Origin of the sequence: Amycolatopsis sp. w19, from assembly GCF_051373225.1 — a bacterium.
Taxonomy (GTDB): Bacteria; Actinomycetota; Actinomycetes; order Mycobacteriales; family Pseudonocardiaceae; genus Amycolatopsis; species Amycolatopsis japonica.
Map to the genome: position 1 here is coordinate 56,427 of NZ_JBPQFM010000008.1, position 111,785 is coordinate 168,211.

Consider the following 111,785-nt stretch of genomic DNA (forward strand, 5'->3'; position numbering starts at 1 on the left):
AAGCTCGGTGACCGGCGAGTACCTCAAGCGCTACCGGCAGGCGGGCTGAGCAGTCCCCCGCACCGCGTTCGGCGCAGGAGACGAGACGCCCCAGCCCCTCGGTGGCGGCCATACTGTAAGCCGGTGCGGCGAGGAGGCGCGGATGACGGTGCGGCTGGTGCTGACCGGCGGGCTGGAATGGCTGGATTCGATTCCGGAAAGCGAACGCGCGACGGTTTTCACCGCGTTGTTCGCCGTCTGCGACGGATCCGCGTTCCTGACCTACGGGGTTTTCAAACTCGGCGGCGGTCCAGGCCGATTCCTGCTGACCGTCGCGCCCGCGCTGGCGATCCGGGTGCGGATCGATTGGGTGCGTTCGGAGTTCGAGTTGCTGGGGCTCAGCAGGGAACCCGTCGAGTGGCCGCGAGAGCTGGACGTGCTCTGAAGCGCTTTCCCTTGCGGCATCCGGCCGCGGACGTTGGCGCGACCGGCCTATGCCGTTCGCATGATCGGAAAGCGTATTCTTCGATATCACCGCATGGGGTGAGAATCCCGTAGGATGACGGCGGAGCCACTGAACTGGGGTGCGAGGTGCTTCGTGGTGATCAAAGTGCTGCTTGCCGAAGATATGCACATGGTTCGCGGGGCGCTCGTCGCCCTGCTGAACATGGAATCCGATATAGAAGTGGTCGCCCAAGTCGCCGCGGGTGACCAGATCCTTCCGACGGCGAAATCCGTCCGGCCCGACGTCGCGGTCATCGACATCGATCTGCCGGGCAAGGACGGTCTGACCGCGGCCATGGAGCTCCGCGAAAGCCTGCCCGGCTGCCATACGCTGATCCTCACCAGTCTCGGCCGTCCCGGCACGGTCCGGCGCGCGCTGGACGCGAAGGTCAACGGCTTCATGCTCAAAGACGCGCCGTCGGACAGGCTGGCCAACGCGGTGCGGTCGGTCGCGATCGGACGACGGGTGATCGACAGCGAATTGGCGCTCGCCGCTTGGGAAACCGACGACTGCCCGCTGACCACACGCGAGGTCGAGATCCTGCGGGTGACCGCGCGCGGGCGCACCGTCGCCGACATCGCGGCCGAACTGTTCCTGTCGCCCGGCACGGTCCGGAACTATCTGGCCGCGATCGTCACGAAGCTCAACGCGCGCAACCGGGTGCACGCGATCCGCATCGCGACCGAGGCGGAATGGCTGTGACTTCTCGTTGAAGTAGCGAAGAGCCCACCGCTGCCACCCGGCGTGGCCGATGGGCAGGTGGGTATCACCGCGTGTGGTCCGTGAAGGGCCCCTTGAGGGGACCCAGGGTTCCCTCAAGGGCCCTTCACGGACTTCCGCCCACGCGAGTTATTGAGGGGTAAGGCAAACGTGTCGTGGTGGCGGACGGGTCGATGATGGGGTGAAGGCTCCCTTCACCGCGTCTACCGCGATGAAGGGAGCTTTCACCTCGGTCACTCACCCGCCGCGGCCACTTCGCCGCCGGCGCCTGTGTCGCGAAAGCCACTTCCGCGACGCTAGATGTCTCGAAAGTGGCTTTCGAGGCACGTTCGACACGCGGAAAGCCAGCAAAGACCAGGCAGGAGGTCTTCACAGACCGGCGGAGCGCCGCACCCCACGCCACCTTCGACTTACCCCTCAATAGACCTTCTCACTTTCGCTCTTGACGTTCACAGCGGCTTCGCTATAGCTTCTAACTATCGCAACAAGCGATAACAAGGGAGTGAAGGAGGAGCCCATGTCCGGCAAGCGCGCGGCCCTGCTCACGATCCCACTGGCCATCGCCGGCGTCCTCGGCGTCACGGCACCGGCCCAGGCCGCCCCCACCCACCACACCAAACCGGCTTCGCCTACCTGCCAAGGAAAAGGCATCGACCGGTCGGCCAAGGTGCACTACCGGACCGAGACCTTCGTCAAGGCGCCGCTGCGCACCATCTGGAACCTGCAGACCGACGTGGAGGCCTGGCCGTCCTGGCAGAACCCGGCCATCCCCGTCACCATGAAGCGGCTGGACGACGGCCCGCTGCGCAGGCATTCCCGCTTCCAGTGGACCATCCCCGTCCCGCCCGGCATGCCGTACCCGCCCGGCGACGTGACCATCGTTTCGACCGTCCGCCAACTCCAGCCCGGCAAATGCCTCCGCTGGACCGGCCCGCTCGACGGTCCCGGCGGTATGCACATCGACGGCGTCCACGTCTGGAACTTCGTCAAGGTGCCCGGCGGGGTCATCGTCCGCACCGAAGAGAGCCACACGGGCCCGCAGGTCGACAAGGACGTGCCCGGCTCCACCGCGATGCTCGGGCAGGGCCTCGAAATCTGGCTGAAGGACCTCAAGAAGGCCGCCGAACACCGGTAGCGGGGACGTCCGGGCGGGGCCGGGCTCACCTGCTCCGGACCCGCCGGACGACGCCGCTCGGCTCCACCCGCTCCACCGTGAAACCTTCGCGCTCGAAGAAGGCGCCCGCGCGTTCGTCCGCCACCAGATGCTCGGCGTACACCCGCCCGGCGTCCGCGGGCAACCGTCCGATGAGGACTTCGAGCAACCGCGAGCCCAATCCGCGATACCGAGGAAGCGTGTACAGCTTGCGGATCACGTGCTCGCCGCCGTCGAGACCGCGCTGCCCGACGCCGGCCGGCCGCCCGCCGTCCTCGGCGATCACGACCTCGCCGAGGGCGACGGCCCCGGCGATGTTCGCCGGGTTCCACCACATCCGCACTTGCCGGGCAGCCTCTTCGTCGCCGATCAACGGCGCGTAGTGGACCCGGACGTGCTCTTCGCCGAAACGGCAGACGGCCATGACGTCGTCGCGATCCGCGTCCCGCACGACCGGTCCGCTTTCCATGGCCTGCCCCGATCCGCCACACCTGAGGCACTTTCGGGCACTCTCCGATCATCGGGCTTGTCCGACCGTCCGCCCGGTGGTAACGATACGGGCGATCCACCTCGCGACCTCTCGCATTTTCGTGCCCATCCCCTCGAGCCAAGGCGACGCATGCAACCCAATTTCGACGCAGGTGAGGACTTCGCACTCCTTCTGGAGCGAGAGGCCAGGAAACTCGAGGAGAAAGCCCAAGCCCTGACGGCCGCGTTCACCGCCTCGGCGTCCACGGTGACCTCTCCCGACGGCTCGGTGACGGTGACGGTCGAGGCCAACGGCTCGCTGAGCGCCATCGAGTTCGGCAATCGGGCCACTTCACTGGGACCGGCCAGGCTCTCCTCCCTGGTCATGCAGACGGTGCGCCAGGCCCAGCGCAAGACCGTCGAGAAGGTCACGGAGTCCTACACCGAGATCAACGGCGAAGACGAAGCCGCCCAGTTGGTCCGCACGTTCCTGCCGAAGGTGGAGGACGAGGAAGGCGCCCCGGAGAACCCGGAGCAGGACAAGTGGGCCCCCGAGGCGCACAACGAGCCGCCGCGTCCTCAGGCGGGGTACCGGCCGCCGCCGCCTCCGCAGGCGGGTCCCCCGATGCCGCCGCAGCCCGGCCGTCCCGTGCGGCCCCCGAACCCCCCGGCACCGCGAACCCGGCGACCGGCCTCCCCCGACGACGACGAAATGAGCCCGTGGTGACCGGATTCGGTGTCAAGACGGAGACCATGACCGAGTTCGCCGGTCACCTCGACAGACTCGAGGACGAGCTGCGCAAGAGCGCCGACATGGTGGGCAGTTGCGTGGCGGATCCCGGCATCTTCGGCATCTTCGGCGGCCAGATCTACGGCGCCGGCGCGAGCATGCACTGCGGAAAGGCGCGGGACCAGCTGAACAAGTACTCGGAGAACGTGCAGGAGTTCTCGGACAGGGTGCGTGAGGCGGCGAAGCAGTACAACGCCAACGAGCAGGAGACCGAGAGGCTGATCACCGAAGCCGGCAAGGGGATCGACGAGGTGAAGGTCAAGTGAGCGACGAGTACCACCGCGGCGATTTCGGGAACAACACCGGCACCAAGGCCAGCGACTTCAAGGACGAGAAGAACAACTTCCTCGCGGGCAGTGGCGACACCACGGGCGCGGGCTTCTTCGATTCCGCGTTCTCGCTGAAGAAGGCCGTCGACGAAGGGGACAGCCTCAGCATCGGACTGGCCTCGGCGGGGATGGCGATCGAGATCCTCGGCATGGTCGCCGATCCGATCGGATCGCTGCTCACCGCCGGGATCGGCTGGCTGATCGAGCACATCGTCATCTTCCGCTGGCCGTTGGACTTCCTGCTGGGAGACCCGAAGGGCATCGAGGCGGCCAAGACGGCGATCTACAAAGAGGCCGCCGAAGTGCGGGAGTGGTCGAAGGAACACGGGGCCGCCACCACCAAGTTCATGGAGAAGTGGGACGGCGAGGCCGCCGACACCTTTCGCGCCGACATGGAGGGCGTCGCCGCCCAGATCGACGCGCTCGCCGGATACATCGAATTCGCGGGCAAGCAGATGGGGATCGCCGGTGCCGTCATCGGCGCGGTCCGCGGCATCGTCCGCGACATCATCGCCATGACGCTCGCGGGCATCCTCAAGGCCGCGATCGTGGCGGTGGCACTGGCGCCGGTCACCTTCGGCGGTTCGATCATCGCGGCGATCACCTCCATCATGACCACGGTCGGGGTGGCGATCGCCAAGATCGCCAAGCAGATCGCCGACGTCGCCAAGAAGCTCGCCGAGATGCTCAAGATCCTGGCGAAGACCCGCGGCGCGGCCGACGACGTCGTCAAGTTGACGCTCGGCGGCGGCAAGATCAAGCTGCCCAAGCCGAAACCCGCCGGCGGTACCCCGATGCCCGGTGGCAAGAAGCCGATCGAAGGCCCGCCCCCGAAGCCGGGCGACAGCACTCCGGACGCGACGCCCGACGCTCCGAAGCCCAAACCGGAGAAGCTCGGCGACATCCCCCCGAGGGTGGTGCGCGAGAAGCTGGCGAAGGAGCTGGAGGGGCATCCCGACGCCAAGAAGATCTTGGAGCGGTACGACTACTGGAACAGCTTCCCGATCGGCGACCTGAAAACGAGGTTCCCCAAGGCCGCGGACGCGCTCGACAAGCTCGAAAAGGGGCTCAAGATCCTCAGCGACCCGACCTACGGCGCGTCGGGCATGGCGGGGAAGACCGTCGTCGAGCTGACGAAGGCCATCCCGCCCGCCGCGAACGAGAAGCCGCCGGAGGACAAGGAAGAGAAGTGAAAGCAGGCGGTCCCGTCCCGGTGTTCCGGCGCGGGACCGCCTGTGCTTTCGTTCGGTCATGACCGAACGGGTGAACATCTCCTCCGGCGGGGACTACGAGCCGGTCTTCGGCTACAGCCGGGCGGTGCGCGTCGGCGAGCACATCCACGTTTCCGGGACGACGGCGCGCGAGCCGGAACGCTCGGGCGACGCGTACGAGCAGGCCTCGGCCGTGCTGTCGCTCATCGAGACCGCGTTGAAAGAGGCCGGTTCGAGCCTCGCCGCGGTGGTGCGCACGGTCACCTACGTCACCGACATCAAGGACGCCGACCTGGTCGCGCGGGCGCACCGCGAAGCCTTCGCCGACGTGCTGCCCGCGGCCACCATGGTCGAAGTCTCGGCGTTGCTCGACCCGAAGATGAAGGTCGAGATCGAGGCTTACGCCGTCGAGAAGTAAGTCACCTCCCGAAAGACCCGACGAGCGCTTCGGGAGCTTCGCGCGTCTCGTAAAGCTTCCAGAAGGCGTCGGCGAAGACGTCCGGATGGATCACCTCGGGCTCGAAGTCCAACGGGCTCGAGGTGATCGCCCGATGCGGCACGCTGCCCTCGATCAGCGCGCCGACGTTGACTGCCCCGGCGTAGACCCCCTTCTCCGCGAGCACCGCGTTCAGGTTGAGGAAGTAGTTCCGCAGCCCGGCCTGCGCCATGCCCACGTTGCCGAGGAAGGGCGCCGGGTACAGGCTGGATTGCCCGGCGGTGAACAGGATCGCGCCGTCGCCGCGCTCGGTCATGGCGGGCAGCACGGCCCGCACCAGCGCCACCGCGGACACCAGGAACCGGTCCAGGATGAGCCGCAGGTTCTCCGGATCCACGTCGAGCACCGGCACGATGCCCTCCCCCATGGTCCCGCCGCCGGGATTGAACGCGACCGCGTCGATCCGGCCGATGGCGGTGACGGCGGCGGCGATCCGAGCCGGCTCGTAGACATCGGCGACGAACCCGCTCGCCTCGATGCCGTCGCGGGCGAGTTCGGCGACGAGCGCGTCGAGGTTCTCAGTGGTACGCGCGACGAGGGCGATCCTGAAGCCCTCGCGGCCGAACCGGCGGGCGAGCGAAAGTCCCAGCACCGGCCCGGCGCCGAAGATCGCGAGCGTCTTGGTCATCTGTCCTCCCAGGTTAAGTTGAGGGTACACTCAACTTGTTCGAAGGTACACACAACTTGAGGCCACCTTCAACTTGACTACGATGCGGTCATGACCAAACCCCTGCGGAAGGACGCCCGGCGCAACCGCGACCTGCTGATCGAGGCGGCCAGGGGGCTCTACGCGGCACGCGGCCTCGACGTCGCGCTCGAAGAGATCGCCAAGACCGCCGGCGTCAGCATCGGCACGCTGTACAACCACTTCCCGCAGCGCGCGGATCTGGTGAACGCCGTGTTCGCCGACCGGACCGAGACCGTCGCGAAGCTGGCCGAACACGCGCTCTCCCTCGACGACGCGTGGACCGGGTTGACGTCGTTCGTCGAACGGGTCTGCGAACTGCAGGCCGCCGACCGCGGCTACAACGAACTCGCCTCGACGCGGCCACCGCAGGCCGGAGACCTCGAACGCGGCTACGAACTCATGACCCGGATCGTCGAACGCGCCCAGGAGAGCGGCGCCCTGCGCGAAGACTTCACCCTCGAGGACATGGCCTTCGTGACCTGGGGGATCGCGCGCACCGTGGAAGCGACCGCGACCGTCCGGCCGGAGGTCTGGCGACGTCATCTCGCGCTGCTGTTCGACGGGATGCGGGCACCCGCCGCGAACCCGTTGCCGGAGCCACCGCTGGAGCCCGCCGAACTGGCCCGCATCATGGGCGGCTGCGGCTGAAGGCAACCCTCCGCCCCTCCGGCGCGTGTTCACCCCGGAGGGGATTCCATGAAGACGAAAATTCTGCTCATCGCCCTGGCCCTGTTCGTGACGACGGCCTGCTCCGGGGAGCCACCGGCGGCCCCCGCGACGGTCACCGCCACCCCGTCGTCCTCGGCGCCGAAAGCGCCCGCCGGGCCGGACGCCAAAACCGTCGCCTGGCTCGACGGGATGTGCGGCGCGATATACGGCTACATGAAGGCTTCCAACGATTACGCGAGCAAGCAGCGATCGGGGACCGAAGTGACCCGCAACGCGCTGAAGGAAGAACTCGGGATCCGCGCGGGATTCGCGGGCAAGGCGGTCGACGAACTGACCGCGCTGCCCCCGTCGCCGATTCCCGGCGGCGACACGGTGCGGAAGTCCCTTGTGGACCAGTACACCGCCGCGAGGGACGCGGCGAACGCGGGCAAGCAGCGGCTGGAGATGTCCGGGAACAGCGCCGCGATGGACGCGGGCATCAAGGCGATGGACGCCACCCAGAAACCGATCTCGGAAACCCCCGACCTCATGCCCGCGCTCAAAATCGACACGCAGGAACTGATGGCCGCCGCCGCGGAGGCCAAGAAGTGCGCGGCTCCGAGCTAAGGCGTCTTCCGCTCCCGGCATCCGCACGCGTTGCGAAAGCCACTTTCGCAACCTTCAACGTTGCGAAAGTGGCTTTCACAACGCGCCACCCACTGAGGAACTCTCAAGCATCGATCTCCGGCGTGATCCCGCCCGCCGCCGCGAGCGCGCGATGCAGCGCGAGTTCCGCCGTCGGTCCTTCGGCGAGGACGATCCCGGTGCACGACCGCTGATCCGCGAGATGCCGGATCTCGTCGCCAGGGCTCGCCGTCGGGTACCACTCCGGCGCACCGGGCAGTCCGGGCAACCTTTCGAGCCCCGACCAGCCCTTCAGCACGCCCGCCGCGGCCGGATACGCCAGGACGAACCCGATCCCCGGCCCTCCCCCGATCTTCTGGGTGAGCAGAGCGGGTTCCTCGCCCAGCGCCATGGCGATCATCGCCGAATAAACGTTGGTGTCCAGCGACCGGCACAACGCCTCGCCGAGCATCGCCCCGCCGATCCGGATGTTGATCTCGACGACCTCCGGGCCGTCGGCGGTGAGCACGAATTCGGTGTGCGCGAAACCCTGCTCGTGTCCGGCCGCCTTGAGCACCCGGCCGATCCAGTCGGCCAACTCGGCGTACTCGGCCTCGGGGAAGGCCACCGGGAACGCCGCGGCCTCTTCCCGCCGCACGGGTTCCGGCGAAAGCTGGCGGGAGAGGATCCCGAGCAGCCGGGTCCTTCCCTGCCAGGTGACGGTTTCCGCGCTGTAGAGCGGTCCGGCGAAATACGGCTCGGCGATCAGATGCCCCTTGAGCGGCGTCTCCTTCGCCTCCAGCCTCGCCCGGTCGAGTTCGTCCTGATCGCGGACGAGCCACACCCCCCGGGACGACGTTCCCGAAGAGTCCTTGACCACCAACGGAAATCCGAGTTCTTCGGCGACCATGACGGGCACCGGCCTGCCGCGGGTGAGCCCGTGTTCGTACAGCAGATCGCGCACCGCGCCCTTGTCCCGCAGCACCCGGACGGCGGCCGCGTCCGGACCGGGCAGGCCGAGCCGGGCGGTGAGTTCCGCGCCCGGCAACGCCCAGGTGTCCGTCGAATTGATGATCCCGGCGAGGTCCGGGATGGCGCGCAACGCGGTTTCGCAGGCCTCGATGTCGGTGGTGTCGATGTCGACGACCTCGACCCTGTCCGGCCCCAGCGTGCCGAGTTCATAGCGGTAGATCTCGCGGTTTCCGGTGAACAGCACCAGCTTCCGCCCGGAATCCGCCGCCGCGTCGGCCAGCCTGCCCAGACCGAAGGTGAGTGCTTCCAACAGGACGACGGTCACGACGCCCGCTCCTTCCGGTACAACGGCAGTGAGGGTTTCCCGAAGCGGCGGCGCCGCCAGTCCATGGCCGCCCATGGCAGGGCGAGGTCGTCCAGCGACGCGATCTCGCGCGGCGCGAGCGAAGCCGGGTCGACTGCCTCCCGATGCCGGGAGAAAACCCTTGCCGTGTAACGGTGCCCGGTGTCGGCGCCGATCACGACATGCGTCCGGTCCGGATTCCGCGCCGCCTCCCAGCCCGCGACGAGGTACGCGGCGCCGGTGGACAACCCGGCGAACACGGCGTGCTCGCGCATCAGGCCGACGGTCGCGGCCATGGCGTGCACGAAGTCCAGCCAGTGGATCCGGTCGTACAGTTCGTGATCGACGTTGTCGAACGGGATGGCCGAGCCGATGCCCGCGATGATCGCGTCCGGATCGGTGAACCGTTCGCTGCCGAAGGTGACACTGCCGAAGGGCTGGACGCCGGTCAGCCGGACGTCGGGATCGCGTTCTCGCAACGAGCGCGCGATCCCGCCGGTCGACGCGCCGGTGCCCACGCTGCCGACGACGGTCAGCGGCCCGGACGGCAGGGCGCGGGCGACGAGGTCGGCGACCTCGGCATACCCCAGGTAATGCACGGGATCGTGGTACTGACGCATCCAATGCATGTCCGGATGCCGGTCCAGGAGTTCGCGTACGCGCGCGACCCGGCGCCGCTGGTCGAGGCGGAGGTCGTCCGACGGCGGCATCTGATCCACCGTCGCACCGAGGATCTCCAGCTGCGAACGCATCGTGAGGTCGACGGTGGTGGACGCGACGATATGGCAGCGCAGGCCGTAGCGGTGACACGCCATCGCCAGGGCGAGCGCGTAGATCCCGCTGGAGCTGTCGATCAGCGTCTGTCCTTTTCGGACTGCCCCGTCGGCGAGCAGCGACCGGACCGCGCCGAGTGCGGCGTAGACCTTCAAGGTTTCGAAGCGGATCAGCACGACGTTCGATTCGAGCCGGATCAACGACGGCGTCTTGATCGCGTCGGTGACGTGTTCGTGGACCAGCGCGGACATCGCGGTCACCGGCCGATCGAGCGCAGGTACGCGGCCAGCGACTCGGCACCCGCGGCGTTACGCGGACCGCTCACGAGATCGCCGTAGGAGATGACGTGGAACCGGTTGTCGCGCACGGCGGGCGTGTTCTTCAGCTGTGGCGAGGATTTCACGAACGCGATCTTGTCCTGCGCGGGCCGGTCGGCGTAATCCACGACGACGATCACCTCGGGTTCGGCCTTCACCACCGCTTCCCAGCCCACACTTCCCCAGCCGTCCTGCAGCTCGCGGAAGACGTTCGTCCCGCCCGCGGCGTCGATGATGTCGTTGGGAGCGGCGTGTTTCCCGGCGGTGAAGGGCTGATCGGTGCCGGAATCGTAGACGAACACCTTGGCGGGCGGCGACTTCGGTGCTCCGGCACGGACCTTGTCGAAACGCCCCTTGAGTTCCGCGACCAGTTCGTCGGCCCGCTGACGGACGCCGAAGATGTCACCGAGGTTGCGCAGATCGGTGTAGAGCGCTTCGAGCGGCGTCACCTCCGACTTCGCGGTGGGATACTCCCAGCAGGTCTCGGTGTGCAGATAACTGCGGATGCCGACCTGCTCCAGCAGTTTCGGCGTGATGCCGCGTTCCTCGCTGAATCCGGAGTTCCAGCCCGCGATCACCCAATCCGCCTTGGCGTTCACCAGGATCTCGCGGGTGACCCGCGAGGTGCCGAGCCGTTCGACCTTGGCGTAGTCGTCCTTCCACGGCGAACCGGCGATCGACGGGTCGCCGAGCGAATTCATCACGTAGCCGCGCATCCGGCCGGCGAGCCCGAGCGCGAACAGCTTTTCGGCACCGGAAACGTCGTACGCCACCGGACGTTGCGGCGCCGGGAAGGTGACCTGCGCGCCGCAATTGGTCACCGTGGCCTGTGCCGGCGCGCTCGGCCCTGCCTCGACCTGGGCACCGCAGGCGCTCAGGAGCAGTGCCGCGGCGAAGAGCGCGGTCACCCTGGACGGCTTCATCGTGAGATCCCCTCGGTTTCGTCGGCGGGAAGGTCGTAGAGCAGTTGGAGCGCGCCGGTCACGGGATGGGTCACCTGGGTGACCTCGACGCCGAAGACGGCGTGGATCGTTTCCGGCGTGAGCACTTCGGACGGTGTGCCGCAGGCGGCGAGCGATCCGGCGCGCAGCAACGCGATCCGGTGGCAGACGGCGGAGGCGAGGTTGAGATCGTGCAGCGCGACGAGCACGGTGAGGCCGCAATCACGCAGGAACTTCAGCAGTTCCACCTGGTGTCGGACGTCGAGATGGTTGGTCGGCTCGTCGAGGACCAGCACCTCCGGTTCCTGGACGAGCGCCCTCGCCACCAGGACCCGCTGCCGTTCGCCGCCCGAAAGCGTCAGCACACCGCGCTGCGCGAGATGGGTGATGTCCATGCGCCGCAACGCTTCCCGGCACAGCGCGCGTTCACGGGCCGAAAGCCGGAGGTTGCCGCGCTGATGCGGCGAACGGCCGAGCGCGACGACCTCCTCGACGGTGAAGTCGAGATCCGCCCGGCTGTCCTGGGTGAGCGCGGCGATCCGGCGGGCGGTGTCGCGCAGACCCTGCTCCGCGATGTCGGTCCCGTCGAGCAGGACCGCGCCCCCGGACGGGGCCAACGCGCGGTAGACACAGCGCAACGCCGTCGACTTGCCGCTGCCGTTGGGGCCGAGGAGGCCGACGACCTCGCCCGCGCCGACGTCCAAACGCAGTTCGCGGATCAACGTCGTCCCGGCCACCTCGACCGAAAGTTCGCGCAGTGACAGCATCAGCGGCCTCCGAACGCGTAGCCGCGGCGCCGCATCACGACGAGGAAGACCGGAACGCCGATCAGCGCGGTGATCACGCCGAGCGGCAGTTCCTCGGGGGCGACGAGCGTGCGGGCCAGCAGATCGACCCACACCAGGAAGACCGCGCCCACCAGCGGCGCGAGCGCCAGCACCCGGCGGTGCCCCGAACCGGCGATCATCCGCACCACATGCGGCAGGACCAGCCCGACGAACCCGATCGAACCGCTGACCGCCACGAGCAATCCGGTGACGACCGCGGTGAGCAGAAAGAGCCAGCGTCGCAAGGCGGCCGCGTCGGTGCCGAGGCTCATCGCGGTCTCGTCGCCCATGGACAGGACGTCGAGCGCGGTGCCGTAGCGCAGCAGGACCACGACCGCGACGGCCACGCCGAGCGCGGCCAGCGGCAGTGACGCCCACGTCGCCGAGCCGAGGCTGCCGAGCAGCCAGAACAGCACGGTCTGCGCGGCCTGGCCGTTCGGCGAGAGGTAGACGAGCACGCTCATCACGGCCTGGAAGGCATACGTGAGCGCGACCCCGGTGAGCACGAGCCGCAGCGGCGTCAGCCCGAATTTGCTCCGGGCGGCCAGATACACCAGCGCGGTCGCACCGAGCGCGCCGAGGAACGCGGCCGTCGACAGCGCCAGCACGCCGAGCCCGGCGAACAGGCCGAACACGACAACGGCGGCGGCACCGACCGAGGCGCCCGAGGAGATCCCCAGCACGAACGGATCGGCGAGGGCGTTGCGGACCAGTGCCTGCACGGCCACCCCGACCACCGCGAGCCCGGCGCCGACCACGGCCGCCAGCAGCACCCGCGGCGTGCGGACCTGCCAGACGATCGAGTACCCGGTGACCTCGTCGCCGGTGATGGTGCCGCCGGTGATCGCCTTTCCCAGGTAGCGCAGGACATCCGCGAGCGCGACGGTGGACGGGCCGAGCGCGATGCCCGCGATCAGCGAGATCGCGAGCGCTGCCGAGAGCAGGAGCACCGGGCCGGTGAGCCGGAGCGGGCGTGAGGTCTCGTCGTCCGGTTCCGCGAAGAGGCGGAGCGGCTCAGGCACGTTCACCACGCACGATCAGGCGGCGCGCGTGGTTGTCGTATGGCGAGCCGTCGAAGTCGCCGAAGCATTCGACGCCGGTGAAGCCCGCCGTCTCGAACAGCGCCTTCAGTTCCGCGGCGCTGTACAAGAAGGAGAGGATCGACGCCCGCTTCGCCTCGCCGCCGCGAACCAGGGTCCATTCGGTTTCGAGGCGGGTCCAGTCGTCGAGGATGGTGTCGCGCATGAACACCGTCCCGCCGTCGACGTCGACCGCCTTCGGCCGCCCGACCCAGCCGGCCAATACCTCCTTACCGAGCACGTCCACCAGCAGCCTGCCGCCGGGCGCGAGGCTGGCGTAGGCGTTTCGCAGCACCGCGAGGTTGTCGCCGGGCTCGGTGAAGTAGCCGAACGACGTGTACATGTTGATGATCAGGTCGTACGCGCCGGGCTCGGTGTACTCGAGCATGTCGGCCTGGATCAGCTTCGCGGCGACTCCCGCGTTCTCACAGGCCTCGCGGGCGCGTTCGAGCATCGCCGGGCTGAGGTCGACGCCGGTCACATCGGCGCCCCTCCTGGCCAGCGGGACGACATGGATCGCCGGGCCGCACGCCAGATCGAGCACCTTCGTGCCGTCGGCGACTTCGAGCAGCGGTGACGTGGCCGTCAGGCGTTCGGCCTCCTCGGCCCGGCTGGGCGGGAACATCACGTCCGCGAAGCCGACCCACAGGTCGTCGTCCTCGTACCAGTGCATCTCTCTCCGCTCGCCGGGCCGCACGATTCAGCCCCACAAGTCGTCGAAAGGTCGTCTTCGGTTCCCGGCTTCGCCAAATCCTCGTGAGTGAGAAGGACGGTTGGAACCTGTCGCTGCGGGGGCCGGTAGTGGGCTGAAGGCTCCCTTCGCCGAGTCCGATGCGACGAAAGGAGCCTTCGACCTAGCCTGAAACGGGCCTCCCGTGATTGGTCGGACGTCACGTGTGATCCGGCGGACGACACACGTGACCAGCTGGACGACACATCCGCGACCAAGCTCCGCCGCGTGTCGTCCGTCGGATCACACGAGGCCCGGCCAGGTGATCACGGAGGCGGGATCAGATCGATCAAGAACGTCTGGTCCGGTGCCCCCGAACAGCGTTCCCGCACCACTTCGGTCCCCGCCACGGTGTCCAGGTCGCGCAGGCCGAGGCACTGACTGGTGCCGACGGGCCGGATGACGAACCGCCCCGGTTCCGCCGGGTCGGCCGCGCCGATGGTGAACAGCTGGTCCATACCATCGTCGTCACAGTCGTCGCGGGGTTCGAGCAGGTCGTGCCCCAGCCCTTCGTTCACGACCGTGAGACAGCCGACCCCGGTCTCCGGATGGTGCCATTGGATCTGCACGGCGTTCTCTTCCCCGACGGGATCGAGGAACAGGTGCGGCGACGCGTCACCGCCGCAGGTCTGCTGGGCGACGATGGTGCCGGGGTAGAGCCGGGTCCGATCCGTCCCTTCGGCCAGGCAGAACTCGGGTGAGCGCGCGGGCCGGATCCGCGCCCAGCTGCCCACCTCGCGCACGTCGAGGCCCGGCACCACGGCCACGGTGTCCTTGGGTTTGGAGGACGCCCCGAAGGAGCGCGTCAGATAACCGAGCGTCCCGACGAGGACGACGCTCATGAACGCGGCCACGATCATCGGCGTCCGCCAGCGCCGACGGCGCCGCGGTTCCGGTTCCGGCGGCGCGACGGCTTCCGCTTTGGGTTCGTCGGCGGGCCGCGGCGGAGCCCCCATCGCGATCCGCGTCCGGGCGTCGAGCCAACGCCGCACTTCTTCGTCGGTCAACCCGCACGCGCGCGTGAACGTCTCGACGAACGATTCGCGCGGCAGTGTGGTGCGGCCGAGGGTGGTCGCGACCGTACTCGCCGGAAGTGTTCCGCCGAGTTCTTTGGCTCTTCCTGCCAACTGCCGATAAGTCAATCCGGACCACGTTCTCAATACACGCAGTGCCGCCGTGAACTCAGCCGGTGAAGCCGTGGAGTCCGGTGGGTGAACCGTCGTCGGCGACTCCCCGTCGCCGTCCCCCTCGTCAACGATCATCGCTCTAGATTGACTGAGCCGATCTGAGCCGCGATACCGCCATTCAGCGGCGCCGGAATCTGCTGTTCGGACCACTCGAACGATTTCGAACAAGGCCGAACTACCCGAAGGTTGCCCCTGCGCTGGTCAGGAAGTCAGGCTGACCTCAGTCGGCCCCCACGCCGGCCACGACTGGGGAGGCTCGGGAATACCGAGCCGAAGAAAATGAGCAAACCAGAGGAATCCGTACGACCATCGTCAAGGGCGACGGTGAACCCGGCGGAAACAGCTGGTTCATCTCGGAAGGCGTCCACTGAAATCTCCGTACTGAAGACCGGATGACGTCTGCCGTCGCCTGAATGCGGCGTCGGCCGCCGATTCCGAAGAATAATCCTCGTGCGCCGCCGGTCTGAGCACACGCGAGGGAATAGGGCTGCGAATCCAGTAGCAGACCACTTTGTTCACAGATCCGACCCGTATTCGTCCGGTGACCGTGCGTCGACATAAGCATTCGCACCGTTCTCCGGAGATATGGCTCGGTCTTGTTCGAACTCGGTCGTCCTGAATGGCGAACACCGGATTGTGGAGCGTTGTCGATGCATAACGGGCAAAATGATGCGGCCGAATGGCAGGTAGCCATCGTCGGCGGGGGTAACGCGGGGCTCTGCGCGGGGATAGCCGCGGTGCAGGCGGGCGCGACCTCCGTCAGCGTCTTCGAAGCCGCGCCAAAAGAACTGCGCGGCGGGAACAGCTCCCTGACCAGGACCATGCGTTTCTCCTGGCAGGGAAGCCCTTTCATCGCCGCCTTGCTGCGAGAGGCGGACAAGGAGCGGGTCGACGAGATCCTGGCCGGCCGCTCCGGCTATGGCGACGAGCAGTACCTCGAAGACTGGTTGCGGGTCTCCGGCGATCAGGTGGACGTCGCGCTCATCGAGTCGATCATCCGCCGTTCGACGGACACGATCGCCTGGATGCGCGACTTCGGTCAGCGCTGGGCCCCGAGACCGACCCCGCTTCCCGGTGACGTGCCGATCGTCCTCGACGGCGGCGGCCAGAGCCTGCAGGACCGGAACTTCGACCGGTTCGAACGGCTCGGCGGAACGGTCTTCTACGACAGCGCGGTCACCGGCTTCGAGAGGACCGCCGACGGCCGGTACCTGCTCCACGGTTCCGGGCCCGCGTTCCCGGTGATCGCCGACGCGCTGGTGCTGGCGTCGGCCGGTTTCGAGGCGAACGACCGGCTGCGGGAACGTCATCTCGGCGAGGCGTGGCGGGACGTGAAGCTGCGGGGGGTCCCGTTCAACGAAGGCGCTCCCCTGACGGCCGCCGTCGAGCTCGGCGCCGACACCGCGGGCAACTGGGAGAAGTGCCACACCACACCGCAGGGCATCGAACTGCCCGACCACATGCTGCCGGGGCAGATGCACAAGTCTCATGGCCTCGCCCGGTACGCCTATCCGCTGGGCGTCGTGGTCAACCGGGAAGGACGCCGGTTCTTCGACGAATCCGGCGGCTACAGCAACCTCACCTACGTCACGCTGGGCCAGAAGATCCAGGAGCAGCCGGGGAGGACGGCCTTCCAGATCTTCGACGACAAGGTCGTCTCGGCGGGCGCGCTCCCCAAGGGCTATGTCGGCGACCCCGCGTCGGTGACCGTCTCCTCGATCGAGGAAGGCGCCCGGCGGCTCGGGATCGACGCCGCGAACCTGACCGCCGAAATCGAGCGGCTGCACGCGGATCAGGACGAGAAGCGGCTCGACACCCCGCCGTACCTGTTCGTCCCGGTGGTGTGCGGGTTGACGTTCACCTACGGCGGGCTCTCCGTGACCCCCGACGCCGAGGTGCGCGGCGGTGGCGAGCCGATCAGCGGCCTTTACGCGGCAGGCGTGATCGTCGGCGGCCTTTACGACCAGGGCTATCCGGGTGGCACCGGCCTGATGGCGGGTGCCGTGCTCGGCCGGGCCGCCGGTACGTCCGCCGCCCGCCACGCCATCCGATCACGGGGAGGGGAAGCCCGTGTCGGCACCGTCGCCGGTTGAGAAGACGATCGTCATCGTCGGGCTCGGGAAGATCGGGTCGCTGTACGCCGCTTGTTACGGCCAGGCGGGACACCGGATCCGTACGGTGGACATCGGCGACGGGGCCGACTGGGAGCGGGTAGCCCAGGTGCCGGATCCGGCCTCGGTCGACGCCTGGGTGGTCGCCACCCCGACGGCGACCCATCTCGCGGTCGTCGACGAGATCCTGCGGCGGCAGCCCGATGCCCGTGTCCTGCTGGAGAAACCGGCCTGCTACCCGGAGGACCTCGACGGCCTCGGCCGCACGGTCCGGCGTCATCCCCGCGCCCGGATCATCGTCAACGACGTGTATTCGCACAGCGAAGCCGTGCAGCGTTTCGCGGCCGCCGTGCGGGAGTTCGCCGAGTCCGATCCGATCCGGAAGATCACCGTCGAATTCACCAAGAACCGGGAATTCGACGTCGCGAACGGCAGGTTCGTCGACACGCAGTACGGCGAAGCCGGCTACGAGGGCTTCCACATGTTGAGCATCCTGCGTGCGCTCCTCCCGGCCGAGCAGTACCGGTCCTATCTGCGCACGGCGCCCTCTTCGGTGACGGCGGAAATGCGGGTGCGGACCGCGGCCCCCGGCCTGCCCGACGTCGAGCTGTACACGTCGTCGACCGGTGCCATCGCCTTCCCCGAACTGGCCGGATTCGCTTTCCCCGACAAAGTCTTGAAGGACTTCATCGTCCCGTCGAGCATCCCGTACGGCTCCGAGTTCCGGTACCGCTTCGCGGACGTCGAGCTGCTGTCCGGGAAGCACGTCACCTTGGTCTTCGAGCCCTTCTTCGGCGCGGAGCCCGATTACAAGAACATCCACGCGGTCCACGTCCGGGACGCGGTGCCGGAGGGCCATTTCCTCATCGCCGTCAATCATTTCAAGGAGGCACTTCTGACGCAGCTGGACCTTTTGCGGCACCTCGACGAGGGCACCACGGTGGTCCGCCCGGCGGAGCACCGGTTCCTCGCCGCGCTGGGTTCGGCGATGTTCACCGGAACCTTCCCGCAGACAACGGAAAACGAGAAGTACGCACGGATTGGGAGCGAAGCATGACGCGAAGCATCGAGGACCTTTCGACACTGTTGCGGCCGGCCAAGGACATGCTGCCCGAGGTCGCGGACCGCGACGTGGCGCTGGCCGAGGTCACCGGCCAGGTCAAGAACGACGACGACGCCCGCGCGTTGTTCGCGAAGGCGTGCCGGTTCGAGGCGCCCTACACCGCGAGCTGGATCCACGGGCCCGGCGACGAATCCCCTTACCTGTCCTTGGAACTGGCCGCGTCCTCGTTGGACGACGACCGCTATCGCGCCCTGCTCGCCGACGTCGTGCTCTCGACGTCGACCTCGATCCCGTTCGATTACCGCGCGCTGGCCGCGGAAAGGCTCGTCCAGGTCGGGGCTGGCGAGTTCACCGGCGCCTTCCAGGAGGTCGTCGATTCCTACGAGCCGCTGCCCAAACGCGGCTTGCAGGCGAAGATCGCCGTCCCCACCGACGGTATCGACCACCTCTTCGACATCCCGGAAACGGTGACCGGCAGGCTCAACCTGCTGATCGCGGCCAGCAGGGCGAAGACGCTGGAGACCAGGAACCTGCTCGCCGTGCGCGTCCTGGCGAACGGTGTCGTACCGGCGGAGGAGGTCGGCGAGGCGGAACGGCTGATCTTGGAAGACGTCGGGACCACGATGGTCGCGCCGTCGGACTACCTGGTGCCGTGGGACCAGGAGTTCCCCGGGGAGCACGGCTCCGGCCTCACGCTCGCGGAACTGGTGCGCATCACCTTGATGTGCGGGGAATTCTCGCTTCCGGACACGACCGTCCGGCCGATCCTGGTCGACTTCTACCGGTCGGTGCTGCGCACCTGTGGCCGCTCGATCATCGGTCTCTCGGCGGGTGTGTTCCATGTGGAGCACGGCACGCTCGCCACGCCTTCGTATTACTACCAGGGCCGCGACGCGATTCTCGGCAAGGGCTGCGTGATCGACTGTGTCGGCGGGGCGGTCCTGCAGTCGGGTTCGTTCCTCGGCGGCGGCTACATGCCGATCCTGATCCACACCCACAAGCACATCCGCAAGGGCGGCCAGGCCGCCGCCTCCGAGCGGAAGCAGATCCTTCCCTGCGTCTTCGCGGCGGAAGCGGGCGCGCGGTACCCGATGCACGCGATCGGCCTGTTCGAAACGGTGGACTACCTCGGCAAGGAGACCCCGTACGAGGGGATCCGCGCGATCCCGCACGCCAAGTGACACAAGGCTTTTCCGGCTGAACACGAAATCCGTATCTCGCGATGCCGCCGGGCGGGGCGACTCCGCGCCGCCCGGCGGCATCGAAACTGGAGGGTAAGAGAATGGGTGCAACATCGGGGGTCAAGGTCGCCGTGATCGGCGCGGGCTACGTGGGGCTGACCACGGCCGCGTGCCTTTCGTCCTTGGGACACCGCGTCGTCTGCGCGGACGTGGACCAGGAAAAGCTCGACGCGTTGCGGCGCGGTGAAGCGACCATCAGGGAACCCGGGATCTGCGAACTCGTGGTGGACGGGCTGGCGTCCGGGCGGCTGGACTTCGTGCTCGGCGCGAGCGCGGCGGTGGCGGGCGCGGACATCGTGATCCTCTGCGTGCCGACGCCGATGGGCGCGACCGGCGCGGCGGATCTGACCGCGCTGGAATCCGTCGTGACCGAGGTGCGGGATCTGCTGCCGCACGGCTGCGTCGTGGTGAACAAGTCGACGGTCCCCGTCGGCACGGCGGCCCACGTCGCGCACCTGATCGACCGGGCCGACGTCGCCGTCGTGTCCAATCCCGAATTCCTGCGCGAAGGGTTCGCCGTCCACGACTTCCTGAATCCCGACCGGATCGTGGTCGGCTCGGCGGATCGCGACCCGGTCCCCGCCAGGCGGGTCGCGGCGCTGTATGAGCACCTCGACACCGCGGTCCTGGTGACCGATTCCTCGAGCGCAGAGCTGATCAAGTACGCGTCCAACTGCTATCTCGCGACACGTCTGTCCTTTGTGAACACGGTCGCCGAGCTGTGCGAATACCTCGACGCGAGTATCGACGACGTGACGGCCGGGATGGGTTACGACGACCGCATCGGCAAGTCGTTCCTGCGGCCCGGGCCGGGCTGGGGCGGTTCCTGCCTGCCTAAGGACACTTTCGCGCTGCTGCGCACCGCGGAATCGGCCGGCAGCGATTTCGCCCTGCTGCGCGCGGCGATCGACACCAACGTCAAACAGCAGGAACTGGTGGTCGGCAAGGTGCGCAAGGCCGTCGGCGGCGACCTCGCCGGGGTCCGGATCGGCCTGCTCGGCCTGACGTTCAAGGCCGGGACGGACGACCTGCGGGATTCCCCCTCGCTGGCGATCGCGGCCCGGCTGGCCGCCGAAGGCGCGGAGCTGTCCGGCTACGACCCCAGCGTCCACGCGCCGGTGCCAGGTGTGACCGACGACGTGCGGATCGCCGGGACCGCCTATCACGCGGCGAAGGGCGCGGCGGCGATCGTGCTGCTGACCGAATGGCCGGAGTTCCGCGACCTCGACTGGGGGCGGATCGCCGACCGGCTCCACGGCCGGTCCGTCATCGACACCCGGAACCTGCTCGACCCGCTCACCGTGGCCCGGACGGGACTCTCCTATCAGGGCATCGGCCGTCCGGGCGGAACCCGCGTGCCCGCCGTCGCCATGGCCGCGCGAGCAGGATGACCCCGGGGTGGACGGCGAGTGGTCGCGCTCGTCGTCCCACCCTTCCGGCGCCGGGAACAGGAGGACGGATGCCGAAGCGAACCAGGCCCTGGGCCGCGCTTTTCGTGCTGTGCCTGGGTTTCTTCATGGTCATGCTGGACATCAGCATCGTGAACATCGCGGTGCCGTCGATGGTGCGCGAACTCGGCACCGAGCTGACCGCGGTGATCTGGGTGACCAGCGTGTACCTGCTCGCCTACGCCGTCCCGATCCTGCCCGCCGGCAGGCTCGGCGACCGGTTCGGGCCGAAGCGCGTCTTCGTCGCCGGGCTGCTGGTGTTCACCGGGGCGTCGCTGTGGTGCGGGCTTTCCGGTGACGTGGAAACACTGATCGTCGCCAGGGCGGTGCAGGGTTTCGGCGCCGCGTTGATGACCCCGCAGACGACGGCCTTCATCACGCATCTGTTCCCGCCGGACGAACGAGGCCCGGCGATGGGCGCCTGGGGCGGTGTCGCGGGTCTCGCCATGATCGCCGGTCCGGTGCTGGGCGGTCTGCTCGTCGACCACCTCGGCTGGGAGTGGATCTTCTTCGCGAACGTCCCGGTCGGGCTGATCGCGCTGGCGCTCACCGTCGTCCTCGTCCCCGACTGGCGGCCGGGGAACTCGCACCGCTTCGACGTTCCCGGGATCCTGCTCTTCGGCGCCGGTCTCGTCTGCGTCGTCTTCGGTATCCAAAATGGACAGACGTACGGCTGGGGCACGGCCTTCGACATCATCGGGGCCGGTGTACTGCTGCTGAGCGGTTTCGTGCTGTGGCAGCGGGCCAACCGTCGCGAACCGCTGCTGCCGTTGCGGATCTTCCGCCATCGCGACTTCTCCCTCGGTACCGCGTCCGCGGTGATGGTCGGCTTCGCGATGACCAGCCTGCTCCTGGTGTTCGTCATCTACCTCCAGTCGGTGCTCGGCCTGTCCCCGGCCGACGCCGGTCTGCTCATCGCGCCGCTCGCCGTGGTGTCCGGCGGTGTCGCGCCGTTCGCGGGCAGGCTGTCGGACCGGGTGAACCCCAAGTACCTGCTGATGTCGGGGATGCTCGCCCTGAGCGGCGGCCTCTGCGTCGTCTCGCTCGTCCTCGTCCCGGTGAGTGAGCCGTTGGCCCTGCTCCCCGGGCTGCTGCTCTGCGGTCTCGGCGTCGGGTTCACCTTCTCCCCGATGAACAACGTGACCATCAACTCCGTCGAGCGGTCGCTGGTCGGCAGCGCGTCGGGCATCTTCAACACCGCGCGCCAAGTGGGCGGAGTCCTCGGCAGCGCGGCTGTCGGAGTCCTGCTGGAAGCTCAGACCAGGGCCTCGATGGCGGTCCGGGCGAACGAGGCCGCGGCCATGCTGCCCGCCGGGATCCGGCAGCGTTTCTTGGACGGATTCGCCGGAGAGGCCGGTTCGGCGGTCGCGGCGGGCGAGTTCGGCGGCGTCCCCGAGGTCGCCGCGGATCTGCCCGTCCAGGCACGGGAACTCCTCGCCCAGGTCACTGGCGCCGCGCTCACGGACGCCGTCAAGGCCGCCTTCCTGCTTCCCGTAGGCGCGCTGCTCGTCGGCGTGGTGTGCGCGGTGAGCCTGCGCGGGCCGATCGGGCAGGACAGATCGCCCGATCGGATGACCGTGACCCGGTGATCACCGGCGCCACCCTGGTTACCGTCACGTCATGACACTCGTACCGACGGTCGATCTGAGCATCTGGGATGACGGCGACCGCGCGAAGCTCGCGCACACCGTCGACGAGGCGTTGACGCGTGTGGGGTTCCTGCAGGTCGTCGGGCACGGCATCCCGCGAGCGACGATCGACGCCATGTGCGAAGCCACCGCGGCCTTTTTCGCGCTCCCCGTCGAGGAGAAGCTCCGTTCCGCGCCCGCCGACCGCGCCTCGGATCGCGGGTACGCCGCCGAAGGCACCGAAGGGCTGGCGTACAGCCTCGGTGAGACGACGCCGCCCGACCTGTCGGAATCGTTCGTCATCGGCGCGGAGCACATCGACGGCGAAGACCCGTACGGCTTCTTCGTCCCCAACATCTGGCCTGAGCTGCCCGAGAACCTGCGTCCCGCGCTCACCGAGTACGCCGACGAAGCACACCGCGTCGCGCGGGTGCTGCTGGAGATCTTCGAGACGGCGCTCGACCTCCCCGACGGCTACCTCGGCGCGTACACCCGGCACCCGACCCGCACCTTGCGGGTGAATCACTTCGAGCGCCGCGCCGGAGCGCCCGAACCCCTGCCCGGACAGATGCGGCTCGGCGCGCACACCGACTACGGCATCGTCACCGTGCTCTACGCCGATCCCGTCCCCGGCCTGCAGATCCACGGCCCCGACGGCGCCTGGCACGACGTGATCCCCGCCGAAGACGCGCTCGTCGTGAACCTCGGGGACCTCACCGCGCAGTGGACCAACGACCGCTGGCGCTCCACCCTGCACCGGGTCGTGCCGCCGTCCGGGCCGGGACCGTCGCGGCGGCGCAGCGTGGCGTTCTTCTTCGACGGCGACCACGACGCCCGGTTCGAATGCCTCCCGACCTGCCAGTCCGCCGGGAACCCGCCGAAATATCCGCCGGTCCTCGGCGGCGCGCACCTCTACGCCAAGATCACCGGCGGGCGAACCCTGGCACCGGCCGACGCGATGAACACGGCGGCCGACCGCGGTTGAGGGAGAATTCCCGGCGAACGATGTCCGGTCCTCCTCCGGCGGCTTCGACGTCTCCGGCAGAAGGCACCGCGACGGTGCCCGCCGAGAGGAGACAACCGTGAAGTACATGATCATGATGTTCGGGTCGCAGAAGGACCTCGACGGCATCGGCGCCTGGAACGCCGACGACGTCAAGGCCCTGCACGAGTTCATGACCGAGTGGAACAACGACCTGGTCGAGTCCGGCGAGTTCGTCGACGCGCAGGGCCTCTCCCAGCCGGCGCACGCCCGCCGCGTCTCCCTGCGCGACGGGGCCCCTGTGGTGACGGACGGGCCGTATGCCGAGACGCAGGAGGTCCTGGTCGGATACACGACCGTCGACTGCGTGAGCTACGACCGCGCGACCGAGATCGCGGCCCGGCTGGCCGACACCCCGCATCCGGAGGACAGCGACCTCGGCCGCGAGTGGTACGTCGACATCCGGCCGTGCGCCGACGGCTTCGAAGACCTGGAGCTCTAGATGCCGGAAAACGGCATCGAGGACCTGCTGCGCACACTGTCGCCGCAGGTCCTCGGCGCCGTCGTCCGTCGCTACGGTCACTTCGACCTGGCGGAGGACGCGACGCAGGAGGCGCTTCTCTCGGCCACGACGCAATGGCCTGCCGAAGGGCGGCCCGAGAATCCACGCGCGTGGCTCGTCACGGTCGCCTCACGGCGATTGACCGATCTGCTCCGCGCCGAGCAGGCGCGGCGCCGTCGCGAGGACACCGTCTTCCAGTGGAGACTGCCGGAGGAGCACGTCACGTCCGCGGACGACACGCTCGTCCTGCTGTTCCTGTGCTGTCACCCGTCTCTTTCGCCCGCGTCGCAGATCGCGCTGACCCTCCGAGCGGTCGGCGGTCTCACGACGGCGGAGATCGCGCGCGCGTTCCTGGTCCCCGAGGCGACGATGACCCGGCGGATCACCCGCGCGAAGGCGGGTATCAAGGCGAGCGGCGTCCCGTTCGCCCTGCCGGCGGAACCGGGACGGCTCGACGCGGTGCTCCACGTGCTGTACCTGATCTTCAACGAGGGTTACGCCAGCACGTCCGGCCCCGATCTGGTGCGGAGCGACCTTTCCGCCGAAGCCATCCGGCTGGCCAGGATCGTCCACCGGCTGGTGCCGGACGACGGCGAGGCCACCGGCCTGCTCGCGCTGATGCTGCTCACCGACGCGCGCCGTCCGGCGAGGACGGGGCCGGACGGCGCGCCGATCCCGATGTCCGAACAGGACCGGGGCCGGTGGAACGCCGGGTACGTCGCCGAGGGCATCGCGCTGCTGTCCGAAGCGCTGCCGAACGGGCCGACCGGGCAGTTCCAGATCCAGGCGGCGATCGCCGCCCTGCACGACGAGGCGCCGAGCGCCGAGGAGACCGACTGGCCGCAGATCGAGGTGCTGTACGAAGTTCTGCTGCGGCTCTCCGACAATCCCGTGGTGGCGCTGAATCACGCCGTGGCCGTCGGGATGGCCCGTGGGCCACGAGAAGGGTTGGCGGCGTTGGAAGAACTCGGTGACCGGATCTCCGGCGACCATCGGTTCCACGCCGCCCGCGCGCATCTGCTCGAGATGGCCGGGGACATCGCCGAAGCCATAGAGTCCTATGTGGACGCGGCACGGCTGGCGACCGGCCTGCCGCACCGGCGTTATCTCCACGCTCGCGCCGAACGCCTGCGCTGACCGCCGTTCGGCACCCGCTCGTGAGCGGGTGCCGAACGGCGGGACTTCAGCAGGTGAGCAGAAGACCGGTGATCGCCGTGCAGGTCGCCGACGCGGTGTCGTTGGCCGCGTTCGGGTCGGCGACGGAACTCTGCGTGATCTTCGCGGTCGTCTTGACCGGCCCGATGCTCAACAGACCCGCTGCCACCGAGAACTTCGCCGTCGCACTGGCTCCGGACGCGAGCGACGAGAAGTCGCAATTGACGACCTTCGTACCGCTCGGGTTCGAGCAGACGGACGAGCCGGTGAAGCGCAGCCCGTTGCCGAGGGTCGACACCACCCGGATCCCGGACGCCGCGGCCGGGCCCGCGTTCGTGACCTTGACCGTGTAGTCGATCGACGAGGTCAGGATCCCGCGCGGAGACGCGGTCAGCGTGACCCCGAGGTCGGCCGCGCTCGGCGTGTCGGTGATGGTCAGCACGGGGCCGTCGAGGATCTCGAAGCTGTAGTTGTCACCGACGAACTGGTGCTGCAGCGTGACAGTGCCCAGCGGGGCGTCGTCCTTGACCCGGAAGGTGAACACCACGGTCTTGCTCTGCCCGGGGGTCACGGTGCCGACACCGCCGCGGATGCTTCCGCCGAGCATGTCGCAGGCGAACGCGCCGGGGCAGGACACCAGGTCGACGATCCCCGGCAGCGAGGTTTCCTTGCCGTAGAGCGTCGCCTTGCCGCCCTCGATCGTCGACGTCGCGTCGGCGTTGTAGACGGTCTGCGTCACGGTGAACGTCTGTCCACGTTGGACGGTTGTCGGCGAGACTTCCACCGCGCTGGTCGGCGGGGCGGCGAAAGCGGAGGTGGGCGCCACGAGCATGATCGTGGCCACTGCGGCCACCAGAGACAGAAGTGAGGCTCTTCGAAGCTTCATTCGGTTCTCACTATTCCGGTCGGGGGGCGTCGCGCCGATCGGTGCGGACAACGATCAGTCGCCCAGGAACGGACATTCGTTACCGGTGTCTCCCGCCAAGTGGCTCGTCCGCCTCACCCTATCGGAGTAACCGGGTCCTTCCCGCGAAGCGCCGGAAGCAGATTCGCTTCCTCGTAGGCGAAATGCTCCTCGATCCCGGCGGCGACCCGGTCGAACTTCTCGCGCACGGCGCCGCGGTCTCCTCCACTCTGAAGCAACGCATCGAGATCGAGCAGCGCGCGGGATACGGTTTCGTGCTCCTGGCGCAGCCGTTTCAGCGCCGGCGCGAGCCCGGGATGGGCCTTCTCGATGGCTGTGAAAGCGCCGTCCTCGCGAAGGTGATGCATGCGCAGGTCGTTGCAGAAGGTCACGCAATGGCCGAGCAGTTCGCCCCGCAGGCCCGACCGGTCCGCGACCGGTCCGCCGTCGAGTTCGGCCCGCGCGGCCGCCAAGGTCTTCCTGAGTTCGCCGTGATGGACGAGCAGCTGATCCGCGATCGCGCGGCCACGGGCGGCATCGACTTCCAGCAGGTGCAACGCGAACCCGCGTTCCCCGCCGTCGAGCGGCACGGCACGCGCGGCCTGCGGCACCCCGTCGATTTCGAGTGTCGCTTGTGGACTGACGAGGAGGTCGCGATACCAAGGCGAAGCGTCGTCGGGCGCGTAAACCAGATACCGGCTTCCGGAAGGGCGGCAAGCGACACGAGTGGTGCGGGGACGCCCCGATTCGGCGTCCGCGGTGGTCATCAGCAACGGAACTCCCCAGGTAGCATCAGCGTGAAAGCTATTTTGCTTTGCAAGCAAAGTCTCTTTGCTTGCAAAGGTATCCAGGAGGGTGGCCGGTGTCAACCGAGGACATGGAAGTCGACGACGCCGTGCGGGCCTTGCTGCTGCTCATGCCCCGGATGGTCGGGCGGGCGAAGCGGATCAAGATCCCCGAGGAACTCCAGTCCCTGTCGCTGGCTCCGCGGCACCTGTCGCTCTTGTCGTACCTGCTCTTCGACGGGCCGATGACGGTGAACGAGCTGGCCGAACGGCTCGAGGTCGCCCCGACCACGGTGAGCCTGATGGTCGGCGAACTGAGCAAGAAGGACGTGCTCGACCGGCGCGAGGACGAGGCGGACCGGCGTCGCCGGATCGTCGCCATCACCGAACGGATGCGGCCGGCGATCGACGGCTGGCTCGCGCAGGGTGCCCGCGCCTGGCAGAAGGCGCTCGCGCCGCTGAGCCCGGCCGAGCGCCGGACGTTCATCGACACCCTGCGCGCGTACGAAGACGGACTCACGGACTAGGAGGTCCAGTGCGCTACCTGCTCATGCTCGGCGGAACCGCCGGCGACGAAGGGCTCGACACGGACATCACCGAACCCTGCCGCGCCTGGTCCGGGGAGCTGACGCGGCGCGGTCTGCGCGTCGAAGGGATGGGCCTGCACCCGCCCGAGTCGGCGACGACCGTCCGCGTCCGGGGCGGCGAGGCACTGCTCACCGACGGCCCCTTCGCCGAGACGAAGGAGCAGATCGGCGGCATCGCCATCCTCGAATGCGAGAGCCGTGAACAAGCCGTCGAGGCGGCGAAGACCCACCCGTGGGCCGCGATCGGGACGATCGAAGTGCGCGAGCTGCTTTAGGTGATCCGCACGGTGACCTGATTGTCGGCATAGGTGTAGGCCACGTATTCGAATTCGACACCGGTGCGTTCGACGTATTCCAGCCACGCCTGGTGCTCGTGCCGCTGCCAGCCGGGGTAATTGAAGAACTCGTCGAAGTGCACGATGCTGCCGGAGCGCAGCCGCGGTCCCGCCAGGTCGAGCACGGTTTTCGCCGAGCTGTACAGATCACCGTCCACATGCAGGAAATCGACGACGCCTTCATGCCGCTCGAGAAAGCCGGGAAGCGTGTCGGCGAAAAGGCCGACGACGAGTTCGGCGCCGGGGACGTCCGGCAGATCGTCGCGCGCGAACGAACCGGCGGGCATGCCATTGAGCCAGTTCTCCGGCAGGCCCTGGAACCAGTCGAACCCGTAGGTCTCGACACCGCCACGGGCCTTGGCGATCATACGCAGCGTGTTCCCGCTCGCGACGCCGAATTCGAGAGCCATTCCCCCTGACGGGGCAAGGGAAAGCGCGTACGCGAGAGTCTCCTGTGGACGCGCGAAGTGTTTGGTCCCGGTCAAATGCTCGCGGGCGAACCGGTTGCTCTCGCGGGCCGCGTCCTGATCGCCCGCGTAGATGATGTCGCGACGGCTCCGGATTTCGAACTCGACGATCCGGTCGAAACAGCGGTCCCCCTGCCGGACGATCTCCGCCCGCAATTCCGCGGCGACCCGTTCCAGTTCCGCCGTATAAGGATCATGGAATCGCCGGGCGAGCCGGTGCAGGCCCCGGCCGAACGTTCCGCGGGCCGAACGGCCCAAGGTCTTCAGTGCTGAATGGGGTACCAGGTGACGCATTCCGGGACGATACACCAGCACCGTTCGAGTGAACGGGACCAGAACATCCCGGGCCCGGTTTCGTTGCGGTAACCGAGGAGTCCGCTCCTAGCATCGCGTTCGCCGCCGGTACTCGGGTACCGGCACGAGAAAAGGAGCGCGATGAGCAGCATCGTCATCTTCGGGGCGGGCGGACGCGGAGGGCGCCGAGCCGTCGCCGAAGCCGCGGGCACCTGGTCACCGCCGCCGTCCGGGATCCCCGCCGCCACGCGGATCTCGCCGGGGACAACGTCACCCTGATCGCCGCCGACGTCACCGTCGCGGACGACGTCGCGAAGGCCGCCGCCGGACACGACGCCGCGATCAGTTCCGTCTACCGCGCGGATCTCCCGTCACGCGAGTACTACCCGGCCACCGCGCACGCGCTGATCGACGGCCTCGGGCGCGCCGGGGTCGCGAGACCGGTCGTCGTCGGCATCGGAACGGCGCTGGAGATCGAACCGGGCGTCGCCCTGCACGATCAGCCGGATGTGCCGCCCGAGCACCGCGAGTTCTCGCTCGGGCACACGGCGGGACTGGAGGTCTTCCGTACGTCCGGCGGCGGGCTCGATTGGGTGATCGTCGCGCCGCCGCCGGTGTTCCTCGACGAACACGCCGAGCGCACGGGCGTGTACCGCAGTGGAGACCACCGGGTGCTGCCGCGCGCGGAGGACGCGAAGCCGTTCTCGTACGCGGATCTCGCGGTGGCGCTGGTCGACGAGGTCGAACGGCCGGCGCATTCGAGGGCGATGGTGGCCGTCGACTACTGACCCGGCTCCGGCCCCACTCGCCTTCCCCAAGTATATGAAGGCTCCCTTCCTTGCGTCTAGCGCAAGGAAGGGGGCCTTCATGTACTTCACGAGGGTGACTCAGCGCTCCGGCGAGTCCCCGCCGTTCTGCTCGGCCAGGAACCGCTCGAACTGGTTGCCCAGCTCCTCGGCGGTCGGCATGTGCTCGACCGACTCCGCGAGCAGGCTTTCCTTGCCCGACGCCTCCATGAACGTGTCGTACTGCTGCTCCAGCGCCCGCACGACGTCGGCGACCTTCTCCGAGCCGGCGACCTGGCGGGCGATCTCGGCCTCCGCCTCGTGCGAGGCCTCCCGCAGCTCCCCGTCCGGCAGGTTCAGCCCGGTCGCCGCGGCGACGGCGCCCAGCAGGTTCAGCGCGGCGCTCGGGTACGTCGAGTCCGCCAGGTAGTGCGGCACGTGCGCGGCGAAACCGGACGCGTCGTGCCCCCACTCGCCGAAGCGGAACTCCAGCAGCCCGGCGATGCTGCCCGGCACCTGCATCCGGTTGGGCAGCGGGCGGTGTTCGCCGACCAGCTCGTTCCGCGTCGCGTGCGCGGTCACACCGAGCGGACGGGTGTGCGGCGCGCCCATCGGGATGCCGTGGAAACCGGTGGTGAGCCGGACGTCCCAGCGCTCGACCAGTCCGCGCACGGCCGCGCAGAACCGCTCCCAGTCGTGGTCCGGTTCCGGCCCGGTGAGCAGCAGGAACGGCACGCCGTCGGCATCGTGCAGGAGGTGGACGACCAGCTCGGGGGCGTCGTAGTCCTCCCAGTGGTCGATGGAGTAGGTCATCGCCGGGCGCCGCGAGCGGTAGTCGATGAGCCGGTCGACGTCGAACCGCGCGATCACGCGGTGCTCGGAGGAGTTCAGGAGCTGCTCGGCGACGAGCTTGCCCGCCGAGCCCGCGTCCATGAAGCCGTCGAAGTAGTGCAGGAGCACGGCCCCGCCGAGGTCAGGGACGTCCGAGTCCACCTCGTACAGGTCTTCCGGGTCCAGCGCCACCAGATCCTCCAGGTTTCGTGCGTGCAACCGTCTACGGGTGGCAACGCCCCGATAGGGGGTATCCATTCCGCCGGCCGTGGCCGAAATCCTATCGGTCCGTGACAGGTGTCGTGGGCGGTCCGCACCGAGGTGGTGCAGGGTGGAGGGGTGACGGAAGAGATCCTCGGCCTGCGCCCGCCCGCCAATCGGGTGAGCAGGCGCGCCATCGGCTACTGGACGGTGTGGGCCGCGGTCGGCTGGGTGATCCTCGTCGCGGCGCAAGCCGTGTTCGTGTTCACGAGCGACGACGCGCCGACGTGGCTCACGGTGACGCTGACGATCTCGTGCGTGCTCGCACCCCTGCATCTGCTGGTCATGCCGCAGTGGCGGTACCGGATCCACCGCTGGGAGGTCACCGGCGAGGCCGTGTACACCCAGGAGGGCTGGCTCAAACAGGACTGGCGGATCGCGCCGATCTCGCGGATCCAGACCGTCGACATCGAACGCGACCCGGTCGAGCAGCTGTTCCGGCTGGCGAAGATCACCGTGACGACGGCGTCGGCCGCGGGCCCGGTCAAGATCTCCGGTCTCGACCACACCCAGGCGCTCGCGCTGGCCGCGGAACTCACCAGGACCACGCAGGCCACTCCGGGTGACGCGACATGAGCACGGCGGCACCACCGGACACCGAGGTCGGCCGGTGGCATCGGCTCGACCGGCGGATGCTGCTGATCCGCCCCGTCCTCGACGTCGTCAAATCGCTGCCGGTGCTGATCGGGACGGTGATCCTCGGCCGGGGCAACGGCTGGGAATGGTTCGGGCTGGGCGTCACCGCGCTGACCGTGTTCGTCGGTGTCTCGCATGTGCTCACGTCGCGGTACCGCGTCGCGGACGGCCAGGTGGAATGGACCACGGGGCTGCTGCTGCGCAAGCATCGCGCGATCCCGCTGGACCGGATCCGCACGGTCGACGTCACGTCGGAACCGAAGCACCGTTTGTTCTCCCTCAGCACCGTGCGCATCGGCACCGGACGGCATTCCGTGGCACAGGGCTCGGGCGACGACCAGCTGGTGCTCGACGCCGTCAGCCAGACCGAGGCGCACCGGCTGCGCACGGTTCTGTTGCACCGCAAGGAAATCTCTCCGGAAGCCGAGGCGGCACCCCAGGAGCAGGTCGTGGCGGAGGTCGACCGGAAGTGGGTGCGGTACGCGCCGTTCACGCTGTCCGGCCTCGCCGTGGTGGGCGCGGTGTTCGCCGCGGTCTGGCATTTCGCGCACCAGCTGGACATCGCCCCGGAGAACGTCGGACCGCTGCGGGATCTCCTGGACGATCTGGCGAACACGGCGCTGTGGCTGATCGTGGTCGTCGCGGCGGTCGGCCTGCTCGTGGTCGTCTCGCTGCTGTCCGTCGGCGGCTACGTGCTCTCGTTCTGGAACTTCAAGCTCACCAGGGAATCCGAGGGCACCCTGCACGTCCGGCGCGGGCTGATCACCACGCGTTCCGTGTCCATCGAAGAAGAACGGCTTCGCGGCGTCGAGGTGAAGGAGCCGCTGCCGTTGCGGATCGCGGGCGGCGCGCGGCTCACCGCGATCGCGGGCGGGCTGCGCGAAGGCAAGGGCGGGGACAAGGGTGGTGGCCTCCTGCTGCCGCCCGCGCCCGTCGGCCGGGTCCACGAGGTCGCCGCCGAGGTGCTGCGCGAGAACTTCGACCCGGCCACCGTGCCGCTGAACCGGCATCCGCGACGGGCGCTGACGAGGCGGCTCACCCGCGCGATCGGCGGCGTGCTGCTGCTCGCGGCGGCGTTGTTCGGGCTGGCGTGGATCGATTTCCTGCCGTCGTGGATGTGGCAGGTCGCGCTCGGCCTGGTGCCGTTCGCCGCGCTGGTGGGCTGGGACCGCTACCGCAACCTCGGCCACGCGATCGTCGGGAGGTATCTGGTCAGCCGGTCCGGTTCGCTCGCGCGGGCGACGGTGGCGATCCGGCGTGAAGGCCTCACCGGCATCGTCGTCAGCCGCTCGTTCTTCCAGCGCCGCGCCGGATTGATCACCGTGACGGCCCCGATCGCGGCGGGCAGGGGCGCCTACCAGGTGATCGACGTCGGCGAATCGGCCGGGCTGGCGATGGCGGAGCGCGCCGCGCCCGGCCTGCTCACGCCCTTCCTTCGCCGTGATGCTCAGCGATAGCCGGTGACGTCCGCGGGCAGACCGGGATCCTGGACTTCGACGAGATAGCGCCAGCAGTCGGGCCTGCTGCCGTCGAGGTCGGTGAATCCGTATTCCTTCGCCAATTCGCCACTGGACATCGATTTCCCGTTCCAGCGGGCGACTTCCGCGTCACCGGCCAGTGCCGCGACCGCCCTGCCGACGAACGCGGGGCTTTCAGAAATGGCGAAGTGCGGTTGCACCTTCGTCGCGTCACGCCAATTCTCTTCCGTCACCCGATAAGCGTCGAGCATCGCTTCGGAACGCAACCAGCCCGGCGTGACGGCCACCGCGGTACCGCCATGCGGTGCCAATTCGTGCCCGAGTGCGAACGCCATCCGGTTCACCGCGGTCTTGGCGAGATCGTAGAAGAACGAAACGCGGTAGTTCTCCGAGTTGTACTCGGTGGTGCCGTCGTTGACCTCGACGACCAGCGCGCCGGATTCGGCGATCATGAGCGGAAGCGCAAAATGACTGGTGATCGCATGCGTGTCGACGGCGAGCCGCAGCGTCCGCAGCCCGACGTCCAAAGTGGACTCCCAGACCGTCTTGCCCCATTCGATGGGCGCGCCGTAGATGTCGTTCACCAGCACGTGCAACGCGCCCTGTTCGGCGTCGATCCGTTCCACCAGTTCGCGGACCTGGTCCGCCTCCAAATGGTCCACACCGATCGCGATCCCGTGCCCGCCCGCCTCGTCGACGAGCGCCGCCGTCTCCTCGATCGTCTCCGGGCGATTCATTTCCGATCGCCGGGAACCGGTACTGCGGCCGGTCACGTAAACGGTCGCGCCCGCGGCACCCAGCTGGACCGCTATTCCCCGACCGGCCCCGCGAGTCGCCCCGGCGACCAACGCGATCTTGCCCGCCAATGGCTTTTCCATGGTCCGAACCTAGCAAGAAGTCCGCTTGTTCGTGGACCAAAGTCCCTGGTCCGCAATTCACACAATGTGCTACTTTCTTGACTCTTCGTGATTCTCCGGCGAGAGGTCGAGATGACGCCTGCCGCACGATCCCTGGACACCACCGCCCCGCCGAAACGCACCCCCGGCGCCAGCAGTTCACGCAAGGTACTGCAGCTGCTGCTCTCCTTTTCCGAACGCCGCTGGGACGCGAGCGTCGCCGAACTGGCCGCGAGGATCGGCACCCCGGTCGCCACCACGTATCGCTATGTGGCGCTGCTGAAGGAACTCCAGCTCCTGGAGGAGGGAAAGACGGGGCGCTATCACGTGACGAGCCAGGTGATGCCGCTCGCGCGGGCCGCGCAACTGGCCAACGATCTCGCCCGCCTCGCCCGGCCGTCGATGGAGGAGGCGGCCCGCGACCTCGGCGAGACGGTGCTGCTGTTCCAGCATTTCGGCGATTCCGCGGTCTGCGCGGACCGGGTCGAATGCGAACGCGCGATGCGGTTCACCTTCCAGCCGGGGCATTCCGTCCCGCTCGGCACCGGCGCCTCGGGCAAGATGCTGCTCGCCATGCTGCCGGAGGGCGAACGTGAAAGACGGCTTTCGTCGATCGTCCAGCGCCGCGGCCCGAGCGTGCGGGAAGAGGTCAAACGCGCCGGGGCGAACCGGTATTCGGTGAGCTGGGGCGAACTGGACGACGGCGTCTGGTCGTGTTCGGTGCCGATCCCGAGTACCGGGCACCGGCCCGCGGTGCTCACCTTGGCCGCCCCCGCGACCAGGATCGGCGACGACGCGAAACGGGCCGCCATCGTCGCACTCCAGTCGTACGCGAGCCGGATCCATCGCGCCGTTTCGTCGTTCTCGCTGTAAATGGCAGGCGACCGCTCCCCCCGGCGGGTACAACTCGATCCGTGATCCGACTCGCCACTCCCGAAGACCTGCCCGCGCTCCAGGACATCGAACGCGCCGCGGGCGAACCGTTCCGCGCGCTCGGCATGGCCGCGATCGCCGACGACGATCCGCCCTCGATCGCGGACCTCACGGCCTTCCAGCGCGACGGCCGGGCCTGGGTCTGGGACGCCGGCGACGGCCCGGTGGCGTACCTGCTCGCCGAGGTCGTCGACGGCCACGGTCACATCGAGCAGGTGTCCGTCCATCCCGATCACGCGCGCCGGGGTCTCGGCCGGCGACTGATCGAGCACGCCGCGGAGTGGGCCTCGCGAGAAGGCCTCGCCGGACTGACGCTGACGACGTACGCCGAGGTGCCGTGGAACGCGCCGTACTACGCCCGGCTCGGCTTCACGACACTCGACGAAGGGAGCCTCACAGAGGGCCTTCGGGCCGTCCGTGCGCACGAAATCGCCCGCGGCCTGGACGCGTGGCCGCGGGTGACCATGCGGCGCTGACCCGCGCGGGGGGTTGGGTTGGCGACGCCCGTCGAACATGTGTTCTACTGTCCGCGCCGGTCCCGGAGGGGGAAGCTCCGCGGGCCGGCACCGGACTTCAGGGAGGCACGGATGGCGGTCAAGATCACCCATCTCACCAACGGGCAGCAGGTGCGCTTCGCGAACGCGGACGGCGCCCGTCGCTACGCCGAGATCATCGGCGGCGGGGTCGACAAATGGCGGTTCACCGTGGTCAGCGGGCATGAGCGCCCGGAATTGTCGGGGCGGGTCGTTAATGTGCCGGTATGGCGTATGACTTCCAGGTGACCGTGGACTCCGCTCGACCGCACGACCTCGCCGACTGGTGGGCCGAGATGCTCGGCTGGCAGGTCGAGGGGAGCAACGAGGAGTTCATCCGCGAGATGGTCGCCAAGGGGTATGCCCCGGAGGAGGCGACGACCACGCACAACGGCGTCCTGGTGTGGAAGGACGGCGCGGCGATCGTCCATCCCGGGACGAAGCAGCGGTTCCTCTTCCAGCTGGTGCCGGAGGGGAAGACGGTCAAGAACCGCCTGCACCTCGACATCCAGATGGGGGCGGACAAGATCGAGGCGGAGCTCGAGCGGCTGACCGCGCGCGGTGCGACGTTCCTGCACCGCGGCAAGCAGGGTCCCGCCGAGTGGATCACGATCGCCGACCCGGAAGGCAACGAACTCTGCCTCTCCTGAGGCGGGCCCACGAGGGCCCGCCACTGGGGGTGTCATGAAGGGACCTGGTCCCGTCGGCTGTGCCCTTCATGACCGAGCGCGCGGCCCTCGTGCGCGGCTCGTGAGTGGTAAGGACGGGTTCCAACCGTCCTTACCACTCACGAGGCTTTGCTTAGGCGAGCTTGTCCAGTGCGCGCGGCAAGGCCGTCGCGAGCAGGTCGAGTTCGGTCTCCCCGGCGATCAGCGGCGGCGACACCGCGATCCCCTTGGCCAGGTTCCGCACGAGGACGCCTTCGTCCCGCGCCAGCCGCTGCAGCCGGTTCGCCGCGCCGGGGTTCGCCGCGACGACGTCCGCTTTCAGTTCGACCGCGCCGAGGAAGCCCAACCCGGCCCGGACCTCCTCGACCAGCGGATGCGAGGCCAGCCCGGAAAGCGCGTCCGCCAGCGGCTTCTCCAGTTCCCGCCCGCGCGGGATGAGCCCGTCGCGCTCGTAGATGTCCAGCGTCGCGTTCCCCGCGGCGCAGGCCACCGGATGCCCGGCGTAGGTCGCGCCGTGCCGCAGCACCGGCGCACCCGGCGCGCCGGTGAAGAACGGCTCGGCCACCCGCGGCGCGACGATCAGCGCGCCCAGCGGGATCGTCCCGCCGGTGATGCCCTTCGCGGTCGTGATCATGTCCGGTTTCACCGCCCACCGGTCGATCCCGAACCAGGTGCCGAGCCGCCCGAACGCGGCGATCACGCAGTCCGCGACGAACAGCACGTCGTGTTTGCGGCAGATCTCGGCGACCGTCTCGATGTACCCGTCCGGCGGAAGCAGGACGCCGCCCGCGCCGATCACCGGTTCGCAGAAGAAGGCCGCGACCCGCTCCGCGCCGACCCGCAGGATCTCCGCTTCGAGCGCTTCGGCGCTGTCGTAGGGCACGTGCGAGATGTCGCCGGGCAGTGGCCCGAAGCCCGCCGCGTTGGCCGCGATGCCGCCGACGGCCGTGCCGAAACCGTGTGTGCCGTGGTAGCCCTGCACCCGGCCGATGACGTGCACCTTCTCCGGCCGCCCGGTGTGCGCGAAATACGAACGGGCGATCTTGACCGCGGTGTCGATGACGTCACCGCCGCCCGATCCGAAGAAGACCTTCGAACCCGGTTCGGGCGCGAGCGCGGACACGCGCTCGGCGAGCTTCAGCGCGGGTTCATTGGCGTTGTAGCCGAACAGGTTGTACGAATCGAGCGTCCGCAACTGGTCTGCGACGGCCTGCGCGATCTCCTCGCGCCCGTGCCCGAAGTTCGCGTACCAGAGTGACGCCGTCGCGTCGAAATACCGCTTGCCCTCGTCGTCCCAGACGTAGGAACCCTCACCGCGGGTGATGACGAGCCGGTCGCCGTCGACCGCTCCCATGTCCGCGAAGGGGTGCCACAGCGGATTGCGCGCGGACGCCGACGAAACCATGATCTTCCTCCTCGTGCTCGTGCCCCCATCCTCACCCGGATCCGGCCGGGACGCGAACACTCCATCGTGCACAGTTCGCGCTCCGGACCTGTCCGGCTTGTCGCGGCGGCCGCCGGTGAATCTCCAACACCATCCCTTCGGCCCTTGACCGGCGTCGAGCGATCCTGTTGTTTGATGAGTGAGTTTGTTCAAAGTTGAGCATTCTGGGAGGAACTTATGCGTCGTCTCGCCGGCACGCTCGTCGCCGCCTGCACGCTCACCGCCCTCTGCGTCGTTCCGGCGGCGGCCGCCGCCGAGAGCCCACCACCGGTCGCGACCCCGCCGATGGGGTGGAACAGCTGGAACAAGTTCGGCTGCGACATCACCGAAGAGCTGATCCGGGAGACCGCGGACGCGATGGTCTCGTCCGGGATGAAGGCGGCGGGCTACCAGTACGTCAACATCGACGACTGCTGGGCCGAGAAGAACCGCACCCCCGACGGGAAGTACGCACCACACCGGACGCGCTTTCCCAGCGGCATCAAGGCTTTGGCCGACTACGTGCACGGGAAGGGCCTGAAACTCGGCATCTACACCAGCGCCGGCACGGAAACCTGCGCGCGGACCATGCCCGGTTCGCTCGACCACGAAGAGGTCGACGCGCAGACGTTCGCGGACTGGGGAGTCGACTACCTCAAATACGACAACTGCCACAACCAGGGCCGCCCCGCGCTGGAGCGGTACACGAAAATGGGCGAGGCACTGAAGAAGACCGGCCGCCCGATCGTCTACGCCCTGTGCGAATGGGGCGAGAACAAGCCGTGGGAGTGGGGCAAGAGCGCGGGCGCGCAGTTGTGGCGCACCACCGGCGACATCAGCGACACCTGGTCGAGTATGACCAACCTCCTCGACCAGCAGGTCGGCCTGGAAGGCTATGCCGGGCCGGGCGGTTGGAACGATCCGGACATGCTCGAAGTGGGCAACGGCGGCATGACCGACACGGAATACCGCTCCCACTTCGCGCTCTGGTCGTTGCTCAACGCGCCGCTGCTGGCGGGCAACGACCTGCGCTCGATGTCCGAGGCGACCAAGAAGATCTTGATGAACAAGGATCTTCTCGCGGTCGACCAGGACTGGGGCGGCAAGCAGGGCCGCAAGATCCGCGACGACGGTGACACCGAGGTCTGGGCCAAACCGATGTCCGACGGCTCGAACGTCGTCGTGCTGTTCAATCGTGGCGGCGCCCCGGCGACCCTGTCCGCCACCGCCGCCGAGATCGGCGCCCCCGCGGCGTCGGGCTACCGGGTCCGGGATCTGTGGACCGGCGCGGAGACCGAATCCGCCGGCACCTTGCGGGCCGGGCTGCCGAGCCACGGCTCCTCGGTGTTCCGTGTCTGGCCGTCGAACCAGCCGAACGCCGCGCCGCATACGACGCTTTCCTTGGCCTCACCCGAATACGCGGCCGTCGACAAGCCGTTCACCACGACACTGCGGGTGTTCAACGACGGCCGGACACCGGTCCGGTCGGGCGTGGTGAAGCTGGCGGTCGGCGCGGGCTGGAAGCCCGACGGTGCCACCGAAGCACGCGTTCCCGCTGTCGCGCCGGGGAAGTCGTGGGAACGGACGTGGACGGTGCGGCCGTCGTCCCCCGGCGGCGACCGGGTCGAGGTCTCCGGCCGGTTCGGCTACCGGACGTCCTGGGGTGCGCGATCGTTGTCCGCGGATGGAAGCGCTCCCGTCGTGAAACCGCCCGCCGCCGGGACGAACGCGCTGTCGAAGGCTGTGTTCATGACGGCGGACAACGGCTACGGCCCGGTGGAACGCGGGACCAGCAACGGTGAATCGAAAGCGGGCGACGGCCATCGGATGAGCATCGGCGGGGTGACCTACGACGACGGGCTGGGTGTCCACGCGCCGTCGAAGGTCCGGGTCTACCTCGGCGGCGGATGCGCGTCGTTCACGTCGTCCGTCGGGGTCGACGACGAGAAGGCCGGCGGCAGTGTGGCTTTCGAGGTCGTCGGCGACGGCAAGCGGCTGGCGAACACCGGCGTGCTCAAGCGCGGCCAGGCGGCCGAGAAGCTTTCCGTGCCGCTGAGCGGGGTTCAGGTGCTCGATCTGGTCGTCACGGACGGCGGCGACGGGGTCGACTCCGACCACGCGGACTGGGCGGACGCCACTTTCACCTGCTGACGCCCCTCCGCGTGCTAAAGCTCGCCCCCTGCGGTACATGAAGGCCCCCTTCCTTGCGTCTAGCGCAAGGAAGGGGGCCTTCATGTACCTCGGGAAGGCGCGAAGGCAGCCTTGGCCCCCTCCGCGTGCTAGGAAAGGACCGTTCCTCGCAAAATTTGCGAGGAACGGTCCTTTCCTGGCGTTCCTACGGCTCACGAGCCTCGGCGCTCATAAGCGGCCAGAAGCTGCTTTTCCGCCTCCCGCAAGTACTTCTCCAGCGCTGTCTCGGCGGGCCCGAAGCGTCCTCGCTCCAGGTCCCGCAGGATTCGCTCGTGCCGCTCCAGGAACGGCTCGAAGAACGCGCGCGTGTTCTCGGCCAGCACGAAGAACAGCCGCGTCTCCGCCAGCACCTGGCGCATCGTCGTGCTGACCCGCTCGCTGCCCGCCATATCGCCCACCGCCTGGTGGAACGCGATGCTCGCGGTCCCGACGGCCTGCCAGTCGCCTTCGTCGGCCGCGGCACGGCCGTCCCGCACGGCGGCCGCGACGGCCGAAAGATCCACAGTGGACAGTTCCGACGCGCGACGCAGCGCACCGCACTCGGTGACCCGCCGCATCACGTACAGATCCGAGATGTCCTGCGCGGTCAGCTCGCGGACGAACACGCCACGGTTGAGTTCGTGCACCGCGAGCCGTTCGTGCGCCAGCAGCTGGAAGGACTCGCGCAGGGTGTTGCGCGAGACGCCCAGCGCGGCGCTGATCGACGGTTCGGAAAGCCTCGACCCCGGCGGGAAGACACCTTCGGTGATGCGCTGACGCAGGATCTCGGCGACCCGTTCCGCGGTGCCGCTCCGTTCGAGCAAGGGTCTGTCGCGGGCCAGCGTCTCCTCGGCGGCAGATGTGGACACGGCGTTACCTGACGCCGAGTTCGAAGTCGAGACTGTACCGGTTGCCCGGCATGGCACCGGCGGCCTTCGCGCCGTCGATCGGGAGCGCGACCCCGTTGACGAACCGGGATTCGTCGCTCGCCAGGAAGACCACGGCCTTCGCGACCTCCCATGCCTCGCCGACCCGCCCGGCGGGCGTGCTCGCGACCAGCTGGTGTTGCCTGGCCTCGAAGTCCTCCGGCGACGCGAGCGTGCCGCGCAGCATGTCCGTGTCGATCGCGCCCGGGTTGACCGTGTTCGCCCGGATCCCCTGATGCGCGTGCGCGACCGCGATCGACTTCATCATGCCGACCAGCGCGTGCTTGGTGGCGTTGTACACCGGGTCGCCGGGGCGGCCCATCACGCCGCCGTTGGACGACGTCGTGACGATGCTGCCCGCCTTGTTCGCGATCATCTGCGGCAGCACCGCCCGCGTGCCGAGGAAGGCGGCCCGCACGTTCAGCGCGAAGATGTTGTCGAATTCCGCCAACGTCGTGTCTGCCAACGGCTTCCCAAGGTGGATGCCGACATTGTTGAACAGCACGTCGACCCGGCCGGTTTCGGCGACCACGCCGCGCACGAACTCGTCGACCTGTCCTTCGTCGGTCGCGTCCACAAGGGAGTGTCGCGCCCCTTCGACGGATTCCGCGGGCTCGCGGATGTCGCTGGAGAACACGGTCGCGCCCTCGGCGACGAACTCCTTCACGGTGGCGAGCCCGATACCCCTCGCTCCCCCGAAGACCACCGCGACCTTGCCTGCCAGCCGACCCATGCTCATTTCCTCCCTCGCGACGAAACCGCTGTGTAATCCTCCGGAAGACGCACCAGCGCCTCAGGATCTCCGTGATAGGTGACCTCGACGCCGTACAGTTCGCGCGCCGCTTCCACCGAGATGTAGCCGTCGACGACGTCGGCGAGCACGGCCCCCGGATCCCGTTCGAAGGGATCGCCGTAACCGCCGCCGCCCGGCAGGTCCACGTTCACCACGTCGTCCGGCCGCAGGTTCACCCGGCTCTTCGACGGCAGGGCACCGCGGGTCAGCTCGAACCGGCCGGCCGCCCCGTCGTGCCCGGAGTCCACACCGGACGCCGGACGACGCACCCGGTCGACGTTCCCGTTGACACTCCACGAGATCTCGCCACGGGCGGCCATGGTCGTGCACTGGCCGAGGCCGCCGCGCCACTTCCCGGCGCCACCCGAGTCCGTGCGCAGCACCCGTTCCCGCTGGATCAGCGGAGCCATCGTCTCGATGACCTCCGTCGGCGTCGAACGCAGGCCGCTGGGAAAGCCGGTGGTGTTCAGCCCATCCTTTGCAGACCGCGCGCCGATCCCGCCGGTCTGGAAGACGTTGAGCATGAACTCGCGGCCCTCGGCGTCGGTACCGCGCCAGATCGTCATCCACAAAGCGTCCGCGCTGTGCGCCAAGGCGTTGCCGGGCAAGGCGGTCATCAGCAGCGAAGGCAGGAAGTGCCCGATCAGATGCCGCGACGCGACCGGCGCGGGAGACGTGCAGTTGAGCACCGATCCCTCCGGCGCGGTGACGTGCACCGGCCGGAACGAGCCCGCGTTGTGCGGCACTTCCGGCGAAATGGCCGCCTTGACCGCGAAAGACGCATACGCCCTGGTGTAGTTCAGGACGACGTTGATCCCGCGACGGCTCTGCGGTGACGATCCCGCGAAGTCGAGGTGGATGTCCTCACCGTCGATGCTCACCGCGACCTTCAGGACGACTTCCTCGTCATCGAAGCCGTCTGTCGCCAATTCGCTGGTGTACGTGCCGTCCGGCAGTTTCGCCAGCGCGTCGCGCAACGCCCGTTCGGAGCGGTTCATGATCTCCGCGGCGACTTCGTCCAACGAATCGAGGCCGAATTCCTCCAGCAGCCGCACCAGGCTCGCGGCGCCGACCTCGTTCCCGGTGACCTGGGCGTACAGATCGCCGATGGTCTCCTCCGGGGTGCGGACGTTCGCGCGGATCAGCAGTTCGAGATCCGCGTTGACCTCGCCCGCGCGGAGGAATTTCATGATCGGCAGGCGCAGCCCCTCTTCGAAGACCTCGTGCGCCTCGGCGGAGACCAGCCGCCCGCCGATGTCCGGGGCGTGGCAACAGGAAGCGAACCAGGCGACCAGCCTGCCCCGCAGGAACACCGGCGTCGCGACGGTGATGTCGTTGATCTGCCCGGCGGTCTGCCACGGATCGTTGGTGAGCAGGACATCGCCCGGCACCAAGGTCTCCGGCGGGTACGCGGCGACGAAGTGGTGCATCCCGGTCGCCATCGCGTTGATGTGGCCGGGGGTCCCGCCGACGGACTGGCCGATCATCTCGCCGCGCGAGTCGAACACCGCACAGGCGAGGTCGAGCGACTCCCGCACCACGGAGGAGAACGCCGTGTTGACGAGCGCGTTCTGCTGTTCGGCCAGGATGGAGTGCAGCCGGTTTCCCAGTAATCCCACCAGGATCGGGTCGACGCTCATACCGTCACCACCAGGCCGGCGTCTTCGCCGACGACACAGCGAGCCCCGGGCGGAACGACCACAGTGGACTCTCGTTCCTCCACGATGGCCGGCCCGTCGACACGGTCGCCCGGGTTGAGCCGGTACCGGTCGAACACCGCCGTGTCGACAAATCCACCTTCGGCGGGAAAGTAGGCCGGACGGCTTCCCTTGCGCGCGTCGCCCTCGGTCTCGGTGCCCGCGAGCTTCAGCGTGACCTCGGGCACCGGCCCGCTGGAGACGACCCGCCAGTTGAGCACCTCGATGGCGACGTCCGGCCCGGTCCGCCGGTACAACGTCCGATAGGTCTCGGTGAACGCGCCGATGAGCGACTCCGGCCAGTTCCCCGGCTCGACCGGCACGCGGATCTCGTAGCCCTGGCCGGAGTACCGCATCTCGGCGATCCGGCGATGCGTCACACCGTCCACACCGGACTTCTCCAGTAGTTCCGCGCCCTCGGCCTCCATCTCGGCGAACAGCGCGTCGACCTGCTCCCAGGAGAGATCGAGCACCGCCGAACGCGCCGAACGGACGAAGTCGAACGCCAGCGGCGCGGTGAGGAATCCCGCCGCGCTCAGCACCCCGGCGGCGGGCGGTGCGACCACCTCGGGTGCACCGAGCGCCCGCGCCACGCCGACGCCGTGCACCGGTCCGGCGCCGCCGAAGGTGAACATCGGCAGCTTCGCCGGATCCTTGCCGCGCTCGACGGCGTGGACGCGGGCGGCGTTGGCCATGTCCTCGTTGGCGCTGGTGTGGATGCCCCAAGCGGCCTCCTCGACGCTGACGCCGAGCGGTTCCGCGATCTTCGAGCGGATCGCCTGGTGTGCGCCCTCGGCGTCCAAAGTCATTCCGCCGCCGAGAAAGTACCCCGGGTCCAGGTAGCCGAGCACGAGGTCGGCGTCGGTCACGGTCGGCTCGGTGCCGCCTCGTCCGTAGCAGACCGGGCCGGGCTCGGACCCCGCCGAATCCGGGCCGACGGTGAGCAGGCCGAGCGCGTCGATACGCGCGATCGAGCCGCCGCCGACACCGATCTCGATCATGTCGGTGACCGGCACCTTGACCGGCAGCCCGGATCCCGGCAGCAGCCGGTATTTCCGGTCCACTTCGAACTCGTGCGTCACCAGCGGGGCGCCGCCGGAGATCATGCACAGTTTCGCCGTCGTGCCACCCATGTCGAAGGCCAGCAGATCCTCGACACCGGCCCCGGCGCCGATCGCGGACGCGGCCAGCGCGCCACCCGCCGGGCCGGATTCGAGGATGCGGATCGGATAGCGGGCGGCGGTGTCGACGGTCGCGATCCCGCCGTTGGACAGCATGATGTGCGGCGACGGCCGCACTCCTGCCTCGTGCAGACGCCGTTCCAGGTCGCGCAGATAGCGCTCGGTGAGGTCCTGGACATAGACGTTCGCGACCGTGGTGGAGGCGCGTTCGAACTCACGGATCTCGGGAACGACTTCGCTCGACAGCGCGACGCGCAACCGGGGCGCCACCTCCTTGAGCACCTCGGCGGCGCGGAGTTCGTGCGCGGGATTCGTGAAGGCGTGCAGAAAGCAGATCGCCACCGCGTCGATGCCACGGGCGTCGAGCTCTCGGCCGAGCCGCGCGACGTACTCCTCATCCAGTCCTGTGTGGACGGTTCCGTCGGCGAGGATCCGCTCGGGAACGTCGAACCGCAGATGACGCGGGACCAACGGGGCGGGAAGCTCGATGAGCAGGTCGTACAACTCGTAGCGGTGCTCGCGGCGCATCTCCAGCACGTCACGGAAACCGGCGGTCGCGAGCAACGCGGTGCGGGCGCCCTTGCGTTCGATCAGCGCGTTCGTGACCAGCGTGGTGCCGTGCACGAACTGCTCGACGTCCCCCGCGTCCAACCCGGCGTCGGCGAGTGTCCTTTTGAGACCTTCCTCGACCGCGCGGGCGGGCTCGTCGTGGGTGGTCAGCACCTTGCCGACGGCGACGACCCCGGTTTCGTCGAGCACGCAGAGATCGGTGAACGTACCGCCGATGTCCACGCCGACCCGGAGCCCGGTCACGGGGATTCCTTGCGGTACCAGCGAGGCGAGGTGTTGAGCGGCGGCGCCATCTTCGCGCGGACGACCAGCACGTTCGGCTCGTCGGACTCGACGAACTCGCCGAGCAGCCGCCGGAACGCCCGCCCGAACCCGGAGACGCGATCCGCGTGCACGCCGAAAGACCTCGCCAAGCCGACGAAATCGGGGCTGTCCCAGTCGACGCCGCGCCGCGGCAGCCCGGCACGATCCTGGTCGTAGCGGAGCATCCCGTACCCGCCGTCGTCGACGACGATCGTCGTGACCGGCAGTTGCTCCTGCGCCAACGTGTGGAGATCTCCACAGCCGAAGAGGAAGCCGCCGTCACCGGTGACACAGATCGCGCGGCCGCCGCCCGCGGCGGCGGCACCGAGCGCCGCGGGGAAACCGTAGCCGAGCGTGCCCCAGCCCATCGGATACGCGAGCTTGCGCGGTGCGCGGACCCGGTGGAACCCGCCGATCCAATACCCGGCCACGCACATGTCCGCGACCACGACCGCGTCGGCCGGCAACACCTCGTCCAAAGTGGACAGAAGGTCGGCGGCCTGCGGCTCTTCTTCCTTGATCCGCTGCCGGACCCGGGCGGAGACCTTGGCGAGCCTGCCGACGAGTGCCGCGATCCCGGACCGTTCCTCGACCTTCAACGCCTCGACGAGCACGCGGGCGTCGCCGACCAGCGTGATGTCCGGCTGGTAGTTCTTGGCCGCGTCGTCGGGGTCGACGTTGATCGCGATGAGCTTCTTCGGCTTCGGCATCAGCCAGTTCTGTGTCATCAGCCCGTCGAAGTCGGTGCCGATGGCGAGGACGACGTCGGCCTCGTCCCACAGCGCGCCGACCTCGGGCGCGTGCACCGGGTTCGGGGCGAGACAAGGATGATCGACCGACAGGAGCCCGCGGGCGCCGAACGTGGTCAGCACCGGCGCGGCCAGCCGTTCGGCGAGTTTCCCGATCGCCTCGCCCGCCTCGGCGCGCAACGCGCCGCCGCCCGCCCAGATCAGCGGCCGGTCGGCGGCGGCGAGCAGGGCCTCGGCCTCGCTGAGATCCGGGATCTCCGACGGCCGGGCGTGCGAACGCGGCGGACGGCGCGCGGGCGTCCGCTCGGACAGGAAGTCGGTGGGGATGCCGAGGTAGACCGGCCCGCTCTGCGGCTGGAGCGCGAGCCGGGCCGCGCGGTGGAGGGTGGCGGCGACCTGGTCGGCGCTCGTGACGGTGAAACCGGCCTTGGTGACCGGCGCGAACATCGCCTGCTGGTCCGACGTCTCGTGCAGCACGCCGCGGACCACGCCCGGCCGCCGCAGCGTGGACGGGATGTCGGTCGCGATGATCAGCACCGGCGCCGCCGACGCCATGGCTTCGCCGACCGCGGCGAGCGTGTTCGCCGCGCCCGGTCCGGTGGTCACCAGCGCGACCCCGAGCTTCCCCGTCGCACGGGCATAACCGTCGGCCGCGTACCCGGCCGTCTGCTCGTGCCGGACCCCGACGAGCCGGATGTCCGTATCGGCCAGCGCCTCCCATAACGGCAGGTTGTGCACCCCGGGGAGACCGAAGACGACTTCGGTCCCCAGAGCGGTCAGCGCGTCGACGAGATGCTGGGCTCCGGTGGGTGCAGGCACCCCGCCGATAGTGCCAGATCGTTCAACGATCCAGCAACCAGCCGCCGCCTCAGTACAGACCGGCCGAGTACGCGGCAGGGTCGTAGTACGCCTCGAGGTCGGCCATGCTCTCCTCCGGCCGCTCGAAGGTCTTCGCGATCGCCGCCCGCGACGGCATCGCGTCGGGCGTCCAGCTCTCCGGCGACCACAGCTTCGACCGCATGAACGCCTTCTGGCAGTGGTGGAAGATCTCGTCGATGTCGACGACCAGCGCGAGCTTCGGCCGGCTGCCCTTCACGATCATGTCGTCGAAGAACGGCGCCTCCCGCACGAGCCGCGCGCGGCCGTTGATCCGCAGCGTGTCACCACGGCCCGGGATGAGATAGATCAGCCCGACGTGCGGATTCGACAGCACGTTGTGGAACCCGTCGGCGCGCCGGTTGCCCGGCCGCTCCGGGATGGCGATCCGCGTGTCGTCCAGCACCAGCGTGAACCCGGCCGGGTCGCCCTTCGGCGAAACGTCGCAGGTGCCGTCGGCCGCCGAGGTCGCGATCAGCACGAACGGCGACTCCGCGAGCCATTGCCGGTCCATCTCGTGCAGCTTCGGGCGCGCCTTGTTCGCGGTCCGCTCCAGCGGCGGCGGCAGGATCTCGCGCAGCTCGGCCTCGGTGGTGACTTCGACGAACTCAGACAATGTTGTGCTCCCTCGTCACGGCCCGGTCGCCGGCGAACCGGCGGACATCGAGCCCGGTGATGTCGATGGCCGGGACCCGCCCCAGGCAGAGGTCCCGCACCAGCTCCCCCACGGCCGGGCCCATCTGGAACCCGTGTCCCGAAAACCCCGTCGCGTAGAAGAACCGTGACAGGTGGACGCTTTCCCCCACGATCTGGTTGCGGTCGGGGGTCACCTCGTACAGCCCGGCCCAGCCACCGCGGATCCCGGCGCCGAGCACGGCGGGCACCCGGCGCGCGGCGATCTCGGCGAGTTTCGGCAGCCACTCGCCCGGCTGATAACGGGTGTCGAAGCCGGGGTCGCCGTCACCGTCGCAGAAGGACATCGCCAGGCCGGGGCCCTCGCGGTGGAAGTAGAACGCCGAGGGCATCTCGATGGTCAGCGGCACTCGCCCGGGCAGATCCGCGACCGGGCCGGTGAACACGACCTGCCGCCGGTATGGCCGCACCGGGAGGTCGACACCGGCCAGCTCGCCGATCCGTCCCGACCACGCGCCCGCGGCGCAGACCACCGCGTCCGTCCGCACGAAACCGGCCGAGGTCCGGACGCCGGTGATCTCGTCGCCGTCGCGTTCGATCCCGACGACCTCGACGCCGGTCCGCAGCACCGCGCCGTGCCCGCGGGCCGCCCGCGCGTAGCCCTGGACCGCGGAGTCCGGAGTCGCCTTGGCGTCGTCCGGCGACCACAGCGCCGCGACCACACCCTCGGTGTCGATCAGCGCGGAGAACCGCCGCGCTTCGGCGGGCTCGACGAGACGGCTGCGGACGCCGTAGGAGTTCTGCAGTTCGGCGCAGCGCTCGAATTCGGGCAGGTCGGCGGGGTCGGTGACCAGGTACAGGTAGCCGTCGCGGCGGAAGTCGATCTCGGTCCCGTACGTCTCGGCGAAGGACGCGTACTCGGCCAGTCCGCGCAGCCCGATCTCGATGTTGACCCGGGTGGTGAACGAGGACCGGATCCCACCCGCCGCCTTCGCCGTCGAGCCCGCACCGAGGGTGTCGCGTTCGAGCAGCAGCACCGAGACCCCGGCGGCGGCGAGCCGGTACGCGCAGGCGACCCCGATGATGCCGCCGCCGATCACGACGACGTCGGTGCGTTCAGGCAGTGACTCCATCCGTGTCCCTGATCCGTTCGTCCTCGGGCGGCGGTCCCGGCGGCGTGCCGTCACCGAACGGGCGCCCGCCCAGCTGCTCCCGGTGATGCGGCGTCGTCCAGCCGGACAGGTCCGGTCCCAAGGGGACGATCCGCGTCGGGTTCACCTGCTCGTGCACCGCGTAGTAGTGCCGCTTGATGTGGTCGAAGTCGACGGTGTCACCGAAGCCCGGCGTTTGGAAGAGGTCGCGGGCGTAGGCCCACAGCACCGGCAGCTCGGCCAGCTTGCTCCGGTTGCATTTGAAGTGCCCGTGGTAGACGGCGTCGAAGCGGACGAGCGTGGTGAACAACCGGATGTCCGCTTCGGTGATCGTGTCACCGACGAGGTAGCGCTGCTTTTCGAGCCGTTCGGAAAGCACGTCCAGCATGGTGAAGAGACGGGTGTAGGCGTCCTCGTACGCGGCCTGCTTGGTCGCGAAACCGGCTTGGTACACGGCGGCGTTGACGTCGGCGTAGACCCCCGCGTTGACGTCGTCGATCTCGCCGCGCAGTCGCTCTGGGTAGAGGTCGGGCGCGCCGGGCCGGTGGAGGCTGGTCCATTCGGTGGACAGATCGAGGGTGATTTGGGGATAGTCGTTACTCACCAGCCGTTTGCTCGGAATGTCCACAATGGCCGGAACGCTGATCCCGCCCATGTAGTGCGGATCGGCCGCGTGATACGCCTCCGCGAGGTACTTGATCCCGAGTACCGGATCCCGGTCGCCGGGATCGAGGGTGAACCGCCAGCTCTTGTCGTCCTGGATCGGGTCGGCCACGGCCACGCTCAGCGCGGACTCGAGACCGAGCAACCGGCGGACGACCAGCCCACGGCTCGCCCAGGGACAGGCCCGGCTGACCACCAGCCGGTACCTCCCCGCCTCCACCGGCCAGCCGTCGCGGCCGTCGGCGGTGACACGCGCGTCGAAATGGTTGGCGGACCGACGGAACTCACCCGTCTGCGGATCGGTCGGGATCGTCATGTGAGCCACCCTAAAGCGTGAGATGGTGGTTTCGGTGTGCGTAGACTCTGGCACCCGGCGTGTTCGCACGCCGCCGCGCGGAAGGTGGTCCCGACGATGCCGTTCATGCCCGTGACCGATTCGATGTTCCTTCTCGTGGAGACTCGCGAACATCCGATGCACGTCGGCGGTCTGCAGCTGTTCAAGAAACCCGAGGGCGCCGGTCCCGACTATCTTCGCGACATCCGCAAGAGCATGCTCGAGTCCGACAACATGCGCTCGGTGTTCCGGCGCCGTCCCGCCCGGCCGGTCAACACCGCCGGCCACCTCGCCTGGTCGACCGACACCGAACTCGAACTCGACTACCACTTCCGCCATTCCGCGCTGCCCCAGCCCGGCCGCGTTCGCGAACTGCTGGAACTGACCGGACGCTGGCACAGCACCCTGCTCGACCGGCACCGCCCGCTGTGGGAGATCCACCTGGTCGAAGGGCTGCAGGACGGCCGGTTCGCGATCTACAGCAAGATCCACCACGCGCTGATGGACGGTGTCTCGGCGCTGCGGCATCTGCAGGGCACGCTGTCGGACGATCCGGCCGACCTCGACTGCCCGCCGCCGTGGGGGCGGCGCGCCAAACCGGACGGCGGCCGCAACGGCAAGGCGTCGCCCTCGATGCTCAGCACCTTCGGCAAGACCGTCAACCAGCTCGCCGGTATCGCGCCCGCCGCGATGAAGGTGGCACGGGAAGCGTTCCAGGAACACACGCTCACGCTGCCGGCGCAGGCGCCGAAGACGATGCTGAACGTGCCGATCGGCGGGGCCCGGCGGTTCGCCGCGCAGTCGTGGTCGCTGGACCGGGTGCGCAAGGTGGCGACCGCCGCCGGGGTGTCGCGCAACGACGTCGTCCTCGCGATGTGCTCGGGCGCGCTGCGGGACTACCTGATCGAACAGAACGCGCTCCCCGACGCGCCGCTCACCGCGATGGTCCCGGTTTCCTTGCGGCGCAAGGACAGCGGGGACGCGGCGGGGAACAACATCGGCGCACTGCTGTGCAACCTCGCCACCCATCTGACCGATCCGGCGGCGCGGCTCGCGACGATCAACGCGTCCATGCGGAACGGCAAGAAGCTCTTCTCGGAGCTGACCCCGCTGCAGACGCTGCTGCTGTCCGGGATCAACGTCGCCCAGCTCGGCGTGTCCCCGATCCCCGGTTTCGTGAACAACACGAAACCGCCGTTCAACCTGGTGATCTCCAACGTGCCGGGGCCGCGCAAGCAGATGTACTGGAACGGCGCGTCGCTCGACGGCATCTATCCGGCGTCGGTACTGCTGGACGGGCAGGCGCTGAACATCACGCTGACCAGCAACGGCGACAACCTGGACTTCGGGGTCACCGGCTGCCGCCGCAGCGTCCCGCATCTGCAGCGCATCCTGACCCATCTGGACACCGCGCTCGCCGAACTGGAACACGCGGTCTCCCTGCCCCGCGTTTAGTCCTCTGGATGCGGTGGACCACCGCATCCAGAGGACTGAACGCGCCGGGGGCTAGCTGCCGTCGGAGACGTACAGGCCGCCCGGGGTGATCGTGTACAGCCGGCCGTCCGGGCCGGCGGTCGCGTCACGGGTGCGGCCGAGGTTGGTCCAGAGCTTGCCGCCGTTGCCGTTCAGGTCGAGCTTGTACGTGCCGCCCTTGAGCGACGCCATGTACAGCGAACCCTTGTAGGCGGCGAGCCCGCTCGGCGTCGCCGAGGACGTCGGCCAGGACTTGACCGGGTTGGTCATCCCCGCCGTGTTGCACGGGCCCTCGCACGTCGGCCAGCCGTAGTTCTTGCCCGGCTCGATCTTGTTCAGCTCGTCGAGCTTGTTCGCGCCGATGTCGGAGATGTACAGCTGCCCGTTCGCCCAGGTCAGCCCCTGGACGTTGCGGTGGCCGTAGGAGTAGACGCGGCTGTTGAACGGGTTGCCGGGCGCGGCCGCGCCATCGGTGGTGACGCGCAGGACCTTGCCGCCGAGGGAGTTCTTGTTCTGCGCGTTGGCGCCGTTCTGGCCGTCGCCGGTCCCCGCGTAGAGGTAGCCGTCCGGCCCGAACCGGATCCGCCCGCCGTGGTGGTACTGCGAGCCACGCGGGATGCCGGTGACGATCGGCGTCGGCGGCTGACCCAGCTTCAGCTTGGCGATGCGGTTGTCGGAACTGGTCGTGTAGTAGATGAAGACCGTCTCGTCGGTGGCGTATTTCGGCGAGACGGCGATGCCGAGCAGGCCCGCCTCCGCGGTGACGCTCACCCCGGGGATGGTCTGGACCGTGGTGACCTTGCCCGCCTTGTCGATCTTGCTGATCGTCTTGGCGTCCTTCTGTGTGAAAAGGCCGGTGCCGTCGGGCAGGAAGTCGATCGACCAGGCCTGGTTCAGACCGCTCGCGAGCTGTCTGATCGCCTGGACGGACGGTGCTTCGGCCGCCGTGGCCGGGATGGCCGCGATCGACACGGCCGTCGCCGCGGCGAACGTGGCGGCGAGAATACGACGTAAGGACATGGGACGCCTCCTTCAACTACCCCTGGAGCCCCGTGAGTTGGATAGAAACACACAACATAACGAAACGGACACCACTGGTCGGGGTATCGGGCGCGCGGGCCGTTAACCGTTGTGTGCGCCGAGCGTGACGAACCGGGCGGCGCGATCCGCCATAGGTAGGAAACTTTACAAAATGCCTCCGGAAATCGGCGGCGCGCTTCTAGGGTGACGGGGCTCGGCCCGGTTCGATCCCATGTGGACGTTAGGAGCGGAAATGATCGAAACCATCGAGGTATGGACCACGCCCGACTTCGTCGAGTACGAAACCCCCATGGAGGTCACCGCTTACGCGGCCCGCATGGAGGACTGAATCCGCATCCGGTGGTGGGGGCCGTCCCCCACCACCGCGCCGCCGTCCCGATCAGCGAACCGTTGGAGGCAGCACGGTGTCCGTCATGTCGTCGTCGGAGTTCATCGCGGCTCTGCGCGGGCTTTCGCATCGCTACTGGGGAACGCACCCGTTCCACGTGCGGATGCACGAAGGCGACCTGTCCGAGTACGAGCTGAAGATCTGGGCCGCGAACCGCTGGTACTACCAGTGCGTGCTGCCGCAGAAGGACGCGGCCATCATCAGCAACTGCCCGCTGCCGGAGATCCGCCGTGAATGGCTCGACCGCATCGTCTACCACGACGGGGCGCGGGCCGGGGACGGCGGAATCGAGCGATGGCTCCGTTTGTGCACCGCGGTCGGGCTCGACCGCGAAGAGGTTCTCGATCAGCGGCACGTCGCGCCCGGCGTACGGTTCGCTGTCGACGCCTACGTGACTTTCGCCCGTACGAAACCTTGGCTCGAAGCGGTCGCTTCGGGGCTGACCGAAATGTTCGCCGGCCATCTCATGCAGCGGCGGGTCGCCGACATGCTGGCGAACTACTCGTGGATCGCCCAGGAAGACCTCGCCTACTTCACCAATCGCATCGACAAGGTCTCCGGCGAGGGCAAGGGAACGCTCGACATCGTGGTGCGGCACGCCGTCACCCGTGAGCAGCAGGAGAAGGCGATCGCCGCGCTGTCGTTCAAGACCGACGTGCTGTGGTCGATGCTCGACGCCATCGAGCGCGCGGCGGCCAAGGAGTAGTCATGACCACCCTCGAAAGGGGCTCGGTGCCGCGGCTGCGGCGCGGGGTCCGGCTGAGCTACGACCGGATCCGGGAAACGCACGTCCTCCTGTTCCCCGAAGGCGTGCTCGTCCCGAATGCCACGGCGGCGGCCGTACTGTCCCTTTGCGACGGCGTCGAGGACGTCGCGGGGATCGCCTCGGCGTTGAGCAAGCGCTACGCCGGTGTCCGCGAGGAAGAAATCCTGGACGTCCTGTCCCGGCTCGGAGATCGGCGGATCGTCGAATGGACCTGAACACCGCGGCACCGCTGGGCATGCTGGCCGAGTTGACCCATCGCTGCCCGCTGCATTGCCCCTATTGCTCGAATCCGGTGGAGCTGATCGCCCGTGACGGCGAACTGTCCACAGAGGAATGGCTGTCCGTACTCTCGCAGGCGCGGGAACTCGGCGTGCTCCAGGTGCACATGTCCGGCGGCGAGCCGCTCGCCAGGCCGGATCTGCCCATTCTGGTCGAGCACGCCACGAAACTGGGATGCTACGTCAACCTGGTGACGTCCGGGCTCGGCCTGACGGAGTCCAGATTGGACGATCTCGTCGAACGCGGCATCGCGCATATCCAGCTCTCCGTCCAGGGCGCGACCGCCGACCGCGCGGACCGGCTCGCCGGCGCTCGGGCCCATGACCGGAAACTCGTCGCCGCCGAACTGATCAAAAAGGCCGGGCTGCCGCTTTCGGTCAACGTCGTGCTGCACCGGCAGAACCACGACCAGCTCGCGGGGATCATCGACCTCGCCGAGGAAATGGGCGCGGACCGGCTCGAACTGGCCAATACGCAGTACTACGGCTGGGCCCTGCGCAACCGCGACGCCCTGATGCCGACCCGGCGGCAACTCGACGAGGCCGAACCGGTCGTACGCGCGGCCACCGAACGGCTGCGCGGCCGGATGGAGATCATCTACGTCGTCGCCGACTACTACGAGCAGTATCCGAAGCCGTGCATGTACGGCTGGGGTGCGCGGCAATTGACGGTGGCGCCCGACGGGAACGTGCTGCCGTGTCCCGCGTCGACGGCGATCGAGACATTGGAATTCGACAACGTGCGGGACAAGCCGCTGGCCTGGATCTGGTACGAGTCCGCTTCCTTCAACGCCTATCGCGGCGAGGACTGGATGCCGGACACCTGCGGCACCTGCGATCGGCGCGCGATCGACTTCGGCGGCTGCCGGTGCCAGGCGTTCCAGCTCACCGGTGACGCCGCGGCGACGGACCCGGTGTGCTCGCGCTCGCCGCATCGCGGCGTCGTCGACCTCATTCTCGCCACGCCGCCGAAAACGGACGAACTCGTGATGCGGTCGCCGCGATGAGGGTGATCCTGCTCGGTACCGCGGCGGGCGGCGGTTTCCCGCAATGGAACTGCGCCTGCGCGCTGTGCGTCTCGGACGCGCCGCCGCGGACCCAGGACTGTGTCGCGGTGAGCGCGGACGGCGAGGGCTGGTACCTGCTCAACGTGTCACCGGACATCCGCGCGCAGATCCTCGCCACGCCGCCCTTGCGCGCTGGGCCGGGGCCGCGGGAAATCCCGCTGCGCGGGGTGTTGCTGACCGACGCCGAACTCGACCATTCCCTCGGCCTGCTCCTGTTGCGGGAGGCGGGCGGCCTTCCCGTGTGGGCACCGGACGCCGTTCTGGGCGCCTTGGCCGAACAGTTTCCCGCGCGGTCGATCATCGACGGTTACGGTGGCTGGCAGTGGCTGCCGTCGTCGGATGTCTCCATCGACGGTCTCCGCGTGAGCATGCTTCCCGTGAGCGACAAGCGGCCGAAGTACGCCCGTTCGTCCACTGAGGACGGACCGTGGGTGGTGGCGTACCGGATCGAAGACGTCCAGACCGGTGGCGTCTTCGTATACGCACCCTGCCTGAAGAGCTGGCCGGACGGGTTCGACGACTTCACCCGCGACGCGGGCCTGGTGCTGCTGGACGGCACCTTCTACGCGCCGGACGAGATGTCGGGCGCCACCGCGGCCGAGGTCGGCGACGGCGCCCAGCTGGCGATGGGGCATCTGCCGATCACCGGCAGTCTCGCGAAGCTGCGGACCGGCCCGCGGTGGGCGTACACGCATCTGAACAACACGAACCCGGTGATCGACCCGGCCTCGCCGGAGCACGCCGCCGTACTGGCCGGCGGCGCCTCCCTTCCGTTGGACGGTACGGAATTCAAGCTCTAGGCGACGCCTTCGGGGCTCGCGCCCGAAACGGGAACGGCGTCGGCGGCGAGACGATCGATCTCCGCGAGCTCGTCCGCGGACAGGTCGATGTCGGCGGCGGCGAGGCTGGCCTCGATGTTGGCCGCCTTGCGCGCGCCCACGATCGCGACGTGCACGCCCGGCTGGGCGAGCGTCCAAGCGATCGCGAGCTGGCTGACCGAGATCCCCTTGCCCGCGGCGAATTCCTTGAGCCTGTCGACCACGGCGAGGTTGCGCTGGAAGGTCTCCCCGGTGAACGCCGACGACCGGGAACGCCAGTCGGTCTTCTCGAACGTCGTCTCGGGAGTGAAGGCTCCGGTCAACAGTCCGCTGCCGAGCGGGCTGTACACGAGCACACCGATGTCGTTCTCCCGCGCGTACGGCAGAGGATCGGTCTCGATGTCGCGGCGGAACAGGTGATACGGCGGCTGCAGGGTTTCCACCGGCCGGGTCTTGTCGAAGGCGGCCAGCCCGGCGGCGTCGTAGTTCGAGACGCCGACGTGCCGGATCTTCCCGGCGTCGACGAACTCCTGCAGGATTCCCGCCGTCTCCTCGGCCGGGGCGTCGGAGTCGGGCCAGTGGATCTGGTAGAGGTCGATGTGGTCGACGTCGAGGAAGCGAAGACTGTCCTCGATGCCTTGCGTCAGCCACTCGCGCCGGGAGTCGCGTGGCCGTTCGGAGCGCGGTTTGATGCCGCCTTTCGTGGCGATGACGAGGTTGTCGCGGTCGCGCTTGAGTTCCTCGCGCAGCGCCTTTCCCAGCATGGCCTCGGATTTCCCGAAACCGTAGGCCTGCGCGGTGTCGAAGAGGTTGACGCCGAGTTCGCGGGCGTGGTGGATCGCGGCGATCGCCGTGTCCTCGTCGAACGAACCCCAGTCCCCACCGAGCTGCCAGGTGCCGAAGGCGATCCTCGACACCTCGAGACCGCTCCTGCCCAATGTCGTCGTACGCATGACTCCAGCAGAGCACAGACATCGGATCACCGCACCGGTTCTCCCGGCCAACGAAACCCCCAAATAACTGTTTGACGGTTGACGTCCCGGCAGTCGATACTCGTGGCATGTCCGACTCCCCCAGCCTCGATGGGCTGCGCGTCCTGGCCCATCCCGTGCGGCTGCGCATTCTGTCGCTTTTGACCGGTGTCGCGATGAGCGCGGCCGAAGCCGCGCGCGAACTCGGTGAGACACAAGCGAATGTCAGCTATCACCTGCGGCGGTTGCACGAGGCCGGGCTGCTCGACGTCGCCGAGGAGGTCCGGATCCGGGGCGGGCTGGCGAAACGCTACCGCCACGATCCGGAGTCCGGGATGCGGTTCACTTCGAAGAATCCGGACGAGGAACAGCTGCTCATCGCGGCGATGGTCGAAGAACTCAAGCGCCGCAGCGAATTCCGCCTGCCGGACGAACGCGGGTCGATCAGCGACGCGGAGATGTGGGTCGACCGCGAGACCTGGGAGAAGGCGCTGGAACACGCCCGCGAACTGAGCGATCTGCTGCACTCGGCCGCGAAACCGCCCCGCACCCGGGGCACGATCCCGGTCAGCGCGACGGTCGCGATGTTCGAGATGAGGCGACCGTGACGTCCCTGCGCGAACCGCTGCGCCAGCACAACTTCCGCTGGCTGATCGGCGGCCGCACGTTCGGGGAGTTCGGCAACGCCGTCGCCCCGCTCGCGCTCGCGTTCGCCGTGATCGACCTGACCGGTTCCGCCGTCGACATCGGCATCGTCGTCGGCGCCCGCTCGGTGGCGAGCGTGGTCCTGCTGCTGTTCGGCGGCGTGCTCGCGGACCGGCTGCCGCGCTCGGTGATCCTGCAAGGCACCGAAGTCGCCGCGACCCTGACCCAGGCCGCCATCGCCGCGAGTGTCCTTTGTGGATTCGCGTCGATCCCGCTGCTGGTCGGCCTGAGCGTGGTCAACGGCGCGGTGGCCGCGATCTCGGCACCCGCGTCGGCGTCGCTCACCCCGCTGACGGTGCCCGCCACACAGCTCGCGCAGGCGAACGCGCTGGCCAGGCTGCTGTCGAACTCCGGCCGGATCGCCGGTGCCGGACTCGGCGGCATCCTGGTCACCGCGGTCGGCCCCGGCTGGGCGCTCGGCGGCAACGCGCTCCTGTTCCTGGGCTCCGCCCTGTCCTACCGGCGCATCCGCCTCGACCGCCGGGAACGGGTCCCCGGCAGCCGCCCGCTGGCGGAACTCGCCGAAGGCTGGCGCGAATTCCGGTCACGGACGTGGGTGTGGGTCGTGGTCGTGCAGTTCATGGTGGTGAACGCCGTCATCGCCGGCGGGATCGCGGTGCTCGGTCCCGTCGTCGCCGACAGCAGCTTCGGACGCTCCGGCTGGGGTTTCGCCCTCGCCGCGCAGACGATCGGCTCGCTCGTCGGCGGGATCCTCGTGGCCCGATGGCAGCCGCGGCGCGCGCTGTTCGTCGGGGTCGCGGTGATCCTCTTCGAAGCGCCGCCGCTGATCCTCCTGGGCCAGGCGCCCTTGCTCCCGTTGCTGCTCGCGGCCATGTTCGTCTCCGGACTGGCGATCGAGCAGTTCGTGGTCGCGTGGGACGTCTCGCTGCAGGAGAACGTTCCCGAGGACAAGCTCGCGCGCGTCTACTCCTACGACATGCTCGGTTCCTTCATCGCCCTGCCGCTCGGCCAGATGGCGGCCGGACCGGCCGCGCAGCACTTCGGGGTCAGCACGACCCTGCTCGCGTGCGCCGCCCTGGTCGTGGCCGCCACCTGTCTCGCCCTGTGCAGCGGCCAGGTGCGCGGACTGGTCCGGAAGACCCACGCCGCCCAGCCCTGACCGCCCGGCGAAAGTGGTAGCAAAGGTCCCTTGCTCCCTTTCCGCAGGTCACGGCCAGGGGCGGACCTCCTCGAGGAGCTTCGCGACCGCGAGCACCAGGTCGTCGGAGTGCCGCGGGCCGACGATCTGCAGGCCGACCGGGAGGCCGCTGGAGGTGCGGCCGGCCGGCACGCTGATGGCGGGCTGCTGGGTCATGTTGAACGGGTACGTGAACGGCGTCCAGTCCGGCCAGCCGCTCAGCCCGCTGCCCGGCGGCACCTCGTGCCCGGCTTCGAAGGCGGGAATCGGCAGGGTCGGCGTGATCAGCACGTCGTAGCGCGTGTGGAACTCGCCCATCAGGATGCCCAGCGCGGCCCGCTCGGCGTTGGCGCCGAGGTAGTCGCTCGCCGAGAAGGTCTTGCCGAATTCCCAGACCTTCCGCAGCCCGGGATCGACCTTGTTCTCCGAACCGGCGGGGAAGGTGTCCAGCCATTTGGCCGCCCCCGTCGACCACAGGATGTCGAAGGCGGGCTTGGGATCCGCGAAACCGGGATCGGCCTCTTCGATGCGCAGGCCCGCGTCCCCGAGCGACTGGACCGCAGACTTGACGATCTCCGCGACCTCCGGATCGACGTCGACATAACCGAGCGTTGGCGAGTACGCGGCGATCAGCCCGCGCACGTCGCGGCGGACGGCCTCGCGATAAGTCGAGACGGGCGGGGCGAGCGCGGCCGGGTCGCGGTAATCGGGCATCGCGAGCACGTCGAGGAGCAGCGCCGTGTCGTCCACCGAACGCGCCATCGGGCCGGCGTGCGAGAGCGGCCCGAACGGGCTCGCCGGGAACAGCGGGATCCGGCCGTGTGTCGGCTTGAGACCGACGATTCCGCAGAACGAAGCCGGAATCCGGATCGAGCCGCCACCGTCGGTGCCGACGGAAAGCTCGCCCATCCCCGCCGCGACGGCCGCGGCACTGCCCCCGCTGGAGCCGCCTGCCGTCGTCGACGGGTCGACCGGGTTGCGGGTGATGCCGGTCAGCGTGTTGTCGGTGACGCCCTTCCACGCCAGTTCCGGCGTCGTGGTCTTTCCCAGCAGTACCAGGCCGTTCTCGCGCAGTCGTGCGGTGACCGGGCTGTCGACGTCCCACGGCTGGTCGGGGTCGATGCACCGCGAACCGCGCAGCGTCGGCCAGCCCTGCGTCAGGAACATGTCCTTGATCGACGCCGGGACACCGTCGAGCCAGCCGATCGGATTACCGTCCCGCCACCGAACCTCGGACGCTTTCGCCTGTTCGAGCGCGCCATCGGCGTCGACCAGGCAGAAGGCGTTGGTCTCACCGTCGCGTTCCTCGATGACACGCAACGCGTTCTGGGTGGCCTCGACCGGCGACAGCTCTCCGGTGGCATACGCGGCGACGAGCTCGCTCGCGGTCAACTTGGTGTCGTTCAATCCGGCCCCTAACCTTGGCGAAGCGTCTCCGACGGCACGTATCCGAGCTGCTTGTCCACGACGTTGCGCAGCGGCTCCCCCGCGCGCCAGCGACGGAAGTTGTCCGCGAACACCTCTACCAGAGTATTACGCCAGCCGACGAAATCGCCCGACATATGCGGCGAGATCAGCACGTTCTCCATAGTCCACAAAGGACTTTCGGCAGGCAGTGGCTCGGTGTCGAAGACGTCGAGCGCCGCACCGGCGAGCGACCCGTCCCGCAGCGCGCCGATCAGATCCGAGGTGACGACCAGTTCACCGCGGCCGACGTTGACGAACCGGGAGCCGGGTTTCATCGCGGCGAACGCCTCCGCGTCGAACATGCCCTTGGTCTGCTCGGTCAGCGGCGCGACCGCGACGACGTAGTCCGCTCCGGGAAGATGACGAGACAGCTCCGAAGACGCGTACACGTCGCCGAAGTCGGGGTCGCCCTCACGAGGACGGCGTCCGACACCCGCCACCGACATCCCGGCCGCCCGCAGCATCCGAGCGATCGACCGGCCGATAGGTCCGGTGCCGACCACCAGTACCCGGCGGCCGGAGATCCGTTCGCTCTCCCGGTGCTTCCACTGCCGCTGCTTCTGCAGGTCCCACGACCGGGCGAAATCCTTGGCGAACGCGAGGACGACCCCGAGCACGTACTCGGCTATCGCCCCGTCGAACACCCCCCGCGAATTGGTGAGTACGACGTCGCTCTCCTGCAGCCCCGGGAAGAGCACCGGGTCGACGCCCGCGCTGGCGATGTGCAGCCAGCGCAGCCGGTCGGCCGCGTGCCAGGCGCCCGGGACGGCGGTGGACAGGAAGTCGTAGACGAAGAACGCGTCGGCGCCGGATAACGCATCGGCCAACCCGGCCGCGTCGGTGTAACGAACCACCGCTTCGGCTTCGATAGCGCGCATGTCCGGTGGGCGCGTGTCTCCGCAGAGCACCGCCAGCACAGGGGTCTCCGAGGCGATCACGTTGACACCGTAAAAGTGGCTCGTATGATTGTCAACAATCCGAGGAACGACCCCCGGAGCACCGGACCTGTGACAGCAGAAGCTTTCCGGAGGCTGAGACTTGGATTTCGACTTACTGGAGTTCGAAGGCCCGTTGGCGCAGCGCGGTATCGGCGTGATCGCCCCCTTCGACCTCGCCCTGGAACGCGAGCTGTGGCGCTGGGTACCCATGGAGGTCTCCCTCCATCTGGCGCGCACACCGTACGAGCCGGTGCCCGTCAGCATGGAGATGGCCCAGCTCGTCAGCGACAGCAGGCATCTCGCCGCCGCCACGAGGGACGTGCTCCACGTGGAGCCCGAAGTCGTCGCCTATCTGTGCACCTCCGGCAGTTTCGTCAACGGTGTGGACTACGAACGTTCTCTGACCAAGGCGATCTGCGACGCGGGCGCGACGGACGCCGTCACCACGTCCGGAGCACTGGCGGAGGTCCTGCATCAGCTCGATCTCCACCGGGTCTCGGTGCTGACGCCCTACGACGGCGACCTGACCGGGAAGCTGCACGACTTCCTGGCCGAACTCGGCGTCCGCACCGTTTCGAGCGACCATCTCGGCCTGGGCGGCGGCATCTGGAAGGTCAGCTACCGGACCATCGCCGAACGCATCCTCGCCGCCGACCACGCCGACGCCGAAGCCATTTTCGTCAGTTGCACCAACCTCCCCACCTACGATCTGATCGAGCCACTCGAAAGCGCGCTCGGCAAACCCGTCCTCACCGCGAATCAGCTCACGATGTGGGCCTGCCTCCGGCGGATGAACCTGCCGATCGTCGGGCCCGGCAAGTGGCTCCGGGAGGTCGACTGACCTCTTCCCTTACGATTGTCGACAATCTGCCCTCCGGAGGTTCCGTGCCCTTCACGCCGTTCGCCCCACCCGAGCCGCCGTCCGAGACGACCACCATCGGGTTCATCTACCCCGATCACGCGGCCGAAGACGACTACCCGCTCGCGGAACAGCTCCTCGGCGGGGACATGGCCGGGATCAAACTGCCGGTCGAGCACATCTACGGGACCGATCTGCACGCCGTGCCCGAGCTCCTTGACCTCGGCAGCGAAAGCCGGCTCGCCGACGGCGCCGCACTGCTGGCCAAACACGAACCGGACGCGGTGGTCTGGGCGTGCACCAGCGGCAGTTTCGTCTACGGCTGGGAAGGCGCCCGCGACCAGGCCGACCGGCTGGCCGCCGTCGCCGGCGTCCCGGCGTCGAGCACCTCCTTCGCCTTCGTCAACGCCGCACAGGCCCTCGGCGTCCGGCGGGTCGCGGTCGCCGCCAGCTACCCCGACGACGTCGCCCGCCTGTTCGTCGAATTCCTCGGCGCGGGCGGGATCGAAGTGGTCTCGATGGGCAGCGCGGACATCGACACCGCCGCCGAGGTCGGCGAACTCGCCCCGGAAGCCGTCGTCGAACTCGCGGTGAGCCGCGACCACCCGGCCGCCGACGCGCTGCTCGTCCCCGACACCGCCATGCGGACGCTCGGCGAGATCAACACGCTCGAAACCAGGCTCCGCAAGCCGGTGCTGACCGCCAACCAGGTCACCGTCTGGGAGGGCCTGCGACTCACCGGCAAGGCCCCGCTCGTCCGCACCTTGGGCGCCCTGTTCGGACTGAGGAGCAGCTGAACCATGTCCTTGCCGGAAATCGAGCCGGTCAGCCGGGAGTCGACCGCCGGGATCATCGCGCGCCAGCTGCGGGACGCGATCATGACCGGCGCCCTCCCTCCCGGCACCCAGCTCGGTGAAACGGACCTGGCCTCCCGGTTCCAGGTTTCGCGGGGACCGCTGCGCGAGGCGATGCAGCACCTCGTCTCCGAAGGGCTCCTGCGCAGTGAACGCCACCGCGGGCTGTTCGTGATCGACCTCGAACCCGGCGACGTCTACGACATCTACTCGGCGCGCTCGGCCATCGAACGCGCCGCGATGCTGCGCGCCTTGCGCGGGGACCGGGAACGGGTCGCCACCGAACTCGAAGAGGCCGTGCGCGCCATGGCCGCCGCCGCGGACGACGACGACCCGACCGCGCTCTCCTGGGCGGATCTCCGGTTCCACGAGGCGCTGATCGCCGCCTCCGGTAGCAAACGGCTCGTGCGCATGGCACGGACGCTGCTGATCGAGACGCGGATGTGCCTCACCGCTCTGCAGGGCACCTACCAGCAGGTCGAAGAACGGGTCACCGAGCACACCAGGATCATCGAGGCCCTGCGGGCGGGCGACGAAGAGTCCGCGCTTTCGCTGCTGGAAGCCCATATGGAGGACGCCGTCCAGCGACTGGCACCGGGAACCAGCCTGCGGGAGGGCGAAGCTCCCGCGGTGCCCTAGGGATTCAGCCACGGCCCCGCGCCCCCAGCACCGGCTGCCCACCGGTCCCGCCACGGAACTCCCTGTCCCACGGCCAATTTCCGTGCTCGTCCTCGTAGACCAGTTGCAGGGCGCGGAAGTTCTCGCCGTACAGCAGGACGGCGGTGAGCAGATGCGCCGACGGCGAACTGAGCGGGACGACCTCCAAGGACGGCCATCCCACCTCCGCGGGCAGCACCTCGCCCGGCTCCGGCGGCCCCGACCGGACCACCTGCTGGGCGAAATAGTTCAGCAGCTGACCGGATCTTCGTTCTCTCAAGCCGGTGACGACAAGTTCCGGAAGCCCGGCGTCGGTGAGCCCGACCGTGTACGCGAATCCTGGTTGCACGATTCCGCGCTCGACCGTCTGCACCATCCAGCCGTACTTCCGGATCAGCGGACGGACCTCCTCGGTGAGGTAGTCGGCGCGGGTCTTCCCGGGGTTGTCGCAATGCCAGCACATCGGCACTCCTCCAGTCGTCGAATCCGATGATCGACACTGTGCACCGGGGCACCGACAAAAACTCGCGCCCCGGATCGGCGCACGTGCGACGTACGGGCTTTCATACTGGACTTCGCGCCGAGATTCCCTTTCGTGGCAACGTTTTTTCGTCGTGAGAAAATCTACAGGTTTGCCGAGAACAACGAACCCGCGAAGTTCAACTGCGGGACCGGCGCTATCGAGTGGTACGGCAAGGTGACGTGTTGCGAAAGCCACTTTCGCAACGCTGAAGGTTGGGAAAGTGGCTTTCGCAACCCTCCCGCGCGAACCGGACCGTGAAGGCCCCCTTCATTGCGCCTAACGCAGTGAAGGGGGCCTTCACGTACTACCCGAAACCATGAACGGACCATTCATGACATCCGGGACTTGACACGTCACCGGGCCGATGGTTCAAGATAGAGCGGCGACCACCGCGGACCCGAGTTCGGCGGTGGTGGACTTCCCGCCGAGGTCGGGCGTCTGCACGGTCCCCTCCTCGAGAACCTTTTCCACCGCTGCGCGTACGTCTTGTGCCGCAACGGTTTCCCCGAGATGTTCGAGCAGCATCGCCCCCGCCAGGATCTGCGCCACCGGATTCGCGATGCCCTGTCCGGCGATGTCGGGAGCGCTGCCGTGTACCGCCTCGAACATGGAAGGGAGCTCACCGGTCGGATTGATATTGCCCGAAGGCGCCATCCCGAGCCCGCCCGTCACGGCCGCCGCCAGGTCGCTCAGGATGTCGCCGAACAGATTGGAAGCGACCACGACGTCGAGCCGGTCCGGCGCCTGCACCATCCGCGCGGCGAGCGCGTCGACATGACATTGTTCGGCGTGCACGTCCGGATATTCCGAAGAGATCTCGGCGAAGATCTCGTCCCAGAACGGCATCGAGTGAATGAGCCCGTTGGACTTGGTCGCCGAGCAGACCCGACCCGTCCGCGTCTTCGCCAACTCGAAGGCGTAGCGGATGATCCGCTCCACCCCCACCCGCGTGAACACGGATTCCTGTAAGACGAACTCGTTGCCGAGACCGCGGTTGTGCCTGCCCCCGATCTCCGAGTACTCGCCCTCGGAGTTCTCCCGGACGATCACCATCTCCAGTTCGTCGGCGCTCCGGCCGGCCAGTGCCGACGTCGTCCCCGGCAGCAGCCGGACCGGCCGGAGATTGACGTACTGACCGAACGCGCGCCGAACCGGAATGAGGAGGCCCCACAAGGAAACATGATCCGGGACGCCGGGAAAGCCGACGGCACCGAGAAGGATCCCGTCGAACCGGGAGAGTTGCTCGATACCGTCGTCCGGCATCATCGAGCCGGTCTTGGTGTACCGCTCACAACTCCAGTCGAACTCCTGCCACGACAAAGAGAAACCGTGCGATGCCGCCGCGCGGCCGAGGACCTTGCGGGCCTCGACCGTCACGTCGACACCGATCCCGTCGCCGGGGATACTCGCGATCCGATACGAAGAAGTCACAGAGCCACCGCGATGTACTTGGTCTCGAGGAACTCGTCGATGCCGACGGTGCCGCCCTCGCGGCCGAGGCCGGATTGCTTGATCCCGCCGAACGGCGCCGCCGGATTCGAAACCAGCCCTTGGTTGAGGCCGATCATGCCGGCCTCCAGCCGTTCCGAAACCCGCAATGCCCGCTTGAGATCGGAGGTGTACACATAGGACACGAGACCGAATTCGGTGTCGTTCGCCGCCGCGATGGCCTCGTCCTCGCTGTCGAACGGGGTGATCGGGGCGACCGGCCCGAAGATCTCTTCCGAAGCGAGCCTGGCGTCCTTGGGCACGTCGGTGAGCACCGTGGCCTGATAGAAGTTGCCCGGACCGTCCACAGTGGATCCACCGGTGAGGACGCGAGCTCCTCGCTCGGCGGCGTCGGCGACCAGGCCACTGACCTTCTCGACGGCGGCTTCGTCGATGAGGGGGCCGACGACGACACCCTCCTCGGTGCCGCGCCCCATGGGCAGGGCCTCCATGCGCTCGGTGAGGCGCCGGGAGAACTCGTCGACGATGCCCCGCTGGACGTAGAAGCGGTTCGCGGCCGTGCAGGCTTCACCGATGTTGCGCATCTTCGCGGTCATCGCCCCTTCGACCGCCGCGTCGAGGTCGGCGTCTTCGAAGACGAGGAAGGGCGCGTTGCCGCCGAGTTCCATCGAGGTGCGGAGCACCTTGTCCGCGCACTGTTCCAGCAGCTTCCGGCCGACGCCGGTCGAGCCGGTGAAGGACAGCTTGCGGGCGCGACCGTCCCGGATCAACGGCTCCATCACGCCGCCGGAGTCCGACGTCGTCAGCACGTTCAGCACGCCTTCCGGCAATCCCGCTTCGGCGAGGATGGCCGCGAGGGCCAACATCGAAAGGGGGGTCTGAGCAGCGGGCTTGATGACCATCGTGCAGCCTGCCGCCACCGCGGGCCCGATCTTGCGGGTGCCCATCGCCATGGGGAAGTTCCACGGCGTGATCAGCAGACACGGGCCGACCGGCTGTTTGGTCACGAGGAACCGGCCTGTCCCGTTGGGAGCGACGGCGTAGCCACCGTCGATCCGGACGGCTTCCTCCGCGAACCAGCGGAAGAACTCGGCCGCGTAGGTGATCTCGCCCTTCGACTCCGCGAGCGGCTTGCCCATCTCGAGGGTCATCAGCAGCGCGAGTTCGTCGGCGCGCTTGATCAGCAACTCGTAGGCGCGGCGCAGGATCTCACCGCGTTCGCGCGGGGCGACGTTCGCCCAGTCGGCCTGCGCGGCGACGGCCGCGTCGAGTGCGCTGACACCGTCCGCCGGTGACGCGTCGGCCACCTCGCACAGGGCTTCACCTGTCGAGGGGTCGAGAACGGGGAAGGTCTTCCCGTCGGCGGCGGGCACCCACTTGCCGCCGATGAACAGTTCCTTGTCGACCGACGTGACCACGCCGGCCTCACTGATCGAGCTCATCCCAACGCTCCTCCATGTTGTCCCGAACGCCATGCTATGGATATTGTCAACAATCGACAACAGCTCAGCCGACCTAGGAGCGCAGCCCATGGCCCAGCTATCACCGCTGCTCAAGCAGGCAACGCCGGTCGTGGTCGACCACGGTGAAGGGGTTTACCTCTACGACACCGATGGCAAACGTCACCTGGATTTCACCGCCGGTATCGGCGTGACCAGCACCGGCCACTGCCACCCGCACGTGGTGAGCGCGGCGCAGGAGCAGATCGGCAAACTCATCCACGGGCAGTACACGACGGTCATGCACAAGCCGATGCTGGAGCTGACCGAGAAGCTGGGCGGCGTCCTGCCGGAGGGCCTGGATTCACTCTTCTACGCGAACTCGGGCAGCGAGGCGGTCGAAGCGGCGCTCCGGCTGTCGCGGCAGGCGACCAAGCGGCCCAACGTCATCGTCTTCCAGGGCGGGTTTCACGGCCGGACGGTCGCAGCGGCGACGATGACGACGTCGGGTACCCGGTTCAGCGCAGGGATCTCGCCGCTCATGTCCGGGGTGCACGTCGCACCCTTCCCGTACGCCTTCCACTACGGCTGGGACGAGGAGACGGCGACGAAGTTCGCCCTGCGCGAGCTCGACTACCTGTTCGCGACGGTCTGCGCGCCGAACGAGACGGCCGCGTTCTTCATCGAGCCGGTGCTCGGCGAGGGCGGGTACGTCCCGGCGAACCCCGCGTTCCTCGCCGGGCTGCGGGAGCGCGCCGACAAGCACGGGATCCTGCTGGTGATGGACGAGATCCAGACCGGTTTCGGCCGGACGGGCCGGTTCTGGGGACACGAGCACTTCGGGGTACGCCCGGACATCGTGCTCATCGCGAAGGGGCTCGCGAGCGGCTTCCCGATCTCGGGCATCGCCGCGTCGGAGGAGCTGATGGCGAAGGCGCTCCCCGGTTCCCAGGGCGGCACTTACGGCGGTAACGCGGTGGCCTGCGCCGCGGCGATCGCCACGCTCGAAGTGATCCAGCGCGAAGGTCTGGTCGAGAACGCCGCCGAACGAGGACGTCAGCTCCTGGAAGGCGTGCGGGTGATCGCGGACAAGTCGCCGTCGATCGGTGACGTGCGCGGGCTGGGGCTGCTGGTCGGTTCCGAATTCACCACACCGGACGGCGAGCCGGACACGGCGAAGGCTCAGGCGGCGCAGAAAGCTGCGTCCTCCAACGGGTTGCTCCTGCTGACCTGCGGGGCGTACATGAACGTCGTGCGGATGGTGCCGCCGCTGATCGTCGACTCGGAACAGGTCGACGAGGCGCTGCGGATCTGGGGCGACGTCGTGGCGGGGGTCGAGTGATGGCCCGCTACATCACGATCACCCTGGACAAGCGCGGGGTTTCCTGCCGCGCCCGGCTGCTCGACGCCGAAGCCCCGCGGACCTGCCGCGCGGTGTGGGACGCGTTGCCGCAGAGCGGTTCGGCCTACCACGCGAAGTACGCGCGCAACGAGGTCTACACACTCGTGCCGCCCTTCGCCGAGCCGAAACCGGGCCGCGAAAACCCGACGGTGACCCCGATTCCGGGGGATGTCGTGTACTTCGGGTTCGAGGCTTGGGAGATCGGCAACCCGGCGTACGGCTACGACGAGGGCAGTGAGGCGCACAGCGATCAGGGCGCGACGGATCTCGCGATCTTCTACGGCCGCAACAACCTGCTGATCAACGGCGACGCGGGCTGGGTGCCCGGCAACGTGTTCGCGATGATCGAAGAGGGGCTGGCCGAGATGGCGGAAGCCGCGCAGGATCTGTGGCTGCGCGGTGTCGAGGGCGAGACGCTTTCGTTCGCCCGCGCGTGAAACCCGTGGGCGGTGCGGGTTTCCACCCTCACCGCCCACGGGCCGGTACCCCTCCCTGGCTTACTGTCGCGCTTCGGAGAGCCGGTACTCGACGCCACCGACCTCTTCGCCGCGCTGGTCGACCTGAGTCACGTTGACGGTGTACTGCTGTCCCCCTGCCGCCTCCGCTCCGGCCGTGAAGCTCAGCCTGGCGTCCACCTGTTCGCCGGACTTGAACGTCAGACCGCTGATCCGGGCTCGCTGCGGGTTCACGATGGCCAGCTCGGTCTCGCCGATCCGTTCGACACCCTCACCCTTCGCTCCGGCTGCCCGCCAGCGTGCGGCGAGGTCGGGACCGAGATCGATGGTGATCCGCCCCGGGCCGGTGAACGGCCTGCCCGGCTGGGTGAAGACGATGTCGCCGACCGCGGTGGGGTCGGGACCGTCCCAGCCGAACACGATCGGCCGGTACTCGGGGATCTTGATCTTGAACGGCAGGACGTTCACGTTGTGCCAGCCGATGTTGTTGTTCTTGCGCGCGTTGGTGGACGTGCTCAAGCCTTCGGTCGGCAGGTCGGTCGGCGAAAGCCACCGTGCCAGCAGGCAGAAGTGCGAGCCGAACGGGACGGTCCACGGGATGGCGACCGTCTTGGTGCCATACGGTACGGACACGCCGGTCTTCGAACCGATGTAGGTCCACTGGCTTGCCCATTGGGCCACGGTGCCCTGTTTCGTGTAGTAGACCTGCAGTGTCCCCTTCTCGAGCCCGTCCCCATATGGGCCGGGGTTGTTCAACGTGACATGGATGTAGACGTTCTCTCCCTGGTGGACCGGCTGGTCGGTGGCGCAGGGAGTCAAACTCTTGCACACCCGGATGTCGGGGCTGGAGTAGAGCGAACCGGTCGAGGGTTCGAACCCGACATCGGACGTGTTGTCGCGGATGAAGACATCACTCCGGCCACCCGGTGCGGCCTGCACCGCCGGCGCGACCCCCGCGAACAGCGTCGCGGCGGCCAAGATGGCCGAGGCGAGCAGTGCTCGCCTGCGCCGCGGATTCCTGCTGATCATGTTCCCCTCCTAGGGCGAAACGTTCGACCCGTTGACCGTCGGTCAGACCGGTTGTGGCGGGGTTGTCGAGATCGTGTGCCCTAATTGGCCGATTTCGGTGAGTCTTCGCCCGGATACGCTCACCGAGGTCACATGCCGGAGGGAGCAGGGTGCCCGGGCCAGGGGAACTACGGGTGCTGGGCCCGGTCGAAGCGATCGGCCCCACCGGGCGGGCGGAGTTGCACGGCGCCCGCCAGCGAGCCGTGCTCGGCGTTCTCGCCCTGCACGCGGGTTCGGTCGTCCCGATCCCCCGGTTGGTCGACGTGCTCTGGGGTGAAGATCCGCCGCGCACCGCGGTGAAAACCCTGCACAGCCATGTCGCACGGATCCGGCAGGCGCTGGAGGACTGCGGGTTCCCGCTGGTCCTGCAGACGCGCAAACCCGGGTACGTCCTGACGGTCGCACCGTCCTCTGTCGACGCTCTTCGCTTCGAAGAAGAACTTCGTGCCGCCAAGCGGAGTAATCCCGGTCAGGCGGTGACGGCGTTGCGCGAGGCGTTGCGGCTCTGGCGCGGTGAGGCCTTCGCGGACGCCGAACTCGACGGCTGGGGCCTGCGCGAGGTCGAACGGCTCCAGGAACTACGGCTGTCCGCCTGGGAAGAACTTTGGGACGCCGAGCTCAGGCTCGGCGAACACGAAGAGGTCCTCCGGGAACTTCCACGGCTCCGCGCCGAACACCCGTACCGCGAACGGCTCGCCGCGCTGCACATGCTCGCCCTGCATCGCTGCGGCAGACATGCCGAGGCGTTGGAGACGTTCCAGGCCGTGCGCAGAGGGCTGGCGGACGAGTTCGGTGTCGATCCCGGACCGGAACTCGTCGAATTGCACACGTCGATCCTGCGCCGCGCGCCCGAACTCGACGCACCCGCACGGGGTACCGCGCCCGCACAACTCCCGGCCCGTGTCGGACATTTCACCGGGCGGCAGCAGGAGCTCGCTTCACTCGACGAACTGCTCGACGAAGCCGAGCCGCCGGTCGTGGTGATCTCCGGGGCGGCGGGAATGGGGAAGTCCGCGCTCGCCGTGCAGTGGGCGCATCGCATCGCGGATCGCTTCCCCGATGGCCAGCTCTTCCTCGATCTCGCGGGGCACGACCCGAACGAGGCGCTGTCGCCGGGCGACGCGCTCGCGCATCTGTCGCGGGGTCTCGGCCTCCCCGACGACCGGCTGCCCGACGCGACGGCCGAACGCGCGGCGCTCTACCGCTCGCTGCTGCACGGCAGGCGTTGCGTGATCGTCGCCGACAACGCGGGCGGCGTCGACCAGATCCTTCCCCTCGTCCCCGGTACGGCGAAGGCGATGCTGATCGTCACCAGCAGGCAGACACTGGCGGCGCTCGGCAGCAGGCACGCCGTCCGGGTGTTCGCGCTCGACGCGCTGGCCGATCCGGAATCGATGACGCTGCTCACCCGGGTGCTGGGCGCGGACCGGGTCGCCCGCGAGCCCGCGCAGGCCGCGCGGCTGGCCAGGCTGTGTGACGGGATGCCGTTGGCGTTGCGGATCGCCGCCGCGCGCCTGACCGGTGAGCCGAGCCGTCCGATCGCGGAACTCACCCATGAGCTGACCGGTGTCGGACGATTGGAAACCCTTGCGGTGCAAGGGGATTCCCGGACGGTCAAAACTGTCCTCGCGAGTGCCTACCTGCCACTGGAGCATGCTCCGGCCCGCTTGTTCCGGCTGTCCGGGCTGATCCCCGGGACGTCGTTCAGCGCTGCGCTCGGCGGCGCGCTGTGCGGGGTGCCCGCCGAAGCGGGCCGGGCCGCGGCCGCCGAGCTGTCCGCGGCGCACCTGATCACCCCGGCGGGCCCGGATCGCTATCGCCTCCACGACCTGATCCGCGAGTTCGCCGTCGCGTGCGCCGGCACCGACGAAACGACGTCGAGCCGCGCCGAGGCCGCGGACCGGTTGATCGACTGGTATCTGCACGTCGCCGCCGAGGCGAACCGGATCATCGACCCGAACCGCGATCTGGTCGTCCCGGCCTTGCGACACCCGGCACCCGGAAGGCCGTTCCCGGCGGAAAGACGTGCGGCGCTGGCGTTCCTGGGGGCCGAGCGCCCGAATCTGCTGCCCGTGGTGCGCTTCGCACGCGAACACGGCCGCAACACCGCCGCTTGGCAGCTCACTTACCTGCTCACCAGTTTCTACGACACCACGGGCGGCTGGAACGAGCGGATCGGGCTCTGCCGCGAGGGAGCCGCAGCGGCCGCTGAACTCGACGATCCGTTGGCGGAAGCGGAAATGCTGCGTGCGCTGGGCGCGGCCTACTTCATGACCCGCAGGCTCACGGACGCGCTCGAAACCAACGCCCGTGCGTTGAAGGCCGCCCGTGCGGCCGGCGATCTCGAAGGCGAAGGACACATCTACAACAACACCGCGAACGCCTACGCCGCGCTTCGCCGTTTCGACGAGGCGATCACCGCGTACCGGCTCGCGGTCGAGCGGTGCACCTCGGCGGGCAACCGGCTCGGCCGCGCCCTGTCCCAGCGCAACCTCGGCCACGCCTACATTCGCCGCGGCCAGCCGATGGACGGTCTCAGCCCGCTGACGGCCGCGCTGGAGACGTTCCGCGAACTCGGCAACGCCCGGCTGGAAGCTGCCACCCTGGACACCCTCGGCGAGGCCTACGAAGAACTCGGCGATCACGATGTCGCGCTCGACCACCTCGGCAAGGCGCTGGCCGCGTCCAGGGCGATCGGCGACCGCTGGCAGGAGTGGGAGTCGCTGCTGCACGCCGGCCAGGTCCACCTCGCCCGCAAGGATTTCCGGGCCGCCCGGGACGACTTCGACCAGGCACTGCTGATCAGCCGGGACGTCGGGAACCGGCACAGCGAGGCAGCCGCCCTCGACCGGCTCGGCCGCGCCCACCTGGGGCTCGGCGATCTGGCGTCGGCGAGGGAAAGCCTCGAGCGCGGAGTCGCGGTCCGGGCGGGTGTCCCGGATCCGTACGAGGAGGCTCACCTGCACCGCGACCTCGGCGACCTGGAGACACGGTGCGGCGACACGGCCGCCGCGGCCGCCCACTGGGCTCGAGCGATCGAGCTGTACCGGCGGGCGAACGCGACGGCCGACGCCGACCTCGTCACCCGGCGGGGCTGATCACCACGGTGGAGGTCGCGTACGCGAGCCTGCCCTGCGACGGCTCGAAGAACTCGACCCGCGCCTTCCCCGTTTGCCCGGGCAGGACCGTGAGTTCGGCGTATCCCCTGGTCTCACCGCGCTCGAAGGTGACGACACCGTCCTTCACCGGCTCGTGAGCGGAGCCTTCGGTGCGGTAGCGGATCGTGAGCGGTCCCGCGAGCCACGGCCGGGAGAGCACGAGCGGCACCTTGCAGCTGGTGGCCTGCGCGAAGTTCGGCGGGAGCGACCAGCAGATCTCGCCTTCCTGCGTGGTGGCCAGCGGCACGGTCTTGGCCTTGTCGTCGTCGGCCACCCAAGCCACGCCGACGCTGTGCCCGATCCGCACGCCTTTCTCGCCGTACAGGCGCAGCGAGAACAACTCGTCGTTCTCGACGAAGGAATCGGCGCGGACCTTGACCGCGACCGTCTGCGTGTCCGCCTGCCCGGACCAGGTCAGCGTGCCCGCACGCGGCAGATAATCGACGCTCTCCTTCGCTACGAACGCCGGATCGACCGGCGAGCCGTTGCCCTCGATCGTCCGGTATTCGACCGAGCCCTGCGGCGCGCAACCGCCGTCGGCGAGGGAAACGGTGAAGAGAAGGGTGGTGTACCCGGCGCTTGTCCCCTCGGCCTGGCTGACGCCGCTGACGTTCACCACGGGCGTGGTGCAGCCCGTTCCCGCGCCTTCGGCCGCCGGTACCGCGAGCCCGAACGCGATCGCGAACGACGCCCCCAGCGCCGCGATCCGCCTCATCCTTGATCCCATCGAGCGTCCACCCCTTCCGGCGGGCCGCCGTGGCCCGCTGCGACATGGGTATCCGAGTGAGGTTGTCGTGAGGTTGTGACCGGCGGAAGCAAACATGAAAATGATTCATGGCCATCCTCGCCCACGACGTACTACGCTTCGGTAACCAGGCAAAGAAGCGTGAGGAAGGGCAGTCGATGGGCGATGTTGCGGCACGGTTCGCCGAGATCGTCGGGGGCGCGAACTTGCTGTCAGGCGAGGCGATCCCCGAGGACTACGCACACGACGAGGCTTTGACCACCTCGGCGCAGAGGCCCGCCCACCTGGCGAAACCGGGAAGCGCCGAAGAGGTCGCGGAGCTGCTGAAGGCGGCCAGCGAACACGGCGTACCGGTCACCGCGCGCGGGTCGGGCACCGGCCTGTCGGGTGGTGCGCGGCCTCGCGAGGACGGCCTGGTGATCTCCTTCGAACGCATGAACGCGGTGCTGGAGATCGACACCGAAAACCACGTCGCCGTCGTCCAGCCCGGCGTCACACTGTCCGATTTGGACGAAAAGACCACGGAGGCCGGGCTCGGCTACACCGTCTATCCCGGGGAACTGAGCGCGAGTGTCGGTGGCAACGTCGGCACGAACGCGGGCGGCATGCGCGCGGTCAAATACGGCGTCACCCGCCACAACGTCGTGGGCCTGCAGGCCGTGCTGCCGACCGGCGAGATCATCCGGACCGGCGGCAAGACCTCGAAGGTGTCGACGGGCTACGACCTGACCCAGCTGATCATCGGCTCCGAAGGCACCCTCGCGATCGCCACCGAGGTCATCGTGAAGCTGTACCCGCGCCTGCCGCACGGTGCCACGGTGTTCGCCCCGTTCGAGACCTTCGACGAGGTGATGACCGTCGTCCCGAAGATCATCTCCAGCGGGCTCGCGCCGCACATCCTCGAGTACATCGACAATCTGACGCTCGCCGCGATCAGCTACAACGAGAAACTCAGCCTCGGCGTGCCGGACTCCATCCGGGACACCGCGCAGGCCTATCTGGTGGTGGCGCTGGAAAACCGCGACAGCGACCGGCTGCACTCGGACGTCGAGGAGCTCGGCGGGCTGCTGGGAGACCTCGGCGCGATGGACGTGTACGTGCTCGAAGGCCCTTCGGCACGCAAACTCATCGAGGCACGCGAAAAGGCGTTCTGGACGGCCAAGGCGGCAGGTGCCGACGACGTCATCGACGTGGTGGTCCCGAGGTCCGCCATGCCCGAATTCCTGCGCAAGGCGAGGGAAATGGCGATGTCGCGCGAGGCGGGCGCGCTCGGCTGCGGACACGCCGGCGACGGCAACGTCCACCTCGCCATCTTCTGCAAGGACACGGACAAGCGGAAGCAGCTGCTGACCGACATCTTCGCGCTGGGCATGGAACTCGGCGGCGCGATCTCCGGCGAACACGGCCTCGGGAGGGCCAAGGCCGGCTATTTCCTCGACCTGGAGGACCCGGCGAAGATCGCGCTGATGCGCCGGATCAAGGAAAGCTTCGACCCGGCCGGGATCCTCAACCCCGGCGTTCTTTTCGCTGAGAGGGCTTGAAAAGTGAGTGAGATGAACGGCGCCCAGTCCCTGATCCGCACCCTCGTCGACGCGGGGGTCGACGTGTGCTTCTCGAATCCGGGCACCTCGGAGATGCACTTCGTGGCCGCGCTCGACTCCGTGCCCGAGATGCGCGGCGTGCTCGGCCTGTTCGAAGGCGTCGTCACCGGCGCCGCGGACGGGTACGCGCGCATCGCCGACAAGCCGGCCGCGACACTGCTGCACCTCGGCCCCGGACTCGGGAACGGGCTGGCGAACCTGCACAACGCGCGCCGCGCCCACACCCCGATCGTCAACGTGATCGGCGATCACGCGACCTACCACAAGCAGTACGACGCCCCGCTCGAGTCGGACATCGAAGCCGTCGCCGGTTCGCTCGACGGCTGGGTCCGCCGTTCGGAGCACACGAAGGACGTCGGTGCCGACGCCGCGGCGGCGGTCGCGGCGTCGCAGGACGCCCCCGGGCAGGTGGCGACGCTGATCCTCCCCGCCGACGCGTCCTGGGGCGAGGGCGGCGAAGCCTGCGCGCCCATCCCGCCTCGGATCCCGCAGGTCGTCGACGCGACGACGGTGAAGAACATCGCCGAAGTGCTGACCAGTGGTGAACCGGTCGCCCTGCTCGTCGGCGGCAGCGGCTGCCGCGAGGCCGGACTGCGCGCGACCAGCCGGATCGCGGCCGCGACCGGCGTCAAGACGTTCGTCGAGACCTTCCCCGCCCGGCTCGAACGCGGCGAGGGCCTGCCGACGATCGAGCGGCTGGGCTACCTCGCCGAGCAGGTCGCGTACCAGCTCGACGGGATCAAGCACGTGATCGTCGCCGGCACGAAGGCTCCTGTCTCGTTCTTCGCCTATCCAGGCAAGGCGAGCAACCTGGTGCCCGAAGGCGCGCAGGTCCACGTGCTGGCCGAAGTCGCGCAGGACGTGCCGCGAGCTCTGGCCGACGTGGCGGAACTGGTCGCGGCCGAGACCGAGCCGGTACTGCAGGAGGCCGCCCGGCCCGCGTTGCCGTCCGGGCCGCTGACCCCGCAGAACTGGGTCGAGGTGATCGGCGCACTGCTGCCGGAACGCGCGATCATCGCCGACGAAGCGAACACGTCCGGGCTGTTGCTGCCCGCCGCGACCGCGGGTGCGCCCCGGCACGACGTGCTGACCCTGACCGGCGGCGCGATCGGCTACGGCATGCCCGTCGCGACCGGGGCCGCCATCGCCGCGCCGGACCGGCCGGTGATCAACCTGCAGTCCGACGGCAGCGCGCTGTACACGATTTCGGCGCTGTGGACGCAAGCAAGGGAGAACCTCAACGTCACCACCGTCCTGCTGAACAACCGCGCGTACGCGATCCTGCGGCTGGAGCTGCAGCGCGTCGGCGCGGACGCCAACGGCCCCAAGGCGAACGAACTGCTCGACCTTTCCCGGCCGGACATGGACTTCGTCAAGATCGCCGAAGGCATGGGTGTCCCGGCGACCAGGGCGACGACCGCGGAGGAGCTGGCCGAGCAGTTCCAGCGCGCGCTCGCCGAGCCGGGCCCGCACCTGATCGACGCGATCGTCCCGACACTGTTCTGAGCGGGCGCCCTTGCGTTGCGATGAAGTCCTTTCATCGCAACGCAAGGCGCGCTAGTGGACCGAAGCGACCAGCGGCTCGGGCTGACGTTGCTTCGGGACGAAAGCGGTCAAGACAAGCCCCAGGAGCGCCGCACCGGCGGCGACCACGAAGCTCAGCCGGAAGCCCGCCGCGGACGGGACGGAGACCCCGCCGACGGTGATCGCCAGCGACGCGAGCATGGACGCCATCACAGCGCTGGACGTCGACGTGCCGACGGAGCGCATCAGCGAGTTCAGCCCGTTCGCGGACGCGGTTTCGGTGACCGGCACCGAGCCCATGATCAGCGCCGGCATGGCCGCGTAGGCGATGCCCACTCCACCGCCGATGATGATCGACGCCGTGATCAGCTCGACGGCGTTGTCCATCAACACGGTCGCGAAGACATAACCGGTCGCGATGGTGGAGGCACCGACCATCAGCGTCGTACGCGGCCCGTAGCGCTCGATGAGCCGGGCCGAAACCGGCGACAGCATGAACATGACCAGGCCGTTCGGCGCGAGGCAGAGACCGGCCTGCACCATCGTCAGGCCGAGGCCGTAGCCGGTCGACGCGGGCGCCTGCAGCAGCTGCGGGAACGACAACGCCATCGAGTACAGGGCGAAACCGATCATGATCGACGCGAGGTTGGTGAACAACACCGGACGCCGCGCGGAGACTCGCAGATCCACGAGCGGATCCCGGCGTCGCAGCTGGTAGGCACCCCAGACCAGCAGGATCACCAGCGCGCTCCCGCCGAAGGCCAGCGTGCGGCCACTTCCCCAGCCCCATTCGCTGCCCTTGACGATCGGCAACAACAGGCAGACCAGGCCGACCGTCAGCCCCAGGGCACCGAGGTAGTCGAACGGCGCCGGTGTCTTCACCGGCGATTCCGGCACCACGAAGAGGATCAGCAGGCCGCAAATGAGCCCAAGCCCCGCCGACGCCCAGAAGAGGACGTGCCAGTCGGCGTTCTGCGCGACCAGCGCCGACACCGGGAGCCCGATGGCACCGCCGACACCGAGCGTCGAACTCATCACCGAGATCGCGGCACCGACCCGTTCCGGTGCGAGCTCGTCGCGCATGATGCTGATGCCCAGCGGGATCGCGCCCATCGCGCAGCCTTGGAGCCCCCGGCCGACGACCATCAGCGTGAGCGAACTCGTCAGCGCCGACACCACCGAACCGGCGACCAGGAACCCCAGGCTGATCAGCAGCAACCGGCGTTTGCCGTAGAGGTCGCCGAGCCTGCCGCTCACCGGCATCACCACGGCTCCGGCGATCAGGGTCGCCGTCACCACCCACGACGCGTCCGACGGGGTCGTGCCGAGCAGCCGGGGAAATGCCGGGATGAGCGGGACGACCAGCGTCTGCATGAACGAGGCCACCAGCCCGCAAGTGGCGAGCACGACCACGAAGATCCGGGGCGAAGGTGCCCGTCCGACCGGTTTCACCATGCGCATCCCATGATCCGACCTTACACAGCACCACCCTTCCCAGTGAATGAATGACGGACGGGATCACAGCCAGGTGCGGACCCCACCGTGCCCGGAGCAGGTGCCGCGGCGATTCTGGCTGTAGCTGTACGAACCGTCCTTGCAGAGGGCGGTCGCACCGTCGGCCGCGCCGGGGTCGCTCGCCGGCCGATGGACACACACGCCGTCGGTGTTGCGGTAGTAGTCGCTTCCGCATTCCGCCGGATTCGGTGCCTTCGGCGTCACCTGCGTGGTCTTCGGACGCGCCTTCGTCGGCTTCGGCTCGACCTGCTTCGGCACCTCGACCGCGGTCGTGGCCGGTGGAACGAACTGCTGAGGTGTCGGCGTAGGCGTCGCCGTGCTCGTGGTCGTCGGCGGCGTCCACGCGGTACTCGTCGGCGTCGACATCTGACTGCTCGCCGGCGTGACCCGCCCCGTGGGCACGGTCTCCACTCCGCAGGCTCCGGCGACCAGAAGTCCGATCGCCAGTGCCATGCCCAGCTTCGTTGCGCTCTTCGGCATAACAACCTCCCCAGCACCTTGTAGTGCCGCGTAGTCGGGAGATCGTTCGCCGGTGTTAACGGCGGCTGTGGGTCAGTCGACCATCGTGCCGCAACTGATATTCAGCGCCGTCGCCGTCATGCTGCGCGCGTGATCCGACGCGGCGAAGGCGGCCACCCGGGCGACGTCTTCGAGTGAAGCCGTCCGCTTGAGCATCGTCGCGTCGACCATGTCACGGATGGCGTCTTCGAGCCCGGCCTCCGCCGGGATCGTCTCCGGGATCCCGCCGGTGCGCAGGGTCACGACACGGATGCCCTGCGGTCCGAGCTCGCAGGCCAGTCCTCGCCGCAACGCTTCCATCGCGCTGAACGCGACCTGGAGCCCACCGAGGTGATATCCCGGCAGCGGGTCACCGTCGCCACCGAACATCAGGATCACCCCGGACCTCTGCTCGATCATGTGCCGAGCGGCCGCCCGTGCGGTCAGGAAGTTCGTCCGTACCGCCGTCCGGACCGGGCTTTCCAAATCCTCCAACGACATCTCGACGAGCGGAGTGCCTTGGACGTCATTGTGCGTGATCACGTTCATCGAGATGTCGACACTGCCCGCCGTGGAAACCACCGACGCGGCATGCTCGTCGATGGCGGCTTCATCGAGTGCGTCGAACTCCGCTGTTTCGGCTTTCCCGCCGGCCTCCCGGATTTCGTCGGCCAACGCGTCGAGCTTCTTCAGCGTGCGGCCGGTGAGATGGACGGTCGCGCCTTCTCTCGCGAAGCCGCGCGCCACCGCGCTCCCGATTCCGCCCGCCGCCCCGTAGACGATCGCGTTCCTGCCTTCGAGCAACATCGCTTCCTCCTACTTTCCATCCAGTGTGATGAGACCTTCGGGCATTCCTTCCAGCCGGACGTCGGCCCACAGCGGGAGCCACGGGTCGATCTCGTGGAACCGGCGCAATTCCGCCAAACCGCTGAGCCAGCCCATCCACGAGCCGTAGGGCGGCTTCTCGTCGGAGAATCCACTTTGGACGAACGTCAGCTTGGTGCCGCCGCCGGAATCTTCGAGCTCCCACGTGGCGACGACGCCGTCCTGGTACGCGAGCGACATCTTGGTGTCGGGTACCAGGTCGACGATCTTCGCCGGATCCGGGTCGTTCTCCAGTGACCCCATCGCCCAGCGGCCGCCGACCTCGGTCTCCGCCTCGATCCGGGCGCCGAACCAGCGCGTGAACACGGCGGGATCGGCGATCGAGGAGTAGACCTCACCGCGCGGCGCGTCGATCCGCACCTCTTCGCTCATCAGCGGGGAAGTGAGGTCGCAGCGGGCGGTGAGCGGCCGTCCTTCGACGTGGTCGACGAGGTTCGAGAGGGAAAGCGCCCAGAACGTGTACATCATGCCGAGTGACGAATCCGGGTCGGCGAGCATCGCGGTGTAGTCCGGCAGACCGCTCTGGCTGAACGACAAGGACGTGCCGTCCCCGTCTTCCGTCAGCGCGATCTCGACGACGGTCTCCTTGCCGTCGACGGTCCACGCGAACCGCAGGACGTCGTCCTCGGCCAGTAACAGTCGCTGGCGCGGACGATCGCCGTCCGGCGTGTAGCGGCCCCAGAACTCGTACCGGGACGGCAGGTCGACTTCCGCGTACTCGGAAAGCCACTCGCGCAGCGCCCCGGGATCGGTCAGCGCGTGCCAGACCTCGTCGATCGGCGCGCGCAGGCGCACTTGGAACGTCGTCGGCTCAGCCACGGGCTTCTCCCTTCGGGTAACAGGCCACGGCGAGCTTGAAGGCGTCGCCTTCCGCTCCGCCGTAGCGGGTGAACAGGTCCTGCAAAGTCGTCTTCAATTCGTCGAGGAACTCCTGGCGCCGCTCGGGCTCCACCCGGATCTCGCCGGAAACACCGATCGACGGCAGCTCCGGCGCGGCCCGGTCGAGCGCGGCGACGTCCGCCTGGACCTCCTCCATGAGATCCACCAGGTAGCCCAGGCTCAGCTCGTCCCGCGCCACCCGCGGGCCGAGCCGTCCGACCAGTCCGGGTGACAGCCAGTACGAACGGGCGGTCGCCTGGTACACACCCTCACTGACGGCGCGTACCTTCCGCTCCGACACCTGCTTCACGAGACCGGCTTCCACCAGTCGCTTCACGTGGTAATAGACCCGCTGGGGAGTCTGATCCAGCACCGCCGCCACCTCGGTGCACGACCGCGGCTCCGCCAGCTGCCGCAGGACGTCCACCCGCTGCGGTTTCAGCAGCGCCTCCGCCTGCTCCAGCCGATCGAGGTACTCCACATCCTTCACGGCGTCACACCCTTGATCACGAAAATCAGTTTGAACGTAAAAATCCATTTTGTCAATCGGCCCGGATCGCGCTACTCTCGTCGTGTGGCGATCCTGCGGCGGTACGCGGCGGAAATCGCGGTCACCGTGGCGGTGATCGCGGGCTCCGTCGCGGCCTCACTCGGGGACGGCGCGGAGACACCGCGCAACGCGGCCGTCGGCTGGGTCTGCGTGGCGCTCGCCTGCGCGGCGTTGTTCCTGCGCCGCCGGTTCCCGCTCCCTGTCACCATCTTCACCGCGGTGTGCTGCGCGATCTACTACCCGCAGACCGATCCGGACGGGTTCGTCCTGCTCGCGTTCGCCTTCGCGCTGTACAACAACGCCTCGACCGGACGGATCCGGAGCGCGGCGGTCGTCGCGGCGGCCTCGATGGGCGGCGTCGCGATCGGCGAGCTGGGGGCCGGCGCCTCACGGCAGGTGGACAACTTCGCCTTCCTGCTGATGGCGGGCTGGTTCATCGCGCTGGTCGCGGTCGGCGCCGTGACGTACTACCGCCGAGAGGCCGAGCGCACCAAGGAGGCCGAGGCCCAGCGAAGGGCCACCGACGAGCGCCTCCGGATCGCGCGCGAACTGCACGACGTCCTCGGCCACAACCTGGCGCTCATCAACGTTCAGGCCGGTGCGGCCCTGCACGGCAAGGATCCGGCGAAAGCCGAGGAGGCACTGACCACGATCAAAAAGACCAGTAAGGAGGCGTTACGAGAACTCCGCGCCACCCTGGGCATGTTGCGCCAGGCGGACACACCGAGCCTGGCCAGGGTCGCCGAACTGGCCGAGTCGGCGGGCGCGCACGGGCTGACCGTCCGGACCGAGATCGACGGCACGGCGACGGAACTGCCACCCGACGTCGAGCACGCCGCGTTCCGCGTCGTCCAGGAGGCGCTGACCAACGTCGCGCGCCACGCCGCCGCGAACACCGTCGTGGTGCGGATCGGCTACACGCCCCATGATGTGTCCGTGCAGATCGACGACGACGGCCGGGGAGGCACGGCGGAGCCCGGCAACGGGATCCGCGGTATGACCGAACGGGCCGAGGCACTCGGTGGCGAACTCACCGCGGCCGCGCGCGAGGACGGCGGCTTCCGCGTGCGCGCCCGGCTTCCGCTGCGAGCGAAGAAATGATCCGGGTCCTGCTGGTCGACGATCAGCGGCTGGTCCGCGCCGGATTCAAATCCATTTTGGACGGTGAAGACGACATCAGCGTGGTCGCCGAAGCGGCCGACGGGCGTGAATCCCTCGAAGCCGCGCGCGAACACGAACCCGACGTCGTCCTGATGGACATCCGGATGCCGGTGATGGACGGGCTCACCGCGACCCGGCATCTGCTGGGAGATCCGGCGCGGGCCGGGACCAAGGTCGTCATCCTCACCACCTTCGACCTCGACGAGGACGTCTACGGCGCCTTGCGCGCGGGTGCCAGCGGGTTCCTGGTCAAGGACACCGAACCGGAGGAGCTGATCCACGGTGTCCGCGTGGTCGCCAGGGGCGACGCGTTGCTCGCGCCGTCGATCACCCGCCGCCTGATCTCCGAATTCGCCGGCCGGGTGGACCGGCCCGCCCCCTCGCCCACCCTGAACCGGCTCACCGAGCGGGAACGCGAGGTGATGAGCCTGGTCGCGGCCGGATTGTCCAACGACGAGATCGCGAAGGAACTGGTGCTCAGCCCGGCGACGGCGAAGACGCACGTCAGCCGGATCATGACCAAAGTGGACGTCCGTGATCGCGCGCAGCTCGTCGTGCTGGCCTACGAATCGGGCATGGTCACCCCCCGCTGGTTGACCCCGTGACCACAACCCCGGTAGTACGGGAAGCGCCTTAGGGGTACCCAGAAGTTGCGGCCCGAGTGCCCGCCCGGGCCCGACGATATGCGGCCGGGAAAAGCCGATGCTTTCCGCCATGGACACCATCACTCTTTCCGAGAGGCGGCCTGGGGGCGGTCTCTCGAAGCTGGCGGGCTGGTCTCAGCGCCACCGCTGGCTCGCCGTTTCGCTCTGGCTGCTCACCCTCGTCGGTGTCACGCTGGGCTCGCAGCTGGCGGGCAGTGCCTACCACGACGACCATTCCCTGCCGGGTACCGAATCCCAGCAGATCTCGGACCTGTTCAAAGCGCAGGCCCCCGCCCAGACCGGCGCGACGGCCGAAATCGTCTTCAAGACCGAGGGCGGACTCGCGACCGCACGCGGGCCGATCGACACGATGCTCGCCGAAGTCCGGAACCAGCCGCACGTGAAGTCGGTGACGAGTCCGTTCGACACCCCTTCGGCCCTCTCACGTGAGGGCACGATCGGCTACGCGGCGGTCGCTTTCGACCTGGAGTCGAAAGATCTGCCGTACGACGACATCGTGCGCGTCGTCGACACCGCGAAGAAGGCGGAGACCGCCGCGCTCCAGGTCGAACTCGGTGGCGAGCCCATCAAGCGGACCAGCGGGGGCGGTGGCCCGTCGGAGGGTGTCGGCTTGCTCGCCGCGCTGGTGATCCTCGTCTTCCTGTTCCGCTCGATCCTCGCCGCCGGGCTCCCGGTGATCACGGCGATCTTCGCCGTCGGCAGCACACTCGGCGTGATCGTGCTCGTCAGCAGGTTCGTCGACATCGCGAGCTACACGGCGCCGCTGATGATGCTGGTCGGCTTCGGCGTCGGCGTGGACTACGCGCTGCTCATCTTTTCTCGCTATCGCGGCGAAATCGTCGGCGGTCTCGACCGCGAACGGGCGGCGCGGCGGGCGCTGGACACCGCGGGCCGGTCGGTGCTGTTCGCCGGTGGCACGGTGATCATCGCGTTGCTCGGCCTGCTCGCGCTCGGCCTCGGTTCGCTGCGCGGGGTAGCTCTCGCGGTCGCGCTCACGGTGCTCGTGACGATGCTCGCCTCGATCACCCTGCTGCCCGCGCTGCTCTCGCTTTTCGGGCGCCGCCTGGAAAAGGGCATCCGCAAGCACGCCGCGAAACGCGAACACGGCAAGGCGTGGGGCAAGCTCGGGGACGCGGTGCAACGACGGCCGATGGTGCCGCTCGCGATCGGGCTGCTCGTCCTCGTCGGGCTTTCCTTGCCCGCGCTGGGAATGCGCCTCGGATTCGCCGACGCGGGCACCGACCCGGAGACGTCGACCACCCGGCAGGCCTACGACCTGATGGCGGAGGGTTTCGGCCCCGGGTTCAGCGAGCCGTTGATCGTGGTCACCGAGAACGGCGACGGCGTCGCGCTGCGACGGAAACTCGAAGCCACGCCAGGGATCGCCGAAGTGACGCCGCCGATGGGCCAGGGTGTCACGACGGTTCTCGCGTTCCCCACGTCCTCGCCGCAGGACGCCGCGACCGCCGATCTGGTCGAGCGGCTGCGGACCGAGGTTCTGCCGGGTCTGCCGGGTAAGTACCTGGTCGGCGGAAGTGTCGCTGCCGCGGTGGACTTCGCGGACGCCGTCGGAGACCGGTTGCCGCTGTTCGTGCTGGTGGTCGTCGGCTTGTCGGCGTTGCTGCTGATGGTCGTCTTCCGCTCGATCCTGATCCCGCTCAAGGCGGCCGTGCTGAACCTGCTGAGCATCGGCGCCGCGCTCGGCGTGATGACGGCGGTGTTCGGCGACGGCCTGTTCGGGGCACAGGCGGGACCGGTCGAGGCGTTCGTGCCGGTGCTGATCTTCGCGATCGTGTTCGGGCTTTCCATGGACTACGAGGTGTTCCTGGTGTCCCGGATGCACGAGGAGTGGCGGCGTACCGGCGACGCGCGGCATGCCGTCCGCGAAGGGCTCGCCTCCACCGGTGGGGTGATCACGGCCGCGGCGGCGATCATGATCGTGGTGTTCGGCGCGTTCCTGCTCAATCCCGACCGGATGCTGGCGCAGTTCGGTCTCGGGCTGGCGGTGGCGGTGCTGGTGGACGCGTTCGTGATCCGCTGTCTCGTGGTGCCCGCGGTGATGCGGCTGCTCGGGGAACGCGCCTGGTGGCTGCCGCGGTGGCTGGACCGCCGATTGCCGCACGTGGCGCTGGAACCGTCGTCGCGCTAGTCCCCGGATGACATGAAAGGCCCCTTCATTGCAAATTTCGCAATGAAGGGGCCTTTCATAGCACGCGCTTATTCGTAGATCTCGCCCTTCGCGGCCTTCTCGACCAGCGAAGCGGGCGGGGTGAAGTGGTCGCCGTAGCGCTCCGCGAGCTCACGCGCGCGGTCGACGAAGCCCTGCAGGCCACCCTCGTACTGGTTGATGTACTGGATGACACCACCGGTCCACGCCGGGAAGCCGATACCGAAGATAGAGCCGATGTTGGCGTCGGCGACGGTGGTGAGCACGCCTTCGTCGAAGCACTTCACGGTCTCGAGCGCCTCGGCGAACAGCATCCGCTCCTTGAGGTCCTCGAAGGGAACCTCGGCGCTGCCCGACTTGAACGCGTCGCGCAGGCCCGGCCAGAGACCGGTCCGCTTGCCCGACTCGTCGTAGTCGTAGAAGCCCGAGCCGGTGGAACGGCCCTTGCGGTCGAACTCCTCCACCATCCGGTCGATGACGCCCTCGGACGCGTGCGCGTTCCAGGTGCCGCCGGCGGCCTCGATCGCTTCGCGGGTCTCCTTGCGGATCTTGCGCGGCAGCGTCAGAGTCAGCTCGTCCATCAGCTGCAGCGGCGGGGCCGGGTACCCGGCCTGCGAACCGGCCTGCTCGATCGACGCCGGCTCGACACCCTCGCCCAGCGCGGCCACGGCCTCGTTGAGGAACGTGCCGATGACGCGCGAGGTGAAGAAGCCGCGGCTGTCGTTGACGACGATCGGGGTCTTCTTGATCTGCAGCGTGTAGTCGAAGACCTTCGCCAGCGTGGCGGGCGAGGTCTTCTCACCGCAGATGATCTCGACCAGCGGCATCTTGTCCACCGGCGAGAAGAAGTGGATCCCGATGAAGTCCTCGGTCCGCTGGACACCCTCGGCGAGCGCGGTGATCGGCAGCGTGGAGGTGTTGGAACCGAGCACGGCGTCGGGGTTGACGATGCCCTCGATCTCCTGGAACACCTTGTGCTTCAGCTCGACGCTCTCGAAGACGGCCTCGATCACGAAGTCGACGCCGGCGAAGTCCTCCGCCTTGTCGGTCGGCTTGATCTTGGCGAGCAGCGCGTCGGACTTCTCCTGCGTGGTCTTACCGCGGGAGAGCGCCTTCTCCTCCAGCTTGACCGCGTAGCCCTTGCCCTTTTCGGCGCCTTCGAGGGTGACGTCCTTGAGCACGACGTCGATGCCGGCCTTGGCCGAGACGTACGCGATCGCGGCGCCCATCATGCCCGCGCCGACGACGCCGACCTTCTTGGCGGTGTACTTCTCGAAGCCGTCCGGACGGGAGCCGCCGGAGTTGATGCTCTGCAGGTCGAAGAAGAACGCCTTCGTCATGTTCTTCGAGACCTGGCCGGTGGCGAGGCTGATGAAGTAGCGCGTCTCGACGGTGATCGCGGTGTCGAAGTCGACCTGCGAGCCCTCGATGGCCGCGGCCAGGATCGCCCGCGGGGCCGGCATGTTGGCGCCCTTGATCTGCTTGCGCAGGTTCGCCGGGAACGCGGGCAGGTTCGCCGCGAAGCTCGGGTTCGACGGGGTGCCGCCCGGGATCTTGTAGCCCTTGACGTCCCACGGCTGCACGCCGCCCTCGGGGTTGGCCTTGATCCACGCCTTCGCGGCGGGAACCAGTTCCTCGACAGTGCCGACGAGCTCGTGCACGAGGCCGAGTTCCTTGGCCTTGGCCGGGCGGTGCCGCTGGCCCTGCAGCAGCACGTTCAGCAGCGCGCTCTGGATGCCCAGCAGGCGCACGGTGCGGACCACGCCACCGCCGCCGGGGAGCAGGCCGAGGGTGACCTCGGGGAGGCCGATCTGGCTGCCCTTGACGTCGGCCGCGATGCGGTGATGCGTCGCGAGCGCGAGTTCGAGGCCGCCACCGAGCGCGGCGCCGTTGATGGCGGCCACGACCGGCTTGCCCAGCTGCTCGAGCCGTCGCATCTGGCCCTTCATCAGGGAGCTGCTCTGGGTGATCTCGGCGGCGTGCTCCGGCTTGGCCTGGATCAGGTCGTTGAGGTCGCCACCGGCGAAGAAGGTCTTCTTGGCCGAGGTGAGGACGACACCGGTGATGTTGTCCTTCTCCGCCTCCAGGCGGTCCACGACGACGCCGAGCGACTCGCGGAAGTCGGCGTTCATCGTGTTGGCGGACTGCTTCGGGTCGTCCAGGGTGAGCACGACGATGCCGTCGGCGTCCTGCTCCCAGCGGATGGTCTTCGCTTCAGTCATTGTCTCTTCCTCAGACCCGCTCGATGATGGTCGCGACGCCCATGCCGCCGCCGATGCACAGGGTGACCAGGGCGCGGCGCGCCTGACGACGCTCCAGCTCGTCGACGACGGTGCCGACCAGCATCGCGCCGGTGGCGCCCAGCGGGTGCCCCATCGCGATGGCGCCGCCGTTGACGTTGACCTTCTCCTCGTCGAGGTGCAGGTCCTTGATCCACTTGAGGACGACCGAGGCGAAGGCCTCGTTCAGCTCCCACAGGTCGATGTCGTCCGGGGTGAGGCCGGCGATCTTGAGGACCTTCTCGGTGGCCGGGGTCGGGCCGGTGAGCATGATCGTGGGCTCGGAGCCGACGGTCGCGGTGGCCACGATGCGGGCGCGCGGGGTCAGGCCGAAGTCCTTGCCGATCTGCTCGTTGCCGACCAGGACGACGGCGGCGCCGTCGACGATGCCGGACGAGTTGCCGCCGGTGTGGACGTGGTCGATCTTCTCGACCGAGTGGTACTTCTGCAGGGCGACGGCGTCGAAGCCGCCCAGCTCGCCGATACCGGCGAAGGCGGGCTTGAGCTTGCCGAGGCCCTCGACGGTGCTACCGGGGCGACGGTGCTCGTCGTGGTCGAGGATCGTGACGCCGTTGATGTCCTTCACCGGGACGACGGACTTCGCGAAGTAGCCGCCGGACCAGGCCGCTTCGGCCTTCTCCTGCGAGCGCACGGCCCACGCGTCGACGTCCTCGCGGGAGAAGCCCTCGATGGTCGCGATCAGGTCGGCGCCGGTGCCCTGCGGGACGATGTAGTTGTCGTAGGCGGTGGCAGGGTCCATGAACAGCGCGCCGCCGTCGGAACCCATCGGCACGCGCGACATCGACTCGACGCCACCGGCGATGATCAGCTGGTCCCAGCCGGAGCGCACCTTCTGCGCGGCGGTGTTGGTGGCTTCGAGGCCGGAGGCGCAGAAGCGGTTCAGCTGTACACCGGCTACCGACTCGGGAAGACCCGCGTTCAAGGCGGCGGTGCGCGCGATCACGGCGCCCTGCTCGCCGACCGGGGACACGACGCCGAGGACGATGTCGTCGATCACGGCGGGGTCGAGGTTCGGGTGCCGGACCTTCAGTTCTTCGATGAGGCCGACCACGAGATCGACCGGCTTGGTGCCGTGGAGGGCACCGCCCTTGTTCTTGCCGCGAGGCGTACGGATCGCCTCGTAGATGTAGGCCTCGCTACTCACAGAAAAACTCCTCCGCGTACGGCGCTGTATCAGGATCAAAAGTACCGGCCAGTAGCCATGCTAATGCCGATTAACATAAACCGCGATAACCCCATGGTGTCAATGGGTTGCGATGCACGCAACCGGCGCTATCGTGGGTTCACCTATGGATCACCCGACCGAGCGTTCACCCCGACCGCGCGACCGCAAGGCCCAGCTGGCAGGCCTCGCCGCGGAGCTCTTTCGCGCCCGCGGGTTCCACGGCGTCGGCATCAACGACATCGCCGCCGCGGCCGGGATCACCGGGCCCGCGCTGTACCGGCATTTCGCGGACAAGCAGGCGGTGCTGTCCTACGTCGTGCTGTCCGGCATCGACGACATGGAGGCGGCCACCACCGAGACGCTCGACGACGGTCTCCCCGTTCCCGCCCAGGTCAACGCCCTGTTGGGCACTCTCGCGGCTCAGGCGGTGGAGCGGCGCGAGGTCGCCGCGCTGTGGCGCTGGGAGGGCAGGCATCTGCCCCGGGAGGAACGGCGCGAGATCCGCCGCCGGTCCGGCGCGGTGCTCGAAGCGTGGTCCAAGGCGCTGCGCGCGTTGCGTCCGGAACTGACCGCCGACGACGCCGAGCTGCTGTGCTGGGCGGGGCTGAGCGTGTTCGGCAGCGTCTCCGTGCATCACACGTCCGTGGCGAAGAAACGCTTCGCGCAGATCCTCGTGCAGCTGGCGGAGTCGGTGCTGCATGTCACACTCCCCGAACCCGAGGAGACGCCGGAGGAGACGCCGTCGATGGCGCTCGGCGAGCCGTCCCGCCGCGAGCAGATCCTCGCCGCCGCGACCGAGCTGTTCGGGCAACGCGGCTTCCGCTCGGTGAGCATGGAGGAGATCGGCGCGGCGGCCGGGATCGCCGGTCCCAGCGTGTACCGGCACTTCCCCAGCAAGGCCGCGCTGATGGTGGCGATCGGGCATCGAGCGGCCGACCGGCTGGCTCTCGCCGCGGAACGCGCACTGCGGACCGACGACGAACGCGACGCGCTCCGCAGGCTGGCGGCGTCCTATGTGCACACCCTGCTGCGCACGCCCGAGCTGCTGGTGTCCTTCTCCGGCAGCCCCATGGAGCTGCCGGAACGCGACAAGGCGGACCTGATCCGGGTCCAGCGTGACTACGTCGCGCGCTGGATCGCGCTGACGTCGGAAGTCCACCCGGAGCTGAGCCTGCGCGAAGTGAAGATCACCGTGCACGCGGCGCTGACCATCGCGAACGACCTCGCGCGCACCCGGCGGGTCAACGGCCGCCCGGACATCGAGGCCGAGCTGACCGCGCTGACGCACGCCGTCCTGAAAGTCAGCTCTTAGCAAACTCACGTGTCCCGCAAAGGCCGGCGGTGCACGATATGCGGCGTGCCCACGAAACGCGGCCTGCATCTGGTGACCCGGGACGAAGACCACAAGGTCACCACGCTGGAGCTCTTCTTCGACCTGGTCTTCGTCTACGCCATCACCCAGACCACGCAGCTGATGGCCGATCACCTCAGCCCGCTCGGCATCGGGCAGGGCGTGGCGATGATCGCCGTGCTCTGGTGGTGCTGGTGCGCCTACGCCTGGCTGGCCAACACGCTGCACGTCGACCGCGGCATCGCCCAGCTCGCGATGTTCGCCGCGATGGGGACGATGTTCCTGGTCTCGCTGACCATCCCGGAGGCGTTCACCGACCTGCCCGGCGGCCTGTACGCGCCGCTGATGTTCGTCGGCTGCTACTTCCTCGTGCGGCTGTTGCATCTCACCGCGTACTTCGGCGCCGCCCGGACCGATCCTGAGCTGCGCAAGGTCGTCCTGAAGATGTTCGTCGGGCTGCTGCCGAGCGTCACGCTGCTGGCCATCGCGGCGTTCTTCTCGGGCTGGGCGCAGCTCGGCATCTGGGCGGTCGCGCTGCTCGCCGACTACGTCAACGTCTTCCGGACCCGCTCCTCGGACTGGCGGCTGCACCAGCCCGGCCATTTCGCCGAGCGATTCGGGCTGATCGTGATCATCGCGCTCGGCGAGTCGATCGTGGCGATCGGCATCGGGATCAGCTCGTACCCGATGTCCTGGCCGATCACGCTGGCCGCCGTCTTCGGGCTCATGCTCGCTTCGGCGATGTGGTGGATGTACTTCGCCGTCGTCGCGCACGTTTCCGAACACAACCTGAAACGCGCCGACGGCGTCGAGCGGGTGCGGATCGGGACGGACACGTACACGTTCCTGCACCTCCCGCTCATCGCCGGGATCGTGCTCGTGGCGCTGGGACTGAAGAAGTCGCTGCTGTACGTGTCCGACACCGAGCACCACAGCCTTTCCGACGGTCTGCACGGGACGCCGATCTGGGCGCTGACCGGCGGGCTCGCGCTCTATCTGATCGCGTTGAGCGGGCTGCGGAAGCGGAACTTGGGCTCGTGGAACGGGCAACGGCTGGTGCTCGCGGTGATCCTGCTGGCGGCGACGCCGGTGCTGGAACTGGTGCCGGCGATCGTGCTGGTCGGTGTCGTGGCGGTGGCCGCGGTCGCGCTGGTGTTGTTCGAGAGGCGCAAGCTCGTGAGTAATCCGGGACTCCTCCACCCCCGGAATCACTCATCGGCGTGACGTTCGCCTCCCCCGTGGTAGCGCATCCGCCCGAGGGGAGTTAACCTACTCACGAGTAGGTAAGCGAGGCAGGGAGACTCACCGTGGGTGCGCCTAGGAAACGAGACGCGATGGGCCTTGGCCTGTCCGCGCTCACCCGGCTGGCCGGGAGCAAGGTCATTGAACGGGCCGGACTTCGGAAGCCCGTGCAGAACCTGGTCAGTGCCGGGACGCGCAACGGCTTCCGGGTCGCGGGCGCGGCGGGACGGACCTTCAAATCCGCCCAGAAACTCGGCAAGCCCGCGCGGCTCGCGCCGGCCGAGGACACGGGACTGTTCGACCTCACCCCGAGTGAGGATCAGCAGCTCATCGTCGAGACCGTGACGGAGTTCGCGGCCGAGCAGCTGCGGCCCGCCGCGGCCGACGCCGACGCGAAGCTCCAGGCCCCCGAAGGTCTGCTGAGCCGCGCCGCCGAACTCGGCATCACGCTCGTCGGCATCCCCGAGGAGCTGGGCGGCGTCGGCACCGAGCGGTCGGTGGTCACGAACGCACTGGTCGCCGAGGCCCTCGCGCACGGCGACCTGGGGCTCGCGGTCGCGGTGCTCGCGCCGTCCGCGGTCAGCACCGCGCTGGTGTCCTACGGCGACGAGCAGCAGCAGGCGGACTACCTGCCCGCGTTCGTCGGCGAGAACGTCCCGGCCGCGGCGCTCGCGCTGCAGGAGCGCACCGCGCTGTTCGACCCGTTCAAGCCCGCCACGAAGGCCCGCCGCACGCCGAAGGGCTACCAGCTCGACGGCGTGAAGTCGCTGGTCCCGCGGGCCGCGGACGCCGAGCTGTTCATCGTGTCGGCAGACCTCGAAGGCCGTGGCCCGGCGCTGTTCCTCGTCGAGTCTTCGAACTCCGGTGTCACCATCGAGTCCGAACCGGCGATGGGCCTGCGCGGCGCGGCGACCGGGAAACTGCACCTGGAGAAGGTCACCCTGCCCGCCGGAGCACTGCTCGGCGGCGGCAAGGCCGAGGTCTTCACCGAGGTCGTCCGGCTCTCGCGCCTCGGCTGGGCCGCGCTGGCCGCCGGGACCGCGAAGGCCGTCCTCGACTACGTGGTGCCGTATGTCAACGAGCGCAAGGCGTTCGGCGAACCGGTGAGCCACCGCCAGGCCGTCGCGTTCTCGGTGGCCGACATCGCCATCGAACTGGAAGGACTGCGGCTGGTCGCGCTCCGCGCCGCCGCCCGCGCCGAACAGGGCAAGCCGTACGCCCGCGAGGTCGCGCTGGCCCGGAAACTGGCCGCCGACAAGGGAATGCAGATCGGCAGCGCCGGGGTGCAGCTGCTCGGCGGGCACGGATTCGTCAAGGAGCACCCGGTCGAGCGCTGGTACCGCGACCTCCGTGCGATCGGCGTCATGGAAGGCGCCGTCCTTCTCTAGGACTTTCGAAAGGCAATCATGATCAACCTTGAGGTTCCGAAGAAGGCCGGCACCCTGATCAACCAGGCGTACCAGGCCGCGGCCGAAGTGTTCCGGCCGATCTCGCGCAAGTACGACCGCGCCGAGCACACCTACCCGGCCGAACTCGACATGTTCGCCGCGCTGCTGGACGGGCTGAACTCCTCCGGCGAGGGCGGCGCGGGCGCGGCGGGGGTCCGCCGGTCCGAGAAGAACGAGAAACCGGGCAACCGCAACGGTTCCAACCTCAACATCGTGCTCGGCACGATCGAGATGTGCTGGGGCGACGTCGGTCTGCTGCTGTCCATGCCGCGGCAGGGGCTCGGCAACGCCGCCATCGGCTCGGTCGCCACCGACGAGCAGCTCAAGAAGTTCTCCGGGCTGTGGGCCGCGATGGCGATCACCGAACCGGACTGCGGCTCGGACTCCGCCGCGATCACCGCGACCGCGCGCCTCGACGGCGACGAATACGTGATCAACGGCGAGAAGATCTTCGTGACCGCGGGCGAGCGCGCCGACGCCGTCGTCGTCTGGGCCACCCTGGACAAGACGAAGGGCCGCGCGGCGATCAAGTCGTTCGTCGTCGAGAAGGGCACGCCCGGTTTCGAGGTGGTGCGCGTCGAGCACAAACTCGGCATCCGCGCCTCCGACACCGCCGTGCTGCGCTTCGAGAACGTCCGTGTGCCGAAGGAGAACCTCCTCGGTACGCCGGAGATCGACACCGCCAAGGGTTTCGCGGGGGTCATGCAGACCTTCGACAACACCCGCCCGCTGGTCGCCGCGATGGCCATCGGTGTCGCCCGCGCGGCGCTGGAGGAGACCCGGAAGATCCTCACCGACGCACGCGTGACCATCGACTACGACAAGCCCGTCCACAGCCAGCACGCGGCGGCCGCCACGTTCCTGCAACTGGAGGCGGACTACGAAGCGGCGTACCTGCTGACCATGGAGTCGGCGTGGATGGCCGACAACCGCAAGCCGAACTCGCTGCAGGCCTCGATGGCCAAGGCGAAGGCAGGCCGGTCGGTCGTCGAGATCACGCTGAAATGCGTCGAGCTGGCCGGAACCTTGGGCTACACCGAGGAATCGCTGCTGGAGAAGTGGAGCCGGGACGCGAAGATCCTGGACATCTTCGAAGGCACGCAACAGATCCAGCAGCTGATCGTGGCGCGCCGGATCCTGGGCAAGACGAGCGCGGAGCTCAAGTAAGGCGCGAGGCTCGTGGGTGGCAACCGTGGGTTGCGAAAGCCACTTTCGCAACGTTGAAGGTTGCGAAAGTGGCTTTCGCAACGTCGGCCGTGGCCGGAAGCCAGCAGGGAGCCATGACGCCCTTGGCGGCAACCGTCCTTGCCACCCACGAGCCCGTTTATTTCCACCATTTCGACAACACCTTCGTGGTGACCTGGCAGAGGTACTCTCGAACTTTCCTTTGCCCGCGAAGGCCGGAGTCGCGATGAGACCGCTTTCCCCTGCGGCACGCTGGTGTCTCATCGTCCTCGGTGTCACGGTCTGCTACTTCGCCACCGCCCGGATCGGGATCCAGTGGGCGATCGTGCGGGAGCAGATCTCGCCGCTGTGGCCCGCCGCGGGGGTCGCGCTGGCCACGCCGATGCTGCTGGGCCCGCGGTTCTGGCCGGGGATCTTCCTCGGCGCGCTCCTGACGAACATCGCCCTCGGACCTTCGCTGGGCACGGTCCTGATCATCTCGGCGGGGAACACGATCGGCCCGATGCTGGCGTACGCGGTGATGCGGCGGCTGGGTTTCCGCACCGAACTCGACCGGCTTCCCGACGCCGTCCTCCTGGTGGTGGTCGGGGCGATCGGGGGCACGGCCGTCAGCGCCGTCATGGGCACCGGCGTGCTGGTCTTCGGTGGCGCGCTGAGCCCCGGCGATTTCTGGGCGACCGCGCTCGTGTGGTGGACCGGCGACGCGATGGGTGTCCTGACGATCACGCCGCTCCTGCTTCTCGCGCCGAGGTTCCGCATGCCCAAGCGGGTTCCACTCATCCGCTGGGGTGAGGCGGCGGCGCTCGCGCTCTTCGGTCTCGGCACGGCCGTCCTCGCGTCCACGACGACGCCGAAGCTGTTCGTGGTCTTCCCCGTGCTCATCTGGGCGGCGCTGCGCTTCCGGCAAGCCGGAGCGCTGCTGTGTTCCTTGTGCGTCTGCACGGTCACGATCTTCGCCGCGATCCGGGGGCTCGGCCCCTACGGTTCTTACGAGCTGGCGACCAGGATGCTGCACGTCCAGGCCTACGACGCCACCGTCGGGCTCACCGCGCTGACGTTGTCCACGATCGTCCTGCAACGCGACCGCGCGACCGCCGAGATCACCGACGCCTGGCGCCAGATCACCGAAATGGTGGACATGATCGCGCCACGCCAGTCCTTGCGCAGCGCCATCACCCAGCACACCGACGACGAGGCTCAGGCGGCCTGCGCGTCGAGGAAACGGTCGAGGTAGCGCCACGTCGTCCCGCGGGCCTTCCGGCCGGTGAGGACGCCCAGGTGCCCGCCGGGCGCGGTCTCAAAGGTCACCGACGGCGAGTTGTCCAGCAGCTCGGTGAGCCGTTCGACGGCGGCGCGCGGGGCGATCGTGTCGTTCTGCCCGGCGATGACCAGCGTCGGCACCTTCACCCCGGACAGCGCGATGATGCGGCCGTTGAGGTCGACCGTTCCCTCGGCGAGGTCGTTGGCGCGGAAGAACCGGTGGTAGATCTGGCCGAACGTCCGCCCGGGGTAGGCGATCATGTTGTCCATGAAGTGGTCGACGGCCTCGATCTGCGCCAGATAGTCCCGGTCGTCGAGATTCTTCAGGATGGCAAGGGGTTTGGTGATCTCCTTGCTGATCCCGGTCGCCCGGAAGACGCGGCTGACCAAATAGGACGGTGCGCCGCCGAGCGCCCGGTAGAACGGGGTCAGCAGGTGGCCGCCGGTGAGATCCACCAGCGGGCGGAACGGGGCGATCAGCGGGATCGCGGTGAAGTCGAACGGCGACGCGATGGTGGCGATCGACTCGATCGGCAGATCGGGCTGGTCGGCGGTGGTCAGCAGGGAGAAGATCCCGCCGAGGCACCAGGCGACGACGTGCACGCCCTGGCCGCCGGAGTCCTCGCTGACCTTGCGGATCGCGCGCGGGAGCACCTCCTCGATCCAGTGCTCGATACCGAGGCGCCGGTCGGAGAAGGCGACGTTCCCGTAGTCGACGAGGTAGGTGTTGCGGCCGCCCTCGACCAGGTGCTCGGCGAGGCTGCAGCCGCGGCGCAGGTCGAAGCACAGCGCGGGCGCGGCCAGCGGCGGCACCAGCAGCACCGGCGGGCCGGACTGGGCGCTCCTGCCGTTGGTCAGCCGGTACAGGGAACGATTCGGCCCCTGGTCGATCAGGACGCGCGGCACCGGGCGAAGATCCGCGACACCACCGTGCAGCACCTTCCCGACGACGTTCGACGCGGCGGCGGCGAGCCGTGCCGGGGGTGTGGCCATGGTGTGCCTCCTGGGGAATCAACGCGGTAAGACGTAATCTTGCCGCTTGGGGGCGCACGACTCAACACCGCCGCCGTCACAGGCCGTCCATTTCGGACGGTCGCTAGGCCGTCCGAGTTAAGAATCAGCGCCCTTTTCCGCCGCCGGGGCACTCCGCGCCGCCCGCGATTCGTACTCCGCGCGGGCGGAGGAATGCGTTGCGGAGGACAGAATCTTGTCTCCGCCGAGCGCACGGAGCAGTCCTTCGCCGAGACGACGCGGAAGCAGTCGTGTGATCCTGCCCATGGCGTCCAACGATGCGGGAACGAAGACGTCGAACTTGGGGCGGCGCAACGCATCGACAATGGCCTGCGCCACATCTTCGGGTTGCACCGATTTGAAGAACTTCGCCTCGCCGAGCCCGCTGGCCAGTTCCGTGCGCACCACCGCCGGCATCACGCAGGACACCAGCACGCCGGTCCCGTGCAATTCCAGATGCACCGATTCCGACAAACCGACGACGGCGTGTTTCGTCGCGCAGTAGGTCGCCGCGCCGGGGAATCCGGCCTTCCCCGCCATCGAGGCGATGTTGACGATGTGGCCGGTGCCACGCGGGCGCATCCGTTTCACGGCTTCCCTGGTGCCGTGGATGACCGCGTGCAGGTTGATTTCGAGCAGCCTGCGAGTGGCCGCGTCGTCCTCCTCGTCGAGCGGCGCGAGCGGCATGATGCCCGCGTTGTTGATCAGCACGTCGATCGGGCCGACGCGCCGCTCGACCTCGTCGAGGAACTCGGTGAAGCCCTTCGTGTCGGTGACGTCGAGCGGCAGCGCCTCTGCACCCAGCTCGGCCGCGGTCTTCTCGGCGAGGACCTGGTCCAGATCGCCGATGACCACCTTGGCGCCGAGCCGGGACAGCGCCGTCGCGGTACTGGCCCCGATGCCCTGCGCCGCTCCGGTGATCACGACGACCTTGCCCGCCAGGGAACGTTCACGCTTGGCCATGCCGGTCTCCTCTGCGACTTCATTGTCCGGGGCACTGTTGGCGATGTGTCAACTATGGTGCACCGGAAGCCGCGACGACGCCAGTCCTACGGACGTTGCTCGAAAACCTGCCCGATCCAGCCCTTGACGTCGAAGCGTTCCGTCGGTTTGAAGCCCTGACTCTCGTAGTAGCGCTGCAGGTCGCCGTCACCGCCGGCCCAGCAGTCGACCCGCACCAGCCCGATACCGCGTTCCCGCGCCTCGGCCAGCGCGAACTCGATGAGCCGCGAGCCGACCCGGTGCCCGGTGAACCGGCGCGAGGTCAGCAGCAGGCCGATGTAGATCTCCGGCTCGTCGACCGGCGAGACATGCGGGAACCGGTCACCGAGGATGATCGCCCCGGCCACCTCGCCGTCGATCTCGGCGAGGTACAGCCCCGGCCCATCGGCCATCCCGCGGACCCGTTCGACCCGTTTCGGGATCGTGGACCACGGCTCGGTCCCCCACTGTCCTTCACTGCCGCGCGAGGCGAGCCACGCGACGACCTCGTCGAACATGTCCAGCAACGTTTGGAAATCCCCAGAACCACCCTGGCGGATGATGAAGTCGCTCATCCTTCCGTTCTACAACATCGTCAGGACACGCGGACCTTCTGTGGTGATCGCGACGGTGTGCTCGACGTGCGCGGCCCTGGCGCCGCGGACGGTGCGCAGCGTCCAGCCGTCGTCGTCGGTCCGGTAGGCGTCGCGGCCGTCGGCGATGAGCATCGGCTCGATCGCCAGCACCAGCCCCGGCTGGAGACGCATGCCGCGCCCCGGCCTGCCCTCGTTCGGCAGATGCGGATCCTCGTGCATGCTGCGCCCGATCCCGTGGCCGCCGTGATGTGCGAGGAGGCCGTAGCCCGCTTCGCGACCGACAGTGCCGACGGCGTGGGAGATGTCGCCCATCTTGCCGCCGGCCTGCGCGGCGGCGATCCCCGCGGCCAGCGCGCGCTCGGTGGTCGCGATGAGTTCGAGGTCGGCGGGATCGGCCTCGCCGACGACGTAACTGATCGCCGCGTCGCCGTGCCAGCCGTCGATGTAGGCGCCGGCGTCGATGCTGACCAGGTCACCGTCACGCAGACGATAGTCCGACGGGATGCCGTGGACCACGGCGTCGTTGACGCTCGCGCAGATCACGGCGGGGAACGGGGTCGGCGCGGAATGCGGGCGATAGTGGAGGAACGACGGTTTCGCGCCGGCGTCCCTGATCACCTGCGCGGCGATCTCGTCCAGCTCCTTCAGGCTCACGCCGATCGCCGACGCCTCTTTCGCCGCTTGCAACGTCTGCGCCACGACACGGCCGGACTCACGCATGGCGTCCAGCTCGGCGGCGGATTTCAACTCGACCATGCCGATAACTATACCGGTATAGTTATCGGCATGGTCAAGGGTGTCAGGCCACGCCGAGGTGCCGAGCGATCAGCATCCGCTGCACCTCCGAGGTCCCCTCACCGATCTCCAGGATCTTCGCGTCCCGGTAGAAGCGGCTCACCGGGAACTCGTTCATGAAGCCGTACCCGCCGAAGATCTGCGTCGCGTCGCGCGAGTTGTCCATGGCGGCGTTCGACGCGACGAGCTTCGCGATCGACGCCTCCTTCTTGAACGGCTCACCGCGCAGCATCTTCGACGCCGCCGCGTAGTACGCCAGCCGCGCGGTGTGCGTGCGCACCTCCATGTCGGCGATCTTGAACTGGATCGCCTGGTACTCGCCGATCTTGTGCCCGAACGCCTCGCGTTCCTTGACGTACCGCAGGCATTCGTCGACGCAGCCCTGCGCGAGCCCGACGCTCAGCGCGGCGATCGCGACCCGGCCTTCGTCCAAAATAGACAGGAACTGGGCGTAGCCGCGGCCGCGCTCGCCGACCAGGTTCTCGGCCGGGACGCGGACGTCGTCGAACGAGAGCTCGTGCGTGTCCGAGCAGTTCCAGCCGACCTTGGAGTACTTCGGCGCGACGGCGAAGCCCGGCGTGCCGGACGGGACGATGATCGCCGAGATCTCCTTGCGCCCGTTCTCCTTCACGTCGGTGACGGCGGTGACCGTGACCAGCTTCGTGATGTCGGTGCCGGAGTTCGTGATGAACGACTTGCTGCCGTTGATCACCCAGGTGTCGCCGTCGAGTTTCGCCCGCGTGCGGGTGGCGCCCGCGTCCGAGCCGCCGCCGGGTTCGGTGAGCCCGAAGGCGCCGAGCGCGGTACCGGCGCACAGCTCCGGAAGCCACTTCTCCTTCTGTTCCTCGGTGCCGAACCGGTAGATCGGCATTGCCCCCAGGGAAACGCCCGCCTCGACGGTGATCGCGACCGAGGAGTCGACGCGCGCCAGCTCCTCCAGGGTCAGGCAGAGCGCGAAGTAGTCGCCGCCCATGCCGCCGTACTCCTCGGGGAACGGCAGGCCGAACAGTCCCATCTCGGCCATCTTCGCGACGATCTCGTACGGGAATTCCTCCCGTTCGTAGAGGTCGCCGATGACCGGGGCGACCTCGGAGCGCGCGAACTCCTCGACCGTCTTGCGCAGCGCCTCGTACTCGTCATCCAGCCGAAAGTCGATCATTGCTCATCCTTTTGGGGTGTCACGACGGCTACCGTCTCGTCCAGCGCGACCTGTTGGCCGGCGCGGACGGGGAGTTCGCTGACCACGCCGTCGATCGGCGCGGTGATCGTGTGCTCCATCTTCATCGCCTCGACGACCACGAGCGGGGTCCCGGCGGTCACCACGTCACCGGCTGCGGCCTTGACCACGAGCACAGTCCCGGGCATCGGGCTGGTGACCGGTCCGGCGCCGCCCGCGGCACCGGCGGCCGAGCGCAGCCGTTCACGCTCGCCGATGGCGAAGCTGTGCCCGTCACGCGCGAGCCACACCGCCCGCCCGCTCCCGGCCGAGTGCCGGTAGCGGTGGAAACCGGTGGGATGCCGGACTTCCAGCAGATCGCCGAGGCGTCGCGCGGAAACCCTCACCGGCTCGGCGCCGTCCACACTGACGAGCGCGTTCGCCGGAGTGCCCTGCACGCGCACCACGGCTTCGGAGCTTCCCGACTTCAATGCGAAGTCGATCCCGCCCGAACCGCCGAGCCGCCAGCCGTCCGGGACATCCCACGGATCGACAACGTCTCCCTGCGGCTGCAGGGAAAGCAGCCGGTCGAGCGCCGCCGCCACGAAGAACTCCGGCGGTACCTCTTCGGAGACCAAAGTGGACAGCCGGCGGTCGACGAGGCCGGTGTCGAGCTTGCCGTCACGGACGTCGCCGTCGGCGAGCAGCCCGCGCAGGAAGGCGACGTTGGTGCCGAGGCCGAGCAACGCGGTGTCCGCCAGCGCCAGATCGAGCCGGTGCAACGCGGCCGCGCGGTCCGGCCCCCAGGCGATGACCTTGGCCAGCATCGGGTCGTAGTTCGAACCGATGACCGCGCCCTCGCTCATCCACGAGTCGACGCGCACGCCCTCGCCGGACGGCTCGTGGACCGCGAGCACGGTGCCACCCGTCGGGATGAAGCCGCGGGCGGGATCTTCGGCGTAGACACGGGCTTCGACGGCGTGGCCGTCCAGCCGGACGTCGTCCTGCGCCACGGTGAGCACGTCGCCGGCGGCGATCTTGACCTGCCACTCCACGAGATCGAGCCCGGTCACCAGCTCGGTCACCGGATGCTCGACCTGCAGCCGGGTGTTCATCTCCATGAAGAAGAACTCGTCGGGCGCGGTGGCCGAAACGATGAACTCGACCGTCCCCGCGCCGACGTACCCGACCGAACGCGCGGCCTCGACGGCGGACGCGCCCATCTTCGCGCGGGTGGCTTCGTCGAGGAGCACGGACGGCGCCTCTTCGATGATCTTCTGGTGCCGCCGCTGCAGGCTGCACTCACGCTCGCCGAGGTGGATCACGTTGCCGTGCGTGTCGGCGAGCACCTGGATCTCGATATGGCGCGGTGTGGTGACGAACCGCTCCATGAGCAAGGTGTCGTCACCGAAGGAACTCTTGGCCTCGCGGCGAGCGGACTCGACGGCGGCGTCCAATTCGGACAGTTCGGTGACCAGCCGCATCCCCTTGCCGCCACCACCGGCGGACGGCTTGAGCAGCAGCGGGAACCCGACCTTCTCGGCGGCGGCCGCGAAACCACCTTCGGGAATGTCCACATCGGACGCACCGGGCACGACCGGGACCCCGGCCTTGGAGACCGTGGCCTTGGCACGGATCTTGTCGCCCATGGCGTCGATGGCCGCGACCGGCGGACCGATGAAGACCAGCCCCGCCTCGGCGCACGCACGGGCGAATTCCGCGTTCTCCGCGAGGAAGCCGTAGCCGGGGTGGACCGCCTGCGCGCCCGTGTCGAGCGCCGCCTGGACGATCGCGGGAATGGACAAATAGCTCTTCGCCGCTTCGGCCGGGCCGATACGGGCAGCCGTATGCGCCTCCCGGACGTGCCGGGCGTCGGCGTCCGCGTCGCTGTACACCGCGACCGAACGGATGCCGAGCCCCTGCAGCGAGCGGATCACGCGGACCGCGATCTCCCCGCGGTTGGCGACCAGAACCGTGTCGAACATGCTCACATCCTGTGTTTTCCGGCGGCGCGCGATCGCGAACGCGTAGCCAGGCCGCTCGTTGGCGAGTCGATCTCGATTCGCGTGTCCAGGGCGGCCCGCCTCCACGTTCGCGAGTCCTCCGGACGGCATGCGCGCCGGCTTCGGCCGAGTCGAGCGATCCTCTGCATCGTCGCGCTCACATCCTGAAGACGCCGTAGTTGACATCGGAAAGTGGCGCGTTGGCCGTCGCCGACAGCGCGAGGCCGAGCACCGTGCGGGTGTCCGCCGGGTCGATCACGCCGTCGTCCCACAGCCGCGCCGTCGAGTAGTACGGGCTCCCCTGCGCCTCGTACTGATCGCGGATCGGCTCCTTGAAAGCCTCTTCGTCCCCTGTGGACCATTCACCGCCGCGCGCCTCGATGGCGTCCCTGCGGACCGTGGACAACACCGACGCCGCCTGCTCACCGCCCATCACCGAGATCCGCGCGTTCGGCCACATCCACAGGAACCGCGGCGAGTACGCGCGGCCGCACATCGAATAGTTGCCGGCGCCGAACGAGCCGCCGATGACGACGGTCAGCTTCGGCACCCGCGCGCAGGCCACCGCGGTGACCATCTTCGCGCCGTGCTTGGCGATACCGCCCGCCTCGTAGGCGCGGCCGACCATGAAACCGGTGATGTTCTGCAGGAACAGCAGCGGGATCGAGCGTTTGTCGCACAGCTCGATGAAATGCGCGCCCTTCATCGCGGACTCGGCGAACAGCACGCCGTTGTTCGCGATGATGCCGACGGGGTGGCCGTGGATCCGGGCGAACCCGGTGACCAGCGTCGAGCCGTACTCCTTCTTGAACTCGCCGAACCGGCTGCCGTCGACGATCCGCGCGATGACCTCGCGGACGTCGTAGGGGACGCGCGGGTCGGTCGGGACGACGCCGTACAGCTCGTTCGGGTCGGCGACCGGGGCCTCCGCCGGGAGGACATCCCACGGGCGCGGCGTACGCGGGCCCAAGGTCGACACGATCGAGCGAACGATGCGCAAGGCGTCGGCGTCGTCCTCGGCCAGATGGTCGGTGACACCGGACTGACGCGAGTGGACGTCGCCGCCGCCGAGCTCCTCGGCCGTGACGACCTCGCCCGTCGCGGCCTTCACCAGCGGCGGGCCGCCGAGGAAGATGGTGCCCTGGTTCCGCACGATGACCGCTTCGTCGCTCATCGCCGGGACGTACGCGCCGCCCGCCGTGCACGAGCCGAGCACCGCGGCGATCTGCGGGATGCCTCGCGCGGACATCGTGGCCTGGTTGTAGAAGATCCGGCCGAAGTGCTCACGATCCGGGAAGACCTCGTCCTGCCTCGGCAGGAACGCGCCGCCGGAGTCCACCAGGTAGACGCACGGCAGGTTGTTGTGCAGCGCGACCTCTTGCGCGCGCAGGTGCTTCTTGACCGTCATCGGGTAGTAGGTGCCGCCCTTGACCGTCGCGTCGTTGGCGACGATCACGCATTCGCGGCCGGAGACCCGCCCGATCCCGGTGATGATCCCGGCCGAGGGCGCCTCGTCGTCGTACAGTCCGGTGGCGGCCAGCGGGGACAGCTCCAGGAACGGCGAACCCGGGTCGAGGAGGGTGTCGACCCGGTCGCGTGGCAGGAGTTTGCCCCGCTCGACGTGGCGGGTGCGGGATTTCTCCGGGCCCCCGAGCCGGGCGGCGGCGAGCCGCTTGCGCAGGTCTTCGACCAGCTCGGCGTGGGAGGTGACGCTGCGGGCGTACTCGTCGCTGCCCGGATCGGCAGAAGTGCTCAGTACGGGTGTGTCCATGGCTCCTCGTCGCCAAGTTAGCCGTCGTTAACTCGCGTGCACAGGTTAACGCCCACTAACGTCGCTTGTCCACCGCACCCCGGAAGTACGTGAAGGCCCCCTTCACTGCGCTAGACGCAATGAAGGGGGCCTTCACGTACTGGAAATCAGCCGATGGCGGAGACCAGCGGGTTGTAGTAGCCGCCCCGCTGGCCGGTGGCCGTCGGGTGGTACGAGTTCACGATCGGCCAGGTGAGGCTGTGCAGATAGTCGTCGGCCGACGAGCAGATGTTGTGTCCGGTGAACGCGCCCCGCACGTCGACGAACTTGGCACCGTTCGCCGAAGCACGAGCCGAGAGCACCGACGCCAGCGCGTCGGAGCCCGAGTTGATCGCGGTGCGCTTCGTGTCGCTCAGCCCGACCGAGCACGAACCCGGCACCGTGTAGAAGCGCGGGTACCCGAGGACGACCAGCTTCGCGCCGGGCGCCTTCGCCTTGATCTTGCTGTAGACGTTGTTCAGCAGCCCGGGAAGCGTGTTGTTCACATAGGTCTTCGCGGTGTTGACCCGGTTGATGCAGGTCTGGTCGCTGCCGGTGGTGCAGGTGGTCATGACGTCGGCGAAACCGGCGTCGTTACCGCCGACCGAGACCGTCACCAGCGTCGTGCTGGAGGTGACGTTCGCGATCTGGTTGAGCACGTCGCCGGTGCGCGCCCCCGAGCACGCGACGAACTTGAAGGTGGTCCCGGCGTGGGCGTTGGCCCACAGCTGGGGATAGGCGTTGGCACTGCGCATGCAATCGCCCGAGTTCCCGTAGCTGCCGGCACCGACGCCGGACGAGTACGAGTCACCGAGCGCCACGTAGTTGGTCGCCGCTTGGGCGGTGCCCGCGAGACCGAGGGTGGCAAGGACAGCGACCCCCAGGGCCGCACCTAAACGAGTGATGGAAAGAGCTTTGATCCGAGCAGGGACGGACATGGTCACTCCTTTGTGACAAGTTAACGAGAGACAGCATTACCAGGTGGTAGCCCCACACGACAGGGTCATTTCCCCAGGTAGCCCACTTGGCTCAGGCTGGAAGTACGGCCGCGTGTTAGCGCTCGCTAACACGCGGCCTTAATATGGCCAGATGCCGGCGAACCCCACCCCACTCGTGAACGGCGAGAAGGCGAACAGGCGTGAACAGATCATGGCCGCCGCCGCCGAGCTCTTCGCCCACCACGGTTTCCACGGAGTCGGCATCGACGACATCGGCGCGGCCGTCGGCATATCCGGCCCGGCGCTGTACCGGCATTTCCGCAGCAAGGACGCCATCCTCGGCGAGATGCTGAACTCGATCAGCCGCTACCTCCTCGACGGCGGGACGGCCAGGGCGAGCCAACGGGACGAACCGGGCGAAGTCCTCGAAGCACTGGTGGATTTTCACGTCGGTTTCGCGCTCACGCATCCCGCGCTGATCACCGTCCAGGAACGCAACCTCGCCAACCTCACCGACAGTGACCGCAAGCAGGTCCGCGCCCTGCAACGCCAGTACGTCGAGGTCTGGGTGCGGGCGATCAGCGACGCCGTCCCCGGGATCGGCGAGCGCCAGGCGCGTTCGGCGGCGCACGCGGTATTCGGGTTGATCAATTCGACGCCGTACAACCGCCATCTCGGTGACAGCGAACTGGCCGAGATGCTCTGCCGTCTCGCGCTGGGTGCACTGCACTCCGCCAAGTGACCACGACCGGGTTTCGGCCTATCCCCACTTTTCCGTCCTCTGGTGTTTGATAGGCACGTGGAGCCGGACAGGAGCGAGTACGAGCGGAGGCTCGTCGAAAAGGCGCAGCGTGCGCTCGTGGCGATCAGCCTCGGGGAGGACGCCGAGGCGCTCGACGAGCTCACGCCGACCGCCGTCGAGCCGCAGGCCCGCTCCGACGAGACCAAAGAGCTCGTGATGATGCTGTTCGGCGAATGCAGCGCCATGGTGTCGACGCTGGGTGATGGCGGAAGTGCGCCGGTCAAGGTGCAGGTGTTCGACGAAGACGGCGAAGAGGTCTCGATCGACCAGGCGGACCCGCCGGTGCGGACGGCCGTCCGCACGCTGCTGGCCGAGGTGCACGGCAACAGCGAGGCGGCGCAGGAGCAGGTCGAGATCGCGCTCGCCAACGCCGCGCCGGACGAGGTCGACAGTCTTGTGCTGCAGGCGCTGCGGTGGACGATCCGGCTGTCGGCGGAATGCCTGGACCGGGACCTGCCGGTCGCGCCCTGGATCTCGGACGCCGTCGCGGACTAGCCGCCGCGCAGTGGCCGGCTCGCGTGTCTGGATGGACGGCACGCGTGATCAGCCGGACATCACGTGCGCCGTCCGTCTGATCACGAGAGTCGGCCGTCTGATCACGTGTGTCGTCCGTTACGCGACAGCTAGTCCGACACCCTGCGGCCGCCGGATGTCCCGAAAGTGGCTTTCGCGACATGCCAAGTCAGCGAATCGAGCCGGTCGGGGAACACTGAGCGGCGAGCGATCCGGCGGGAACCGGTTGCGAAAGCCACTTTCGCAACCTTCAACGTTGCGAAAGTGGCTTTCGCAACGGCATGTCGCGCCGTGCGGCTGGCGCGGCTATCCCAGCAGGAGCTTCACCAGCCGCCCGATCTGCTCGGTCTCGATCAGGAACGAGTCGTGCCCGTAAGGCGACGCGACGACGGCGAATTCCGCCCCGGCGACCCCGTCCGCGATGGCCCGCGACTGGTACAGCGGGTAGAGCCGGTCGCTGTCCACCCCGGCCGCGACGGTGCGCGCGGTGATCCGGCCGAGCGCGTTCGCGACGCCGCCCCGCCCGCGGCCGACGTCGTGGGTGTTCATCGATTCGGTGAGCACCACGTAGCTGCCCGCGTCGAACCGGCGAGACAGCTTCCCGGCGTGATAGTCCAAATAGGACTCGATGGCGAACCGGCCGCCGCGCAGCGGGTCTTCACCGTCCTGGTGGCGATGGCCGAAGCGTTGAGCCAGTTCGGCTTCGCTGCGGTAAGTCGCGTGCGCGATGCGGCGCGCGATGCCGAGCCCGGCGTCCGGACCGCCGCCCGGGACGTCGTAGTAGTCGCCGCCGTGCCAGCCCGGATCGGACCGGATGGCGTGCAGTTGCGGTGCGGCCCAGGCGATCTGGTCGGCCGACGCCTGCGCGGTCGACGCGAGGACGAGCAGCGCCGCGACCCGCTCCGGTTCGCTCACCGCCCATTCCAGCGCACGCATCCCGCCCATGGATCCGCCGATCACCGCGGCCCACCGGCCGATGCCGAGCGCGTCGGCGAGGACGGTCTCGGCCGCCACCTGGTCCCGGACCGTCACGGCGGGAAACCTGCTGCCCCAAGGCTTTCCGTCCGGATGCGCCGACGACGGGCCGGTCGATCCCTGGCAGCCGCCGAGCACGTTCGGGACCACGACGAAGAACTCGTCCGTGTCGATCGCCTTGCCCGGCCCGATCAGGCCGTCCCACCAGCCGGGGCTGACGTGGCCCTCCTCCGCAGGGCCGACGGCGTGACTGTCCCCGGTCAGGGCGTGCTCGACGAGAATCGCGTTGGAGGCGCTGGGATTCAGTGTTCCCCAGGTTTCGTAAGCGAGCGTGAAGGGCAGCGTCCCGCCGGTTTCGAGCGCCTGGACGCCGCTGACGAAGCGGCGACGTCCAGGCGGCTCTCCCTCTCGCCAAGCACCGGTCACAGAGCGGCCTTCGCCGCCCGGAATCCGGCCTCGAGGTCGGCCTTGAGGTCCTCGATCCCTTCCAGGCCGACGGCGAGCCGCACGAGGCCCGGCGTGACACCGCTCGACAGCTGCTCCTCCGGCGTGAGCTGGCTGTGCGTCGTCGAGGCCGGGTGCACGATCAGGCTGCGCACGTCGCCGATGTTGACCAGCTGACTGTGCAGTTCCGTACCGTCCACAAAGGCCCGTCCGGCTTCGACGCCGCCGCGCAGATCGAACGACAGCACCGCGCCGGCACCCTTCGGCAGGTACTTCTTGGCGGCCTCGTGATACGGGCTCGACGGCAGCCCGGCGTAGTACACCTTCTCGACCTCGTCGCGCTGCTCCAGCCATTCGGCCAGCGCCTGCGCGTTGGACACGTGCCGCTCCAGCCGCAGCGAAAGTGTCTCGATCCCTTGCAGGATCAGGAAACTGTTGAGCGGCGCGATCGCGGCGCCGGTGTCGCGCAGGATCTGGACCCGGGCCTTGGCGGCGAACGCGCCCGGGCCGAGCGCCTCCCAGTACTTGAGACCGTGGTAGCTCGGGTCGGCCTCGTTGAACCCGGGAAACCGCGCCGGATCCTTGCCGAAGTCGAAGGTGCCGCCGTCGACCAGCACCCCGGCGACCGTGGTGCCGTGCCCGCCGAGGTACTTGGTCGCCGAGTGGACCACGATGTCGGCGCCGTGCTCGATCGGGCGGACGAGGTATGGCGTCGGCACGGTGTTGTCCACGACCAGCGGGACACCGGCCTCGTGCGCGGCGTCGGCGACCTTGCGGATGTCGAGGACGTTGCTGCCCGGGTTGGCCAGCGTCTCGGCGAAGAACAGCTTGGTGTTGGGCCGGACGGCCGCCTTCCACTGCTCGATGTCGTCCTGGTCTTCGACGAACGACACCTCGATGCCGAGCTTCGGCAGCGTGTAATGGAAGAGGTTGTAGGTACCGCCGTAAAGCGCCGGGCTGGAGACGAAATGGTCACCGGCGTTCGCGAGGTTGAGGATGGCCGCCGTCGTGGCCGCGGTCCCGGAGGCGAACGCCAGCGCCGCGACCCCGCCTTCGAGCGCGGCGAGCCGCTGCTCCAGCACGTCCTGCGTGGGGTTGTTGATCCGCGTGTAGATGTTGCCGGGCTCGGCGAGGCTGAACAGATCGGCGCCGTGCTGGCTGTCGCGGAACACGTACGAGGTGGTCTGGTAGATCGGGGTCGCCCGCGCACCGGTGGCGGTGTCCGGCGCCGCACCCGCGTGGATCTGCTTGGTCTCGAACGACCATCCGTCCGCGCTCATCGCGATTCTCCTAGCGGCTCAAGGGGTTTCGGCTGTTGGCACCGAAGCTAGCTCCGCCGGACGGAGCACCCAACCGCTCTCAGGAGGTGGGATTCCTTTCCTGGAGAGCGAACCTGTTGCCCTCCGAATCGGTGAACATCGCCCACCAGCCCCACGGTTGCTTCTCCGGCTTGGCCGGGAACTCGACGCCCTTCGCCGAAAGCTCCTCGTACGTCTTTTCGATGTCGTCGGCGTAGAAGAAGAAATTGCCCGTCGGGAGTTCGTCCCGCACCTCGAAGCGTTTGAGGTCCTCCGGCGCGGTGCTCAGGACGAGCGACGTCACCCCATCGGCTGAAGTGACCTCGACCCACCGGTTCCCGTTGTCGTCGTACGGCACGTCGGTGGTGATCTCGAATCCGACGACCTCGGACCAGAACCGCTTCGCGCGCTCTTGATCCCGCACGCCGACCACGATCTTGTGCACGCCTCGAATCGCCACGTCCGGCTCCTTTGTATCCATCGTGGATATAACGAGATCGGAGTGTATGCTTCGCGGATGGCCGACGGCAACCCGCAGCTCACGCCCGCGGCGTTCCAGACCCTGCTGGCGCTCGCGAAAGGGCGCGCGCACGGCTACGCGATCATGGGTTTCGTCGACGAGGTGAGCGGCGGTACCGCTCAGCTCGGCCCGGGCACGCTGTACCGGACCCTCGGCAGGCTCGTCGCCGACGGCCTGGTCGAAGAGGCCCCGGACGCGAGCGAGGACCAGCCGCACGACTCCCGCCGCCGTTACTACCGGGTGACCCGCGCCGGCCGCGAAGTCGCCGCCCGCGAGGCGGAGTTCCTGAGCAAGCTCGTCGCGGTCGCCGACCAGGCGGGGCTCCTGAAACGCGCGGAGTCGGCGTGAGCCGGGCGCTCGGCTTGACGCCGCATCTGTTCGTCAAGAACGTCGACAGGTCGCTTTCCTTCTACGGCAAGGCGTGCGGCGCGCGGTGTTCGCGGGCGCGAGCGTGGAGGCGCCGGTCGAGGAGATGTTCTTCGGCGAACGCTACGGCCGGATCGTCGATCCCGACGGTCACCTGTGGGCGTTGACCACGAAACGCGAGCGGTTCACGCCCGAGGACATCGACGCGAGGACGCCCCGCGAGGCCTGACGTGTGCGGTGGTCCCACCTGCTGGACAATCGCCCCATGGTTTCCGTGCGCACTGTCGTCGACCGGGTGGGGCCGACGCTGCTGCACGCCCTCCAGGTCCCCGAGGAGTCCCCCGCAGTCGGAGACGTCGTCATCGCCGAGCCCGGCCACACCCTGGCCGCGGGGGACCTCGTCCTCGGCGTCGCGATCACCGAAACCCCGGACGCCGCCGAACTCGTCAAGCTCAGCGCGGCCAAAGGCGCCGCCGCCGTCCTGCTGAAACCCCCGCTCGCGGCGAAGCCCTCGGTGAAACGGGCGGCGAAATCGGCCGACATCGCGTTGATCGAGGTGCGCTCCGCGACGTCGTGGGCCCAGCTCGTCTGGCTGCTCAGGACGGTCCTCGACGCGCTGGCCGACGAGTCGGACGCGCTGGAGGACGGCGGCGGCCCCGGTTCCGGCGACCTGTTCCGGCTCGCGGACGCGGTCGCTTCGGTGGTCGACGCGCCCGTCACCATCGAAGACACCAACTCGCGGGTGCTCGCGTACTCGGCCCGGCAGGACCTGACCGACTCGGCGCGCGTGTCCACGATCATGGGCCGCCGCATCCCGGACGACGTGCTCGCGCGGTTCCGGTCGCGAGGCGTGTTCCGCGAACTTTCCCGTGGGCGGCAGACGATCTTCGTGCCCGCGCAACGCGACGGCACGCTGCCGCGGCTCATCGTGCCGATCCGGATGGGCGGCGAACTGCTGGGGTCGATGTGGGCGGTCGTCGCGGGACCGGTCTCCGACGAACGCGCGGCCGCGTTCGCCGACGCGGCCCCCGTCGTCGCGCTGCATCTGCTGCGCCGCCGCGCGCACACCGATTCGCAACGCCGGGTCTCGGCCGAGCTCCTGCGCGCGGTCCTCGAAGGGAAGGCCAGCCCGCGCAAGGCGATCGCGGAACTCGACCTGTCAGAGGAGCCGCACCGCGTGGTCGTCATCGAGGTCTCCGGCGGCGACGGCCGCGACGACGAGGGCTTGCGGCTCGCGCTCCTCGAACGGATCTCGCAGGGTGTCGGCAGGCGGCCGGTGGCCACCGAACTCGGCGGTGTCCTCTACGCCGTCGTCCCGGACGGCGACGGCTGGGACGAACTCCGGGCGGCCCTCGAAGCCCTGCCGTCGTCGAGGAAGGGCGGGACACCTCGGGCGGCCGCCGGTTCGGCCCGCGAAATCGGCGAACTCGCGACCTCACGACTCCAGGCCGACGAGGCACTGGGCCTGCTTCGCGCGAAGCTCGTCCCAGGCCGCGTCGTGGTCTTCGACGAGGCATGGACAGCCCTTTCGCTGCATCGCGGCGCGACGGCGGCGAGCACCTCGAAGGTCGCCGAGCTCGGCCCGCTCGGCCTGTTGCGCGCGCACGACGAAGCCCACGAGAGCGGCTACGTCGACACGCTCTACCAGTGGCTGCGGCATCCGGGAGACCCGCGCGCGGCCGCGAAGGAACTCCGGATCCATCCCAACACCCTGCGGTACCGGATGCGGCGGCTGCTCGACCTCGTCCCGCTGGATCTCGACGATCCCGACGTCCGGCTGGCGTTGATCACGCAACTCGTTTCCCTGCGGTGGAGTTGATTCCACTACAAACTGCTCGATAACGAACACTTTGTAGCGCGACATTCCGCACCCGGACGTCAGGAAAGGGTCTTTCAGGACGGAAAACGTCTTGAAAGACCCTTTCATGACATTCGACGGTTCAGTGCGCGCTGGCGCGATATCCGTCCTCAATGGTCTGCCGTACCGCGGCGAGCAGATCGGCACCGGGGTAAAGCGGCAAAAGAACACCGGGGCCACCGTCGACCCGAAGCGCGGCTTCGTATCCGTGCCCGGGGGTTTCGACAAGGCCGACGATGACATCGGCCGGATTGCCTTCGGTGTCGACGGTGCGGACACGCCGCTCCCGCCGCCAGTCCTGATTTGTCATGCGGAACAGAATGGCAGCTTACCGGCCAGTAAGATCAACATCTTGACTCGATCGTGCTGCATTTACCGTTTCGCAGGTTGCACGACCGCGCCCACCCCCAGCGAACGCGGCCGTGCGTCATACCCGATAGCCGAGGTCTTCGGCGACGAATCTCTTCGGCACCATCCGGACCCAGACGGTCCCTTTCACCTCGGGATCATCGTGCAGGTAAGAACGAAAACGCGCATCCCATTTGCGCTCGTCGGGACCGAGGTACCGGCTCAGCAGCCGCTGTCCACGAGGGACGTCGAACGGCAGTACCTCGGCCTCACCGCGCGCGAGCACCTGCCGCACCAGGCCGGTGCCGACATCGCACACGTCGACGGTCACCGCGATCGACGGCGACTCGCGGACGAGACCGGCCAGCCGTGCCCATGGTCCGGTGAGGATCCAGAAGGCCTTCTTCTCCCAGAGGTACCAGGTCGGGCGCACGGAAGGCCCGGCCGCGGCGACCCTGGCCGTCAGCGGACCGGCGAGGAATTCGTCGACGTCGAACATCAGACCTCGAGGACCGTCTTGCCGAGCGCGCCCCGCGACTGCATGACCGCGTGCGCGTCCGCCGCCCGCGCGAGCGGGAACCGTTGGCCGATCAAGGGTTCCAGCCGTCCGGCGGCGGCTTCGGCGAGCGCGGACTCGGTGAACGCCCGCATCTGTTCGGGCCCGCCGAGGCCCCGGATGACCGTGACCCCGCGCGCGGCGGCGTCCTCTTCGGACACCTCCGTCCACGAACCACTCGACAGGCCGTAGATCAGCATCCGGCCGCCCGGCTTCAGCAAACCGAACGCCGCCGTCCCGATCTCACCGCCGACCCCGTCGAACACGACGTCGACCTCGCCCGTCTTCTCCGCCCAGCCCGGCTCGCGGTAGTCGACCGCCAGATCGGCGCCCCGCTCCCGGACGTGTTCGGTCTTCGCGGCGCCGCCCGCCGCGCCGACGACCTCGGCGCCGGCGGCCTTGGCGAGCTGGACGAGCAGCCCGCCGACCCCGCCCGCCGCCGCCTCGACGAGCACGCGCTCCCCCGGCCGGATCCGCGCGGCGGTCACCAGCGCGGTCGCCGTGCGGCCGTCGGCGAGGATCGCCACCGCGGCGTCGAGGGCCAGGCCGTCCGGCACCTCGAAAACGGCTTCGGCGTCGACCGCGACCCGTTCCGCGTAGCCCCCGGAACCGCCGGTGGAGGTCACGACGCGCTTGCCGACCAGACCGAGGTCCGTCCCTTCGCCGACCGCGCTGATCACGCCGCCGACGCCGTTGCCCGGGATCAGCGGCGGCTCGGCGCGGAACGGCCCGCCCCCGCCCGCGCGGAACTGCGTCTCGACGAACGTGATGTTGGCGAAGGCCACCTCGATCAGCACCTGGCCCGCTGCGGGCACGGGATCCGGGGCATCGCCCGCGACGAGCACTTCGGGCCCGCCGAACTCTTTCAACCACACGGCTCTCATGTGACCCAAGGTGCAAGCTCCAGTTGACTGGAGGTCAAGCGATTGTGCCGCGAAAACCACGATCG

The 111,785-nt window shown here is 68.6% G+C and carries 111 protein-coding genes (1 of these 111 only partly in view); 57 read left to right on the forward strand and 54 right to left on the reverse strand.

Going from position 1 to position 111,785, the window contains the following annotated elements; translation table 11 throughout:
• The 4 genes from ACSMFO_RS17910 to ACSMFO_RS17925 form a co-directional block, all read left to right on the forward strand.
• Positions 1–49, forward strand: the final stretch of a protein-coding gene (locus ACSMFO_RS17910; RefSeq protein WP_436459658.1) for an ATP-binding cassette domain-containing protein. Its footprint begins 2,249 nt before the window's first position; the window shows 49 of its 2,298 coding nt (coding positions 2,250–2,298); the start codon falls outside the window, past its left edge; the stop codon is at positions 47–49.
• A gap of 93 nt (positions 50–142) precedes the next feature.
• Positions 143–424 (forward strand): DUF6235 family protein, encoded by a 282-nt coding sequence (locus ACSMFO_RS17915; protein ID WP_436459659.1) that lies wholly within the window; start codon positions 143–145, stop codon positions 422–424.
• A gap of 156 nt (positions 425–580) precedes the next feature.
• Entirely contained in the window at positions 581–1,186 is a 606-nt protein-coding gene (locus ACSMFO_RS17920) for a response regulator transcription factor (RefSeq protein ID WP_038522440.1), read from the forward strand.
• Between the two features lie 535 nt (positions 1,187–1,721).
• A complete protein-coding gene (locus tag ACSMFO_RS17925; protein WP_436459660.1) occupies positions 1,722–2,339 on the forward strand; it encodes an SRPBCC family protein in 618 nt (205 codons plus the stop codon).
• Between the two features lie 25 nt (positions 2,340–2,364).
• Here the strand turns inward: ACSMFO_RS17925 and ACSMFO_RS17930 are convergent, their stop codons facing one another.
• A complete protein-coding gene (locus ACSMFO_RS17930; RefSeq protein WP_436459662.1) occupies positions 2,365–2,826 on the reverse strand; it encodes a GNAT family N-acetyltransferase in 462 nt (153 codons plus the stop codon).
• 150 nt (positions 2,827–2,976) lie between these two features.
• On the opposite strand from ACSMFO_RS17930, the gene ACSMFO_RS17935 reads away from it, so the two are divergent.
• From ACSMFO_RS17935 to ACSMFO_RS17950, 4 genes are read left to right on the forward strand one after another with little or no spacing between them, the layout of a single operon-like run.
• Complete coding sequence (locus tag ACSMFO_RS17935; RefSeq protein WP_436459663.1) at positions 2,977–3,552, forward strand: YbaB/EbfC family nucleoid-associated protein; 576 nt, start codon at positions 2,977–2,979, stop codon at positions 3,550–3,552.
• Positions 3,546–3,881 carry a type VII secretion target gene (locus tag ACSMFO_RS17940; protein ID WP_436459665.1) on the forward strand — a complete coding sequence of 112 codons (336 nt, stop codon included), beginning with the start codon at positions 3,546–3,548 and terminating at the stop codon, positions 3,879–3,881. The genes ACSMFO_RS17935 and ACSMFO_RS17940 overlap by 7 nt, the downstream gene beginning before the upstream one ends.
• Positions 3,878–5,137 (forward strand): hypothetical protein, encoded by a 1,260-nt coding sequence (locus ACSMFO_RS17945; RefSeq protein WP_350598525.1) that lies wholly within the window; start codon positions 3,878–3,880, stop codon positions 5,135–5,137. The genes ACSMFO_RS17940 and ACSMFO_RS17945 overlap by 4 nt, the downstream gene beginning before the upstream one ends.
• Before the next feature lie 58 nt (positions 5,138–5,195).
• Positions 5,196–5,573 (forward strand): RidA family protein, encoded by a 378-nt coding sequence (locus ACSMFO_RS17950; RefSeq protein ID WP_037341290.1) that lies wholly within the window; start codon positions 5,196–5,198, stop codon positions 5,571–5,573.
• A gap of 1 nt (position 5,574) precedes the next feature.
• Here the strand turns inward: ACSMFO_RS17950 and ACSMFO_RS17955 are convergent, their stop codons facing one another.
• Complete coding sequence (locus ACSMFO_RS17955; RefSeq protein WP_360121884.1) at positions 5,575–6,279, reverse strand: SDR family NAD(P)-dependent oxidoreductase; 705 nt, start codon at positions 6,277–6,279, stop codon at positions 5,575–5,577.
• A gap of 90 nt (positions 6,280–6,369) precedes the next feature.
• Here ACSMFO_RS17955 and ACSMFO_RS17960 point away from each other — a divergent pair, with 90 nt between their 5' ends.
• Both ACSMFO_RS17960 and ACSMFO_RS17965 read left to right on the forward strand, forming a co-directional pair.
• Positions 6,370–6,987, forward strand: a complete 618-nt coding sequence (locus tag ACSMFO_RS17960) for a TetR/AcrR family transcriptional regulator (protein WP_436459666.1) — start codon at positions 6,370–6,372, stop codon at positions 6,985–6,987.
• A 48-nt stretch (positions 6,988–7,035) separates the two neighbouring features.
• Positions 7,036–7,614, forward strand: coding sequence for a hypothetical protein (locus ACSMFO_RS17965; RefSeq protein WP_436459667.1), 579 nt, complete (start codon positions 7,036–7,038; stop codon positions 7,612–7,614).
• Positions 7,615–7,717: 103 nt separating this feature from the next.
• Here ACSMFO_RS17965 and ACSMFO_RS17970 read toward each other — a convergent pair whose 3' ends face one another.
• From ACSMFO_RS17970 to ACSMFO_RS18000, 7 genes are all read right to left on the reverse strand, one after another.
• Positions 7,718–8,908: an ATP-grasp domain-containing protein gene (locus ACSMFO_RS17970; protein ID WP_436459669.1), complete on the reverse strand. Its 1,191-nt coding sequence runs from the start codon at positions 8,906–8,908 to the stop codon at positions 7,718–7,720.
• Positions 8,905–9,960 (reverse strand): cysteine synthase family protein, encoded by a 1,056-nt coding sequence (locus tag ACSMFO_RS17975; RefSeq protein WP_436459671.1) that lies wholly within the window; start codon positions 9,958–9,960, stop codon positions 8,905–8,907. The genes ACSMFO_RS17970 and ACSMFO_RS17975 overlap by 4 nt, the downstream gene beginning before the upstream one ends.
• Positions 9,957–10,940: an ABC transporter substrate-binding protein gene (locus ACSMFO_RS17980; RefSeq protein WP_436459673.1), complete on the reverse strand. Its 984-nt coding sequence runs from the start codon at positions 10,938–10,940 to the stop codon at positions 9,957–9,959. The genes ACSMFO_RS17975 and ACSMFO_RS17980 overlap by 4 nt, the downstream gene beginning before the upstream one ends.
• A complete protein-coding gene (locus ACSMFO_RS17985; protein WP_378416368.1) occupies positions 10,937–11,725 on the reverse strand; it encodes an ABC transporter ATP-binding protein in 789 nt (262 codons plus the stop codon). Before ACSMFO_RS17985 ends, ACSMFO_RS17980 begins: the two co-directional genes overlap by 4 nt.
• Positions 11,725–12,816 (reverse strand): FecCD family ABC transporter permease, encoded by a 1,092-nt coding sequence (locus ACSMFO_RS17990; protein ID WP_436459675.1) that lies wholly within the window; start codon positions 12,814–12,816, stop codon positions 11,725–11,727. The genes ACSMFO_RS17985 and ACSMFO_RS17990 overlap by 1 nt, the downstream gene beginning before the upstream one ends.
• Positions 12,800–13,537, reverse strand: coding sequence for a class I SAM-dependent methyltransferase (locus ACSMFO_RS17995; RefSeq protein WP_360121868.1), 738 nt, complete (start codon positions 13,535–13,537; stop codon positions 12,800–12,802). Before ACSMFO_RS17995 ends, ACSMFO_RS17990 begins: the two co-directional genes overlap by 17 nt.
• A 323-nt stretch (positions 13,538–13,860) precedes the next feature.
• Entirely contained in the window at positions 13,861–14,856 is a 996-nt protein-coding gene (locus tag ACSMFO_RS18000) for an XRE family transcriptional regulator (protein WP_360088382.1), read from the reverse strand.
• A gap of 575 nt (positions 14,857–15,431) precedes the next feature.
• On the opposite strand from ACSMFO_RS18000, the gene ACSMFO_RS18005 reads away from it, so the two are divergent.
• The 8 genes from ACSMFO_RS18005 (at position 15,432) to ACSMFO_RS18040 (ending at position 24,953) form a co-directional block, all read left to right on the forward strand.
• A complete protein-coding gene (locus ACSMFO_RS18005) occupies positions 15,432–16,874 on the forward strand; it encodes an FAD-dependent oxidoreductase (protein ID WP_436459677.1) in 1,443 nt (480 codons plus the stop codon).
• Positions 16,852–17,949, forward strand: coding sequence for a Gfo/Idh/MocA family oxidoreductase (locus tag ACSMFO_RS18010; protein ID WP_436459679.1), 1,098 nt, complete (start codon positions 16,852–16,854; stop codon positions 17,947–17,949). The genes ACSMFO_RS18005 and ACSMFO_RS18010 overlap by 23 nt, the downstream gene beginning before the upstream one ends.
• Complete coding sequence (locus tag ACSMFO_RS18015; RefSeq protein ID WP_436459680.1) at positions 17,946–19,136, forward strand: hypothetical protein; 1,191 nt, start codon at positions 17,946–17,948, stop codon at positions 19,134–19,136. The genes ACSMFO_RS18010 and ACSMFO_RS18015 overlap by 4 nt, the downstream gene beginning before the upstream one ends.
• A 101-nt stretch (positions 19,137–19,237) precedes the next feature.
• On the forward strand, positions 19,238–20,587 hold the full coding sequence (locus ACSMFO_RS18020) for a UDP-glucose dehydrogenase family protein (protein WP_436459682.1): 1,350 nt from the start codon (positions 19,238–19,240) through the stop codon (positions 20,585–20,587).
• A gap of 68 nt (positions 20,588–20,655) precedes the next feature.
• Positions 20,656–22,233, forward strand: a complete 1,578-nt coding sequence (locus tag ACSMFO_RS18025; RefSeq protein WP_436459683.1) for an MDR family MFS transporter — start codon at positions 20,656–20,658, stop codon at positions 22,231–22,233.
• A 31-nt stretch (positions 22,234–22,264) separates the two neighbouring features.
• A complete protein-coding gene (locus ACSMFO_RS18030; RefSeq protein ID WP_436459685.1) occupies positions 22,265–23,257 on the forward strand; it encodes an isopenicillin N synthase family dioxygenase in 993 nt (330 codons plus the stop codon).
• Positions 23,258–23,363: 106 nt separating this feature from the next.
• On the forward strand, positions 23,364–23,756 hold the full coding sequence (locus ACSMFO_RS18035) for a YciI family protein (RefSeq protein ID WP_241832945.1): 393 nt from the start codon (positions 23,364–23,366) through the stop codon (positions 23,754–23,756).
• The gene (locus ACSMFO_RS18040; protein WP_436459687.1) at positions 23,757–24,953 is read left to right on the forward strand and encodes an RNA polymerase sigma factor; all 1,197 of its coding nucleotides are present in this window, start codon (positions 23,757–23,759) and stop codon (positions 24,951–24,953) included.
• A 46-nt stretch (positions 24,954–24,999) separates the two neighbouring features.
• On the opposite strand, the gene ACSMFO_RS18045 is transcribed toward ACSMFO_RS18040, so the two are convergent.
• Positions 25,000–25,815, reverse strand: a complete 816-nt coding sequence (locus ACSMFO_RS18045; protein ID WP_436459688.1) for a DUF11 domain-containing protein — start codon at positions 25,813–25,815, stop codon at positions 25,000–25,002.
• 155 nt (positions 25,816–25,970) lie between these two features.
• Positions 25,971–26,642 (reverse strand): nitroreductase/quinone reductase family protein, encoded by a 672-nt coding sequence (locus ACSMFO_RS18050; RefSeq protein ID WP_436459690.1) that lies wholly within the window; start codon positions 26,640–26,642, stop codon positions 25,971–25,973.
• Between the two features lie 110 nt (positions 26,643–26,752).
• On the opposite strand from ACSMFO_RS18050, the gene ACSMFO_RS18055 reads away from it, so the two are divergent.
• Entirely contained in the window at positions 26,753–27,187 is a 435-nt protein-coding gene (locus ACSMFO_RS18055; RefSeq protein WP_038508825.1) for a MarR family winged helix-turn-helix transcriptional regulator, read from the forward strand.
• Between the two features lie 8 nt (positions 27,188–27,195).
• Complete coding sequence (locus ACSMFO_RS18060) at positions 27,196–27,522, forward strand: YciI family protein (RefSeq protein ID WP_038508823.1); 327 nt, start codon at positions 27,196–27,198, stop codon at positions 27,520–27,522.
• Here ACSMFO_RS18060 and ACSMFO_RS18065 read toward each other — a convergent pair.
• Both ACSMFO_RS18065 and ACSMFO_RS18070 read right to left on the reverse strand, forming a co-directional pair.
• The gene (locus ACSMFO_RS18065) at positions 27,519–28,343 is read right to left on the reverse strand and encodes a class I SAM-dependent methyltransferase (protein ID WP_436459692.1); all 825 of its coding nucleotides are present in this window, start codon (positions 28,341–28,343) and stop codon (positions 27,519–27,521) included. The genes ACSMFO_RS18060 and ACSMFO_RS18065 overlap by 4 nt on opposite strands.
• Positions 28,313–28,675 carry a hypothetical protein gene (locus ACSMFO_RS18070; RefSeq protein ID WP_436459694.1) on the reverse strand — a complete coding sequence of 121 codons (363 nt, stop codon included), beginning with the start codon at positions 28,673–28,675 and terminating at the stop codon, positions 28,313–28,315. The genes ACSMFO_RS18065 and ACSMFO_RS18070 overlap by 31 nt, the downstream gene beginning before the upstream one ends.
• Between ACSMFO_RS18070 and ACSMFO_RS18075 the strand changes: the two genes are divergently transcribed.
• Positions 28,556–29,131: an NAD(P)-dependent oxidoreductase gene (locus ACSMFO_RS18075; protein WP_436459911.1), complete on the forward strand. Its 576-nt coding sequence runs from the start codon at positions 28,556–28,558 to the stop codon at positions 29,129–29,131. The two genes, ACSMFO_RS18070 and ACSMFO_RS18075, sit on opposite strands and share 120 nt — an antisense overlap.
• A gap of 99 nt (positions 29,132–29,230) precedes the next feature.
• Here ACSMFO_RS18075 and ACSMFO_RS18080 read toward each other — a convergent pair whose 3' ends face one another.
• Positions 29,231–30,151, reverse strand: a complete 921-nt coding sequence (locus ACSMFO_RS18080; RefSeq protein WP_038508819.1) for a proteasome assembly chaperone family protein — start codon at positions 30,149–30,151, stop codon at positions 29,231–29,233.
• A 105-nt stretch (positions 30,152–30,256) separates the two neighbouring features.
• On the opposite strand from ACSMFO_RS18080, the gene ACSMFO_RS18085 reads away from it, so the two are divergent.
• Together ACSMFO_RS18085 and ACSMFO_RS18090 are read left to right on the forward strand one after the other, a co-directional pair.
• On the forward strand, positions 30,257–30,796 hold the full coding sequence (locus tag ACSMFO_RS18085; RefSeq protein ID WP_436459695.1) for a PH domain-containing protein: 540 nt from the start codon (positions 30,257–30,259) through the stop codon (positions 30,794–30,796).
• Positions 30,793–32,313, forward strand: a complete 1,521-nt coding sequence (locus ACSMFO_RS18090; RefSeq protein ID WP_436459696.1) for a PH domain-containing protein — start codon at positions 30,793–30,795, stop codon at positions 32,311–32,313. The genes ACSMFO_RS18085 and ACSMFO_RS18090 overlap by 4 nt, the downstream gene beginning before the upstream one ends.
• On the opposite strand, the gene ACSMFO_RS18095 is transcribed toward ACSMFO_RS18090, so the two are convergent.
• Entirely contained in the window at positions 32,304–33,212 is a 909-nt protein-coding gene (locus ACSMFO_RS18095; RefSeq protein WP_436459698.1) for an SDR family oxidoreductase, read from the reverse strand. The two genes, ACSMFO_RS18090 and ACSMFO_RS18095, sit on opposite strands and share 10 nt — an antisense overlap.
• Before the next feature lie 111 nt (positions 33,213–33,323).
• On the opposite strand from ACSMFO_RS18095, the gene ACSMFO_RS18100 reads away from it, so the two are divergent.
• The 4 genes from ACSMFO_RS18100 to ACSMFO_RS18115 all read left to right on the forward strand — a co-directional run bounded on the left by ACSMFO_RS18100 (position 33,324) and on the right by ACSMFO_RS18115 (position 35,346).
• Positions 33,324–34,103, forward strand: coding sequence for an IclR family transcriptional regulator (locus ACSMFO_RS18100; RefSeq protein ID WP_360088565.1), 780 nt, complete (start codon positions 33,324–33,326; stop codon positions 34,101–34,103).
• A 41-nt stretch (positions 34,104–34,144) separates the two neighbouring features.
• Positions 34,145–34,639, forward strand: a complete 495-nt coding sequence (locus tag ACSMFO_RS18105) for a GNAT family N-acetyltransferase (protein WP_436459699.1) — start codon at positions 34,145–34,147, stop codon at positions 34,637–34,639.
• A gap of 111 nt (positions 34,640–34,750) precedes the next feature.
• Positions 34,751–34,945: a hypothetical protein gene (locus ACSMFO_RS18110; RefSeq protein WP_007028443.1), complete on the forward strand. Its 195-nt coding sequence runs from the start codon at positions 34,751–34,753 to the stop codon at positions 34,943–34,945.
• Complete coding sequence (locus ACSMFO_RS18115; RefSeq protein WP_436459702.1) at positions 34,924–35,346, forward strand: VOC family protein; 423 nt, start codon at positions 34,924–34,926, stop codon at positions 35,344–35,346. Before ACSMFO_RS18110 ends, ACSMFO_RS18115 begins: the two co-directional genes overlap by 22 nt.
• 151 nt (positions 35,347–35,497) lie before the next feature.
• Here the strand turns inward: ACSMFO_RS18115 and ACSMFO_RS18120 are convergent, their stop codons facing one another.
• A complete protein-coding gene (locus tag ACSMFO_RS18120) occupies positions 35,498–36,769 on the reverse strand; it encodes an aminotransferase family protein (protein ID WP_360088436.1) in 1,272 nt (423 codons plus the stop codon).
• A gap of 216 nt (positions 36,770–36,985) precedes the next feature.
• On the opposite strand from ACSMFO_RS18120, the gene ACSMFO_RS18125 reads away from it, so the two are divergent.
• Entirely contained in the window at positions 36,986–38,938 is a 1,953-nt protein-coding gene (locus ACSMFO_RS18125; RefSeq protein ID WP_436459704.1) for an NPCBM/NEW2 domain-containing protein, read from the forward strand.
• Positions 38,939–39,129: 191 nt separating this feature from the next.
• On the opposite strand, the gene ACSMFO_RS18130 is transcribed toward ACSMFO_RS18125, so the two are convergent.
• From ACSMFO_RS18130 to ACSMFO_RS18165, 8 genes are read right to left on the reverse strand one after another with little or no spacing between them, the layout of a single operon-like run.
• Positions 39,130–39,825, reverse strand: a complete 696-nt coding sequence (locus ACSMFO_RS18130; protein ID WP_436459705.1) for a GntR family transcriptional regulator — start codon at positions 39,823–39,825, stop codon at positions 39,130–39,132.
• A gap of 4 nt (positions 39,826–39,829) precedes the next feature.
• Positions 39,830–40,615 (reverse strand): SDR family NAD(P)-dependent oxidoreductase, encoded by a 786-nt coding sequence (locus tag ACSMFO_RS18135; protein WP_038508804.1) that lies wholly within the window; start codon positions 40,613–40,615, stop codon positions 39,830–39,832.
• 2 nt (positions 40,616–40,617) lie between these two features.
• Positions 40,618–42,315: a hydantoinase B/oxoprolinase family protein gene (locus ACSMFO_RS18140; RefSeq protein ID WP_436459707.1), complete on the reverse strand. Its 1,698-nt coding sequence runs from the start codon at positions 42,313–42,315 to the stop codon at positions 40,618–40,620.
• Positions 42,312–44,366 (reverse strand): hydantoinase/oxoprolinase family protein, encoded by a 2,055-nt coding sequence (locus ACSMFO_RS18145; protein ID WP_436459709.1) that lies wholly within the window; start codon positions 44,364–44,366, stop codon positions 42,312–42,314. The genes ACSMFO_RS18140 and ACSMFO_RS18145 overlap by 4 nt, the downstream gene beginning before the upstream one ends.
• A complete protein-coding gene (locus ACSMFO_RS18150) occupies positions 44,363–45,994 on the reverse strand; it encodes a thiamine pyrophosphate-binding protein (protein WP_436459710.1) in 1,632 nt (543 codons plus the stop codon). The genes ACSMFO_RS18145 and ACSMFO_RS18150 overlap by 4 nt, the downstream gene beginning before the upstream one ends.
• 49 nt (positions 45,995–46,043) lie before the next feature.
• Positions 46,044–46,667 carry a pyridoxamine 5'-phosphate oxidase family protein gene (locus ACSMFO_RS18155; RefSeq protein WP_073848326.1) on the reverse strand — a complete coding sequence of 208 codons (624 nt, stop codon included), beginning with the start codon at positions 46,665–46,667 and terminating at the stop codon, positions 46,044–46,046.
• Positions 46,660–47,817 (reverse strand): NAD(P)/FAD-dependent oxidoreductase, encoded by a 1,158-nt coding sequence (locus ACSMFO_RS18160; RefSeq protein ID WP_436459712.1) that lies wholly within the window; start codon positions 47,815–47,817, stop codon positions 46,660–46,662. Before ACSMFO_RS18160 ends, ACSMFO_RS18155 begins: the two co-directional genes overlap by 8 nt.
• Positions 47,801–48,814 carry a glutathione S-transferase family protein gene (locus tag ACSMFO_RS18165; RefSeq protein ID WP_436459714.1) on the reverse strand — a complete coding sequence of 338 codons (1,014 nt, stop codon included), beginning with the start codon at positions 48,812–48,814 and terminating at the stop codon, positions 47,801–47,803. The genes ACSMFO_RS18160 and ACSMFO_RS18165 overlap by 17 nt, the downstream gene beginning before the upstream one ends.
• Positions 48,815–48,910: 96 nt before the next feature.
• On the opposite strand from ACSMFO_RS18165, the gene ACSMFO_RS18170 reads away from it, so the two are divergent.
• Positions 48,911–50,287 carry a WS/DGAT/MGAT family O-acyltransferase gene (locus ACSMFO_RS18170; protein WP_038508792.1) on the forward strand — a complete coding sequence of 459 codons (1,377 nt, stop codon included), beginning with the start codon at positions 48,911–48,913 and terminating at the stop codon, positions 50,285–50,287.
• A gap of 51 nt (positions 50,288–50,338) precedes the next feature.
• Here ACSMFO_RS18170 and ACSMFO_RS18175 read toward each other — a convergent pair whose 3' ends face one another.
• Positions 50,339–51,325, reverse strand: coding sequence for a PQQ-dependent sugar dehydrogenase (locus ACSMFO_RS18175; protein ID WP_436459715.1), 987 nt, complete (start codon positions 51,323–51,325; stop codon positions 50,339–50,341).
• A gap of 253 nt (positions 51,326–51,578) precedes the next feature.
• Between ACSMFO_RS18175 and pqqA the strand changes: the two genes are divergently transcribed.
• The 5 genes from pqqA (at position 51,579) to pqqB (ending at position 54,645) form a co-directional block, all read left to right on the forward strand.
• The gene (gene pqqA, locus ACSMFO_RS18180) at positions 51,579–51,674 is read left to right on the forward strand and encodes a pyrroloquinoline quinone precursor peptide PqqA (protein ID WP_007033797.1); all 96 of its coding nucleotides are present in this window, start codon (positions 51,579–51,581) and stop codon (positions 51,672–51,674) included.
• Between the two features lie 85 nt (positions 51,675–51,759).
• On the forward strand, positions 51,760–52,440 hold the full coding sequence (gene pqqC, locus ACSMFO_RS18185; RefSeq protein WP_436459717.1) for a pyrroloquinoline-quinone synthase PqqC: 681 nt from the start codon (positions 51,760–51,762) through the stop codon (positions 52,438–52,440).
• A gap of 2 nt (positions 52,441–52,442) precedes the next feature.
• Positions 52,443–52,715 carry a pyrroloquinoline quinone biosynthesis peptide chaperone PqqD gene (gene pqqD / locus ACSMFO_RS18190; RefSeq protein WP_436459718.1) on the forward strand — a complete coding sequence of 91 codons (273 nt, stop codon included), beginning with the start codon at positions 52,443–52,445 and terminating at the stop codon, positions 52,713–52,715.
• Positions 52,706–53,785 (forward strand): pyrroloquinoline quinone biosynthesis protein PqqE, encoded by a 1,080-nt coding sequence (gene pqqE / locus ACSMFO_RS18195; protein WP_436459720.1) that lies wholly within the window; start codon positions 52,706–52,708, stop codon positions 53,783–53,785. The genes pqqD and pqqE overlap by 10 nt, the downstream gene beginning before the upstream one ends.
• Positions 53,782–54,645 (forward strand): pyrroloquinoline quinone biosynthesis protein PqqB, encoded by an 864-nt coding sequence (gene pqqB, locus ACSMFO_RS18200; RefSeq protein WP_436459722.1) that lies wholly within the window; start codon positions 53,782–53,784, stop codon positions 54,643–54,645. The genes pqqE and pqqB overlap by 4 nt, the downstream gene beginning before the upstream one ends.
• Here the strand turns inward: pqqB and ACSMFO_RS18205 are convergent.
• The gene (locus tag ACSMFO_RS18205; RefSeq protein ID WP_436459723.1) at positions 54,642–55,616 is read right to left on the reverse strand and encodes an aldo/keto reductase; all 975 of its coding nucleotides are present in this window, start codon (positions 55,614–55,616) and stop codon (positions 54,642–54,644) included. The two genes, pqqB and ACSMFO_RS18205, sit on opposite strands and share 4 nt — an antisense overlap.
• Positions 55,617–55,723: 107 nt before the next feature.
• Between ACSMFO_RS18205 and ACSMFO_RS18210 the strand changes: the two genes are divergently transcribed.
• A complete protein-coding gene (locus tag ACSMFO_RS18210; protein ID WP_038508782.1) occupies positions 55,724–56,242 on the forward strand; it encodes a winged helix-turn-helix domain-containing protein in 519 nt (172 codons plus the stop codon).
• Positions 56,239–57,459, forward strand: a complete 1,221-nt coding sequence (locus ACSMFO_RS18215; protein WP_350573817.1) for an MFS transporter — start codon at positions 56,239–56,241, stop codon at positions 57,457–57,459. Before ACSMFO_RS18210 ends, ACSMFO_RS18215 begins: the two co-directional genes overlap by 4 nt.
• A gap of 48 nt (positions 57,460–57,507) precedes the next feature.
• On the opposite strand, the gene ACSMFO_RS18220 is transcribed toward ACSMFO_RS18215, so the two are convergent.
• Both ACSMFO_RS18220 and ACSMFO_RS18225 read right to left on the reverse strand, forming a co-directional pair.
• Positions 57,508–58,884, reverse strand: a complete 1,377-nt coding sequence (locus ACSMFO_RS18220) for an amidase (protein WP_436459725.1) — start codon at positions 58,882–58,884, stop codon at positions 57,508–57,510.
• An 8-nt stretch (positions 58,885–58,892) separates the two neighbouring features.
• Positions 58,893–59,882: a D-2-hydroxyacid dehydrogenase gene (locus ACSMFO_RS18225; protein ID WP_436459726.1), complete on the reverse strand. Its 990-nt coding sequence runs from the start codon at positions 59,880–59,882 to the stop codon at positions 58,893–58,895.
• Between the two features lie 100 nt (positions 59,883–59,982).
• Between ACSMFO_RS18225 and ACSMFO_RS18230 the strand changes: the two genes are divergently transcribed.
• The 3 genes from ACSMFO_RS18230 to ACSMFO_RS18240 are packed head-to-tail and all read left to right on the forward strand — an operon-like array spanning position 59,983 to position 62,234.
• Positions 59,983–60,723 (forward strand): maleate cis-trans isomerase family protein, encoded by a 741-nt coding sequence (locus ACSMFO_RS18230; protein WP_016336992.1) that lies wholly within the window; start codon positions 59,983–59,985, stop codon positions 60,721–60,723.
• Positions 60,724–60,767: 44 nt separating this feature from the next.
• Positions 60,768–61,538 carry a maleate cis-trans isomerase family protein gene (locus ACSMFO_RS18235; protein WP_436459728.1) on the forward strand — a complete coding sequence of 257 codons (771 nt, stop codon included), beginning with the start codon at positions 60,768–60,770 and terminating at the stop codon, positions 61,536–61,538.
• A gap of 3 nt (positions 61,539–61,541) precedes the next feature.
• Positions 61,542–62,234, forward strand: a complete 693-nt coding sequence (locus ACSMFO_RS18240) for a GntR family transcriptional regulator (RefSeq protein WP_436459730.1) — start codon at positions 61,542–61,544, stop codon at positions 62,232–62,234.
• A gap of 4 nt (positions 62,235–62,238) precedes the next feature.
• Here the strand turns inward: ACSMFO_RS18240 and ACSMFO_RS18245 are convergent, their stop codons facing one another.
• From ACSMFO_RS18245 to ACSMFO_RS18255, 3 genes are all read right to left on the reverse strand, one after another.
• A complete protein-coding gene (locus ACSMFO_RS18245; RefSeq protein ID WP_038508772.1) occupies positions 62,239–62,715 on the reverse strand; it encodes a DUF4262 domain-containing protein in 477 nt (158 codons plus the stop codon).
• A 429-nt stretch (positions 62,716–63,144) separates the two neighbouring features.
• A complete protein-coding gene (locus ACSMFO_RS18250; protein WP_436459732.1) occupies positions 63,145–64,206 on the reverse strand; it encodes a tartrate dehydrogenase in 1,062 nt (353 codons plus the stop codon).
• Positions 64,203–65,666, reverse strand: coding sequence for an NAD-dependent succinate-semialdehyde dehydrogenase (locus ACSMFO_RS18255; RefSeq protein WP_436459734.1), 1,464 nt, complete (start codon positions 65,664–65,666; stop codon positions 64,203–64,205). Before ACSMFO_RS18255 ends, ACSMFO_RS18250 begins: the two co-directional genes overlap by 4 nt.
• Positions 65,667–65,754: 88 nt before the next feature.
• Here ACSMFO_RS18255 and ACSMFO_RS18260 point away from each other — a divergent pair, with 88 nt between their 5' ends.
• Together ACSMFO_RS18260 and ACSMFO_RS18265 are read left to right on the forward strand one after the other, a co-directional pair.
• Positions 65,755–67,005, forward strand: coding sequence for an aspartate aminotransferase family protein (locus tag ACSMFO_RS18260; RefSeq protein WP_038508766.1), 1,251 nt, complete (start codon positions 65,755–65,757; stop codon positions 67,003–67,005).
• Positions 67,005–67,502 carry a DUF3830 family protein gene (locus tag ACSMFO_RS18265; RefSeq protein WP_436459735.1) on the forward strand — a complete coding sequence of 166 codons (498 nt, stop codon included), beginning with the start codon at positions 67,005–67,007 and terminating at the stop codon, positions 67,500–67,502. The genes ACSMFO_RS18260 and ACSMFO_RS18265 overlap by 1 nt, the downstream gene beginning before the upstream one ends.
• Positions 67,503–67,562: 60 nt before the next feature.
• On the opposite strand, the gene ACSMFO_RS18270 is transcribed toward ACSMFO_RS18265, so the two are convergent.
• Complete coding sequence (locus tag ACSMFO_RS18270) at positions 67,563–68,549, reverse strand: hypothetical protein (RefSeq protein WP_436459737.1); 987 nt, start codon at positions 68,547–68,549, stop codon at positions 67,563–67,565.
• Between the two features lie 149 nt (positions 68,550–68,698).
• On the opposite strand from ACSMFO_RS18270, the gene ACSMFO_RS18275 reads away from it, so the two are divergent.
• Positions 68,699–71,686 (forward strand): BTAD domain-containing putative transcriptional regulator, encoded by a 2,988-nt coding sequence (locus ACSMFO_RS18275; protein WP_436459739.1) that lies wholly within the window; start codon positions 68,699–68,701, stop codon positions 71,684–71,686.
• Here ACSMFO_RS18275 and ACSMFO_RS18280 read toward each other — a convergent pair.
• Complete coding sequence (locus tag ACSMFO_RS18280; RefSeq protein ID WP_436459741.1) at positions 71,670–72,461, reverse strand: Calx-beta domain-containing protein; 792 nt, start codon at positions 72,459–72,461, stop codon at positions 71,670–71,672. The two genes, ACSMFO_RS18275 and ACSMFO_RS18280, sit on opposite strands and share 17 nt — an antisense overlap.
• Positions 72,462–72,649: 188 nt before the next feature.
• On the opposite strand from ACSMFO_RS18280, the gene ACSMFO_RS18285 reads away from it, so the two are divergent.
• Positions 72,650–74,032, forward strand: coding sequence for an FAD-binding oxidoreductase (locus ACSMFO_RS18285; RefSeq protein WP_436459743.1), 1,383 nt, complete (start codon positions 72,650–72,652; stop codon positions 74,030–74,032).
• A gap of 12 nt (positions 74,033–74,044) precedes the next feature.
• Entirely contained in the window at positions 74,045–75,598 is a 1,554-nt protein-coding gene (locus ACSMFO_RS18290; RefSeq protein WP_436459745.1) for an acetolactate synthase large subunit, read from the forward strand.
• A 51-nt stretch (positions 75,599–75,649) separates the two neighbouring features.
• Here ACSMFO_RS18290 and ACSMFO_RS18295 read toward each other — a convergent pair whose 3' ends face one another.
• From ACSMFO_RS18295 to ACSMFO_RS18315, 5 genes are all read right to left on the reverse strand, one after another.
• A complete protein-coding gene (locus ACSMFO_RS18295; protein WP_436459747.1) occupies positions 75,650–77,077 on the reverse strand; it encodes an MFS transporter in 1,428 nt (475 codons plus the stop codon).
• A 57-nt stretch (positions 77,078–77,134) separates the two neighbouring features.
• Positions 77,135–77,611 (reverse strand): DUF3761 domain-containing protein, encoded by a 477-nt coding sequence (locus ACSMFO_RS18300; RefSeq protein ID WP_436459749.1) that lies wholly within the window; start codon positions 77,609–77,611, stop codon positions 77,135–77,137.
• A gap of 72 nt (positions 77,612–77,683) precedes the next feature.
• Complete coding sequence (locus ACSMFO_RS18305) at positions 77,684–78,436, reverse strand: SDR family NAD(P)-dependent oxidoreductase (RefSeq protein ID WP_436459750.1); 753 nt, start codon at positions 78,434–78,436, stop codon at positions 77,684–77,686.
• Between the two features lie 9 nt (positions 78,437–78,445).
• On the reverse strand, positions 78,446–79,333 hold the full coding sequence (locus ACSMFO_RS18310) for an SRPBCC family protein (protein ID WP_436459752.1): 888 nt from the start codon (positions 79,331–79,333) through the stop codon (positions 78,446–78,448).
• Positions 79,326–79,883, reverse strand: a complete 558-nt coding sequence (locus ACSMFO_RS18315) for an ArsR/SmtB family transcription factor (RefSeq protein WP_436459754.1) — start codon at positions 79,881–79,883, stop codon at positions 79,326–79,328. The genes ACSMFO_RS18310 and ACSMFO_RS18315 overlap by 8 nt, the downstream gene beginning before the upstream one ends.
• An 84-nt stretch (positions 79,884–79,967) precedes the next feature.
• Here ACSMFO_RS18315 and ACSMFO_RS18320 point away from each other — a divergent pair, with 84 nt between their 5' ends.
• The 3 genes from ACSMFO_RS18320 (at position 79,968) to ACSMFO_RS18330 (ending at position 83,918) form a co-directional block, all read left to right on the forward strand.
• The gene (locus tag ACSMFO_RS18320) at positions 79,968–81,044 is read left to right on the forward strand and encodes a sensor histidine kinase (RefSeq protein ID WP_436459756.1); all 1,077 of its coding nucleotides are present in this window, start codon (positions 79,968–79,970) and stop codon (positions 81,042–81,044) included.
• A complete protein-coding gene (locus tag ACSMFO_RS18325) occupies positions 81,041–81,709 on the forward strand; it encodes a response regulator (protein ID WP_038508744.1) in 669 nt (222 codons plus the stop codon). The genes ACSMFO_RS18320 and ACSMFO_RS18325 overlap by 4 nt, the downstream gene beginning before the upstream one ends.
• Positions 81,710–81,818: 109 nt before the next feature.
• A complete protein-coding gene (locus ACSMFO_RS18330) occupies positions 81,819–83,918 on the forward strand; it encodes an MMPL family transporter (protein WP_436459759.1) in 2,100 nt (699 codons plus the stop codon).
• Positions 83,919–83,986: 68 nt separating this feature from the next.
• On the opposite strand, the gene ACSMFO_RS18335 is transcribed toward ACSMFO_RS18330, so the two are convergent.
• Positions 83,987–86,158, reverse strand: coding sequence for a 3-hydroxyacyl-CoA dehydrogenase NAD-binding domain-containing protein (locus tag ACSMFO_RS18335; RefSeq protein ID WP_038508742.1), 2,172 nt, complete (start codon positions 86,156–86,158; stop codon positions 83,987–83,989).
• Between the two features lie 10 nt (positions 86,159–86,168).
• On the reverse strand, positions 86,169–87,380 hold the full coding sequence (locus ACSMFO_RS18340) for an acetyl-CoA C-acetyltransferase (protein WP_038508740.1): 1,212 nt from the start codon (positions 87,378–87,380) through the stop codon (positions 86,169–86,171).
• 145 nt (positions 87,381–87,525) lie between these two features.
• On the opposite strand from ACSMFO_RS18340, the gene ACSMFO_RS18345 reads away from it, so the two are divergent.
• The 5 genes from ACSMFO_RS18345 to ACSMFO_RS18365 all read left to right on the forward strand — a co-directional run bounded on the left by ACSMFO_RS18345 (position 87,526) and on the right by ACSMFO_RS18365 (position 93,861).
• The gene (locus tag ACSMFO_RS18345) at positions 87,526–88,713 is read left to right on the forward strand and encodes a TetR/AcrR family transcriptional regulator (RefSeq protein ID WP_436459761.1); all 1,188 of its coding nucleotides are present in this window, start codon (positions 87,526–87,528) and stop codon (positions 88,711–88,713) included.
• 45 nt (positions 88,714–88,758) lie between these two features.
• On the forward strand, positions 88,759–89,976 hold the full coding sequence (locus tag ACSMFO_RS18350) for a low temperature requirement protein A (protein WP_436459762.1): 1,218 nt from the start codon (positions 88,759–88,761) through the stop codon (positions 89,974–89,976).
• Positions 89,977–90,086: 110 nt separating this feature from the next.
• Positions 90,087–91,382: an acyl-CoA dehydrogenase family protein gene (locus tag ACSMFO_RS18355; RefSeq protein WP_436459763.1), complete on the forward strand. Its 1,296-nt coding sequence runs from the start codon at positions 90,087–90,089 to the stop codon at positions 91,380–91,382.
• Between the two features lie 18 nt (positions 91,383–91,400).
• Positions 91,401–92,609 (forward strand): acyl-CoA dehydrogenase family protein, encoded by a 1,209-nt coding sequence (locus ACSMFO_RS18360; RefSeq protein WP_410651752.1) that lies wholly within the window; start codon positions 91,401–91,403, stop codon positions 92,607–92,609.
• A 244-nt stretch (positions 92,610–92,853) separates the two neighbouring features.
• Complete coding sequence (locus ACSMFO_RS18365; protein ID WP_436459766.1) at positions 92,854–93,861, forward strand: MASE1 domain-containing protein; 1,008 nt, start codon at positions 92,854–92,856, stop codon at positions 93,859–93,861.
• Here ACSMFO_RS18365 and ACSMFO_RS18370 read toward each other — a convergent pair.
• From ACSMFO_RS18370 to ACSMFO_RS18405, 8 genes are all read right to left on the reverse strand, one after another.
• Positions 93,825–94,880, reverse strand: a complete 1,056-nt coding sequence (locus tag ACSMFO_RS18370; RefSeq protein WP_436459768.1) for an alpha/beta fold hydrolase — start codon at positions 94,878–94,880, stop codon at positions 93,825–93,827. The genes ACSMFO_RS18365 and ACSMFO_RS18370 overlap by 37 nt on opposite strands.
• A gap of 117 nt (positions 94,881–94,997) precedes the next feature.
• Positions 94,998–95,861, reverse strand: coding sequence for an SDR family oxidoreductase (locus tag ACSMFO_RS18375; protein WP_038508730.1), 864 nt, complete (start codon positions 95,859–95,861; stop codon positions 94,998–95,000).
• 86 nt (positions 95,862–95,947) lie between these two features.
• Positions 95,948–96,454 carry a GNAT family N-acetyltransferase gene (locus tag ACSMFO_RS18380; protein WP_038508728.1) on the reverse strand — a complete coding sequence of 169 codons (507 nt, stop codon included), beginning with the start codon at positions 96,452–96,454 and terminating at the stop codon, positions 95,948–95,950.
• Between the two features lie 9 nt (positions 96,455–96,463).
• The gene (map, locus tag ACSMFO_RS18385) at positions 96,464–97,231 is read right to left on the reverse strand and encodes a type I methionyl aminopeptidase (RefSeq protein ID WP_038508726.1); all 768 of its coding nucleotides are present in this window, start codon (positions 97,229–97,231) and stop codon (positions 96,464–96,466) included.
• Positions 97,232–97,274: 43 nt separating this feature from the next.
• Positions 97,275–98,429 (reverse strand): acyl-CoA dehydrogenase family protein, encoded by a 1,155-nt coding sequence (locus ACSMFO_RS18390; protein ID WP_037306689.1) that lies wholly within the window; start codon positions 98,427–98,429, stop codon positions 97,275–97,277.
• Positions 98,426–100,411, reverse strand: a complete 1,986-nt coding sequence (locus ACSMFO_RS18395; protein WP_436459771.1) for an acetyl/propionyl/methylcrotonyl-CoA carboxylase subunit alpha — start codon at positions 100,409–100,411, stop codon at positions 98,426–98,428. Before ACSMFO_RS18395 ends, ACSMFO_RS18390 begins: the two co-directional genes overlap by 4 nt.
• Positions 100,412–100,586: 175 nt before the next feature.
• Positions 100,587–102,200, reverse strand: coding sequence for a carboxyl transferase domain-containing protein (locus ACSMFO_RS18400; protein ID WP_436459773.1), 1,614 nt, complete (start codon positions 102,198–102,200; stop codon positions 100,587–100,589).
• A 146-nt stretch (positions 102,201–102,346) separates the two neighbouring features.
• On the reverse strand, positions 102,347–103,156 hold the full coding sequence (locus tag ACSMFO_RS18405) for an SGNH/GDSL hydrolase family protein (RefSeq protein ID WP_436459775.1): 810 nt from the start codon (positions 103,154–103,156) through the stop codon (positions 102,347–102,349).
• A gap of 151 nt (positions 103,157–103,307) precedes the next feature.
• Between ACSMFO_RS18405 and ACSMFO_RS18410 the strand changes: the two genes are divergently transcribed.
• Positions 103,308–103,898 (forward strand): SACE_7040 family transcriptional regulator, encoded by a 591-nt coding sequence (locus ACSMFO_RS18410; protein WP_073848354.1) that lies wholly within the window; start codon positions 103,308–103,310, stop codon positions 103,896–103,898.
• 57 nt (positions 103,899–103,955) lie between these two features.
• A complete protein-coding gene (locus ACSMFO_RS18415; RefSeq protein WP_436459777.1) occupies positions 103,956–104,453 on the forward strand; it encodes a hypothetical protein in 498 nt (165 codons plus the stop codon).
• A 324-nt stretch (positions 104,454–104,777) separates the two neighbouring features.
• On the opposite strand, the gene metX is transcribed toward ACSMFO_RS18415, so the two are convergent.
• From metX to ACSMFO_RS18430, 3 genes are all read right to left on the reverse strand, one after another.
• Complete coding sequence (gene metX, locus ACSMFO_RS18420) at positions 104,778–105,872, reverse strand: homoserine O-acetyltransferase MetX (RefSeq protein ID WP_436459778.1); 1,095 nt, start codon at positions 105,870–105,872, stop codon at positions 104,778–104,780.
• A complete protein-coding gene (locus ACSMFO_RS18425) occupies positions 105,869–107,170 on the reverse strand; it encodes a bifunctional o-acetylhomoserine/o-acetylserine sulfhydrylase (protein WP_360121754.1) in 1,302 nt (433 codons plus the stop codon). Before ACSMFO_RS18425 ends, metX begins: the two co-directional genes overlap by 4 nt.
• A gap of 79 nt (positions 107,171–107,249) precedes the next feature.
• A complete protein-coding gene (locus ACSMFO_RS18430) occupies positions 107,250–107,648 on the reverse strand; it encodes a VOC family protein (protein ID WP_038508717.1) in 399 nt (132 codons plus the stop codon).
• Positions 107,649–107,705: 57 nt separating this feature from the next.
• On the opposite strand from ACSMFO_RS18430, the gene ACSMFO_RS18435 reads away from it, so the two are divergent.
• From ACSMFO_RS18435 to ACSMFO_RS18445, 3 genes are all read left to right on the forward strand, one after another.
• Positions 107,706–108,056, forward strand: a complete 351-nt coding sequence (locus ACSMFO_RS18435) for a PadR family transcriptional regulator (RefSeq protein WP_436459779.1) — start codon at positions 107,706–107,708, stop codon at positions 108,054–108,056.
• Positions 108,057–108,129: 73 nt separating this feature from the next.
• A complete protein-coding gene (locus ACSMFO_RS18440; RefSeq protein WP_436459780.1) occupies positions 108,130–108,303 on the forward strand; it encodes a hypothetical protein in 174 nt (57 codons plus the stop codon).
• Between the two features lie 36 nt (positions 108,304–108,339).
• The gene (locus ACSMFO_RS18445; protein WP_436459782.1) at positions 108,340–109,893 is read left to right on the forward strand and encodes a PucR family transcriptional regulator; all 1,554 of its coding nucleotides are present in this window, start codon (positions 108,340–108,342) and stop codon (positions 109,891–109,893) included.
• Positions 109,894–110,014: 121 nt separating this feature from the next.
• Here ACSMFO_RS18445 and ACSMFO_RS18450 read toward each other — a convergent pair whose 3' ends face one another.
• The 3 genes from ACSMFO_RS18450 to ACSMFO_RS18460 all read right to left on the reverse strand — a co-directional run bounded on the left by ACSMFO_RS18450 (position 110,015) and on the right by ACSMFO_RS18460 (position 111,720).
• Positions 110,015–110,242 (reverse strand): hypothetical protein, encoded by a 228-nt coding sequence (locus ACSMFO_RS18450; RefSeq protein ID WP_007033850.1) that lies wholly within the window; start codon positions 110,240–110,242, stop codon positions 110,015–110,017.
• Positions 110,243–110,359: 117 nt separating this feature from the next.
• On the reverse strand, positions 110,360–110,779 hold the full coding sequence (locus tag ACSMFO_RS18455) for a pyridoxamine 5'-phosphate oxidase family protein (RefSeq protein WP_360121746.1): 420 nt from the start codon (positions 110,777–110,779) through the stop codon (positions 110,360–110,362).
• Positions 110,779–111,720 carry a zinc-binding dehydrogenase gene (locus tag ACSMFO_RS18460; protein ID WP_436459785.1) on the reverse strand — a complete coding sequence of 314 codons (942 nt, stop codon included), beginning with the start codon at positions 111,718–111,720 and terminating at the stop codon, positions 110,779–110,781. The genes ACSMFO_RS18455 and ACSMFO_RS18460 overlap by 1 nt, the downstream gene beginning before the upstream one ends.
• Between the last annotated feature and the right edge of the window lie 65 nt (positions 111,721–111,785).

What these genes read in the sequence shown, in the direction of transcription:
- ACSMFO_RS18400 (WP_436459773.1), bottom strand. Translation starts at nt 102,200, where the DNA reads ATGGACACACCCGTACTGAGCACTTCTGCCGATCCGGGCAGCGACGAG.
- ACSMFO_RS18055 (WP_038508825.1), top strand. Translation starts at nt 26,753, where the DNA reads ATGGAAGTCGACGACGCCGTGCGGGCCTTGCTGCTGCTCATGCCCCGG.
- ACSMFO_RS17930 (WP_436459662.1), bottom strand. Translation starts at nt 2,826, where the DNA reads ATGGAAAGCGGACCGGTCGTGCGGGACGCGGATCGCGACGACGTCATG.
- ACSMFO_RS18160 (WP_436459712.1), bottom strand. Translation starts at nt 47,817, where the DNA reads ATGGAGTCACTGCCTGAACGCACCGACGTCGTCGTGATCGGCGGCGGC.
- ACSMFO_RS18365 (WP_436459766.1), top strand. Translation starts at nt 92,854, where the DNA reads ATGAGACCGCTTTCCCCTGCGGCACGCTGGTGTCTCATCGTCCTCGGT.
- ACSMFO_RS18035 (WP_241832945.1), top strand. Translation starts at nt 23,364, where the DNA reads ATGATCATGATGTTCGGGTCGCAGAAGGACCTCGACGGCATCGGCGCC.
- ACSMFO_RS18370 (WP_436459768.1), bottom strand. Translation starts at nt 94,880, where the DNA reads ATGGCCACACCCCCGGCACGGCTCGCCGCCGCCGCGTCGAACGTCGTC.
- ACSMFO_RS18025 (WP_436459683.1), top strand. Translation starts at nt 20,656, where the DNA reads ATGCCGAAGCGAACCAGGCCCTGGGCCGCGCTTTTCGTGCTGTGCCTG.
- ACSMFO_RS17965 (WP_436459667.1), top strand. Translation starts at nt 7,036, where the DNA reads ATGAAGACGAAAATTCTGCTCATCGCCCTGGCCCTGTTCGTGACGACG.
- ACSMFO_RS18030 (WP_436459685.1), top strand. Translation starts at nt 22,265, where the DNA reads ATGACACTCGTACCGACGGTCGATCTGAGCATCTGGGATGACGGCGAC.
- ACSMFO_RS18115 (WP_436459702.1), top strand. Translation starts at nt 34,924, where the DNA reads ATGGCGTATGACTTCCAGGTGACCGTGGACTCCGCTCGACCGCACGAC.
- ACSMFO_RS18290 (WP_436459745.1), top strand. Translation starts at nt 74,045, where the DNA reads ATGAACGGCGCCCAGTCCCTGATCCGCACCCTCGTCGACGCGGGGGTC.
- ACSMFO_RS17980 (WP_436459673.1), bottom strand. Translation starts at nt 10,940, where the DNA reads ATGAAGCCGTCCAGGGTGACCGCGCTCTTCGCCGCGGCACTGCTCCTG.
- ACSMFO_RS17925 (WP_436459660.1), top strand. Translation starts at nt 1,722, where the DNA reads ATGTCCGGCAAGCGCGCGGCCCTGCTCACGATCCCACTGGCCATCGCC.
- ACSMFO_RS18000 (WP_360088382.1), bottom strand. Translation starts at nt 14,856, where the DNA reads ATGATCGTTGACGAGGGGGACGGCGACGGGGAGTCGCCGACGACGGTT.
- ACSMFO_RS18210 (WP_038508782.1), top strand. Translation starts at nt 55,724, where the DNA reads ATGTCCGACTCCCCCAGCCTCGATGGGCTGCGCGTCCTGGCCCATCCC.
- ACSMFO_RS18375 (WP_038508730.1), bottom strand. Translation starts at nt 95,861, where the DNA reads ATGGCCAAGCGTGAACGTTCCCTGGCGGGCAAGGTCGTCGTGATCACC.
- ACSMFO_RS18425 (WP_360121754.1), bottom strand. Translation starts at nt 107,170, where the DNA reads ATGAGCGCGGACGGATGGTCGTTCGAGACCAAGCAGATCCACGCGGGT.
- pqqD (WP_436459718.1), top strand. Translation starts at nt 52,443, where the DNA reads ATGACCACCCTCGAAAGGGGCTCGGTGCCGCGGCTGCGGCGCGGGGTC.
- ACSMFO_RS18455 (WP_360121746.1), bottom strand. Translation starts at nt 110,779, where the DNA reads ATGTTCGACGTCGACGAATTCCTCGCCGGTCCGCTGACGGCCAGGGTC.
- ACSMFO_RS18380 (WP_038508728.1), bottom strand. Translation starts at nt 96,454, where the DNA reads ATGAGCGACTTCATCATCCGCCAGGGTGGTTCTGGGGATTTCCAAACG.
- pqqA (WP_007033797.1), top strand. Translation starts at nt 51,579, where the DNA reads ATGATCGAAACCATCGAGGTATGGACCACGCCCGACTTCGTCGAGTAC.
- pqqC (WP_436459717.1), top strand. Translation starts at nt 51,760, where the DNA reads ATGTCGTCGTCGGAGTTCATCGCGGCTCTGCGCGGGCTTTCGCATCGC.
- ACSMFO_RS18295 (WP_436459747.1), bottom strand. Translation starts at nt 77,077, where the DNA reads ATGCGCATGGTGAAACCGGTCGGACGGGCACCTTCGCCCCGGATCTTC.
- ACSMFO_RS18270 (WP_436459737.1), bottom strand. Translation starts at nt 68,549, where the DNA reads ATGATCAGCAGGAATCCGCGGCGCAGGCGAGCACTGCTCGCCTCGGCC.
- ACSMFO_RS18360 (WP_410651752.1), top strand. Translation starts at nt 91,401, where the DNA reads ATGATCAACCTTGAGGTTCCGAAGAAGGCCGGCACCCTGATCAACCAG.
- ACSMFO_RS18240 (WP_436459730.1), top strand. Translation starts at nt 61,542, where the DNA reads ATGTCCTTGCCGGAAATCGAGCCGGTCAGCCGGGAGTCGACCGCCGGG.
- ACSMFO_RS17950 (WP_037341290.1), top strand. Translation starts at nt 5,196, where the DNA reads ATGACCGAACGGGTGAACATCTCCTCCGGCGGGGACTACGAGCCGGTC.
- ACSMFO_RS18300 (WP_436459749.1), bottom strand. Translation starts at nt 77,611, where the DNA reads ATGCCGAAGAGCGCAACGAAGCTGGGCATGGCACTGGCGATCGGACTT.
- ACSMFO_RS18140 (WP_436459707.1), bottom strand. Translation starts at nt 42,315, where the DNA reads ATGAGCGTCGACCCGATCCTGGTGGGATTACTGGGAAACCGGCTGCAC.
- ACSMFO_RS18165 (WP_436459714.1), bottom strand. Translation starts at nt 48,814, where the DNA reads ATGACGATCCCGACCGATCCGCAGACGGGTGAGTTCCGTCGGTCCGCC.
- ACSMFO_RS18050 (WP_436459690.1), bottom strand. Translation starts at nt 26,642, where the DNA reads ATGACCACCGCGGACGCCGAATCGGGGCGTCCCCGCACCACTCGTGTC.
- ACSMFO_RS18135 (WP_038508804.1), bottom strand. Translation starts at nt 40,615, where the DNA reads ATGGGTCGGCTGGCAGGCAAGGTCGCGGTGGTCTTCGGGGGAGCGAGG.
- ACSMFO_RS18125 (WP_436459704.1), top strand. Translation starts at nt 36,986, where the DNA reads ATGCGTCGTCTCGCCGGCACGCTCGTCGCCGCCTGCACGCTCACCGCC.
- ACSMFO_RS18405 (WP_436459775.1), bottom strand. Translation starts at nt 103,156, where the DNA reads ATGTCCGTCCCTGCTCGGATCAAAGCTCTTTCCATCACTCGTTTAGGT.
- ACSMFO_RS18325 (WP_038508744.1), top strand. Translation starts at nt 81,041, where the DNA reads ATGATCCGGGTCCTGCTGGTCGACGATCAGCGGCTGGTCCGCGCCGGA.
- ACSMFO_RS18435 (WP_436459779.1), top strand. Translation starts at nt 107,706, where the DNA reads ATGGCCGACGGCAACCCGCAGCTCACGCCCGCGGCGTTCCAGACCCTG.
- ACSMFO_RS18005 (WP_436459677.1), top strand. Translation starts at nt 15,432, where the DNA reads ATGCATAACGGGCAAAATGATGCGGCCGAATGGCAGGTAGCCATCGTC.
- ACSMFO_RS18065 (WP_436459692.1), bottom strand. Translation starts at nt 28,343, where the DNA reads ATGCGTCACCTGGTACCCCATTCAGCACTGAAGACCTTGGGCCGTTCG.
- ACSMFO_RS18460 (WP_436459785.1), bottom strand. Translation starts at nt 111,720, where the DNA reads ATGAGAGCCGTGTGGTTGAAAGAGTTCGGCGGGCCCGAAGTGCTCGTC.
- ACSMFO_RS18345 (WP_436459761.1), top strand. Translation starts at nt 87,526, where the DNA reads ATGGATCACCCGACCGAGCGTTCACCCCGACCGCGCGACCGCAAGGCC.
- ACSMFO_RS18260 (WP_038508766.1), top strand. Translation starts at nt 65,755, where the DNA reads ATGGCCCAGCTATCACCGCTGCTCAAGCAGGCAACGCCGGTCGTGGTC.
- ACSMFO_RS18170 (WP_038508792.1), top strand. Translation starts at nt 48,911, where the DNA reads ATGCCGTTCATGCCCGTGACCGATTCGATGTTCCTTCTCGTGGAGACT.
- ACSMFO_RS18245 (WP_038508772.1), bottom strand. Translation starts at nt 62,715, where the DNA reads ATGTGCTGGCATTGCGACAACCCCGGGAAGACCCGCGCCGACTACCTC.
- ACSMFO_RS18395 (WP_436459771.1), bottom strand. Translation starts at nt 100,411, where the DNA reads ATGTTCGACACGGTTCTGGTCGCCAACCGCGGGGAGATCGCGGTCCGC.
- ACSMFO_RS18305 (WP_436459750.1), bottom strand. Translation starts at nt 78,436, where the DNA reads ATGTTGCTCGAAGGCAGGAACGCGATCGTCTACGGGGCGGCGGGCGGA.
- ACSMFO_RS18335 (WP_038508742.1), bottom strand. Translation starts at nt 86,158, where the DNA reads ATGACTGAAGCGAAGACCATCCGCTGGGAGCAGGACGCCGACGGCATC.
- ACSMFO_RS17995 (WP_360121868.1), bottom strand. Translation starts at nt 13,537, where the DNA reads ATGCACTGGTACGAGGACGACGACCTGTGGGTCGGCTTCGCGGACGTG.
- ACSMFO_RS18280 (WP_436459741.1), bottom strand. Translation starts at nt 72,461, where the DNA reads ATGAGGCGGATCGCGGCGCTGGGGGCGTCGTTCGCGATCGCGTTCGGG.
- ACSMFO_RS17955 (WP_360121884.1), bottom strand. Translation starts at nt 6,279, where the DNA reads ATGACCAAGACGCTCGCGATCTTCGGCGCCGGGCCGGTGCTGGGACTT.
- ACSMFO_RS17985 (WP_378416368.1), bottom strand. Translation starts at nt 11,725, where the DNA reads ATGCTGTCACTGCGCGAACTTTCGGTCGAGGTGGCCGGGACGACGTTG.
- ACSMFO_RS18255 (WP_436459734.1), bottom strand. Translation starts at nt 65,666, where the DNA reads ATGAGCTCGATCAGTGAGGCCGGCGTGGTCACGTCGGTCGACAAGGAA.
- ACSMFO_RS18090 (WP_436459696.1), top strand. Translation starts at nt 30,793, where the DNA reads ATGAGCACGGCGGCACCACCGGACACCGAGGTCGGCCGGTGGCATCGG.
- ACSMFO_RS18285 (WP_436459743.1), top strand. Translation starts at nt 72,650, where the DNA reads ATGGGCGATGTTGCGGCACGGTTCGCCGAGATCGTCGGGGGCGCGAAC.
- ACSMFO_RS18450 (WP_007033850.1), bottom strand. Translation starts at nt 110,242, where the DNA reads ATGACAAATCAGGACTGGCGGCGGGAGCGGCGTGTCCGCACCGTCGAC.
- ACSMFO_RS18390 (WP_037306689.1), bottom strand. Translation starts at nt 98,429, where the DNA reads ATGATCGACTTTCGGCTGGATGACGAGTACGAGGCGCTGCGCAAGACG.
- ACSMFO_RS17960 (WP_436459666.1), top strand. Translation starts at nt 6,370, where the DNA reads ATGACCAAACCCCTGCGGAAGGACGCCCGGCGCAACCGCGACCTGCTG.
- ACSMFO_RS18205 (WP_436459723.1), bottom strand. Translation starts at nt 55,616, where the DNA reads ATGCGTACGACGACATTGGGCAGGAGCGGTCTCGAGGTGTCGAGGATC.
- ACSMFO_RS18095 (WP_436459698.1), bottom strand. Translation starts at nt 33,212, where the DNA reads ATGGAAAAGCCATTGGCGGGCAAGATCGCGTTGGTCGCCGGGGCGACT.
- ACSMFO_RS18120 (WP_360088436.1), bottom strand. Translation starts at nt 36,769, where the DNA reads ATGGTTTCGTCGGCGTCCGCGCGCAATCCGCTGTGGCACCCCTTCGCG.
- ACSMFO_RS18355 (WP_436459763.1), top strand. Translation starts at nt 90,087, where the DNA reads ATGGGCCTTGGCCTGTCCGCGCTCACCCGGCTGGCCGGGAGCAAGGTC.
- pqqB (WP_436459722.1), top strand. Translation starts at nt 53,782, where the DNA reads ATGAGGGTGATCCTGCTCGGTACCGCGGCGGGCGGCGGTTTCCCGCAA.
- ACSMFO_RS17935 (WP_436459663.1), top strand. Translation starts at nt 2,977, where the DNA reads ATGCAACCCAATTTCGACGCAGGTGAGGACTTCGCACTCCTTCTGGAG.
- ACSMFO_RS18020 (WP_436459682.1), top strand. Translation starts at nt 19,238, where the DNA reads ATGGGTGCAACATCGGGGGTCAAGGTCGCCGTGATCGGCGCGGGCTAC.
- pqqE (WP_436459720.1), top strand. Translation starts at nt 52,706, where the DNA reads ATGGACCTGAACACCGCGGCACCGCTGGGCATGCTGGCCGAGTTGACC.
- map (WP_038508726.1), bottom strand. Translation starts at nt 97,231, where the DNA reads ATGGTCGAGTTGAAATCCGCCGCCGAGCTGGACGCCATGCGTGAGTCC.
- ACSMFO_RS18410 (WP_073848354.1), top strand. Translation starts at nt 103,308, where the DNA reads ATGCCGGCGAACCCCACCCCACTCGTGAACGGCGAGAAGGCGAACAGG.
- ACSMFO_RS18175 (WP_436459715.1), bottom strand. Translation starts at nt 51,325, where the DNA reads ATGTCCTTACGTCGTATTCTCGCCGCCACGTTCGCCGCGGCGACGGCC.
- ACSMFO_RS18445 (WP_436459782.1), top strand. Translation starts at nt 108,340, where the DNA reads ATGGTTTCCGTGCGCACTGTCGTCGACCGGGTGGGGCCGACGCTGCTG.
- ACSMFO_RS18110 (WP_007028443.1), top strand. Translation starts at nt 34,751, where the DNA reads ATGGCGGTCAAGATCACCCATCTCACCAACGGGCAGCAGGTGCGCTTC.
- ACSMFO_RS18330 (WP_436459759.1), top strand. Translation starts at nt 81,819, where the DNA reads ATGGACACCATCACTCTTTCCGAGAGGCGGCCTGGGGGCGGTCTCTCG.
- ACSMFO_RS18040 (WP_436459687.1), top strand. Translation starts at nt 23,757, where the DNA reads ATGCCGGAAAACGGCATCGAGGACCTGCTGCGCACACTGTCGCCGCAG.
- ACSMFO_RS18100 (WP_360088565.1), top strand. Translation starts at nt 33,324, where the DNA reads ATGACGCCTGCCGCACGATCCCTGGACACCACCGCCCCGCCGAAACGC.
- ACSMFO_RS18015 (WP_436459680.1), top strand. Translation starts at nt 17,946, where the DNA reads ATGACGCGAAGCATCGAGGACCTTTCGACACTGTTGCGGCCGGCCAAG.
- ACSMFO_RS18265 (WP_436459735.1), top strand. Translation starts at nt 67,005, where the DNA reads ATGGCCCGCTACATCACGATCACCCTGGACAAGCGCGGGGTTTCCTGC.
- ACSMFO_RS17915 (WP_436459659.1), top strand. Translation starts at nt 143, where the DNA reads ATGACGGTGCGGCTGGTGCTGACCGGCGGGCTGGAATGGCTGGATTCG.